The 114838-nt window shown below is 75.5% G+C and carries 107 protein-coding genes, 1 pseudogene and 1 riboswitch (2 of these 109 cut by a window edge); of the genes and pseudogenes, 78 read left to right on the top strand and 30 right to left on the bottom strand.

What is annotated here, in order from left to right; genetic code table 11:
- The 5 genes from O2W17_RS01080 to O2W17_RS01060 all read left to right on the top strand — a co-directional run.
- Positions 1–217, top strand: partial view of a D-alanyl-D-alanine carboxypeptidase family protein gene (locus O2W17_RS01080; protein WP_269190544.1) — the end only. 1529 nt of this gene lie to the left of the window's left edge; 217 of the gene's 1746 nt are visible here — the last part of the coding sequence; its start codon lies off the left edge, out of view; its stop codon occupies positions 215–217.
- A gap of 87 nt (positions 218–304) precedes the next feature.
- Positions 305–625 (top strand): hypothetical protein, encoded by a 321-nt coding sequence (locus O2W17_RS01075; protein ID WP_331254264.1) that lies wholly within the window; start codon positions 305–307, stop codon positions 623–625.
- Positions 626–811: 186 nt separating this feature from the next.
- Positions 812–991: riboswitch (cyclic di-AMP (ydaO/yuaA leader) on the top strand.
- 16 nt (positions 992–1007) lie between these two features.
- Positions 1008–2090 carry a C40 family peptidase gene (locus O2W17_RS01070; RefSeq protein WP_269190543.1) on the top strand — a complete coding sequence of 361 codons (1083 nt, stop codon included), beginning with the start codon at positions 1008–1010 and terminating at the stop codon, positions 2088–2090.
- 180 nt (positions 2091–2270) lie between these two features.
- On the top strand, positions 2271–3554 hold the full coding sequence (locus O2W17_RS01065; protein WP_269190542.1) for a M48 family metallopeptidase: 1284 nt from the start codon (positions 2271–2273) through the stop codon (positions 3552–3554).
- Positions 3551–4672, top strand: coding sequence for a glycosyltransferase family 4 protein (locus O2W17_RS01060; protein ID WP_269190541.1), 1122 nt, complete (start codon positions 3551–3553; stop codon positions 4670–4672). Before O2W17_RS01065 ends, O2W17_RS01060 begins: the two co-directional genes overlap by 4 nt.
- Positions 4673–4728: 56 nt before the next feature.
- Here the strand turns inward: O2W17_RS01060 and O2W17_RS01055 are convergent, their stop codons facing one another.
- The gene (locus tag O2W17_RS01055) at positions 4729–6501 is read right to left on the bottom strand and encodes an AMP-dependent synthetase/ligase (protein WP_269190540.1); all 1773 of its coding nucleotides are present in this window, start codon (positions 6499–6501) and stop codon (positions 4729–4731) included.
- Positions 6502–6678: 177 nt separating this feature from the next.
- On the opposite strand from O2W17_RS01055, the gene O2W17_RS01050 reads away from it, so the two are divergent.
- Genes O2W17_RS01050 through O2W17_RS01035 form a run of 4 tightly spaced genes read left to right on the top strand, consistent with a single transcriptional unit; the run spans position 6679 to position 9577 of the window.
- On the top strand, positions 6679–7110 hold the full coding sequence (locus O2W17_RS01050; RefSeq protein ID WP_269190539.1) for an SRPBCC family protein: 432 nt from the start codon (positions 6679–6681) through the stop codon (positions 7108–7110).
- Positions 7111–7116: 6 nt separating this feature from the next.
- Positions 7117–8268: an ArsA family ATPase gene (locus O2W17_RS01045; protein ID WP_269190538.1), complete on the top strand. Its 1152-nt coding sequence runs from the start codon at positions 7117–7119 to the stop codon at positions 8266–8268.
- Positions 8265–8591, top strand: coding sequence for a hypothetical protein (locus O2W17_RS01040; RefSeq protein ID WP_269190537.1), 327 nt, complete (start codon positions 8265–8267; stop codon positions 8589–8591). Before O2W17_RS01045 ends, O2W17_RS01040 begins: the two co-directional genes overlap by 4 nt.
- On the top strand, positions 8588–9577 hold the full coding sequence (locus O2W17_RS01035; protein ID WP_269190536.1) for an ROK family glucokinase: 990 nt from the start codon (positions 8588–8590) through the stop codon (positions 9575–9577). Before O2W17_RS01040 ends, O2W17_RS01035 begins: the two co-directional genes overlap by 4 nt.
- 2 nt (positions 9578–9579) lie before the next feature.
- Here the strand turns inward: O2W17_RS01035 and O2W17_RS01030 are convergent, their stop codons facing one another.
- Together O2W17_RS01030 and O2W17_RS01025 are read right to left on the bottom strand one after the other, a co-directional pair.
- Positions 9580–10263, bottom strand: a complete 684-nt coding sequence (locus tag O2W17_RS01030) for a hypothetical protein (RefSeq protein WP_269190535.1) — start codon at positions 10261–10263, stop codon at positions 9580–9582.
- Positions 10260–11078: an alpha/beta hydrolase gene (locus O2W17_RS01025; protein WP_269190534.1), complete on the bottom strand. Its 819-nt coding sequence runs from the start codon at positions 11076–11078 to the stop codon at positions 10260–10262. The genes O2W17_RS01030 and O2W17_RS01025 overlap by 4 nt, the downstream gene beginning before the upstream one ends.
- 111 nt (positions 11079–11189) lie before the next feature.
- On the opposite strand from O2W17_RS01025, the gene O2W17_RS01020 reads away from it, so the two are divergent.
- The gene (locus O2W17_RS01020) at positions 11190–11951 is read left to right on the top strand and encodes a lysophospholipid acyltransferase family protein (protein ID WP_269190533.1); all 762 of its coding nucleotides are present in this window, start codon (positions 11190–11192) and stop codon (positions 11949–11951) included.
- An 83-nt stretch (positions 11952–12034) separates the two neighbouring features.
- Here the strand turns inward: O2W17_RS01020 and glpK are convergent, their stop codons facing one another.
- On the bottom strand, positions 12035–13510 hold the full coding sequence (gene glpK / locus O2W17_RS01015) for a glycerol kinase GlpK (protein WP_269190532.1): 1476 nt from the start codon (positions 13508–13510) through the stop codon (positions 12035–12037).
- Positions 13511–13617: 107 nt separating this feature from the next.
- Here glpK and O2W17_RS01010 point away from each other — a divergent pair, with 107 nt between their 5' ends.
- The 5 genes from O2W17_RS01010 to O2W17_RS00990 are packed head-to-tail and all read left to right on the top strand — an operon-like array spanning position 13618 to position 16851.
- Positions 13618–14103, top strand: coding sequence for a polyadenylate-specific 3'-exoribonuclease AS (locus O2W17_RS01010; protein ID WP_269190531.1), 486 nt, complete (start codon positions 13618–13620; stop codon positions 14101–14103).
- The gene (locus O2W17_RS01005; protein ID WP_269190530.1) at positions 14100–15359 is read left to right on the top strand and encodes a PucR family transcriptional regulator; all 1260 of its coding nucleotides are present in this window, start codon (positions 14100–14102) and stop codon (positions 15357–15359) included. Before O2W17_RS01010 ends, O2W17_RS01005 begins: the two co-directional genes overlap by 4 nt.
- Before the next feature lie 53 nt (positions 15360–15412).
- The gene (locus O2W17_RS01000) at positions 15413–15826 is read left to right on the top strand and encodes an STAS domain-containing protein (protein WP_269190529.1); all 414 of its coding nucleotides are present in this window, start codon (positions 15413–15415) and stop codon (positions 15824–15826) included.
- A 46-nt stretch (positions 15827–15872) separates the two neighbouring features.
- Positions 15873–16163, top strand: a complete 291-nt coding sequence (locus tag O2W17_RS00995) for a GlsB/YeaQ/YmgE family stress response membrane protein (protein ID WP_269190528.1) — start codon at positions 15873–15875, stop codon at positions 16161–16163.
- A gap of 49 nt (positions 16164–16212) precedes the next feature.
- Entirely contained in the window at positions 16213–16851 is a 639-nt protein-coding gene (locus tag O2W17_RS00990; RefSeq protein WP_269190527.1) for a hypothetical protein, read from the top strand.
- 76 nt (positions 16852–16927) lie between these two features.
- On the opposite strand, the gene O2W17_RS00985 is transcribed toward O2W17_RS00990, so the two are convergent.
- Positions 16928–17794, bottom strand: a complete 867-nt coding sequence (locus O2W17_RS00985; protein ID WP_269190526.1) for an NmrA family NAD(P)-binding protein — start codon at positions 17792–17794, stop codon at positions 16928–16930.
- 95 nt (positions 17795–17889) lie between these two features.
- On the opposite strand from O2W17_RS00985, the gene O2W17_RS00980 reads away from it, so the two are divergent.
- The 3 genes from O2W17_RS00980 to O2W17_RS00970 all read left to right on the top strand — a co-directional run bounded on the left by O2W17_RS00980 (position 17890) and on the right by O2W17_RS00970 (position 21357).
- Entirely contained in the window at positions 17890–18918 is a 1029-nt protein-coding gene (locus O2W17_RS00980; RefSeq protein WP_269190525.1) for a 6-phosphofructokinase, read from the top strand.
- A gap of 71 nt (positions 18919–18989) precedes the next feature.
- Complete coding sequence (locus O2W17_RS00975) at positions 18990–20327, top strand: class II 3-deoxy-7-phosphoheptulonate synthase (protein WP_269190524.1); 1338 nt, start codon at positions 18990–18992, stop codon at positions 20325–20327.
- Entirely contained in the window at positions 20320–21357 is a 1038-nt protein-coding gene (locus tag O2W17_RS00970; RefSeq protein WP_269190523.1) for a threonine aldolase family protein, read from the top strand. The genes O2W17_RS00975 and O2W17_RS00970 overlap by 8 nt, the downstream gene beginning before the upstream one ends.
- 102 nt (positions 21358–21459) lie before the next feature.
- Here O2W17_RS00970 and O2W17_RS00965 read toward each other — a convergent pair whose 3' ends face one another.
- The 3 genes from O2W17_RS00965 to O2W17_RS00955 form a co-directional block, all read right to left on the bottom strand.
- Entirely contained in the window at positions 21460–22386 is a 927-nt protein-coding gene (locus O2W17_RS00965; RefSeq protein ID WP_269190522.1) for a deoxyribonuclease IV, read from the bottom strand.
- Between the two features lie 12 nt (positions 22387–22398).
- Positions 22399–24384, bottom strand: a complete 1986-nt coding sequence (gene pknB / locus O2W17_RS00960; RefSeq protein ID WP_269190521.1) for a Stk1 family PASTA domain-containing Ser/Thr kinase — start codon at positions 24382–24384, stop codon at positions 22399–22401.
- An 83-nt stretch (positions 24385–24467) separates the two neighbouring features.
- Positions 24468–25610 carry an alpha-hydroxy acid oxidase gene (locus tag O2W17_RS00955; protein ID WP_269190520.1) on the bottom strand — a complete coding sequence of 381 codons (1143 nt, stop codon included), beginning with the start codon at positions 25608–25610 and terminating at the stop codon, positions 24468–24470.
- A gap of 22 nt (positions 25611–25632) precedes the next feature.
- On the opposite strand from O2W17_RS00955, the gene O2W17_RS00950 reads away from it, so the two are divergent.
- The 3 genes and pseudogenes from O2W17_RS00950 to O2W17_RS00940 form a co-directional block, all read left to right on the top strand.
- Positions 25633–25956 carry an Rv2175c family DNA-binding protein gene (locus tag O2W17_RS00950; protein ID WP_269190519.1) on the top strand — a complete coding sequence of 108 codons (324 nt, stop codon included), beginning with the start codon at positions 25633–25635 and terminating at the stop codon, positions 25954–25956.
- A 43-nt stretch (positions 25957–25999) separates the two neighbouring features.
- Positions 26000–26365, top strand: coding sequence for a lycopene cyclase domain-containing protein (locus O2W17_RS00945; RefSeq protein ID WP_269190518.1), 366 nt, complete (start codon positions 26000–26002; stop codon positions 26363–26365).
- Positions 26362–26571, top strand: a pseudogene (locus O2W17_RS00940) (lycopene cyclase domain-containing protein); the annotation flags it as partial. The gene O2W17_RS00945 and the pseudogene O2W17_RS00940, both read left to right, overlap by 4 nt.
- On the opposite strand, the gene O2W17_RS00935 reads toward O2W17_RS00940, so the two are convergent.
- From O2W17_RS00935 to O2W17_RS00925, 3 genes are all read right to left on the bottom strand, one after another.
- On the bottom strand, positions 26568–27521 hold the full coding sequence (locus O2W17_RS00935) for a phytoene/squalene synthase family protein (protein WP_269190517.1): 954 nt from the start codon (positions 27519–27521) through the stop codon (positions 26568–26570). The pseudogene O2W17_RS00940 and the gene O2W17_RS00935 overlap by 4 nt on opposite strands.
- 103 nt (positions 27522–27624) lie before the next feature.
- Positions 27625–29121, bottom strand: coding sequence for a phytoene desaturase family protein (gene crtI, locus O2W17_RS00930; RefSeq protein WP_269190516.1), 1497 nt, complete (start codon positions 29119–29121; stop codon positions 27625–27627).
- Positions 29121–30248 (bottom strand): polyprenyl synthetase family protein, encoded by a 1128-nt coding sequence (locus O2W17_RS00925; RefSeq protein ID WP_269190515.1) that lies wholly within the window; start codon positions 30246–30248, stop codon positions 29121–29123. The genes crtI and O2W17_RS00925 overlap by 1 nt, the downstream gene beginning before the upstream one ends.
- 200 nt (positions 30249–30448) lie before the next feature.
- Here O2W17_RS00925 and metF point away from each other — a divergent pair, with 200 nt between their 5' ends.
- The gene (gene metF / locus O2W17_RS00920; protein WP_269190514.1) at positions 30449–31357 is read left to right on the top strand and encodes a methylenetetrahydrofolate reductase [NAD(P)H]; all 909 of its coding nucleotides are present in this window, start codon (positions 30449–30451) and stop codon (positions 31355–31357) included.
- A 31-nt stretch (positions 31358–31388) separates the two neighbouring features.
- Positions 31389–32552, top strand: coding sequence for an AI-2E family transporter (locus tag O2W17_RS00915; RefSeq protein ID WP_269190513.1), 1164 nt, complete (start codon positions 31389–31391; stop codon positions 32550–32552).
- On the opposite strand, the gene O2W17_RS00910 is transcribed toward O2W17_RS00915, so the two are convergent.
- Complete coding sequence (locus O2W17_RS00910) at positions 32549–33187, bottom strand: hypothetical protein (RefSeq protein ID WP_269190512.1); 639 nt, start codon at positions 33185–33187, stop codon at positions 32549–32551. The two genes, O2W17_RS00915 and O2W17_RS00910, sit on opposite strands and share 4 nt — an antisense overlap.
- Before the next feature lie 406 nt (positions 33188–33593).
- Between O2W17_RS00910 and O2W17_RS00905 the strand changes: the two genes are divergently transcribed.
- From O2W17_RS00905 to O2W17_RS00890, 4 genes are all read left to right on the top strand, one after another.
- Positions 33594–33971 carry a hypothetical protein gene (locus tag O2W17_RS00905; protein WP_269190511.1) on the top strand — a complete coding sequence of 126 codons (378 nt, stop codon included), beginning with the start codon at positions 33594–33596 and terminating at the stop codon, positions 33969–33971.
- Positions 33972–34038: 67 nt separating this feature from the next.
- A complete protein-coding gene (locus O2W17_RS00900) occupies positions 34039–35148 on the top strand; it encodes a sigma-E factor regulatory protein RseB domain-containing protein (protein ID WP_269190510.1) in 1110 nt (369 codons plus the stop codon).
- A gap of 5 nt (positions 35149–35153) precedes the next feature.
- Positions 35154–36065, top strand: a complete 912-nt coding sequence (locus O2W17_RS00895; protein WP_269190509.1) for an ABC transporter ATP-binding protein — start codon at positions 35154–35156, stop codon at positions 36063–36065.
- Positions 36062–36871 carry an ABC transporter permease gene (locus O2W17_RS00890; RefSeq protein WP_269190508.1) on the top strand — a complete coding sequence of 270 codons (810 nt, stop codon included), beginning with the start codon at positions 36062–36064 and terminating at the stop codon, positions 36869–36871. The genes O2W17_RS00895 and O2W17_RS00890 overlap by 4 nt, the downstream gene beginning before the upstream one ends.
- 6 nt (positions 36872–36877) lie before the next feature.
- On the opposite strand, the gene O2W17_RS00885 is transcribed toward O2W17_RS00890, so the two are convergent.
- A complete protein-coding gene (locus O2W17_RS00885; protein ID WP_269190507.1) occupies positions 36878–37678 on the bottom strand; it encodes an esterase/lipase family protein in 801 nt (266 codons plus the stop codon).
- Between the two features lie 66 nt (positions 37679–37744).
- Here O2W17_RS00885 and O2W17_RS00880 point away from each other — a divergent pair, with 66 nt between their 5' ends.
- Together O2W17_RS00880 and O2W17_RS00875 are read left to right on the top strand one after the other, a co-directional pair.
- Entirely contained in the window at positions 37745–38443 is a 699-nt protein-coding gene (locus O2W17_RS00880) for a CDP-alcohol phosphatidyltransferase family protein (protein WP_269190506.1), read from the top strand.
- 169 nt (positions 38444–38612) lie between these two features.
- Entirely contained in the window at positions 38613–39587 is a 975-nt protein-coding gene (locus O2W17_RS00875; RefSeq protein WP_269190505.1) for a carbohydrate kinase family protein, read from the top strand.
- A gap of 58 nt (positions 39588–39645) precedes the next feature.
- Here the strand turns inward: O2W17_RS00875 and O2W17_RS00870 are convergent, their stop codons facing one another.
- From O2W17_RS00870 to O2W17_RS00845, 6 genes are read right to left on the bottom strand one after another with little or no spacing between them, the layout of a single operon-like run.
- Positions 39646–40305 (bottom strand): flavin reductase family protein, encoded by a 660-nt coding sequence (locus O2W17_RS00870; RefSeq protein ID WP_269190504.1) that lies wholly within the window; start codon positions 40303–40305, stop codon positions 39646–39648.
- The gene (locus O2W17_RS00865) at positions 40302–41450 is read right to left on the bottom strand and encodes a glycosyltransferase (protein WP_269190503.1); all 1149 of its coding nucleotides are present in this window, start codon (positions 41448–41450) and stop codon (positions 40302–40304) included. Before O2W17_RS00865 ends, O2W17_RS00870 begins: the two co-directional genes overlap by 4 nt.
- Positions 41447–42265 (bottom strand): carotenoid biosynthesis protein, encoded by an 819-nt coding sequence (locus O2W17_RS00860; protein ID WP_269190502.1) that lies wholly within the window; start codon positions 42263–42265, stop codon positions 41447–41449. The genes O2W17_RS00865 and O2W17_RS00860 overlap by 4 nt, the downstream gene beginning before the upstream one ends.
- On the bottom strand, positions 42262–43917 hold the full coding sequence (locus O2W17_RS00855; RefSeq protein WP_269190501.1) for a phytoene desaturase family protein: 1656 nt from the start codon (positions 43915–43917) through the stop codon (positions 42262–42264). The genes O2W17_RS00860 and O2W17_RS00855 overlap by 4 nt, the downstream gene beginning before the upstream one ends.
- Positions 43914–44507: a GNAT family N-acetyltransferase gene (locus O2W17_RS00850; protein WP_269190500.1), complete on the bottom strand. Its 594-nt coding sequence runs from the start codon at positions 44505–44507 to the stop codon at positions 43914–43916. The genes O2W17_RS00855 and O2W17_RS00850 overlap by 4 nt, the downstream gene beginning before the upstream one ends.
- Positions 44504–45016 (bottom strand): YbaK/EbsC family protein, encoded by a 513-nt coding sequence (locus O2W17_RS00845; RefSeq protein ID WP_269190499.1) that lies wholly within the window; start codon positions 45014–45016, stop codon positions 44504–44506. The genes O2W17_RS00850 and O2W17_RS00845 overlap by 4 nt, the downstream gene beginning before the upstream one ends.
- Positions 45017–45254: 238 nt before the next feature.
- Here O2W17_RS00845 and O2W17_RS00840 point away from each other — a divergent pair, with 238 nt between their 5' ends.
- The 3 genes from O2W17_RS00840 to O2W17_RS00830 all read left to right on the top strand — a co-directional run bounded on the left by O2W17_RS00840 (position 45255) and on the right by O2W17_RS00830 (position 49952).
- Positions 45255–45578 (top strand): DUF6504 family protein, encoded by a 324-nt coding sequence (locus O2W17_RS00840; RefSeq protein ID WP_269190498.1) that lies wholly within the window; start codon positions 45255–45257, stop codon positions 45576–45578.
- A complete protein-coding gene (locus tag O2W17_RS00835; RefSeq protein WP_269190497.1) occupies positions 45578–46087 on the top strand; it encodes an SAV_6107 family HEPN domain-containing protein in 510 nt (169 codons plus the stop codon). Before O2W17_RS00840 ends, O2W17_RS00835 begins: the two co-directional genes overlap by 1 nt.
- Before the next feature lie 73 nt (positions 46088–46160).
- Positions 46161–49952: a DNA polymerase III subunit alpha gene (locus O2W17_RS00830; protein WP_269190496.1), complete on the top strand. Its 3792-nt coding sequence runs from the start codon at positions 46161–46163 to the stop codon at positions 49950–49952.
- A 15-nt stretch (positions 49953–49967) separates the two neighbouring features.
- On the opposite strand, the gene O2W17_RS00825 is transcribed toward O2W17_RS00830, so the two are convergent.
- On the bottom strand, positions 49968–50153 hold the full coding sequence (locus tag O2W17_RS00825) for a hypothetical protein (protein WP_269190495.1): 186 nt from the start codon (positions 50151–50153) through the stop codon (positions 49968–49970).
- Between the two features lie 166 nt (positions 50154–50319).
- Between O2W17_RS00825 and O2W17_RS00820 the strand changes: the two genes are divergently transcribed.
- The 3 genes from O2W17_RS00820 to O2W17_RS00810 are packed head-to-tail and all read left to right on the top strand — an operon-like array spanning position 50320 to position 52764.
- Positions 50320–50805, top strand: coding sequence for a VOC family protein (locus O2W17_RS00820; protein WP_269190494.1), 486 nt, complete (start codon positions 50320–50322; stop codon positions 50803–50805).
- 37 nt (positions 50806–50842) lie between these two features.
- The gene (locus O2W17_RS00815; protein ID WP_269190493.1) at positions 50843–51577 is read left to right on the top strand and encodes a class I SAM-dependent methyltransferase; all 735 of its coding nucleotides are present in this window, start codon (positions 50843–50845) and stop codon (positions 51575–51577) included.
- Complete coding sequence (locus O2W17_RS00810; RefSeq protein WP_269190492.1) at positions 51574–52764, top strand: alkaline phosphatase family protein; 1191 nt, start codon at positions 51574–51576, stop codon at positions 52762–52764. Before O2W17_RS00815 ends, O2W17_RS00810 begins: the two co-directional genes overlap by 4 nt.
- Before the next feature lie 18 nt (positions 52765–52782).
- Here the strand turns inward: O2W17_RS00810 and O2W17_RS00805 are convergent, their stop codons facing one another.
- The 3 genes from O2W17_RS00805 to O2W17_RS00795 form a co-directional block, all read right to left on the bottom strand.
- Positions 52783–53766, bottom strand: a complete 984-nt coding sequence (locus O2W17_RS00805; protein WP_269190491.1) for a sucrase ferredoxin — start codon at positions 53764–53766, stop codon at positions 52783–52785.
- 13 nt (positions 53767–53779) lie between these two features.
- Positions 53780–55033, bottom strand: coding sequence for a cupin domain-containing protein (locus O2W17_RS00800; protein ID WP_269190490.1), 1254 nt, complete (start codon positions 55031–55033; stop codon positions 53780–53782).
- Positions 55034–55101: 68 nt separating this feature from the next.
- On the bottom strand, positions 55102–55368 hold the full coding sequence (locus tag O2W17_RS00795; protein ID WP_269190489.1) for a hypothetical protein: 267 nt from the start codon (positions 55366–55368) through the stop codon (positions 55102–55104).
- A gap of 253 nt (positions 55369–55621) precedes the next feature.
- On the opposite strand from O2W17_RS00795, the gene O2W17_RS00790 reads away from it, so the two are divergent.
- From O2W17_RS00790 to O2W17_RS00780, 3 genes are all read left to right on the top strand, one after another.
- Positions 55622–56323 (top strand): permease, encoded by a 702-nt coding sequence (locus O2W17_RS00790; protein ID WP_269190488.1) that lies wholly within the window; start codon positions 55622–55624, stop codon positions 56321–56323.
- Between the two features lie 108 nt (positions 56324–56431).
- Complete coding sequence (dinB, locus tag O2W17_RS00785; RefSeq protein ID WP_269190487.1) at positions 56432–57643, top strand: DNA polymerase IV; 1212 nt, start codon at positions 56432–56434, stop codon at positions 57641–57643.
- 164 nt (positions 57644–57807) lie between these two features.
- Positions 57808–58212, top strand: coding sequence for a DUF3040 domain-containing protein (locus O2W17_RS00780; RefSeq protein WP_269190486.1), 405 nt, complete (start codon positions 57808–57810; stop codon positions 58210–58212).
- Between the two features lie 16 nt (positions 58213–58228).
- Here the strand turns inward: O2W17_RS00780 and O2W17_RS00775 are convergent, their stop codons facing one another.
- From O2W17_RS00775 to O2W17_RS00765, 3 genes are read right to left on the bottom strand one after another with little or no spacing between them, the layout of a single operon-like run.
- Positions 58229–60577 (bottom strand): transglutaminase family protein, encoded by a 2349-nt coding sequence (locus O2W17_RS00775; RefSeq protein ID WP_269190485.1) that lies wholly within the window; start codon positions 60575–60577, stop codon positions 58229–58231.
- A complete protein-coding gene (locus tag O2W17_RS00770) occupies positions 60574–61920 on the bottom strand; it encodes a DUF58 domain-containing protein (protein ID WP_269190484.1) in 1347 nt (448 codons plus the stop codon). Before O2W17_RS00770 ends, O2W17_RS00775 begins: the two co-directional genes overlap by 4 nt.
- A 3-nt stretch (positions 61921–61923) precedes the next feature.
- Positions 61924–62907, bottom strand: coding sequence for an AAA family ATPase (locus O2W17_RS00765; RefSeq protein ID WP_269190483.1), 984 nt, complete (start codon positions 62905–62907; stop codon positions 61924–61926).
- 225 nt (positions 62908–63132) lie between these two features.
- On the opposite strand from O2W17_RS00765, the gene mraZ reads away from it, so the two are divergent.
- From mraZ to O2W17_RS00670, 19 genes are all read left to right on the top strand, one after another.
- A complete protein-coding gene (mraZ, locus tag O2W17_RS00760) occupies positions 63133–63567 on the top strand; it encodes a division/cell wall cluster transcriptional repressor MraZ (protein ID WP_014376000.1) in 435 nt (144 codons plus the stop codon).
- 425 nt (positions 63568–63992) lie between these two features.
- Positions 63993–64970 (top strand): 16S rRNA (cytosine(1402)-N(4))-methyltransferase RsmH, encoded by a 978-nt coding sequence (rsmH, locus tag O2W17_RS00755; protein WP_269190482.1) that lies wholly within the window; start codon positions 63993–63995, stop codon positions 64968–64970.
- The gene (locus tag O2W17_RS00750) at positions 64967–65587 is read left to right on the top strand and encodes a hypothetical protein (protein ID WP_269190481.1); all 621 of its coding nucleotides are present in this window, start codon (positions 64967–64969) and stop codon (positions 65585–65587) included. Before rsmH ends, O2W17_RS00750 begins: the two co-directional genes overlap by 4 nt.
- Positions 65588–65590: 3 nt before the next feature.
- Entirely contained in the window at positions 65591–67453 is a 1863-nt protein-coding gene (locus O2W17_RS00745) for a peptidoglycan D,D-transpeptidase FtsI family protein (protein ID WP_269190480.1), read from the top strand.
- Positions 67454–67559: 106 nt separating this feature from the next.
- The gene (locus O2W17_RS00740) at positions 67560–69122 is read left to right on the top strand and encodes a UDP-N-acetylmuramoyl-L-alanyl-D-glutamate--2,6-diaminopimelate ligase (RefSeq protein ID WP_269190479.1); all 1563 of its coding nucleotides are present in this window, start codon (positions 67560–67562) and stop codon (positions 69120–69122) included.
- The gene (locus O2W17_RS00735; protein WP_269190478.1) at positions 69119–70510 is read left to right on the top strand and encodes a UDP-N-acetylmuramoyl-tripeptide--D-alanyl-D-alanine ligase; all 1392 of its coding nucleotides are present in this window, start codon (positions 69119–69121) and stop codon (positions 70508–70510) included. The genes O2W17_RS00740 and O2W17_RS00735 overlap by 4 nt, the downstream gene beginning before the upstream one ends.
- On the top strand, positions 70507–71586 hold the full coding sequence (mraY, locus tag O2W17_RS00730; RefSeq protein WP_269190477.1) for a phospho-N-acetylmuramoyl-pentapeptide-transferase: 1080 nt from the start codon (positions 70507–70509) through the stop codon (positions 71584–71586). Before O2W17_RS00735 ends, mraY begins: the two co-directional genes overlap by 4 nt.
- A gap of 152 nt (positions 71587–71738) precedes the next feature.
- Positions 71739–73193, top strand: a complete 1455-nt coding sequence (murD, locus tag O2W17_RS00725) for a UDP-N-acetylmuramoyl-L-alanine--D-glutamate ligase (protein ID WP_269190476.1) — start codon at positions 71739–71741, stop codon at positions 73191–73193.
- A gap of 4 nt (positions 73194–73197) precedes the next feature.
- The gene (gene ftsW, locus O2W17_RS00720; RefSeq protein ID WP_269190475.1) at positions 73198–74721 is read left to right on the top strand and encodes a putative lipid II flippase FtsW; all 1524 of its coding nucleotides are present in this window, start codon (positions 73198–73200) and stop codon (positions 74719–74721) included.
- Entirely contained in the window at positions 74718–75815 is a 1098-nt protein-coding gene (murG, locus tag O2W17_RS00715) for an undecaprenyldiphospho-muramoylpentapeptide beta-N-acetylglucosaminyltransferase (RefSeq protein WP_269190474.1), read from the top strand. Before ftsW ends, murG begins: the two co-directional genes overlap by 4 nt.
- Positions 75812–77272, top strand: coding sequence for a UDP-N-acetylmuramate--L-alanine ligase (gene murC, locus O2W17_RS00710; RefSeq protein WP_269190473.1), 1461 nt, complete (start codon positions 75812–75814; stop codon positions 77270–77272). Before murG ends, murC begins: the two co-directional genes overlap by 4 nt.
- Positions 77269–78069, top strand: a complete 801-nt coding sequence (locus O2W17_RS00705) for a cell division protein FtsQ/DivIB (RefSeq protein WP_269190472.1) — start codon at positions 77269–77271, stop codon at positions 78067–78069. Before murC ends, O2W17_RS00705 begins: the two co-directional genes overlap by 4 nt.
- 422 nt (positions 78070–78491) lie before the next feature.
- Positions 78492–79787, top strand: coding sequence for a cell division protein FtsZ (gene ftsZ, locus O2W17_RS00700; RefSeq protein ID WP_269190471.1), 1296 nt, complete (start codon positions 78492–78494; stop codon positions 79785–79787).
- A 79-nt stretch (positions 79788–79866) separates the two neighbouring features.
- Complete coding sequence (gene pgeF / locus O2W17_RS00695; RefSeq protein WP_269190470.1) at positions 79867–80598, top strand: peptidoglycan editing factor PgeF; 732 nt, start codon at positions 79867–79869, stop codon at positions 80596–80598.
- 67 nt (positions 80599–80665) lie between these two features.
- Entirely contained in the window at positions 80666–81400 is a 735-nt protein-coding gene (locus O2W17_RS00690) for a YggS family pyridoxal phosphate-dependent enzyme (RefSeq protein WP_269190469.1), read from the top strand.
- Positions 81401–81490: 90 nt separating this feature from the next.
- Positions 81491–82228 (top strand): cell division protein SepF, encoded by a 738-nt coding sequence (locus O2W17_RS00685; RefSeq protein WP_269190468.1) that lies wholly within the window; start codon positions 81491–81493, stop codon positions 82226–82228.
- Between the two features lie 49 nt (positions 82229–82277).
- Complete coding sequence (locus tag O2W17_RS00680) at positions 82278–82565, top strand: YggT family protein (RefSeq protein WP_269190467.1); 288 nt, start codon at positions 82278–82280, stop codon at positions 82563–82565.
- 97 nt (positions 82566–82662) lie between these two features.
- Positions 82663–83403 (top strand): DivIVA-like cell division protein Wag31, encoded by a 741-nt coding sequence (gene wag31 / locus O2W17_RS00675; RefSeq protein ID WP_269190466.1) that lies wholly within the window; start codon positions 82663–82665, stop codon positions 83401–83403.
- 140 nt (positions 83404–83543) lie between these two features.
- On the top strand, positions 83544–84230 hold the full coding sequence (locus O2W17_RS00670; protein ID WP_269190465.1) for a hypothetical protein: 687 nt from the start codon (positions 83544–83546) through the stop codon (positions 84228–84230).
- 37 nt (positions 84231–84267) lie between these two features.
- On the opposite strand, the gene ileS is transcribed toward O2W17_RS00670, so the two are convergent.
- Complete coding sequence (gene ileS, locus O2W17_RS00665; RefSeq protein WP_269190464.1) at positions 84268–87429, bottom strand: isoleucine--tRNA ligase; 3162 nt, start codon at positions 87427–87429, stop codon at positions 84268–84270.
- 130 nt (positions 87430–87559) lie between these two features.
- Between ileS and O2W17_RS00660 the strand changes: the two genes are divergently transcribed.
- The 13 genes from O2W17_RS00660 to O2W17_RS00600 all read left to right on the top strand — a co-directional run bounded on the left by O2W17_RS00660 (position 87560) and on the right by O2W17_RS00600 (position 104190).
- Positions 87560–89071, top strand: a complete 1512-nt coding sequence (locus tag O2W17_RS00660; protein WP_269190463.1) for a potassium/proton antiporter — start codon at positions 87560–87562, stop codon at positions 89069–89071.
- Positions 89072–89146: 75 nt separating this feature from the next.
- A complete protein-coding gene (locus O2W17_RS00655) occupies positions 89147–90376 on the top strand; it encodes a DUF4032 domain-containing protein (protein ID WP_269190462.1) in 1230 nt (409 codons plus the stop codon).
- 196 nt (positions 90377–90572) lie between these two features.
- A complete protein-coding gene (locus O2W17_RS00650) occupies positions 90573–91838 on the top strand; it encodes an extracellular solute-binding protein (protein ID WP_269190461.1) in 1266 nt (421 codons plus the stop codon).
- Positions 91835–92800 (top strand): carbohydrate ABC transporter permease, encoded by a 966-nt coding sequence (locus O2W17_RS00645; protein WP_269190460.1) that lies wholly within the window; start codon positions 91835–91837, stop codon positions 92798–92800. The genes O2W17_RS00650 and O2W17_RS00645 overlap by 4 nt, the downstream gene beginning before the upstream one ends.
- A gap of 2 nt (positions 92801–92802) precedes the next feature.
- Entirely contained in the window at positions 92803–93636 is an 834-nt protein-coding gene (locus tag O2W17_RS00640) for a carbohydrate ABC transporter permease (protein WP_269190459.1), read from the top strand.
- Between the two features lie 55 nt (positions 93637–93691).
- On the top strand, positions 93692–94993 hold the full coding sequence (locus tag O2W17_RS00635; protein ID WP_269190458.1) for an ABC transporter ATP-binding protein: 1302 nt from the start codon (positions 93692–93694) through the stop codon (positions 94991–94993).
- A 141-nt stretch (positions 94994–95134) separates the two neighbouring features.
- Complete coding sequence (locus O2W17_RS00630; RefSeq protein ID WP_269190457.1) at positions 95135–96778, top strand: glycoside hydrolase family 13 protein; 1644 nt, start codon at positions 95135–95137, stop codon at positions 96776–96778.
- Positions 96779–96830: 52 nt separating this feature from the next.
- Positions 96831–97463: a signal peptidase II gene (gene lspA, locus O2W17_RS00625; RefSeq protein WP_269190456.1), complete on the top strand. Its 633-nt coding sequence runs from the start codon at positions 96831–96833 to the stop codon at positions 97461–97463.
- A 37-nt stretch (positions 97464–97500) separates the two neighbouring features.
- Entirely contained in the window at positions 97501–98448 is a 948-nt protein-coding gene (locus tag O2W17_RS00620) for an RluA family pseudouridine synthase (RefSeq protein ID WP_269190455.1), read from the top strand.
- Positions 98449–98458: 10 nt separating this feature from the next.
- Entirely contained in the window at positions 98459–99262 is an 804-nt protein-coding gene (locus O2W17_RS00615; protein WP_269190454.1) for a CPBP family intramembrane glutamic endopeptidase, read from the top strand.
- Positions 99263–99286: 24 nt separating this feature from the next.
- Complete coding sequence (locus O2W17_RS00610) at positions 99287–99742, top strand: GNAT family N-acetyltransferase (RefSeq protein WP_269190453.1); 456 nt, start codon at positions 99287–99289, stop codon at positions 99740–99742.
- 199 nt (positions 99743–99941) lie between these two features.
- Positions 99942–103508 (top strand): DNA polymerase III subunit alpha, encoded by a 3567-nt coding sequence (gene dnaE, locus O2W17_RS00605; RefSeq protein WP_269190452.1) that lies wholly within the window; start codon positions 99942–99944, stop codon positions 103506–103508.
- Positions 103509–103575: 67 nt separating this feature from the next.
- Positions 103576–104190: a hypothetical protein gene (locus O2W17_RS00600; RefSeq protein WP_269190451.1), complete on the top strand. Its 615-nt coding sequence runs from the start codon at positions 103576–103578 to the stop codon at positions 104188–104190.
- Positions 104191–104197: 7 nt separating this feature from the next.
- Here O2W17_RS00600 and O2W17_RS00595 read toward each other — a convergent pair whose 3' ends face one another.
- Entirely contained in the window at positions 104198–104998 is an 801-nt protein-coding gene (locus tag O2W17_RS00595) for an LON peptidase substrate-binding domain-containing protein (RefSeq protein ID WP_269190450.1), read from the bottom strand.
- Positions 104999–105128: 130 nt separating this feature from the next.
- Between O2W17_RS00595 and hisD the strand changes: the two genes are divergently transcribed.
- The 5 genes from hisD to O2W17_RS00570 are packed head-to-tail and all read left to right on the top strand — an operon-like array spanning position 105129 to position 108923.
- Positions 105129–106445 (top strand): histidinol dehydrogenase, encoded by a 1317-nt coding sequence (gene hisD / locus O2W17_RS00590; RefSeq protein ID WP_269190449.1) that lies wholly within the window; start codon positions 105129–105131, stop codon positions 106443–106445.
- Positions 106445–107557: a histidinol-phosphate transaminase gene (locus O2W17_RS00585; protein ID WP_269190448.1), complete on the top strand. Its 1113-nt coding sequence runs from the start codon at positions 106445–106447 to the stop codon at positions 107555–107557. Before hisD ends, O2W17_RS00585 begins: the two co-directional genes overlap by 1 nt.
- A gap of 4 nt (positions 107558–107561) precedes the next feature.
- Complete coding sequence (gene hisB, locus O2W17_RS00580) at positions 107562–108158, top strand: imidazoleglycerol-phosphate dehydratase HisB (RefSeq protein WP_269190447.1); 597 nt, start codon at positions 107562–107564, stop codon at positions 108156–108158.
- 4 nt (positions 108159–108162) lie between these two features.
- Positions 108163–108336, top strand: coding sequence for a hypothetical protein (locus O2W17_RS00575; protein ID WP_269190446.1), 174 nt, complete (start codon positions 108163–108165; stop codon positions 108334–108336).
- Positions 108333–108923, top strand: a complete 591-nt coding sequence (locus O2W17_RS00570) for a nucleotidyltransferase family protein (RefSeq protein WP_269190445.1) — start codon at positions 108333–108335, stop codon at positions 108921–108923. Before O2W17_RS00575 ends, O2W17_RS00570 begins: the two co-directional genes overlap by 4 nt.
- Before the next feature lie 295 nt (positions 108924–109218).
- On the opposite strand, the gene O2W17_RS00565 is transcribed toward O2W17_RS00570, so the two are convergent.
- A complete protein-coding gene (locus tag O2W17_RS00565; RefSeq protein ID WP_269190444.1) occupies positions 109219–110478 on the bottom strand; it encodes an HNH endonuclease signature motif containing protein in 1260 nt (419 codons plus the stop codon).
- A gap of 213 nt (positions 110479–110691) precedes the next feature.
- On the opposite strand from O2W17_RS00565, the gene hisH reads away from it, so the two are divergent.
- Positions 110692–111330 (top strand): imidazole glycerol phosphate synthase subunit HisH, encoded by a 639-nt coding sequence (gene hisH / locus O2W17_RS00560; protein ID WP_269190443.1) that lies wholly within the window; start codon positions 110692–110694, stop codon positions 111328–111330.
- Between the two features lie 10 nt (positions 111331–111340).
- Here hisH and O2W17_RS00555 read toward each other — a convergent pair whose 3' ends face one another.
- Complete coding sequence (locus O2W17_RS00555; RefSeq protein WP_269190442.1) at positions 111341–112105, bottom strand: SDR family NAD(P)-dependent oxidoreductase; 765 nt, start codon at positions 112103–112105, stop codon at positions 111341–111343.
- A 113-nt stretch (positions 112106–112218) separates the two neighbouring features.
- Between O2W17_RS00555 and O2W17_RS00550 the strand changes: the two genes are divergently transcribed.
- Complete coding sequence (locus O2W17_RS00550; RefSeq protein WP_269190441.1) at positions 112219–114555, top strand: M28 family peptidase; 2337 nt, start codon at positions 112219–112221, stop codon at positions 114553–114555.
- Positions 114556–114646: 91 nt separating this feature from the next.
- Positions 114647–114838: the 5' portion of a hypothetical protein gene (locus O2W17_RS00545; protein WP_269190440.1), read on the top strand. The gene runs 198 nt beyond the window's last position; the window shows 192 of its 390 coding nt (coding positions 1–192); the start codon lies at positions 114647–114649; the stop codon falls past the right edge of the window.

The following is a 114838-nucleotide window of genomic DNA, read 5'->3' as shown; positions in this document are numbered from 1 at the left end:
CTACGGCCAGAAGCCGGCGCTGGCCGCGGTGCCCGGCACCAGCAACCACGGCTGGGGTCTGGCGGTGGACCTCTGCGGCGGGGTGCAGACGTTCGGCACCCCGCAGTACGCCTGGATGGTCGCCAACGCCGGCCGGTTCGGCTTCCTGCACCCCACCTGGGCCGATCCGGGGAACGGGCGCGAGGAGCCCTGGCACTGGGAGTACGCCGGCACCTGAGGCGCCCCCGGGCGCCGGACGGCGGCGCGGCGGAAATGTCGGTGCCCCCTCCTACCGTGCGGAACGACTCACGGAGGAGAAGAAGCGATGCTCATCGACTGCGACACCTGCACCGTCCGGGGGACCGGCTGCGCCGACTGCGTGGTGACCGTGCTGCTCGGCGCCCCGCCGGGATGGCAGGGAACCGATCCGGTGGTGGTCCCGATGACCGGCCGTGCCCGCGGCGGGTCGGCCGCGACCGCGGAGGACGTCGTGGTGCCGCCGCCGGGTGTGGTGGTGGAGTTCGACGACGTGGAACGCCGGGCCGTCCGCGCGCTGGCCGACGGCGGCCTGGTGCCACCCCTGCGGCACCCCGACGGCTCCGACGGCGCCGGTGGCGAGGGCTCTCCGGGGCGGCGCACGGGCTGATCGCCGGCGTGCCCGTCGCGGTGGCCGCGCGTACACCCGTCCGGGTGAATGCCCAGCTGAGCGCGCCGTGCCGGCGGGAACACCCGCCCCGCGCGTTACTCCCGTCCCCGTTGTCACCGGGGCATCACGATCGTTATGGTCGTCGCCGTCCGGCCGGGTGGTCGTCATCCGTCGATGGATGGCCCCGACCGGACACCGCCTAATCACCGCGCGGCGCGCAGCACCGGCGCCCGGGGTGTACCGGGGACCCACCGCAGTTCTGGGGTGAGTTCTCCCGCGGCCGGCTCGCCGGCCCGCGGGGGATAGGGCCAGTCTTCCCAGCCCGAACCCGTCAGCTAACCCGGTCGGCGGTTGCAGAGGAAGAAACGGAGTGCCGCCGCACGTGGCGACCCCTCACGCACTACCCACGCACGCCCCTGAGCAGTTCACCACCGTCGGCCGGCGCACCTCTCCGAGCGCCCGCCGCTCCGGGCCACTCGGTTCCGGCCTCCTGGTCAGCGCAGCCGCTGCCCTGACCGTCACCCTCCTTCCCGCCACCGCGAGCGCGGTCCCCGGCACGGCCGACGAGGTCGCCGCCCAGGTGGCCGAGGCCAGCCACGAGCTCGAGGTCGTCTCCGAGCAGCTGAACGAGGCGCGCGTCGTCCTGGACGGCCACCGGGACGACGCCCGGGCCGCGACCGAGGCGGCCGAGGCGGCCCAGGCCCGGCTCGACTCCCTCGACGGGCAGGTCCGCCTGCTCGCCCGCAGCGCGTTCACCGGCAGCGGCATGTCGCAGCTGGACGTCCTGCTGTCCAGCGACTCGGCGGACCAGCTGGTGTCCCAGCTCGGCACGCTCGACGTGATCGCCGGGCACACCGACGAGGTGCTCTCCGGGGTGTCGCTGGCCTCCGCGGACGCCGAGCAGTCCAGGGACGACGCCGCAGCGGCCGCCGCCGAGGCGCAGCGCGTCGTGGACGAGATCGCCGCGAAGCAGGAGGACCTCGAGACGAGGATCGCCGAGTACCAGCAGCGGTACGACGAGCTCACGGCCGGACAGCAGGCCGAGGTGGCCCGGGCCCACGGTGGCGACAGCCTGCCCGCGCCGGCGCCCAGCGGGGTCGTCGCGCCCAGCTCGGCCGCGCAGGCGGCCGTGAACACCGCCCTGGCGCAGGTCGGCGACCCCTACATCTGGGGCGCCGGTGGGCCCAACGCCTTCGACTGCTCGGGTCTCACGTCCTACGCCTACGCCGCCGCGGGCGTGACCCTGCCGCACTCGAGCGCGTCGCAGTCCCGGATGGGCAAGGCCGTGTCCCGCGGCGACCTGCAGCCCGGTGACCTGGTGTTCTTCTACAGCCCGGTCAGCCACGTGGGCATGTACATCGGCAACGGTCAGATGGTGCACGCCTCCACGTCCGGCCAGCCGGTGAAGGTGGCGAGCCTGGACTCGATGGGCAGCTACAACGGCGCCCGGCGGATTGCCGGCTGACAGCCGCGAGCGCCAGCGAGCGCCGGCGAGCGAGGAGCGGACCGCGGCGCGGAAGCCGGCCGGCGAGATCGCCGGCCGACAGGGCCTGTGCCCCCCGGGGCCGGTGACCTCCGCGGAGGTCACCGGCCCTCGTCGTTCCCCGGGCCGGTGCCACCGGAGCGCGCACCTAGGATCGGCCGGGTGGACGGGGGAAGGCGGCCGGGCGCTCGCGTCGCGCTGGGAACGGCGGTCGTGCTCGGCATCGTCCTCGTCGTCGTCATCGCCGTCCGCACGCCGTGGGACCTGCTCGCCGAACCGCCCGGCGGGTACACCGATCCCGACCCCAGCGCAGGGCTGGCGGCCGCCCAGCTGGACCGCGCGGAGGCCTTCGCGGCCGCGCTGCGCCCGGCCTCGCTGCTCTCCATGGCGCTCGGCCTCGCCGCCTCGGCGGTCCTCGGCCTCACCCGGCTCGGCGGGCAGCTCGTGCACGCCGTGGCCGCCCCGCTCGGTGGCCGGTGGTTCGTCCAGGTGCTGCTCGGGGTGCCGGCCCTCGTGCTGGTCGGCCGCCTGGTGACGCTCCCGGTGTCGGCCTACGCCGAGACGGTCCGGCGCGGGTTCGGCCTGTCCACCCGCGGCTGGGGGCTCTGGCTCCGCGACGTCGCCGTCTCGGTGGCCATCAGCGCGGTCCTGACGGCCCTGGTCGTCCTGGTCGTCCTGTGGCTGGTCCGCCGGGCCCCGCGCACCTGGTGGGCCTGGGCCGGGGGAGCGGCGGCCGCCCTCGTCGTCGTGGGCTCGTTCCTCTACCCGGTGGTCATCGAGCCGGCCTTCAACTCCTTCGAGCCGCTGCCGGCCGGTGAGCTGCGCACCGACCTGCTCGCACTGGCCGAGGCGAACGGGACCCCGGTGCAGGACGTCCTGGTGTCCGACGCCTCGCGCCGGACCACGGCGCTGAACGCCTACGTCTCCGGCTTCGGCTCCACCCGCCGGATCGTCCTCTACGACACGGTGCTCGCCGAGCTGCCGGACGAGGGGATCGAGTCGATCGTCGCCCACGAGCTCGGCCACGTGGCCACCGACGACGTCCTCACCGGCACCCTCATGGGCGCGCTCGGCGCCGGGGCGGCCACCGCGCTGGCCGGGTGGCTGCTCGGCTCGACGCGACTCCTGCGCCGCGCGGGGGCCGAGTCCCCGGGCGACCCGCGCGTCGTGCCGCTGCTGCTGTTCCTGGTGGCCGTCGGCGGGCTGATCGCGACCCCGGTGCAGAACCTGGTGTCCCGGCAGATCGAGGAGCGGGCGGACCTCCGGGCCCTGGAGCTCACCCGCGATCCGGAGGCCTTCATCGCCATGCAGCAGCAGCTGGCGAGGGCGAACCTCAGCGACCCCGATCCGCCGGCCGCCTGGCACTGGTTCTTCGGCAGCCACCCGACCACGGCCGAGCGCATCGCCATGGCCCAGGACTGGCGCCTCCTCGAGGGCACGCGGTGACCCGCACCCTGGTCGTCACCAACGACTTCCCTCCGCGGCAGGGCGGCATCCAGACGTTCGTCGCCGCGCTGCTGGACCGCCGTCCGCCGGATTCGCTGGTCGTGCTGGCGTCGGACTCGCCCGGCTCGGCCGCGCACGACGCGGCGCTGCCGTACCCCGTGGTCCGCCGTCCGACGGGGATGCTGCTGCCCACCCGGGCCACGGCCCGGGCCGCCGTCGAGCTCGTCGACCGGTTCGGCTGCGACACCGCGTTCTTCGGCGCGGCAGCGCCGCTGGGCCTGCTGGCCCCCACCCTGCGCGCGGCCGGGGTGCGGCACCTCGTCGGCGCCACGCACGGGCACGAGACCGGCTGGGTGGCCCTGCCGGGCAGCCGCCAGGTGATGCAGCGGATCGCCGCGGGCCTGGACGTGGTGACCTACATCAGCGAGTACACCCGGGACCGCCTCGAGCCGGCGCTCGGCAGCCGGGCCCGGCTGGCGCAGCTGTCCCCGGGCGTCGACGTCGACCGGTTCACCCCGCAGGCCGACGGCACGGCGGTGCGCGCGCGGTACGGCCTGGGCGCGGCGCCGGTCGTGGTCTGCGTCTCCCGGCTGGTCGCCCGCAAGGGTCAGGACGTGCTCGTCGCCGGCTGGCCGCAGGTGCTCGCCCGGCACCCGGGCGCCCGGCTGCTGCTGGTCGGTGGCGGCCCGGCCGAGGCGTCCCTCCGCCGGGCCGTGGCCGGGGCGGGACTGCAGGACTCCGTGGTCCTCACCGGCCCGGTGGGCCACGAGGAGCTGCCCGCGCACTACGCCGCGGGCGACGTCTTCGCGATGCCCTGCCGCACCCGCCGCGGCGGGCTGGACGTCGAGGGGCTCGGCATGGTCTTCCTGGAGGCGGCCGCCTGTGCCCGGCCGGTCGTCGCGGGAACCTCCGGCGGAGCGCCGGAGACGGTGCGGGAGGGCGTCACCGGCCACGTCGTGGACCCGCGCTCACCGGCCGCCGTGGCGGCCGCCCTGACCGGCCTGCTGGACGACCCGGTCCGGGCGCGCGCCATGGGGACCGCCGGCCGGGCCTGGGTCGAGCAGCGGTGGTCCTGGTCGACCATCGCGGCGGACTTCGCGCGGCTGCTGGAGCCCTGACCGCAGCGAGCCCCGCCCCGCGGCTGCGGGACGGGGCTCGGCGGGTGGCCTGCTGCTCAGCGGGAGTAGAGCGCGTCGACGTCGGAGCTGAACTCCTTCATGACGACGTTCCGCTTGAGCTTGAGGCTGGGCGTCAGCATCCCGTTGTCCTCGGTGAAGTCGGCGCCCAGCACGGTGAACTTCTTGATCGCCTCGGCCTGGGAGACGGCCTTGTTGGCGTCCGCGACCGCGGCGTCCAGCTCGGCCCGCAGGTCGGCGTCCTCGCGTGCCTGCTCGACCGTGAGGTCGGCCGGCTTGCCCTTGGACTCCAGCCACTGCGGCAGCGCTTCCTCGTCCAGGGTGATCAGCGCGGCGATGAACGGCCGCTGGTCACCGACGACGATGCACTGGCTGACCAGGCGGTGGGCCCGCAGCCGGTCCTCGAGCACCGCGGGCGCGACGTTCTTGCCGCCCGCGGTCACCAGGATCTCCTTCTTGCGGCCGGTGATCTTGATGAAGCCGTCGTCGTCGATCTCGCCGATGTCGCCGGTGTGGAACCAGCCCTCGGGGTCGATGGCCTCCCGGGTGGCCTGCTCGTTCTTCCAGTAGCCGCGCATCACGACGCCGCCGCGCAGCAGGATCTCGCCGTCCTCGGCGATGGCGGCGCCGACCCCGGGGAGCGGGCGGCCCACGGTGCCGATCCGGATGGCGTCGTCGTGGTTCACGGCCGCCGCGGCGGTGGTCTCGGTGAGGCCGTAGCCCTCGAAGACGGTGACGCCGATGCCGCGGAAGAAGTGGCCCAGCCGCTCGCCGAGGGGGGCCCCGCCCGAGATGGCTCCCTGGCACCGGCCACCGAGGGCGGCGCGCAGCTTGCCGTACACCAGCCGGTCGAACAGCGCGTGCTGCAGCCTCAGGCCGAGCCCGGGGCCACCGGTGTCCTGCGCCCGAGACCAGTCGATGGCCACCCGCGAGGCCCGGTCGAAGATCTTGCCCTTGCCGGCGGCCTCGGCCTTGGCCTTCGCCTGGTTGAAGACCTTCTCGAACACCCGCGGCACGGCCAGGACGAAGGTCGGCTTGAACTCGCCGAGGTCCTCGACCAGGTTCGACACGTCGGGGGTGTGCCCGATGACCGTGCGGGTCTTGACGGCGCCGACCTGCAGGACGCGGGCGAGGACGTGCGCGAGCGGGATGAACAGCAGCAGGGAGCCCTGGGTGTTCATGAACCGGCCGAGCAGGCTCATCCCGTTGCCGATCTCGAACAGGAAGTTGCCGTGGGTGAGCTCGCAGCCCTTCGGCCGGCCGGTGGTCCCGCTCGTGTAGATCAGCGTGGCCAGGCTGTCGGCGTGCAGCGTCTTCCGGCGGGCCTCGAGCTCGCTGTCCGGCACGTCGGCGCCGGCCTGGGTGAGCGTGCCGATCGCGTCGTCCTCGATGACGTGGACGCTCCTGAGCTCGGGCGCCTGGTCCCGGACGGAGTCGACGACGGTGGCGTGCTCGTCGCGCTCGACGACCACCGCGGTGGCACCGGAGTCCGACAGGATCCACGACACCTGGTCGGCGCTGGAGGTCTCGTAGATGGGGACGACGACCGCGCCGGCGGTCCAGATGGCGAAGTCGAAGACCGTCCACTCGTAGCGGGTCTTGGCCTGGAGCGCCACGCGGTCACCGGCGGCCACGCCGGCCGCGATGAGCCCCTTCGCGACGCCGGCGACCTCGCCGGCGAACTCCGTCCACGTGACGTCCTGCCACTGGCCGCCGCGGCGGCGCCGCAGCCCCACCTCGGCGCCGGCCTCGGCTACGTTGGTGGCCAGCATGTCGGTCAGCGCCTCGTCGGGGCCGACCTCGGTGGTCACAGGAACGCTGAATTGGCGCACGCCTGGTCCTCTCCTCCCCGCCGGCCACGCGGCCCCGTCGCCCGCGGCCCCGGCACGGGGACGTCCCGGTCAATCTAGCGGCTGGGGCTACCGGGCAGTAGCCGAGTGCTGCGCCGGGCGGGGCCGGTCCACCCGGGAGCAGCTAGCCTGCTGGCCATGGCCGACCAGTCCACCCAGTCGATCGTCGTCGAGGCGCCTGCGGCCGAGGTCATGGCGGTGATCGCCGACTTCCCCTCCTACCCGCAGTGGGTGGCCGCCGCCAAGAAGGTCGAGGTGCTCGAGACCGGGGACGACGGGCGGGCCCGTCGCGTCCACTTCGTGCTCGACGCCGGCGCGGTCAAGGACGACTACGTCCTCGAGTACTCCTGGGACGGCGACCGCCGCGTCTCCTGGCACCTGGTCACCGGGCAGATGCAGAAGCGGCAGGAGGGCTCCTACACCCTCCTCGAGAGCGCCGGCCGCACCGAGGTCACCTACTCGATCACCATCGACCTCTCCATCCCGATGCTCGGCATGATCAAGCGGAAGGCGGAGAAGGTCATCCTGGACACCGCGCTCAAGGAGCTCAAGAAGCGCGTCGAGGGCTGACCCGGCGTGCGCACCCTGCTGGTCACCGGCCCGGGTGGGGCGGGGACCTCCACCGTCGCCGCTGCTGCCGCCGTCCGCGCCGCCCGGGACGGCCGCGAGGTGCTGCTGCTGTCGCGGCAGCCCGCGCCGGTGCCCGGGCTCGACGCGGTGCCCGGCCTCCGCGTGCAGCGGGCCGACGGGCGCCGGGCCGCCGAGGGGCTGTGGGCAACCCACGTCGACACGCTCGCCCCGCTGCTGCCGCACCTCACCCTCCCGCCGGCCAGCTCGGTGGTGCCGCCCCCGGGGGCCGACGAGCTCGCCGTGCTCGCGGCGCTGGCGAACGCCGACGCAGACCTGGTCGTCGTGGACGCCGGCCCGCTGCGCGACGGGCTCTCGCTGGCCGCCCTGCCCGGGACGCTGCGGTGGTGGCTGGACCAGGCGCTGCCGCCGTCGGCGCGGGCGCTGGCCGCCGTCCGAACGGCCGCGGTGTCCACCGGCGCGGCGCGGCGCGGCCCGCTCGACCCCGTGCTGGCCGCCGTCCCCGCGGTCGAGCGGCTGCTGACGCGCGACCGGCTGGCCGATCCGACGGCGACGGCGGTCTGGCTGACCGCCGGTGCGCGCGGTGCCGCCGTCCCGGTGGTGCGTGCCGCGGCGACCGTCCTCGGCCTGCACGGGCTGCGGGCCGCCGGCGTGCTGACCCGGGTGCTCCCGGCCGGGGTCCCGGGGGAGTGGTGGGGCGGCCGCGCCGCCGAGCAGGACGCGGCGCTCCGCGGGCTGGCGGACGTGGCACCCGTGCACGACGTCGCGGAGCTGCCGGGCGCGCCGGCGGACGTCGACGCCGTCGCCGCGCTGCTGGACGGGCTGGAGCTCCCCGGCTCCGGCGGCCCGGCCACCCCCGTCCCGCAGCGCCAGGACGGCGGCGGCTGGGGGCTCACCGTGCCGCTGCCCTTCGCCGAGCGGGCGGCCGTGGGCCTGACCCGGTGGGGCGACGACCTCGTGGTGGCCGTGGGGGAGGATCGTCGTTCGCTACGCCTGGACTCGTTGCTGCGCCGGTGCGAGGTGACCGGGGGACGGCTGGCCGCCCCCGGCACCGCCGACGCGCGGCTCGAGGTCAGCTTCCGCGCGGATCCGCAGCAGTGGCCGGCCGATCTCCTGGCGGCCGAGGGGAGGACCTCATGACCACCGGTGCCGACTGGCTCGACCAGGCCCGTCGCCTGGTCGACGCCGTGCGCGCTCCCGCCGAGCCCGCTCCCGGTGCGACCGCGGGCGAGCACGGCGGCGACTGCCGCTGGTGCCCGGTCTGCCAGGTGGCGGCCGTGGTCCGGGGCGAGCGGCCCGAGGTGAACGCGGCGCTGGCCGACGTCCTCACCGCCACCGCCGCCGCGCTGCGCACCTTCGCGGAGGCCCCGCGCGAGGACGATCCGGAGGCATCCGGTGCCCCCCCGGCGGAGGACCCGCCGGCCGGCGAGCAGCCGACCGTGCAGCGGATCGACATCGCGTGACCACGCCCGACGTGGCGGACCGCCCCGCGCTGGGCATCGACATCGGCGGCACCAAGGTCGCCGGCGGCCTCGTCGCACCCGACGGCACCATCCTGGCGACCGCCCGCCGGGCCACCCCCGGCGCCTCGGTGACCGACACCGAGGACGCGATCGCCTCGGTGGTCGACGAGCTGGCCGACGGCGTGGGAAGCGAGCTGGTCGGGGTCGGCGTCGGCGCCGCCGGCTGGTTCGACCGCACCGGCGACACCGTGCTGTTCAGCCCCCACCTGGCCTGGCGCAACTCGACGCTGCGCAAGGACCTCGGCGCCCGGCTGCAGCGCCCCCTCTGGGTCGGCAACGACGCCGACGCCGCGGCCTGGGCCGAGTACCGCTACGGCGCGGCCCGGGGCGCCGACCTCGCCTTGATGATCACGCTGGGCACCGGGATCGGCGGCGGCATCGTGCTGGACGGCCGGCTGCGCCGCGGCTCGCACGGCGTCGCGGGGGAGTGGGGGCACATGCGCGTCGTGCCCGACGGGCGGCTGTGCGCCTGCGGCAACCGCGGGTGCTGGGAGCAGTACGCCAGCGGCACGGCCCTCGGGCAGACCGCGCGCGAGGTCGCCCGCACCTCACCGGCCGCCGCGGCGCTGCTGCTGGAACGGGTCGACTGCGAGCCCGACCGGCTGACCGGTGAGCACGTCGCCCGGGCCGCCTACGACGGTGATCCGCTGGCCCTGGAACTGGTGACCGAGGTCGGGTACTGGCTCGGCCAGGGCATCGCCGACCTCGCCGCCGTGCTCGACCCCGAGGTGGTGGTGATCGGCGGCGGCGTCAGCGTGCTCGGCGAGATGGTGCTCCGGCCGGCGCGCGAGCGGCTGGAGCGGGCGTTGCCCGGCCGCGGGTTCCGGCCGGGGCCGCGCATCGTGGCCGCCGACCTGGGTGCCCAGGCCGGCATCGTCGGCGCCGCCGACCTGGTCCGCCGGGCCGTCGCCGAGGGCGAGGCGTAGGCCTACACCACCGCGCCGTCGTCGCCGTCGTCGGCCGACCGGTCACGCATCCGGGAGACGAGCAGCGCGACACCGCCGGCGATCACCGCCACGCCCACGACCAGGCCGGCGTCGGCCGAGAGGCCGATCACCGAAGGCGCGCCGACGAGCAGGAGGCCCGCCGCGACCAGGAGCACGGCGTAGAGCACCGCCGGCGCCGGGACGGGCAGGGGTGGCGGCGGTGGCGGCTCGTAGTGCTCCTCCGGCCGGTCGAGAAGCGGCACCTCGTGCGGCGGCGGCGGAGGCGCGGGGGACGGCTCCGCGTCGACGGCGGTCCGGCCGTGCTCGGCCTCGAAGGCGGCCACGATGCGGCGCCACTCGGCGTCCTCGTCGACGTCGCGGCCGACCGGCCGGTGCGGGACCCGCGGCTCGACCGGGTGCTCGTCGGCGTGCTGCTCCACCAGCCCCCGTGCCTCCGCCTGGCGGGTGCGGTCGACGAACAGCCGGTCCGACGGCGGGCTCGGCAGGAACACCGACCGGGTGTAGGGGGCGACGTCGGCGGCCGGCTCGAGGTAGGCGGCGATGCCGGCCGCCTGGAGGAGGTCGAGCAGGTGCTCGCCCACGCGGGGGTCGACGTCGCGGACCGGGCTCCACAGCGCGGCGTCGAGGCCGTTGTCGCGGCGGCCCCGTCCCCGCCGGTCGGTCATCGGCGCTCCGCCGGGGACGCGCCGGCCTCGTCGGCGGGCACGCGGGCACGGATCCACTCCGCGGACCGGCGGAAGATCAGCGGGGCGTCGTTGTCCAGCGTCGCCACGTGGTAGCTGTCCTCCAGCACGACCTCGGTGGTGTCCGTGCTCCCGACGCCCGCGAGCAGGATCGTGCTGTTGACCGGCTCGACGACGTGGTCCTCGGTGCTGTGGAACACGATGACCGGGGCGGTGACCCGGCCCAGGCCGGCGCGGGTGGCGGCCCACAGGCCGCGCAGCTGCAGCATCGCCCGCGTGGGCAGCCGGGGATAGGCCAGCTCGACCACCCCGGGCTTCTTGATGTCGCTGGCGATCGGCATCCAGCCGGGGGTGAGCCGCGCCAGCAGGGGCAGCAGCTTGGCGTCCAGCCGCTGGGTCAGCAGCGCCGGGTTCACCAGCAGCAGGCCGGCGACGTCGTCGGGGCGGACCTCGGCCAGCCGGGTGGCCAGCGTGCCGCCCATCGACAGCCCGGCGACGAACACCCGGTCGCAGCCGGCGGCCAGCTCGTCGAAGGCGTTCTCCACGGTCGCCGTCCACTGGTCGTGGGTGCTGCTGTTGCAGTCCTGCCAGCGGGTCCCGTGGCCGGGGAGCAGCGGGCACCGGACCGCGAAGCCCTCGGCGGCCAGGTGCTCGCCCCAGGGCCGCATGCTCATCGGCGTCCCGGTGAACCCGTGGACCAGCAGCACGCCGGTGCGGCCCTCGGGCCCGTCGCCCCCGGGGAAGTCGAACGGCTCGGCGCCGGGCATGACCTCGGGTACGGGGGTCGGTCCGGGCACGGTGCTCCTCCTCGGCGTCCGGCGTCGACGCCGGTGTCAGCTACCTCACGGTGGTGCTCCGATTGTGATTCGGGCCCCAGGCTCCCTAGTCTGGCAGTCCCCGAGGGAGGCGTGTTGTTCTACTGGTTCCTCAAGTACGTCGCCATCGGCCCGGCGATGACCGTCGTCTTCCGCCCGAAGGCCGAGGGCACAGAGCACGTGCCCTCGTCGGGCGCCGCGATCCTGGCGAGCAACCACCTGTCCGCCGCCGACTGGGTCTTCCTGCCCATGCAGCTGAAGCGGCGGGTCACCTTCCTGGCCAAGGCCGAGTACTTCACCGGTACGGGCCTGAAGGGCTTCCTCCGGCGCGCCTTCTTCACCGGCGCCGGGCAGGTGCCGATCGACCGGTCGAGCGCCACGGCCGCCGAGGGCGCGATCCAGACCGGCATCGGCATCCTGCGCTCCGGGAAGCTGCTGGGCATCTACCCCGAGGGCACCCGCTCGCCCGACGGCCGCCTCTACCGCGGCAAGATCGGCGTGGCCCGGATGGCGCTGGAGACGGGTGTCCCGGTCGTCCCGCTCGCCATGGTCTACACCACGCGCACGCTCCCGTTCGGCAAGCAGATCCGGCGGGTGCACGTGCGCTTCGGGGAGCCGCTGGACTTCAGCCGCTACGAGGGCCTGGCCGGCGACCGCTTCGTCGAGCGCTCGATCACCGACGAGATCATGTACGAGATCATGACGCTGTCGGGCCAGGAGTACGTCGACGTCTACGGCGCCACGGTGAAGAAGTCGATGGACGCCACCGGGGCCAGCGCGAACGAGGTCATCGCCACGCTGCAGCCCCCGGCGACCGAGGCCGCCGACCGCGCCCCGACGTCCCTGGCCGGGTAGCCGGCGGGCGGGTCACCAGCCGACCGCCGGCCCCGACCGGGTTCCGCAGGCCCGTCGAGCACCGCGTGCGCGGGTGACGCCGGTCAGCGGGTCCAGGAGCCGGCGCGGCCGACGGCGTCCTTCCAGCGGTCGTGCCGGCCGTCGTCGCGGCGTCCGGCCACCGGGTCGAACCGCCGGTCGAGGGCCCAGGTGGCGCGCAGCTCGTCGGTGCTGCCCCACACCCCGGTGCCGAGACCGGCGAGGAAGGCCGCGCCCAACGCCGTCGTCTCGGTGACCTGCGGACGGCGCACCGGCACGCCGAGCTGGTCGGCCTGCAGCTGCAGGAGCAGGTCGTTGGCGCTCGCGCCACCGTCCGCCGACAGCTCCGGCACCTCCAGCCCGGCCTCGTCCACCATCACGTCGACGACGTCGCGCACCTCGAAGGCGATCGCCTCGAGCGTCGCCCGGGCGAGGTGCGCGCGGGTGGTGCCGCGGGTCAGCCCGAGGATCGCGCCGCGGGCGTGCGGGTCCCAGTGCGGGGCACCCATGCCGGTGAGCGCCGGCACGAAGACGACGTCGCCGGAGTCGGGCACCGTGCGGGCCAGCCCCTCGATCTCGTTCGCGGAGTCGATCAGGCCCAGCCCGTCGCGCAGCCACTGGACGGCAGCGCCGGTCACGAAGATCGCGCCCTCGAGCGCGTAGACCAGCCCGTCGCCGAGGTCCCACGCGACCGTGGTGAGCAGGCCGGCGCCGGAGCGCACGATGTCGGACCCGGTGTTGGTGAGCACGAACGAGCCGGTGCCGTAGGTGCACTTGCTCATGCCGGGGGAGTAGCAGGCCTGCCCGAACAGCGCCGCCTGCTGGTCGCCGGCGATGCCGGCGACGGGCAGGGACAGCCCCAGGAACGCGTCGGGGTCGGTGGTGCCGACGACGCCGGAGCTCGGCACCACCTCGGGCAGCGCGGACCGGGGGACGTCGAACAGGTCGCACAGCTCCTCGGACCAGGCGCCCTTCTCCAGGTCGAAGAGCAGCGTGCGGCTGGCGTTGGTCGCATCCGTGACGTGCGCGGCACCGCCGGTGAGCCGGGCGATCACGTACGAGTCGACGGTGCCCAGCACCAGCGAGCCGTCGCGGACGCCGGACCACACCCGCGGCTCGTGCTCGGCCAGCCAGGCGAACTTGGTCCCGGTGAAGTACGGGTCCAGCCGGAGCCCGGTCATCCGGGCGACCCGCTCCTCGACGCCCTCGTCCCGCAGCCGGTCGCAGATCTGCGTGGTGCGGCGGTCCTGCCAGACGATGGCCGGCCGGGGGGAGCGCAGCGTGCGCCGGTCCCAGACGACGGCGGTCTCCCGCTGGTCGGTGAGCCCGATGCAGGTGGGGTGCGCGTCGGTGCCGGCCAGCGCCTCCCGGCAGGCGGCCACCGTGGCCGTCCAGATGTCGTCGGGCTCGTGCTCCACCCAGCCCGGACGCGGGAACAGCTGCGCGAACTCGCGGTAGCCGCGGGACAGCACGTCGCCCTGCTCGCCCACGACCAGCGCGGTCACCCCGGTGGTCCCTGCATCGATGGCCAGTACCGGCATGGCCCCGAACCTAGCGGGGGTCGACGTCAGCCGCGTGGGCATCACGGCGAGCGAGGAGCGGGCCAAGGCGCGGAGCCGGCCTGCCGGCACCCCCTACGGTGGGCCGCGTGCGGCGCTTCTTCTACGACACCGAGTTCATCGAGGACGGCAGCACGATCGACCTGGTGTCGATCGGCGTCGTGGACGAGACCGGACGCGAGTTCTACGCGGTGAGCACCGAGTTCGACCCGGACCGGGCCATCCCGTGGGTCCGCCGCAACGTGCTCGACCAGCTGCCGCCGCCCGCCGACAAGGCCTGGCGCAGCCGGGAGCGGATCCGCGACGACCTGCTCGCCTTCCTCACCGGCCCGGGCGAGGAGATCGAGCTGTGGGCGTGGTTCGCCGCCTACGACCACGTGGCGCTGTGCCAGCTGTGGGGCGCGATGCCGGCGCTGCCCCGGCCGATCCCGCGGCTCACCCGCGAGCTGCGGCAGCGCTGGGACGACCGCGGGCAGCCCACGCTGCCGCCCAAGCCCGCCGGGACGCACGACGCGCTGGTCGACGCCCGCTACAACCTGGCGCGCTGGCGGGCCATCGAGTCGGCCGGCGGGTGAGCCTCCGCGGCGGGGACCTGCCGTCGGAGGTGGTCACCGAGGTCGGCGAGGCCGCGGCACGCGAGCACGGGCTGCCCGCGTCGCTGCTGGACGGCTACCTGGCCACCCTGGTCGAAGTGGCCGTGCACGACCGGCGCCTGACCCGGGACGAGGTGGCGCACTGCCGGGACCTCGGGGCCGAGGCCGCGCAGGGGGGCGTCGCGCTGCCGGCGCTGGTCGACCTCTACATGAGCGCCTCGCGCCGGCTCTGGCCCCGGTTGCCGCAGCTGGTCGGCGACGCACGCGGACGGCCGGTCGGCTCGTCGGGCCTGGTGGCGGTCGGCGAGGCCGTGTGGCAGGGCGCCGACACCGCCCTGGCGGCCCTGGCGGCCGGGCACGAGGAGGCCCAGCGCGAGGTGGTCCGTCGGGAGGAGGCATTCCGCCGCGAGTTCGTCGACGACCTGCTGACCGGCCGTTCCGACGTCGGCTACCTGGTGGAGCGGGCCGGACGCCTGGGCATGTCGCTGACCGGCAGCCACACCGTGACCGTGGCGGCCACCGACCGGCCGACCGACTCGGGGATGCACCTGACGAAGTGGCTGGAGGACGAGGCGCGGCTGCGGTCCGGGAACCGGGCGGTGCTCGTCGTGGCGAAGGACGGCCGCCTGGTGACCGTCCTCTCCTCTGGTCCGGCGCAGGCCGGCCGCGAGGCCGACGGCCAGGCGCTGGCGGAGGCCGCCGGGTCGGCCGTCGCCCGGCTCACCCGGCGACCGGGGTGGCGCGTCGGCGTCGGGCGCTCGCACCCCGGCCCCCGGGGCGTGCTGAGGTCCTACGGGGAAGCGGTGGACGCCCTGGAGGTGGCCGAGCGGCTCGACCTGCCCGAGCGGGTCGTCCACGCGCGCGACATGCTCGTCTACCGGGTCCTGCTGCGGGACGAGGAGGCGATCTCCGACCTGGTCGGCACGGTGCTCGGACCGCTCACCGAGGCGCGCGGCGGCCCGGAGGCGCTGGTGAGGACGGTCGAGGCCTACTTCGCCGACGGGCGCAACGCGGCGTCGGCCGCCCGCCGCCTCCACCTCAGCGTCCGGGCGGTGACCTACCGCCTGCAGCGGGTGCGCGAGCTCTCCGGCTACGACCCCGTCGACCCGGCCGACCAGCTCGCCCTCATGGTCGCGGTGACCGGGGCGCGCCTGCTCGACTGGCCCACGACGCCGCTCGGCCGACCTGAGGCGGGGACCGTGAAACTGCCGGGCCACGGCAAGGTTCGCGGCCGGTAGTCGTCCGGGCCGGGACCTGCCGCGCCAGGGGACACCCGCCCTAGCGTCGGCGCATGACACGGAACACCCACCCGGTCCCGCGGTTCCGCGCCCGCTCCGCGACCACACCGGTCCGCCGGCCCGCCGGGGGCCGTCGACGGCGCCGTGCCTTCCCACCGCACGACGGGTGGGTGTCGCGCGGGCAGGCGGCGGAGCTGTCCCTGGAGGTGCGGCGGGAGGGGCGCCGGCCGGTGATCGCGGTCTCCGGTGAGCTGGACCTCCTCGGCATGGAGTTGCTCGAGGCCATGCTGACCCACGTCCGCTCGACCGCCGAGGAGGTCGTCGCGGTGGACCTGTCCGGCGTGTCCTTCGTCAACTCCCACGGTCTGTCCCCGGTGCTGGAGCGGGACGTCGTCCTGGTGGCCGCCTCCCCGGCGGTGTCCCGGCTGCTCCGGCTCATGGGTCGCCCCCTGCCCGCGATGCCGTGAGGTCCCCCGGGACCCGGCAGCCACCCTCCACCCGAACGGAGTCCTGATGCTCTCCCTGCTCTGGCTGCTCGTGGTCGGCCTGATCGCCGGCCTCCTCGCTCGTGCGCTGGTTCCCGGCAGGGACTCGATGGGGCTCGGCGCCACCCTGCTGCTGGGGGTGTCCGGCTCCGTCGTCGGCGGGCTGCTCCTCGGCCTGCTGTTCGGCGGCTTCCGGGACCGCGGGTTCAGCCCGGCCGGGATCATCGGCTCGGTCATCGGAGCCGTGATCGTGCTCGTCGTCCACAACCGGATCTCCGGACGGCGGGGCTCCGGCACCGGCGCACGCGGCGCGGCCTGAGCGACGTCCCGTGAGCACCGCCGCGTCGTCCCCACCGGAGCCATCGCCGGTGCCCGCATCCGCGGGCGGGTTCCTCCCGTCGAGGGCGCGGCAGCGCGCGCTGCGGAGGACGGTCGCGCGCTGCGGGCGCGTCCTGGTGGCGACGACGATCCTCACCACGGCACTGGTCGGCGCCGTCTTCACGCCCTGGCTGTGGATGCTCGTGTACGCGCCGACCCTGGGACTGCTCTTCGGCGGGACGGCGGCGCTCGCAGACCCGGACTTCCCCCGCGATCCGGCGTCCCGCCGCCTCGTCGTCCACGCCGCCGCGACGGGCGTCCTGCTCCTCCCGTTCGGAGCGGCCCTGCCCGCCCTGGGCTCGCTGGGCGGGGTGGCCGTGCTGGTCCTGCTCGTCGCGGGACCGCTCGTGGCGGCCGACCGGCTGACTGAGGACGAGGTGGACGTCCGTGACGTGGCCGGGCTGCGGTCGGTCCTGCCGCGGCTGCCGACTGCCGCGCTGGTCGAGACGTGGTCGGGCACCGAGGAGCTGCTCCGCTCGCCCCGGCACCGCGACCTGGCCACCGAGGTGCGCGGGCTCGTGCTCGACGAGCTGACCCGCCGGGACCCCGGTGGGGTCGCCGCCTGGCTGGCCGTGGGTGGCACCTCGCCGGCACCCCACATCAGGAGCGACCGGGACCTGGCCGGGTGACCGGCCCGGTCCCCGACGAGGCGGGGGCCGTCCCCGTCGTCGTCCGGGCCGGGCCGTCCGGTCAGCGGCCCGGGCGTCAGCGGCGCAGCTGCGCCCAGTCCTCGGGGTGCCGGTGGAGGTGCTCGGCCACGGACAGCGCCGGATGGCCGGTCAGGCGGGGGACGACGTCGCTCACCGCGGCGAGCTCGCCGGCGGCGATCGCCTCGTAGCTGGTCACCCAGCCCTCGATCTCCCAGTCCGGGGCGCCGGAGGGGCGGCGGGCGGCCCATCCCTCCGCCACCGTCTGCCGCCGGTAGGAGGCCGGGCGTCCGGTCAGCTCGCCGAGCAGCGCCGCCGCCTCGTCCAGCGACACCGCCGCGGGGCCGGTCACGTCGAGGACGGCACCGTCGAGCGCGGGAGAGTCGTCGAGCACGGCCGCGGCCCCGACGTCGGCGAGATCGTCGCGGGAGGCGAACGACGTCCGGCCCTCGCCGGCGGGTGCGGCGATCACCACCTCCTCGCCGTCGAGGACGGCGAAGTAGGGCACGAAGTCTGCGTACATGGCGTGCCGGAGGAACGTGTGCCGCGCGCCGGTCGCCGCGATGGCCTCCTCCGTGGCGGCGTGCTGGCGGGCGAGCGTGAACACCGCATCGGGTGCGGCGCCGAGGAAGGACGTGTAGACGATCCGCTCCACCCCGGCCTCTGCAGCCGCCCGCACCGCGGTGCGGTGCTGCCCCAGCCGGTCCTCGGCCTCGGCCGCCGACACCAGGTAGAGCGTGTGCGCGCCGGTCAGCGCTGCCCGCAGACCGGCGCCGTCGGCGTAGCCCCCGGCGTTCACCGCGACCTCCGCGCCGGGCAGTCGGGGTGCCCTGCCGGCGTCGCGGACGACGAGCCGCAGCCGCGCGCCGGCGGCGGCGAGCCGGGCGGCGACCCGGCCGCCGAGCGCCCCGGTCGCACCGGTCACGGCGATCGTGCGCGGAGGGCCCGACGTGGTGGTGACCTGCGGCATCATGTCCGGCACAACCCGGTGGCCACCTGGTCGCTTCCCTGGAGGACTGCATGCGCATCGGCATCCTGACCGGCGGCGGCGACTGCCCCGGCCTCAACGCGGTCATCCGCGCCGTGGTGCGCAAGGGCGTCGGGGAGCTCGGCGACGAGGTCGTCGGCTTCCGGGACGGCTGGCGCGGCGTGCTGGAGGACGACAGCGTGCCGCTGGACCTGGCGTCGGTGCGGGGTCTCCTCCCGCGCGGCGGCACGGTCCTCGGCACCTCCCGGACCAACCCGTTCGCCGTCGAGGACGGCCCCGAGCGGGTGCTCGGGACGCTGCGCCGCTCCGGCGTCGACGCGCTCGTCCCGATCGGCGGGGAGGACACCCTCGGGGTGGCCGCCAAGCTGGCCGAGACCGGCGGCATCCGCGTCGTCGGGGTGCCCAAGACCATCGACAACGACCTCGACGCCACCGACTACACCTTCGGCTTCGACACCGCCGTCGGCGTCGCGATGGAGGCCATCGACCGGCTGCACACCACCGGTGACAGCCACCACCGCACGCTGGTCGTCGAGGTGATGGGCCGGCACGCCGGCTGGATCGCGCTGCACGCCGGCATGGCCGGCGGGGCCAACGTCATCCTCATCCCCGAGCACCCCTTCGACGTCGACGCGGTCGTCGCGCACGTGCGGCACCGGTTCGACTCCGGGTTCTCGCCGATCGTGGTGGTCTCGGAGGGGGCCAAGCCCAGGGACGGCGCCATGGTGCTGTCCACGGGGGAGAAGGACGCCTTCGGCCACGTCCGCCTCGGGGGCGTGGGGCCGGCGCTGGCCGCGCTGATCGAGGAGCGGACCGGGCGCGAGGCGCGGGCCGTCGTCCTCGGGCACGTGCAGCGCGGCGGCACCCCGTCGCCGTTCGACCGGGTGCTGGCCACCCGCTTCGGCCTGGCCGCCGTGACGGCGGTGCACGCCGGCGAGACCGGGGTGATGGTCGCCCTGCACGGCACGGACATCGTCCGGGTCCCGCTGGCCGAGGCCACCGCGCAGCTCAAGCTCGTGCCGGCCGAGCGGTACGCCGAGGCGGAGGTCTTCTTCGGCTGACGGACCCCGCAAGTGTGCAACCGCCGACATCCCCTCCGGTGGGAACGGGTGCCGGCCGTACCCTCGGGGGCGTGAGTCTCACCGAACCTGCGCAGACGGTGCCCGGCCTGGACCGGTGGCGGGACCTGCCCGCCGCCCAGCAGCCGCGGTGGCCCGACCGCGACGCGCTCGACGCGGTGCTGGGCACGTTGTCCACGGTGCCGCCGATCGTCGCCCCCGCCGAGGTCGACACGCTGCGGTCCCAGCTGGCCGACGTGGCGCAGGGCAAGGCGTTCCTCCTCCAGGGCGGGGACTGCGCGGAGACCTTCGACCTCAACACCGAGCCGCACCTGCAGGCCACCACCCGCACGCTGCTGCAGATGGCGGTCGTCCTCACCTACGGCGCGAGCGTGCCGGTGGTCAAGGTCGGCCGCGTGGCCGGGCAGTACGCCAAGCCGCGCTCGTCCGACACCGACGCGCTCGGCCTGCCGTCCTACCGCGGCGACATGGTCAACTCGCTGGAGCCGGTGATGGAGCAGCGCATCCCGGACCCGAACCGGCTGGTGCGCGCCTACGCCAACTCGGCCGCGGCGATGAACATGATCCGGGCCTACGCCCGCGGCGGCCTGGCCGACCTGCACGCCGTCCACGACTGGAACAAGGACTTCGTCGCCAGCTCGCCGGCCGGCGTCCGCTACGAGGTCATCGCCCGCGAGATCGACCGCGCGCTGGCGTTCATGAAGGCGTGCGGCGTCGACTCCGAGGCGCTGCGCGCCGTCGAGCTCTACAACTCGCACGAGGCGCTGATCCTCGACTACGAGCGCGCGCTGCTGCGCATGCACGAGGGCCGCCCGTACGCGCTCTCCGCCCACTTCGTGTGGGTGGGCGAGCGCACCCGCCAGATGGACGGGGCGCACATCGAGTTCGTCTCGAAGCTGGCCAATCCGATCGGCGTGAAGATCGGCCCGACGACGACACCGGAGCAGGCGACCGAGCTCGTCGAGCGGCTCGACCCCGACGGCATCCCGGGCCGGCTCACGCTGATCAGCCGGATGGGCAACGGCAAGATCCGCGACGTGCTGCCGGGCATCGTGGAGAAGGTGACCGCCAGCGGCCACCAGGTGGTGTGGCAGTGCGACCCGATGCACGGCAACACCCACGAGTCGCCCAGCGGGTACAAGACCCGCCACTTCGACCGCGTCGTCGACGAGGTGCTGGGCTTCTTCAGCGTGCACCGGGCGCTGGGCACCTGGCCGGGCGGCATCCACGTCGAGCTCACCGGTGAGGACGTCACCGAGTGCCTCGGCGGCGCGATGGAGATCGGCGACGACGACCTCAACAGCCGCTACGAGACCGCGTGCGACCCGCGGCTGAACACCGGGCAGTCCCTGGAGCTGGCGTTCCTCGTGGCGGAGATGCTGCGTGGCTGACGGCTCCACGACCGCGACCCGGCCCGCCCCTGTCGACCTGCGGTCGGACACCGTCACCCGGCCGACCGCGGCGATGCGCCGCGCGATGGCCGAGGCCGAGGTCGGCGACGACGTCTACGGCGAGGACCCGTCGATCACCGCGCTCGAGGAGCGGGTGGCGGCGATGTTCGGCCACGAGGCGGCGCTGTTCGTGCCGTCGGGGACCATGGGCAACCAGATCGGCATGCGCCTGGTCTGCGAGCCGGGCCAGGAGGTCCTCTGCGACGCCGACGCGCACGTCGTCACCTACGAGATGGGTGCGGCCGCCGCGATCTTCGGCATCTCGACGCGGACGGTGGTGTCGGACGGCGGGCGGCTGGACGCCGGGCAGCTGATCGAGCAGGTCCGGCCGAAGGGTGACTGGCACCTGACCGCCACCGCGGCGATCGCGGTGGAGAACTCGCACAACCGCGGCGGTGGGCTCGTGCAGCCGCTCGGCGAGCTGCGCCGGCTGTGGGACTGGTCGCGCGGCGCCGGCGTCGCCGTCCACCTCGACGGCGCCCGCATCTGGAACGCCGCGGCGGCGTCGGGCACCGACCTGGCCACCTACGGCCGGCTGGCCGACACCGCGTCGGTCTGCCTGTCGAAGGGGCTGGGCGCACCGGTCGGCTCGGTGCTGGTGGCCTCGGCGGAGCGCATCGCGACGGCGCGGCTGTGGCGCAAGCGCCTCGGCGGCGGCATGCGGCAGGCCGGGGTGCTCGCCGCGGCCGGGCTGCACGCGCTCGACCACCACCTGCCCCGGCTGGCCGAGGACCACGAGCACGCGCAGCTGCTGGCCAAGCGGCTCGGGGTCGACCCGGCGACGGTGGAGACCAACATGGTCGTGCTCGACGACGTCCCGGCGCAGCTGGTCGCCGAGGCGGCCAAGGCACAGGGCGTGCTGGTCGGCCGGGTGAACCCGCGCCGGCTGCGGATGGTCACCAACCTCGACGTCGACCGCGCCGGGATCGACCGCGCCGCCGACGTCCTCGCGGGGTTGCTGGACCGGTAGGCCGCACCGCGTCGCGCCGTCCCGCCCGGGTCCACCAGCGCCGCGCGGGGTGGAGCCGCGTGCGCACGCGGCTCCACCCGGCGTGCCCCGGGTCGACCCGCCTCAGCCGGGGTCGGCGGCGGGGGCGACCGGGTCGCCGATCAGCGAGTTCAGCAGCTTGATGTCGGCGGCGTGGCCGCCGCACGGGTCGCCGTCGCGCAGGCTGGGCGTCTCCACCACCATCGGGACGCCCGCCGTCGTGCGGTGGTGCAGCAGCTCGGCGAACGGCCCGGTGCCGTAGGGGCCGGAGCCGATGGTGCCCTCGCCGATCGTGGTGTGCCGGTCCCGCCGGGACCCGCACTCGTCGAGCGAGTCGTTGACGTGCACCAGGCCCAGCCGGCCGGGGCCGACGGTGGCCTCCAGCGCGTCGAGGGTCGCGGTCATCCCGCCGGGGACGGCGAGGTCGTGCCCGGCGGCCCAGGCGTGGCAGGTGTCGAAGCAGACGCCGACCAGCGGGTGGTCCTCCAGCGCCGCGAAGTAGGGCCCCAGCTCCTGGACGGTGGCGGCCAGCGCCTTGCCACCGCCCGCCGTCGGCTCGATCAGCAGCCGCGGGCCGGCCGGGTCCGCGGCCTCCAGCACCGGCAGGAGCCGCTCGTGCAGCTGGCGCAGGGCGGCTTCGTGGCGGTCCTCGCCGACCGCCGAGCCGGCGTGCACGACGACGCCCTGGCAGCCCAGCTGCGCCCCGCGCCGCAGGTTGTGCGCGATCGAGGCCAGGGACTGCTCGACGGTGGCCTCGGTGGGGGAGCCCACGTTCACCAGGAACGGCGTGTGGATGAACGAGGGCACGCCCCGCTCGGTGCAGCCGGCGGTGAACAGCGCGTCCTGCGCCGCGTCGCCGTCGGTCAGCTTCCAGCCCCGGGGGTTGCCCACGAAGACCTGGACGGCACGCGCGGCGACGGCGTCGGTGTAGGCCAGGCCGCCCTTGGCCAGCCCGCCCTTGATCTGGATGTGCGCGCCGACGGGCGGCACGCCGGGGGAGGTGGTCGGCACGGGGAGCGGCGCCTATCCGAAGGTGAGCAGGATGGCGATCTGGGTGCCCTGCTCGACGGTCTCGCCCGGCTTGATGCTCTGCCGGCGCACCCGGTCACCGAAGAAGCGGGTGGACTCCACCTGCAGGCCGGCCGCCTCCAGGGTGGCGATCGCCTCGGCCTCGCCCATGTCGACGACGTCCGGGACGGTGACCATCGGGACGCCCGCGGAGACCTGGATCCGCACGGTGCTGCCGTAGGGCACCGGCCCGGCCGACGGGGCCGGCGTGACCGCCATGACCTCGCCGACGTCGACGGCGTCGCTGCGGCCGTCCTCGGCGCGTTGCACGGTGAAGCCCAGCGCCTGGAGGTTGCTCGTCGCCTGCTCCGGGCTCTGGCCGGTCACGTCGGGCACCGCGACGGGTTCCCGGCCCTGGCTCACCACGACCGTGACGACCTGGTCACGCTTGAGCTGGGTGCCGGCGGGTGGGTCGAAGCGGATGACGCTCCCCGGCGGCACGGCGTCGTCGTAGTCCTGGCCCCGCGTGATCTGGACCGGCAGCTCCTCCTGGATGCTCGCCTCGGCCTCCTCCACCGGCCGGCCCACCAGGTCGGGGGAGACGACGTAGCGCTCGGGGCCCTTGGAGACGACGACGCGGACGTCGGTGCCGCGGATGACCTCGCCCGACGCCGGGTCGGTGGAGACGACCTGCCCGTCGGGCACCGTCTCGTTCCACTCGGAGACCACCGGGTCGGGGTCGAGCCCGGCGTCCTGGAGCAGGTCGATCGCCGCGGCCTCCTCCTTGCCGGTCACCGCCGGGACGTCGGTCCAGCGGCCGGAGCCCAGCCACCAGCCGACGGCCCCGATCGTGACGGCCATCAGCAGGATGATCGCGATGAGCAGCCGGGCGCGGCGCCGGCGGACGTGGTCGGGGACGCCCGGGCGCGGGCGGGCCGGGGCGGGGCGCCGTCCGTGCACGTCGGTGGTGGGGCCGGCACCCATGCCCGGCAGCGTGCTGGTGCGCGCGGCCCGGGAGCCGCGGCCGCCGAGCACCGCGGTGCCGGGGTTGCTCGGGTGCCCCGGCCGCGGGCGGGTGGGGCGGTTGGTCGGCCGCAGCGTGCCCGGGCCCGCGGTGCTCTGGCCGGTCGGCACCGGGACCGGCTCGATGCCGAGGTCCTTGCGGACGTCGTGCAGCTCGGCCAGGAAGGCTCCGGCGTCCAGCGGGCGGCCGGCCGGGTCGCGGCGCGTGGTGCGCGCGACCAGCTCGTCGACCTGCCAGGGCAGCCCGGGGACCTCCGCCGACGGCGCCGGGACGTCGTGGTGCACGTGCTGGTACGCGACGGCCAGCGGGGTGTCGCCCCCGAACGGCGGGTGGCCGGTGAGCATCTCGAACAGCACGATGCCGGCCGCGTAGATGTCGCTGCGGGCGTCGGCGCGGCCCCGCTCGAGCTGCTCGGGGGAGAGGTAGGCGACGGTGCCGATCAGCACGCCGCCGGTCTGGCTGGTCTGCCCGGTGCCGACGACGGCGCGGGCCAGGCCGAAGTCGGCGACCTTGACCAGGCCGTCGACGCCGATGAGCACGTTCTCCGGCTTGATGTCGCGGTGCACGATGCCGGCCCGGTGGGCGGCGGTGAGCCCGGCCAGCACCGGCTCGAGCACGGCGAACGCCTCGGCGACGGTGAGCCGGCCGCGCGCGCTGAGCAGGTCGCGCAGCGTGCGGCCGCGCACCAGCTCCATGACGAGGAACACCAGGCCCTGGTCGCTGCCCTGATCGCTGACGCCCACCACGTTGACGTGGCTGAGCATCGCCGCGGCGCGCGCCTCGCGGGTGAACCGGTCGACGAACGTCGGGTCGTGGGCGAGGTGCTCGGCCATCACCTTGACCGCGACGGTCTTGTGCAGCCGCAGGTCGGTGGCCGCGTAGACGGTGGACATGCCGCCGCGCGCCAGCCGCTCCTCGAGGCGGTAGCGCCCCTCGAGAACGAGGCCGACCACGGGGTCGGTCACGGCGGTGTCCACCCGGCCGAGTGTAGGAGGGTGACCGGCACCCGGGGTCCTCCCACGCGGTGCGGGGTGCGCCTGGTACGCCTGGTGCGCATCGGTCAGGTGCGCCGGACCACCCCGGCCGGGGTCACGGTGTCCCGGGGCAGCGAGCGGACGTCCGCCAGGCCGCACACGACCATGGCGTGCGCCAGCTCGTCGGTCAGCCCGTCGAGCACGGCGGCCACCCCGCGCTCGCCTCCGGTGGTGAGCCCCCAGGCGATCGGCCGTCCGAGGAACACCGCAGACGCGCCGAGGGCGAGGGCGGTGAGCACGTCCGAGCCCGAGCGGATGCCGCCGTCGGCGTAGACCTCGACGTCGTCGCCCACCGCGTCGACCACCTCCGGCAGCGCGTAGGCGCTGGAGACGGCGGGGTCGGCCTGCCGGCCGCCGTGCGTGGTGACCCAGACGGCGGCGGCGCCGGCCTGCACGCACCGGACGGCGTCGTCACCGCGCAGGACGCCCTTGACCACGACGGGCAGCCCGGACAGCTCGCCGAAGCGGGCGATCTCGTCGAAGGTCCAGGTCGCGGTCGCCAGGCCGTCCAGCGTCGGCTCCTCGCCCTCCGGCGGCCGGTTGGCCATCCGGACGCCCGCGCGGTGGACGAAGTCGTGCCCCATGTCGCGCCGGCGCCGGCCCAGCACGGGGACGTCGACGGTGAGGACGAGGGCGCGGTAGCCGGCGTCCCCGGCGCGGCGGGCGAGGTCGTCGGTGTGCCGTTCGGAGTGCAGCCGGTACAGCTGGAACCACTGCGGGCTGCCCGGCGCGGCCGCGGCCACCTCCTCGAGGCTGTTGTTGGCGCTGGTCGACACGGTCATCAGCGCGCCGGTGGCGGCGGCGGCGCGGGCGGTGGCCAGCTCGCCGTCGGGGTGGGCCATCGCCTGGTATGCCCACGGGGCGACCCCGATCGGCGTGCGCACCGGCGAGCCGAGCAGCTCGGTGCCCAGGTGCGCCGTGGTGATCCCGCGCAGCACCCGCGGCCGCAGCCGCCACGCGCGCCAGGCCCCGGTCGCCTCGCGCATCGTCGTCTCGGTCTCGGCGCCGCCGGCGTAGTAGTCGTAGACCGGCTCGGGCAGCAGCTCCCGCGACCGGGCCTCCAGCAGGGCCAGGTCGAGGTAGGGCGTCTCCGGGCGCGGATCCTCGGCGACCTCCGCGCCACCGTCCTGCGCAGGCTGTCCCGGCACCGGGCTGCTCGCTGAGTCCATGCTCGCCATAGGCTCGCACTCTATGGACACGCTCACCCCCGCGGAGGTGGCCCGGCTCCTGGGCACCTCGCCCAACCGGGTCCGGCAGTTGCTGCGCGACCGGAAGCTGATGGCCGTCCCCGGGAGCGGTAACGGCAAGATCCCGGCCGAGTTCCTCCAGGACGGCGCCGTCCTCAAGCACCTGCCCGGTCTGCTGACCGTCCTGCAGGACGGCGGGTTCACCGACGAGGAGGCGTTCGACTGGCTGTTCCGCGAGGACGAGTCGCTGCCCGGCACGCCGGTGCAGGCGCTGCGGGACAACCGGCACACCGAGGTGACCCGCCGGGCCCAGGCCCTGGCGCTCTGAGCCCGGTGCATCCGGAGGGCCGGGCCGGGGGGAAGCTGCAGACGTGGAGCAGCTGACCTACCTGGGCCTCCTGGCCGGCTGCCTGGTGGTCACCGCGCCGCTCGAGCTGGTGCTGGGCGTGCGGGTCTACGCGCGCTGGCGGCGCCTGCTGCTCGCGGTCGTCCCGGAGTTCGTCGTCTTCGTGGTGTGGGTCCTCTACGCCATCGCGCAGGGGCACTGGGACTACAGCGAGGTGCGGACCCTCGGCGTCCGGCTGCCCGGCGGCATCCCGCTCGAGGAGGTGCTGTTCTTCCTCGTCGTCCCGCTGTGCTCGGTGCTGGCGCTGGAGGCGGTGCGGAAGGTGACGCGGTGGGACGCCGGCTACCCCGCCGAGGAGGCCCTGCCGGCCGGGGAGCGGGCCGCGCGATGAGCTACTCGACGCTGGCCGTGCTCGCGGTCGTCGGCGTGCTGGTCGTGGACCTGGCCGTCTACCGGACGCGCATGGTCACCCGCCCGGTGTTCTGGGTCGCCTACGCGATCATCGTGACGTTCCAGCTGCTGATGAACGGCGTGCTCACCGGCCTGGACGTCGTCACCTACGACCCGGCCACCATCTGGGGGCCGCGGATCGCCTACGCGCCGGTCGAGGACCTGCTCTTCGGGTTCGCCATGGTGACCCTCACCCTGGCCAGCTGGGCCGCGGTCAACCGGCGGGCGAACACCGCCAGGCGGCGCGGCTTGGACACCGACACCCGGCCGTCGAGCACCCGGTAGTCCGCCCGCTCGATCTCGGTGAGGATGCCGCCGTAGAGGTCGGTGGCGGCCCGCACGCAGTCGCGCGACTCCGGCGCGAGCATCGGCGTCCCGGGTGCGGCGTCGTCGTACCGCCGGCGGACGATCGCCACCATCTCGCGCATCAGCGCGGCGAAGCGGGCGTCGTGCCGCCGCTCGAGCAGCTGCTCGCGGGTCACCCCGTGGGCGGCCATCAGGTCCGCCGGCAGGTAGACCCGGCCGCGGTCGGCGTCCTCGGCGACGTCGCGGAGGAAGTTGGTGAGCTGGAACGCCTCGCCCAGCGCGACGGCGTGCGGGGCCGCCTCCTCGCGGAGCACCCCGGGGGCGGTGCCGAGGACCGGGAGCACCTGCAGCCCGATGACCGACGCCGAGCCCCACATGTACCGGTCGAGGGCGTCGAGGTCGGCGTAGCCGGTGACGTCGAGGTCGCTGGTCATGGCGGCGAGGAAGTCGACGAGGTGCTCGACCGGGATGCCGTAGCGGCGGTAGGTGTGCACCAGCGCCAGCCGCACCGGGTCCTCCGACCAGCCGGCCTCCAGCTCGGCGAGCACCGCGCGCGACCAGTCGGCCAGATCGCGCTCGGGGTCGGCGCCGGGCTCGTCCACCAGGTCGTCGGCCACGCGTGCGGCGGCGTAGAGGGCGTGCACCGCCGTCCGGCGGTCGGGGGTGAGCAGCCGGGTGGCCAGGTGGTAGCTCTTGCCGTGCCGCGCGGCGATCTGCGCGCAGTGCCGGTAGGCGGCGCGCAGCTGCTCCTGCCGGTGGGCCTGGGTGCCCGGGGGCCGCAGCGCCGTCATGCGATGTCCATGGTTCGGCTCCGGCCTCGCTCCGCTCCTCGCTCGCAGTCCCCCGCAAGCGGGAGGTGCCCCCACTCGCTGCGATGCTCACTCACCCGTCGCCTCACGACGCAACCACGCCCGTGATCCGCTCGGCCGCCAGCCGGCCGCTCATCAGCACCATCGGCACCCCGACGCCGGGCTGCACCGAGGAGCCGGCGAGCACCACGTTCTCCGGGCCCCGGCGGGGCAGGGTGGATGGCCGGAACGGGCCGGTCTGGCCGAAGGTGTGCGCCAGCGCGAACGGCGTGCCGGCGGCCATGCCCTGCTCGGCCCAGGTCAGCGGGGTGTCCATGTGCTCGACCTCGATCGCGTCGGTGACCCCGGTGAAGCCCCGCGCCTCCAGCGTGGCCAGCAGCTCCTCGCGGTAGCGGGGCGCCAGCGCGGCCCAGTCCAGGTCGGGGTTGCCGCCGCTGCGCCGGTCGAGGTTCGGCGTCGGGGCGACGACGCTGAGCACCTGCCCGCCGTCGGGGGCGAGGCCGCGGTCGGTGACCGACGGCATGCTGATCAGCAGGCTCGGGTCGCTCATGGGGCGTCCGTCGCGGGTGAGCTCGTCGAACACCTGCTGCCACGCCGCGCCGAAGCTGATCGTGTGGTGCGCCTGGCCGGCCAGCGGCGCGCGGACGCCCAGGTGCAGCGCGACGCAGGACGGCGAGTACACCGGCCGGCGCGGGCCGCGCAGGCCCGGCACCAGGGTGTGCGGTGCGTCGGCGGTGACGACGACGGCGTCCGCGGGCAGCCGCTCGCCGTCGGCCAGGCGGACCGCACCCACCCGGCCGCCGGAGGTCTCCAGCTCGGCGACCGTAGCGCCGTAGCGGAACACGACCCCGGCGTCGGCCGCGGCGTCGGCCAGGGCGCGCGGCACCGCGGCGATGCCGCCCTCGGGGTGCCAGACGCCGGCACCGATGTCGAGCTGGGCGATCACCGCGTAGGCGGCGATGGCGCGGAAGGGGGAGACCCCGGCGTAGAGGGCCTGGAAGCTGAACAGCCGGCGCAGCCGGTCGTCGGTGAAGGCACGCTCGACGTGGCCGGACAGCCGCCGGAAGCCCCCGCGGCGGGCGAGGCCGAGCAGCTGGGGGCCCAGCAGGTCCAGCGGGGAGTCGAGGTTGCGGTCGATGAAGGTGTCCAGCTGCAGCCGGTACAGCTCGGCGAGGTCGGCCAGGTAGCGGCGCAGCGCGTCGGCCTCGGCCGGCCCGCAGAGGGCGGCGACCTCGGCGGCGAAGGCGTCGGGGTCGGCGTGCACGTCCAGGTGCGTGCCGTCGGCGAACTGGGCCCGGTAGCTGGTCCGCAGCGGGTGCAGGGTCAGCCGGTCCTCGAGCTTCTCGCCGACGGCGGCGAGGGTGTCGGCGACGACCTCCGGGGCGGTGAACACCGAGGGGCCGGTGTCGAGGGCGTACCCGTCCTGCTCGATCCGCCCGGCCCGGCCACCCGGCCCGTCGCCCCGCTCGACCACCACGACGTCGCGGCCGGCGCCGCGCAGCCGCAGCGCGGTGGCCAGCCCGGCGAGCCCGGCGCCGATGACGACGACGCGGTCGGTGCGACCCGGAACGGTGCGGACCATCAGGCGGTGCGGGCGGTGGCGGCGACCGCGAGCGCGTCGAGCGCGGCCCGGGCGTCGTCGGCGATGGGTGCCTCGGCGATGGCGTCGCGGGCGCGGGCGGTGCTGACCGTGATCCGCTGCTCGACGCGGTCGCGGGCGCCGGTGGAGACGAGCAGGGTGCGCAGCGCCTCGAACTCGTCGGGGCCGGCGTCCGGGTTGCCCAGCAGCTCGTGCAGCAGCCGCCGTCCGGCGTCGTCGGCCACCTCCTCGGCCAGCGCGACCAGCAGCGTCTGCTTCCCCTCGCGCAGGTCGTCGTCGGCGGACTTGCCGGTGACCTGCGGGTCGCCGAACACCCCGAGCAGGTCGTCGCGCAGCTGGAACGCCTCGCCCAGCGGCAGGCCGATGGCGGCGAAGGCCTCGACCACGGCCGGGCCGGCGCCGGCGATCGCGGCGCCGAGCTGCAGCGGCCGCTGCACGGTGTACCCGGCGCTCTTGTAGCGGGCGACGGTCAGCGCGCCGTCGGGCCCCGGGAGGCCGCCCGCCGCGCGCAGCAGGTCGAGGTACTGCCCGGCGGTGACCTCGGTGCGCATCGTGTCCCAGACCGCCCGCGCCCGGCCGAGGGCCGCCTCGGAGATGCCGGAGCAGCGGAGCATCTCGTCCGACCACACCAGGGCGAGGTCGCCCACGAGGATGGCCGCGCCGACGCCGAAGAGCTCCTGGTCGCCGGAGAACCCGTGCGAGGTGTGCCGGTCGGCGAAGCCGATGTGCGTGGTCGGGCGGCCGCGCCGGGTGCCGGCGGCGTCCATGACGTCGTCGTGCACGAGGGCGCTGGCGTGCACGAACTCCAGGGCCGCGACGGCCCGCAGCACCGCGTCGTCGTCCTCGGCGGTCCCCGGCCCCTGGCCGCGGGCGCCGCGCCAGCCCCAGTAGGCGAAGGACGGGCGCAGCTTCTTGCCGCCCTCGGCGACCGCGCAGACCTCGTCGACCACCGGGACCAGGCTGGGATCCATGCCGGCGAGGGTGGCGCGCTGCTGGTCGAGGAAGCCGACCAGCGCATCGGCCACCGCGGCGCGCACCCGGTCGAGGTCGGCGGCCGCCAGCGGTGGTGCGGGGCGGGCGGACTCGCGCTGCTGCGCCCCGGCGATCATGAGGTCAGTATCGCCCAACCCGATGGGACGCGGCCCCACCAGCAGGGCAGCTGACGTGCTCCGCTCCATCGTTCCTCCGTCACAGGTCGCAGGTTCACGGCCTCTTCCGTGCCCGGAAGCGACCCGGATGCACCCTCGGCGGCGGAAGTTCCGCGGCACCACCGCGGGTCGCCGTCCGGGCGCCACTACCCTCGGGTGCCGTGACCCCGACCGTGCGCGAGCTCCTCGCCAACGACCGGCCCACGTGGTCGTTCGAGTTCTTCCCGCCGAAGACGCCGGCGGGGGAGGAGCAGCTGTGGACGGCGCTGCGCGAGCTCGAGCGGCTCCGCCCCTCGTTCGTGTCGGTCACCTACGGGGCCGGCGGCTCCACCCGCGAGGGCACCGTCGCGATGACCGAGCGGATCGCCGCCGAGACGACGATGACCCCGCTGGCGCACCTGACCGCCGTCGACCACAGCGTCGCGGAGCTGCGGCACGTGATCAGCCGGCTGGCCGCCGCCGGGGTCCGCAACCTGCTCGCGCTGCGCGGCGACCCGCCCGGCGCCGATCCGCAGGCGGAGTGGGTCGCCCACCCCGAGGGGCTGCGCTACGCCTCCGAGCTGGTGGAGCTGATCCGCTCCATCGGCGACTTCTCCGTGGGTGTGGCCGCGTTCCCCGAGCGGCACCCGCGCTCCCCGGACTTCGACACCGACGTCGAGATGTTCGTGGCCAAGTGCCGGGCGGGTGCGGACTACGCGATCACCCAGATGTTCTTCCGCGCCGAGGACTACCTGCGGTTGCGCGACCGGGTCGCCGCCAAGGGCTGCGAGGTCCCGGTCATCGCCGGTGTCATGCCGGTGACCAACGTCCGGCAGATCACCCGCATCGTCGAGCTGTCCGGGCAGGCGTTCCCGCCCGAGCTCGCCGACCGCTTCGCCGCGCTGGACGGCGACCGCCCCGAGGACAAGGCCGCGGTGCGGGCGTTCGGGGTGGAGGTGGCCACCGACCTGTGCCGGCAGCTGCTCGACGAGGGCGTGCCCGGCATCCACTTCATCACCATGAACCGGTCGACGGCGACCCGCGAGGTGTTCACCAACCTGGCCACCAGCGCCCCGGCGGCCGTCCGCTGATGACGCCGGGCCTGCGCACCGCGGTCCCGGCATGAGTGCGTCGGCGGTGCGCCCGGACGGCGACGCCGTGCTGCAGCGCGCCGGCCGCCGCGCCTGGGCGCTGCTCGGGCTGGTCGGCGTGCTCGTGCTCGGCTACCTGGTGCTGCGCGAGGTCAGCGTCGTGGCGACCCCGCTGGCGGTCGCGCTCTTCCCGGCGGCGGTGCTGTGGCCGGTGGCGGCGTGGCTGCGGCGCAGGCACGTGCCCTCCACGGTGGTGGCGCTCGTCCTCGTCGTCGGGCTGCTCGGGCTGCTCGGCCTGGCGCTCTGGCTCGTCGTCCCCCGGTTCGCCGACGAGCTCCCGGCGCTGGCCGACAGCGTGGAGGACGCGCTGGGTGACCTCGAGGAGCTCGTCGACGGGACACCCTTCTCGCTGCCGGTCGCCGTCGACGAGGGCGGCCTCGCCGACATGGCCCGGGAGGCCTTCTCCGCGTTCGGCGGCGGGAGCGGTGCCCTGGACCAGGGCCTGCAGGTGGCCCGGACCCTGGGGGACGTGGCGACGGGCGTGGTCCTCTTCCTCGTCGCGCTCTTCTTCTACCTGCGCGACGGCGGACGCATCTGGTCGGGGATCACGAGCCTGCTGCCGGATGGGGCGCGCCGGCACGCCGACCGGGTGTCCGGTCAGCTGTTCTGGACCCTCGGCGCCTACTTCCGCGGGCAGATGGTGGTCGCGCTCGCCGACGCGGTGTTCATCGGCATCGGCCTGGTGCTCCTCGGCGTCCCGCTGGCCCTGCCCCTGGCGCTGCTGATCTTCCTGGGCGGCTTCTTCCCGATCGTCGGCGCCTTCGTGTCCGGCCTGCTGGCCGTCCTGGTCGCGCTCGCCGACCAGGGGCTGACGACGGCACTGCTGGTCCTGGCCGTCGTGGTGGTGGTCCAGCAGGCGGAGGGCAACCTCCTGGAGCCGCTGATCCTGAGCCCGGTGCTGCGGCTGCACCCGTTCCTGATCATCCTCGCCGTCACGGTGGGCGGGGTGACCTACGGCGTCCTGGGTGCCTTCCTCGCGGTGCCCCTGACGGCCTGCCTGGCCCGCGTCGTCGACTACGTCCGCGGCCGCGAGCCCGACGCCGGTCCCGGCTGGGCGGACGGCGACGGGGAGCGACCGGCGGACGCGGCCGAGCCCGAGCGCCGCGAGGGTGCCCGGACGGGGGACGAGAGCTAGTGGCGCGCCGGCGGCGCCTCCAGCACGTCCGCCGCCTCCGCCGCGGCCCGGCGCAGCCCCTCCCGCTCGGAGACGTACCCGCCGGCCACGCCGACGACGGGGAGGTTGGCGACCGCGCGGGCCAGCAGCCGGCCCTTGGGGCGGGCGTCGAGGGCGTCGTCGATCCGGCCGAGCAGCCGCGCGGCGCGCCAGAGGGTGCGTGCGGCGCCGGCGACCCCGCGGCGCTCGTCCCGGCTGCCCAGCGCGCCCTCCACGTAGGTGCCCTTCGCGGGGGTGAGCAGGGGCTCCACCTGGGCCGCGGTCAGGTCCCGGTCGAGCAGCACCCGGGCCAGCAGCGACACCCGTTCGGCCGGCGCCTCCACGCCGTGCTCCCCGGCGACGCCGAGCACCACGAGCGACTGGACCGCGGTGCCCACGGTGTTCTGCAGCGGCAGCAGGTCGGCGAGCTTGCCGGCGAACCGGGGGACGGCGGAGACCCCGGCCGCGACCCGGGAGACCTGGTCGGCCCACCACTCGTCGCGCTCGTGCCGCGGCAGCGCAGGTGGCCGGCCGAGACGGGTGGCCAGCGGGGTGAGCAGCCGGTCGACCCGGCGCAGGACGTCGACGACGACGGCGTCGCTGATCGGAGGTGCCATGGCGGGGTCCTGCCCCGGACGGCGGCCGGGCACGCGCGCCGGGCGGTGTGATCCCCGGACCGGATGGACGGCGTGGGCGAGGGCACTCCCCTCCTCGTCGCCACCGCCGCCCGGTGTCCAGGCCTGCCGCAGATCCGTGGACGGGCGTCTGAGCTGCGGTTTCGGTTGGCGGTGACCGTTCGACCGGGTAGTCGGGCGAGGCCGTCGGCGTGCTTCCACGCCGGGCGCCACCGGTGCGCCGATGGCCGCGCGGCCGGTGCACCCGGTGCTGGTCCTCACCGGTGGTGACCAGCGGCCGGCGGCACCGGGCGGCCGGCGATGCGGCGTTCCGGCCGGCGGACGTGCTGCGCCGAGGACGCTCGCCCGGCGCGCCGGTCGGAGGCGGTGCGGCCGTACCGTGCGCCCCGTGATCACCGGAGCCGCCGTGCTCGCCTGCGTCCTGCTCGCCGGCCTCGCCGTCTTCCAGGTGCTGCTCGCCGCCGGCCGTCCGCTGGGACGGTTCGCGTGGGGTGGGCAGCACGACGTGCTGCCGCGGGGCCTGCGCGTCGGGAGCGCGGTCTCCGTCGTCCTGTACGCGCTCTTCGCCGTGGTGATCCTGCAGGCTGCCGGCCTGCTCGCGGTGCTCCCGGCGGCCGTGGCCGACATCGGCATCTGGGTGCTGACCGGCTACTTCGCCCTCGGCATCCTGCTGAACGGCATCTCCCGCAGCCGGCCCGAGCGGTTCGTCATGACGCCGCTGGTGCTGCTGCTCGCCGCCTGCTGCCTGGTGACAGCGCTCGCGTAGCCCGCCTGCGCCGCGGAGGCGGTCCGGGCGATCCGGAGGGCCGGTGCCGCGGACTACGGTGGCCGCCATGGCGTCCGGTTGGCGGGCGGCGGCTCCGCGCTGGGCCGTCGTGGGGGTGGTCGTCGCCGTCGTCGTGGCGCTGCCGGCGATCGTCGGCGCGCTGCCGGTCGCCGACTCGGCGGTCCCCGCGGCCGAGCTGCGCGCGACGGTCCTCGCCGCGGACGACGTGCGCTACTCCGGGTACGCCGAGTCCGCCGGTGGGCTGGCCCTGCCGGTGACCCGCCAGCTCGACTCCGTCGCCGACCTGTTCAGCGACCGCACCGAGATGCGCGTGTGGTGGCGGGGCCCCGACGACCACCGCGTCGACGTCGTCACGGCGGCCGGCGAGACGGGCATCCACCGGGACGCCCGGGGCACCTGGACGTGGGAGTACGAGCGCGCCACCGCGACGCGCGAGGCCGCCACGCCGTTCGCCCTGCCCGCGCCACCGGACCTGCTGCCCTCGACCCTGGGCCGCCGGTTGCTGTCCGAGGCCACCGACGAAGAGCTGACGCGGATCGGCGCGCGGCGGATTGCCGGGCGGGACGCCCTCGGGCTGCGCGTCACCCCGGCGGAGCCCGCCTCGGCGGTGCGGCAGGTGGACGTGTGGGTGGACCGGGCGAGCGGCCTGCCGCTGCAGGTGGTGGTGCTCGGCGAGGCCTCGGAGGTGCCGGCCCTGGACACCCGGTTCCTGGACCTCGACCTGTCGGCCCCGGACGCCGCGACCACCGCCTTCGTCCCGCCTCCCGGCGCGGCCGTGCGCACCGCGGAGCAGGCCGGGATCGTGCTGGAGGCGGGGCGCCGGCTCGGCCCGGTGCGGTTCCCCGGCACCCTGGCCGGTCTGCCGCGCCGGACGCTCGAGGGGGCACCGCCCGGCATCGGGCTCTACGGGCGCGGGGTCACCCTGCTCGCCGTCGCCCCGGTGCCACCCCGGCTGGCGGACGGCCTGCGCCGCACGCTGGCGCAGAGCCCGGCCGCCGTCACCGACGACACCAGCATCCGCATCGCGGCTGGACCCGTCGGACTCATGCTCGTGGACCCGCAGGACGCGAGGCCGTTCCTGCTCACCGGGACGGTCAGCCTCGACGCGCTGGTCGAGGCCGCCGCGCAGCTGCCGGTGCTCGTGCGGCAGCGGTGAGCTCGGTGATCGCGACCCGGGGCCTGGCCAAGCAGTACGGCCGGCTGCGCGCGGTCGACGGCATCGACCTCGACGTGCGCGCCGGTGACGTCTACGGCTTCCTGGGCGCCAACGGCTCGGGGAAGACGACCACCGTCCGCATGCTGCTCGGCCTCGTGCTGCCCACCCGGGGCGAGATCGACCTGCTCGGGGAGCGGATGCCGCGCGCCGGCCGCCGCGTGCTGCCCCGGGTGGGCGCGCTGATCGAGGCGCCCGCCGCCTACGGGCACCTGTCCGGCCGGGAGAACCTCGCGCTGCTGGACGCCGCCGGCCCCGGTGGGGCCCGCCGCGACCGGCGCCGCCGGGTCGCCGACGTGCTCGAGCAGGTCGGTCTCGGTGGCGTGGGCCGCCGGCCGGTGAAGGCGTACTCGCTGGGCATGCGCCAGCGCCTCGGCCTCGCCGGCGCGCTGCTGCGCCGTCCCGAGCTGCTGGTCCTCGACGAGCCCACCAACGGGCTCGACCCGCAGGGCATCTCGGAGATCCGGGAGCTGCTCCTGGAGCTGCACCGCGGCGGGACGACGATCTTCCTGTCCAGCCACCTGCTGGCCGAGGTCGAGCAGCTCTGCTCGCGGGTGGGGGTGCTCGACCGCGGCCGGCTGGTGCTGCAGGACGACCTGGCCACCCTGACCGCCCCGACCGGCGCCACCGTCGTGCGCACGCCCACGCCGGAACGGGTGCGGGCCACCCTCGACGGCCGGGTCGCCGCCGTGGACGGCGAGCGGGTCGTGGTGCGCGGCGGCGATCCCGCCGAGGTCAACGCGCTCCTCGTGGGCGCCGGGATCCCGGTCACCGGCCTCGCGCCGGAGCGCCCGACGCTGGAGGAGGTGGTCCTGGCGGCCGCGGCCACCAGCGCCGACCGGGTGGAGCGCGCCCTGTGATCGCCGTCGAGCTGCGCAAGCTGTTCCGCCGGCCCCGCACCTGGGCGACGATCGCCGTCCTCAACGCGCTGCCGGTGCTCGTGGCGGTGCTGCTGGTCTGGACCGACCTGGCGCCCCGGCCCGGCGAGGGCCCGCCGTTCCTCTCCGCCGTCCTCACCAACGGCGCGCTGTACCCCCTGGCCGCCCTGGCGATCGTGCTGCCGCTGTTCCTGCCCATCGCGGTGGCGGTGGTCGCCGGCGACTCGGTCGCCGGCGAGGCGCAGGCCGGCACGCTGCGCTACCTGCTGGCCCGGCCGGCCGGGCGGACCCGGCTCCTGGTGGCCAAGCTGGTGGCCGTCCTCGCCTTCGTGCTGGTCACCGTGCTGGTGGTGGCAGCCGTGGGCTACCTCGTCGGGACGACGCTCTTCGACGCCCAGCCGGGCGCCGCGACATCGGTGTCCGGGACGTCGCTGACGCCGGAGGAGCTGGCCGTGCGCACCGTGCTGGCGATCGGCTACGTCGCGGTGTCGATGCTCGGCGTCGCGGCCTTCGCGCTGTTCTTCTCGACCACCACCGACTCGCCGCTCGGAGCCACGATGGGCGCGCTGGCCGTGCTGGTCACGTCGTCGCTGCTGTTCACCCTCGACGCCGCCTCGCCCATCGCGCCCTACCTCCCCACGCGCTACTGGCTGGCGTTCGTCGACCTCTTCCGCGACCCGGTCCTGTGGCGGGACATCACCCGCGGGCTGGCGCTGCAGGCGGTCTACGTGGGCGTGCTGCTCGCCGCCGCCTGGGCGAACTTCACCACCAAGGACGTCACCAGCTAGCCGCCGTCAGCCGCCCAGCCGGCCGCAGTCGGCGGTGTCCAGGGGCACCAGCGCCCCGGCGGTGAGCTGCTCGAGCACGATCGCCTGCACCAGCGGATCGCGTGGCAGCTGGCCGTGCCCGACCCGGTTGTCGGCGCAGACCGACTGCACGGTCAGGTTCAGCGCACCGTCGAGCCGGGCCGAGTCCGGCGGGGTGACCGTGCGGTCGAGCGTGGTCCAGACCGACACCCAGCCCACCCCGTCCGGCGTCTCGTCGCCGGCGTTGAGCCGGGCGAGGACCGGGCTGTCGGTGGCCAGCTGCCGGCACCCCTCCGGGCAGGAGGACGGCGCGACCTGCCCGGCCAGGTCAGCGAGGCTCGTGCCGTGGTGCGGCGCGCCGAGGGTCACCACCCGGCGGGCCACCCCCGCGCCGCCGTCGGCGACCCAGAGGCGCGCGACCACCCCGCCGGCCGAGTAGCCGACGACGTCCACGCTGTCCTCCCCGGTCCGCTCCAGAGTGGCGCGGGCCGCCTCGTCGAGCGCCGCGGCCGCCTCGCCCAGGTCGCCCGTCCCGTTGCCGGGCAGCGGCACCACGGACGCATCGCGGCCCGCCGAGACCAGCCGGTCGGCCAGCGTCTGCAGGGCCGCCGTCCCGCCGCCGTACCCGGGCACGAGCAGCACCGGGCCCGGCCGCGCCTGGGGGCCGGGCCCCTCGGCCTCCGGGTCCTGCGCGACCAGCAGCACCCCGAGGGCCACGACGGCGGCGGTGACGAGGGCGAGCACCGACACGACCAGACGGCGGCGGGCAGGGGAGAGGCCGGCGAGCACTCACCTACTGTCCCTGGTGCAGGCACCGGCGCCACCGGACGGTGCCCGGGCGCGGGAGGGGGCGGCGTGCTGAGCCGGGAGGAGTACCTCGCCGAGTGGTCACGCTGGCACGGCGGTGCCGACACGCAGGTACCGCTCGTGCGCGGGTGGCTGTCGCTCGCGCACGCGCTGGCCCGGCCGCTGGCGGCCCTGCCCCCGGTCGTCGCCACCGCGGCCGGCGTGGTCGTCGCGGCTGCCGCGGTGCCCCCGGCGGCCGCCGGAGGCGCCTGGCTGGTCCTGGCCGGCCTGCTCGTGGGGCTGTCCGGGCTGCTGGACAGCCTCGACGGCGCGCTGGCGATCGGCACCGGCCGCGCGTCGCAGCGCGGCTACGTCCTCGACTCCGTCGTCGACCGGCTCACCGAGGTCGCCTACGCGGCGGCGCTGTGGGTCGCCGGTGCCCCCGGCTGGCTGGCCGTCGCCTTCGGCGCGCTGTGCTGGCTGCCCGACTACCTGCGCGCCCGGGCCGGGCAGGCCGGGGTCCACCGGACCGGCCCGATCTCGCTGTGGGAGCGGCCCACCCGCGTGGCCATGGCCGGGCTCACGCTCGGCGGGGCCGGCGTGGTGTCCGGCCTCGAGGTGGCGGGGGTGGACGGTGCGGTGCTGACGGTCACCGCCGGTGCCGCGGCCGGCGTGCTGCTCGGCGCGGTCGGCACGGTGCAGCTGGGCCGGTGGCTGCGCGGAGAGCTGGGCGGCCCCGGCTCGGGCGAGGTCCCGCCCCCCGACTGACCGGCCCGCCCGGTGCCGGCGGCCACCTCGGCAGGGCGTCCGGCCAGCGTGGGACCTACTCTGTGCCAGGCGGCGACCGCTGCCGTGCCCCGCCCGTTCACCGCCGCGGCCTCCCGGCGCACCGGCGCACCGCGCTCCGGCACCAGGACCGTATCCGAGGAGCCCTCCCGTGCCCGTCGTCGTCACCGGCTCCATCGCCACCGACCACCTGATGACCTTCCCCGGTCGCTTCACCGAGCAGTTCGTCGAGGGCCAGATGGAGAACGTCTCGCTCTCCTTCCTCGTCGACGACCTCGTGCAGCACCGCGGTGGCGCCGGCGCCAACATGGCGTACGGGCTGGGCCTGCTCGGTCTCTCGCCGGTGCTCGTCGGCGCTGTCGGCAGCGACTTCGCCGACTACGAGGCCTGGCTGTCCCGGCACGGCGTCGACACCCGCAGCGTGCACTGGTCCGAGCTCAAGCACACCGCGCGGTTCGTCTGCACCACCGACGAGGCGAACAACCAGATCGCCTCCTTCTACTCGGGCGCGATGGCCGAGGCCTCGCAGATCGAGCTGGCGCCGGTGGTGGCCCGAATCGGCAGCCCGGACCTCGTCGTCGTCGGCCCGAACGACCCCACCGCGATGGTGCGCCACACGCAGGAGTGCCGGGACCGCGGCTACCCGTTCGTCGCCGACCCGAGCCAGCAGCTGGCCTGGGCCGACGGCGCGATGATCCGCGACCTTGTCACCGGCGCGGAACTGCTGTTCACCAACGAGTACGAGTCGGCGCTGCTCCTGCAGAAGACCGGCTGGAGCGCCGACGAGGTCCTGGCCCGGGTGGGCACCTGGGTGACCACCCGGGCGGCCGACGGCGTCCTGGTGCGCCGGGCCGGCGAGGAGTCGCTGTCGGTCATCGCCGTGCCCGAGACGAAGCCGGTCGAGCCCACCGGCGGTGGCGACGCGCTGCGCGCCGGGTTCATCGCCGGCCGGACGTGGGGCCTGGGCCTGGAGCGCTCCACCCAGCTCGGGTCGGCCGTCGCCACCGCCGCGGTCGAGGTCATCGGCACCCAGGAGTACGACCTGCCGCGGGAGAGCTTCCTGTCCCGCTTCGCCGAGGCCTTCGGCGCCGAGGCCGCCGACGAGGTCGCCGCGCACCTGCCGTGACCCCGTCGCCCGCCGGGGGACACCGCGGCCATCCGCCGTCCCCTGACCGGTCCGCGGCTCACCCGTCGCGCAGTCGTTGCCCGATCGAGGGGTCCTCGGCCCAGGCGCGGTAGGGGATGCGGGCGATCTCGCGCACCTCGCCGACCGTCGTCCACTCGTTCCCGCCGAGGCGCGCCAGCGGCTTGAGGTGCTCGATCCGCGGCCGGCCGTCGCGGACCGCCTCGGCCCACACGCTGATGTGCCGCACCCGGCCGAAGACGACGGTGCTGTCGCCGAGGCGCACGGTGGAGTGCAGCGTGCACTCGATCGACACGGGGGACTCGGCGACGCGCATCGCCGCGACCGTGTCGGCCGGTTCCAGGCGCACCCCGGTGTGCTCGGCCTCGCTGGTGTCCGGCGGGAAGTCGGTGCCCGTGGCGTTGACCTGCTCGAACAGCGCCTCGGGGGTGAGGTTGACGGTGAACTCGCCGGTGTCCTCGACGTTGTTCAGCGAGTCCTTCCGGCCGACCGAGGTGAACTGCACGATCGGCGGCGAGACGCAGGCGACGGTGTAGAAGGAGTGCGGCGCCAGGTTGTGCACGCCCTCGGCCGAGCGGCTGCAGACCCAGGCGATCGGCCGGGGGACGACGACGGAGTTCAGCACCCGGTAGAACGCGCCGGTGTCCATCCCGGTCGGGTCGAACGAGGTGCGCGGCCGGGGCTGGGCGGGTGAGGTCACCGGCCCATCGTCGCCGATGTGCCCGCGGTCCTCGCGTCCACCGTCCGGCCGCGCCAGCGCAGCGTGCCGCGCCGACGCCCCAGCACCGACCGCACCACGAGCGCGTCGAGCACCAGCACCGACACCGGGTGGGCGAGGGCGTCGGGCCAGGCCCGGCTGCCGCTGGACAGCGCGCTGGCGACGCGGCCGGCGACCGCCGCCGCGTACCCGACCAGCCCGGCCCGGGAACCGCCGAGCGCCGCCACGGGCGGGACGACGTAGACGGCGGTGAGCGCGGCCGCGGCGGCCAGCCCGCCGGCCGGCGTCCCCCCGACCGACGCCCACAGCGACTTGGCGTAACCGTCGCGGAGCGCCGGCCAGCCCTCGTACATGCGGCAGGCGGCCAGCCGCGACCCGTCCACCGGCCCGCCGCGGCCACCGGCGCGCTTCACCGCCCGCAGCAGCGCGATGTCCTCCAGCACCTCGCCACGGACGGCGGCGTGCCCGCCGGCCCGCAGGTAGGCGCTCCGCCGCACGACCAGGAACTGCCCGTTGGCGGCCGCCAGCGACGGGCGGGCGGAGCGCTCGGCCAGGCGGAGCGGCAGCGTCGTCGTCCACAGCCACGGGGCGAGCGGCTGCACCAGGCGCTCGGCCGCACCGACCGCGAGCGGGCGGGGCCACGGCGAGACGAGGTCCAGCCGCTGCGCGTCGAGGACCGCGACGGCGGCGGCGATCGCGTCGGGGAAGAGCCGGACGTCGGCGTCCACGAACACGAGCACGTCGTCGTCGCCGCCCTCCTCGGCCGCCGCGTCCACCCCGACCGAGCAGGCGTGCGGCTTGCCCAGCCACCCCGGCGGCGGCGGGGGAGCGGAGACCAGGCGGAGCCGGCGGTCGTGCACCGCGCGGACGACGTCGGCGGTGCCGTCGGTGGAGCCGTCGTCGACCACGACGACCCGCAGCCGCTCCAGCCCCCGCTGGTCGAGCAGCGCGGCCAGGCAGCCGGCAACCTGCTCGGCCTCGTCGCGCACCGGCAGCACCACGGTGACCTGGCGGCCCACCGGCGGCGGGTCGGCCGGCGGGCGGCGCAGCAGCGCGGTGTTGACCGCGGCGTGCACGGCGCCGGCCACCGAGACGCCGGCCAGCACGCGGAGCAGGCGCCCGTTCACCGGCGCCTCGCCCGCCGCTGCTGCAGCGCGAGCACGGCGAGGACGCACGCACCGAGGCCCGCGCCCCACGCCGCGGACCCGGGCAGGCCCAGCCAGCCGGCGTGCGCGAGGGCGCCGCCGAGGGTCATCCACGCCAGCGCGAACAGCGGAGCCGCCGGCCCGACGCGCGGCGCGCCGGGGGCCCGGGTGCGCGCGACGAGCAGGTCGAGCAGCGTCATCAGGACCACGCCGGCGACCAGCCAGCCGGCGAGGTTGGTCAGCGGCACCGTGTCGATGCCGGGCAGGCCGGGAGAGGGATCGGCCCACGTCCAGTAGCCGGCCTGCACCAGCTGCGGATCGAGGACGACGTCCCAGGCGGCGAACACCGCCGCCGCCCAGCCGATGCGGGCCGGCCGGCGCAGGGCGGCCCGCACCGGGCGGGCCAGAAGCGCGCCGAGCAGCCAGCTGGGCCAGGCCATCATCAGCCAGGCCAGCGGGACCAGGAACGGCACGCCGAGCAGCGTGGGGCCGAGGGTGTCGCTGTAGGTGTAGCTGCCGTAGGGGTAGCCGGTGGCCAGCCCGACCGACTCGAAGCCGATGGCGACCAGCGCGACCAGCGCCAGCACGCCCAGCCCGGTGCGGACGCCCCGGCTCAGGCCCGCGTGCACCACCGACAGCGTCGAGCCCAGCAGCACGATCGCCCAGGAGACGACGTCGCGCAGGCCGCCCGAGCTCAGGGGGTAGGCGATGGCCGTGGCCACGAGCGCGCCGGCCAGCGCCAGGGGGACGACCCGGCGCAGGGCCGGCGCCGGCGTGGTGGCGGTCGCGGCCGTCACGCCTCCGCCGCTCCGGCCCGCAGCCGCCGCACGGCGCGGCCGGCCGCCGCCCGGGCGCGCGGCAGCAGGGCCCGGCGGTCGGCGAGGACGGTGCGCGCCGCCGTCCGCCCGGAGTTGCCCGAGACGCCGCCGCCGGGGTGGGTGGAGGCGCCCGCGAGGTAGAGGCCGGGCAGGCCCGGCACCCGGTAGCCCGACAGCCCCGGCGCCGGCCGGAAGGCGAACATGCTGGCCAGGCCCATCTCCACGTGCATGACGTTGCCACGGGGGAGTGACAGCTCCCGCTCCAGGGCCAGCGGGGTCTGCACGTAGGTCTCCCGCACCGAGGCGGCGAACCCGGGGGCGTAGCGGTCGACCGCGGCCACCAGGCGCCGCGCCTCGGCGTCGGCGAGGGCGTCCCAGTCGCCGCCGTCGGCCAGCGCGTACGGGTACCACTGGCCCCAGATCGTGACGACGTGCTGCCCCGGCGGGGCCAGCGTGTCGTCGCTCGCGGAGAACGACATGGCCAGCGGCACCGGCTCGCGCGGCACCCGCCCGGCGCCCCAGTCGCCGTGCGCGGCGGCCAGCTGGCCGCGGTCGGTGCAGAGCAGCTGGAGGCCCTGCAGGGCGTCGGCGGCGGCCACGCCCGGGTACGACGGCGGGGCGTCGGTGAGCGCGCGCACGACCAGGCCGAAGCCGTTGCCGATCGGCGGCGCGGCGTCGGCCAGCACCGGGGGTGCGGCGTCGCCGGCCAGCTCCCGGGTCACCCCGATGTGGCACGCGGCCACCACCGACGGCGCCCGCACGACCCGGCCGGACCGGGTCTCGACGCCGGCGACCCGGCCGTCCTCCACCAGCAGCCGCGCGGCGCCGTCGCCCAGCACGACCCGGCCGCCGTCGGACTCCAGCCGCCGGCGCAGCGCCTGCGTCAGCCCACCGGAGCCGCCGACGGGGTGCCCGGGCGGGACGTCGTGCAGCAGCGCCACCCAGCCGACCATCGCCGCGGTGCCGGGCTCGGACATCGGCGGGCCCGACTGGGCGCCGAACCACGCCAGCGCCGCCTTGAGCCGCTCGCTGGTGAACCACCGGTCCAGCAGCGCGTCGCCCGAGCCGAGGAAGTCGACGGCCAGCTCGCCACCGGGGGTGCGCGGCCGGCCCTCGGCGGGTGCGCCGAGCGGCCAGAAGGAGCGGACCAGGCCACCGGCGGACGGGGCGCGCCCGAAGGAGGCGACCACCGCGCGGCTGCGGGGCTGCCACACCGCCACGAAGCGCCGGTAGGCCGCGGCGTCGGCCGGACCGCAGGCGGCCTCGATCGAGGCGCAGGTGGCGTCCAGGTCGACGGAGAAGACCAGCGGCCGGCCGTCCGGGCCGGCGTCGCCCGGCGCGGGAGCCGGTGCGAAGCCCCACGGGTCGCAGTCGATGTAGCGGAGCCCGTGCGCGGCGAGGTCCAGCTCCTCGACGATGCCGCTGTGCCGGACGATCACGTGGGCGCTGGAGCCGCGGTCGACGCGCACCCCGGGCCAGCGCTCGACGGTGGACACCGCGCCGCCGAGGACGTCGTCGGACTCGACGACCTCCACCCGCAGGCCCTCCCGGGCCAGGTAGCAGGCGGCGACCAGGCCGTTGTGGCCGGAGCCGACGACGACGACGTCCACGGGAGCGGGGGAAGCGGTCACGCCCGGGAGTTCGGCGCGGAGGGGGCGGGTGGATGCAGGGGCAGCCGGGCGCCGAGGATGGCGAAGGGCCGGGAGTCGCCGGGGAAGTGGTAGCCGCGGGCCAGGTCGACGAAGCCGTCGGCGCGGTACAGGCGGAAGGCCTTGGTGTCGGCGTCGGGCGTGGAGAGCAGGGCGACCGGGTGCGGCAGGCCCTCGACGAGCGCGTGCAGCAGCTGCCGGCCGAGCCCCTGGCTCTGCGCGTCGGGGTGGACGTGCAGCTCGCACACCTCGAAGGCGCCGGGCAGCCACTTCTTGGCCGTCCGGCGGTCCAGCGCGGCGCGCACCTGGTCGTGCCACCACTGGCCGGGGGCGATGAGGTAGCCGTAGCCGAAGCCGACCAGCCGCTCGCCCTCCGGGGTCTGCGCGAAGGCGCCGACGGCGCGGAAGCCGGGCCGGTCGGTGTGCTGGATCGCATAGCTGTACCGCCCGGCGACGACGCCGGAGTCGTACCCCATCGCCAGGCCGTAGACGGTGAGCACCTCGTGCATGTGCTCCCGCATCCACGGCGGGGGCAGCTCGAGGATCCGCGTGCCCGGGCGGGTTCCCGTCATCTGCCGACCGCCTCCGTCGCGGGACCGGTCGCGGCCGCCACCTCGGCCGGGGTGCCCTCGGTGAGCCGGAGCAGCTCGTCGTAGCTGGTCGGGAAGACCGTGTGCGGGTGCCCCGCGGCCGCCCAGACCTCGTCGTGGCGGGCCAGCTCGACGTCGACCAGCGTGCCGATCGGCTCCGGATGGCCGATCGGCGCGACCCCGCCGATGGGCTGGCCGGTGTGCCGCCGCACGAAGTCGGGGGTGGCCCGCGTGAGCGCCGGGACACCGAGGAGTTCGGCCACCCGGGCCTCGTCCACCCGGTGGGCGCCGCTGGTGAGGACCAGCAGTGGGCTGCCGCCGACGTCGAACACCAGGCTGTTGGCGATGGCGCCGACCGGTACGCCGAGCTGCGCGGCGGCCGCCGCGGCGGTGCGGGCGCTGTCGGGCAGGTGGCGTACCTCGCCGGTGGCACCGGCCGCGCGGAGCAGCCGCGCGACGTCGGTGACCCGGGGGTGGTCCGGCGGGGGCATGGACCGATCCTGCCACCGCCCCGGGGGGCTCCGCCCGGCGTGTCCCGCCCTCCGGGAGACGGGTGCGGACGGGCGCCGGGACACGGCGTGGCGCGGCTTGACGGCGGCGGGGCGCTCGGGTCTACTGGTCCTCGTTCGAACGCCTGTTCGAACGACGTCCGGCCCGCCTCCCCGGCTCTTCCCCGCCGGTGGGGTCCCGGGGCGGCGTGCGCGCGGGGTGAGGCGTGGGGAGTCGGGCATGAGCCGGGTGCTGGGTGAGGTCGTCGGTCGGGTCGGCGAAGAGGTGCAGGTCGAGCGTGGCCCCGTGGGTCCGGTGCAGTTCTGGCGCGGGCACTCCCGGTACGTCGTGGGCGAGCTGCTCGACTCCTGGGTCGAGACCGCGCCGTGGTGGCTGCGGGACGCCGGCACGGGTGGCGCGTCCGCCGATCTGGTGGCGCCGCGGGAGGTCTGGCGGGTCGAGGCGGTCCGGGCCGGGCGCTCCCGGATGAGCTTCGCCGGGGTCTACGACCTGTCCTGGGACGCATCGGGCAACCGCTGGTGGCTCGTGCGGGTGCACGACTGATGGGCGCCGCACGGGCCGTGCCGGCCGAGCAGCTGCCGCTTCCCCCCGCCCTGCCCGCCGCCGCCTCGGCGCTGCTGGGCCAGGCCCACCGGGGGCTGGCCGTGGCCGCCGCGGCCACCGACCAGCGGGAGCGGTACGCCACCGCCCACCTCGCCGCGCTCCGCGCCGCCGCCGCGGTGCTGGCCGCCCGCACCCGGCCGGAGGGCGAGCGGCGCCGGCCGCGCAGCGCCTGGGTGCTGCTCGGGCAGGTGGCGCCGGAGCTGGGGGAGTGGGCCACCTTCTTCGCCGCCGGGGCGGGCAAGCGCGCCGCCGCCGAGGCGGGGCTGTCCCGGGCGGTCACCGAGCGGGAGGCCGACGACCTGGTGCGTGACGTCCGCGCCTTCCTCGGTGTGGTCGAGACCGCGCTCGGCAGCACGCCGCTGCCCGGGTCGCCCCGCTACCCGAGGCCGCACGTGGTCGGCGGGTCGGCGTCCGGTGCCGCGTCCCGGTCCGCCGGGCCCCGGAGGTGAGCGAGCTCGCGAGCTCACCAGTGGAGACGGCAGCCGCGATCACGCGGATGACGACCGCCGGCGAGGAAGCCGCGTGAGCGACCCCTTCGTCCACCTGCACGTCGCCTCCGGCTACTCCATGCGGTACGGGGCCAACCACCCGGCCGACCTGGTGGCCCGCGCCGCCGAGCACGGCATGCCGGCGCTGGCCCTGACCGACCGGGACGGCCTCTACGGCGCGGTCAAGTTCGCGCTGGCCTGCCGGTCGGCCGGGGTGCGGCCGATCTTCGGCGTCGACCTGGCGGTGGCGCCGTCGCTGGGCACCAGCGTGCCCCCGGCGCTCGCGCACGTGCTGGGGGAGGACCCTGCCGCGGCGCGGGCCCCCCGGTCGCGGGCAGCGCCGGCCGGCCGCCGGGCGCCGGCCCGCGGTGGGGCGAGCGTCGACCTGCGGCTGCCCCGGGTCACCTTCCTGGCGCGGGACGGCGCCGGCTGGCGGTCGCTGTGCCGGCTCACCAGCGCCACCCACCTGCGCGGCACCCGCGGTGAGCCGGTGAGCTCGCTGGCGATCGCCGCCGAGCACGCGACCGGGCTGACCCCGCTGCTCGGTCCCGACTCCCCGGTGGGGCGGGCGCTGCTGGCCGGCCGGGCCGATCTGGCCGCCGAGCAGCTGGACGCCTGGCGGGCGGTGTTCGGCCCACGGCTGGCGCTGGAGCTGGTGCACCACCGCGGGCGCGGTGACCGCTCCCGGGCCCAGGCGATGCTGCGGTTCGCCACCGAGCAGGGCGTGCCGGTGGTGCTCAGCAACGCCGTCCGCTACGTCGACGCCCTGGACGCACCGACCGCCGACGTGCTGGACGCCGCCCGGCGGCTGGTCCCGCTCGGCGCGCGGCACGTCGACCGCACCACGGCCGAGGGCTACCTGAAGTCGGGCAAGGAGATGGCCGACGTCGCCGAGGACGTGGTGGGCCCCGACCGGGACGCCGCCCTGCGGCTGCTCGAGCGCACCGCCCGGCTGGCCGAGCAGTGCGCCGTCGACACCACCGCCGACCTGGGCATCGGCAGCGTCCGGTACCCCGAGCTCGACGTCGTCACCACGCCGGCCGAGCGCGGCATGGGCCCCACGCAGGTGCTGCGAGCCCGCTGCGAGGCCGGGCTGGGCCGGCGCGGCATGGCCCCCACGGCCCGGGTCCGCCGGCGGCTGGCCGACGAGCTCGCGGTCATCGAGTCCCTCGGCTACCCCTCCTACTTCCTCACCGTGGCCGACGTGGTCGACCTCATCAGGAGCTTGAGGGTCCGGGCGGCCGCCCGTGGCTCTGGCGCCGGCAGCCTGGTCACCTACCTGCTGGGCATCTCCGACGTCGACCCGCTGCGCTACGGGCTGCTGATGGAGCGGTTCCTCTCGCCGCTGCGTCACCAGCTGCCCGACATCGACATCGACGTGGAGTCCGCCCGCCGGATGGAGGTCTACGACGCGGTCATCGACCGCTTCGGCGCCCACCGGGTCAGCTGCATCTCGATGATGGACACCTACCGGGTGCGGCACGCGATCCGTGACGTCGGCGCCGCGCTCGGGCTGCCCCCGGCGGAGGTCGACGCCGTCGCCAAGGCGTTCCCGCACATCCGGGCCAACCAGGTGCACGCGGCGCTGCGCGACCTGCCGGAGCTGCAGGCCAGCCGGCTGGGCTCGAAGCGGGCCGGTGGCTCCGGTGATCTGGACCTGCTGTTCGACCTCGTCGCCCGGCTCGACGGGCTGCCCCGGCACATCGCGCTGCACCCGTGCGGGGTGCTGCTCTCCGACGCCACGCTGCTGGACCGCACCCCGGTGGAGAGCAGCTACCTGGGCTACCCGATGAGCCAGTTCGACAAGGACGACGTGGAGGAGCTGGGGCTGCTCAAGCTCGACCTGCTCGGCATCCGGATGCAGTCGGCCATCGCGCACGCCCTCGAGGAGATCGAGCGGGTCGACGAGCAGGCGGTCGACATCGACGCTGTCCCGCGGGACGACCCGACGACCTTCGAGCTGATCCGCAGCACCCGCACGCTCGGCATGTTCCAGATCGAGTCGCCGGGGCAGCGGGAGCTGGTCGGCAAGTTCGGGCCGCAGACCTTCGAGGACATCATCATCGACATCTCGCTGTTCCGGCCCGGGCCGGTGAAGAGCGACATGGTCACCCCGTTCCTCATGGCCCGGAACGGCTGGCAGGAGGCGCAGTACCCGCACCCCGACCTGGAGTTCGCGCTCGCGGAGACCGCCGGGGTGGTGGTCTTCCACGAGCAGGTGCTGCAGGTGGTCGCCCGGATGGTCGGCTGCACGCTGGCCGAGGCCGACGAGGTGCGCCGTGCCCTGGGGGAGAAGGACGCCCACCCGGAGGTGCGGGCCTGGTTCGTGCCCAGTGCGCTGGCGGCCGGCTACCCGGTCGAGGTGGCCGAACGGGTGTGGGAGGTGCTGGCGGCCTTCGGGTCGTTCGGCTTCTGCAAGGCGCACGCCGCGGCGTTCGCGCTGCCCACCTACCAGTCGGCCTGGCTGAAGACCCACCACCCGGCGGCCTTCCTCGCCGGGGTGCTCACCCACGACCCCGGCATGTACCCGAAGCGGCTGATCCTCGACGACGCCCGCAACTTCGGCATCCGCGTGCTCGGCCTCGACGTCAACGCCTCGGCCGGCAGCTACCGCGTCGAGCGGCTGGCCACCGACGGCGCCACGGACGACGACGCGACCGACCCTGACCGTGAGGTGGAGGGTGAGATCCAGGGCTGGCGGCGCCCCGAGTGGATGCCGACGGCGATGCCCGACCCCTCGCGCTACGGCATCCGGCTGTCCCTGGCCGACGTGAAGGGCATCTCCGACGACGAGGTGGCGCGGGTCGTCGCCGGGCAGCCCTATCGGTCACTGACGGATTTCTGGTCGCGCGCGTCGGTGTCCCGGCCGGTGGTCGAGCGGCTGGTGCTGGCCGGCGGGTTCGACTCGCTCTACGGCTTCGGCGTGCGCGACCGCGAGGCCGGCCGGCCGACCCGGCGGCGCCACCAGGTGACCCGGCGGGACCTGCTGCTGCAGATCAGCGAGCTGGACCGGTGGAGCCGCAGCGGTGCCCGGGCCACGTCCGACGGGCAGCTGAGCCTGGACCTGATGGGGCTGGAGGAGGAGCCGGCGGCCGGGACGGCGGAGTCCGACGGTGCGACCGCCCCCGCCTGGGCGGAGAGCAGCGGGTTGCCCGAGTTCACCGACGCCGAGCTGGTGCGGGCGGAGCTGGAGGTGCTGGGGCTGGACGCCAGCCGGCACGTCGTCGACTTCTACCGGCCGTTCCTCTCCGCGCTCGGCGCGGTACCGGCCGGCGAGCTCCTCGGCTGCCGCAGCGGGGCGGAGGTGCTGGTCACCGGGGTCAAGGTGGCCACCCAGACGCCACCGATCCGGTCCGGGCGCCGGGTGGTGTTCGTGACCCTCGACGACGGCACCGGCTGCACCGACTCGACCTTCTTCGAGGACGCCCAGGGCCCCTACGCCGCGACGGTCTTCCACTCGTGGCTGCTGGTGATCCGCGGGGTGCTGCGGCGCACCGGCCCGCGGGGGATGTCGCTGCGGGCTACCGGGGCCTGGGAGCTGCCGGCGCTGCACGAGGCGTGGGAGGCCGGCGGGCTCGAGTCGGTCGCCGAGCTGATGGCTGCGCCGGGGGAGTACACGGAGCAGGCGATCGCCGGTGCCGCGGCCTCGCACGGCGCCCGTCCGGTCGTCGTCCGGCCGGTCCTGGTCCACCCGACCGGCTTCCGGATGTCGCCCTACGCCGACATCAAGCCGGCCGGCGAGGAGACCAAGGTCGCCGCGCGGCGGGCAGCGGCCGGGCCGCCCCGGAAGCTCTGGCACTCCAGCCCGGGCAGCTCCGGCCACTGAGGGAGGGCCGCAGGCTCAGCCCTCGCCGTCGGTGGCGTCCTCGACCTCCTGCTCCAGCTCGTCCACACCCTCCTCGACGTTCTGCTCGACGCCGTCGTCCACGACGTCCTCGCCGCAGGCGGCGGTCGTGAAGGAGGCGGCGGCGATGACGAACGCGGCCGCGGTCGCGCGGACCAGGCGGGGACGGGTGGAGCGGGCCATGGGAACTCCTCGATCGTCGGCGCTGCGGACGTCGAGGGGTGTGCCCGGGGCGGGTGGACCGGTAAACGATCACCCGCGGTACGCCCGGCGACCGATGAGTCCACCGGTGCGGGGCGGTCCACCCACCGACGCCGGCGTCCGGCCGGCGCACGAAGGAGGACCAGCGATGCCCCAGCAGATCCCGTGCCTGTGGTTCGACGGCGACGCCGAGGCCGCGGCCCGGCACTACACGTCGATCTTCCCCAACAGCTCGATCCGCGACATCACCCGCTACGGCCCCGACATGCCGCCGCCCATGAAGGAGGGGGACGTGATGACGGTGGACTTCACGCTCGACGGGCAGCCCTGGACCGCGCTCAACGGCGGCCCGCAGTTCCGGTTCAACGAGTCGGTGTCCTTCCAGATCATGTGCGCCGACCAGGAGGAGGCCGACCACTACTGGACCCGGCTCACCGATGGCGGCGAGGAGAGCATGTGCGGCTGGTTGAAGGACCGGTTCGGCGTCTCCTGGCAGGTCGTCCCGGTCGAGCTGCTGACCCTGGTCAACGACCCCGATCCCGGCCGTGCCCAGCGCGCCACCCAGGCCATGCTGCAGATGCGCCGCATCGACGTCGACGCCATCCGGCGGGCCGCCGACAGCGTCCCCGCCTGAACGGTGCGGCCGCACCGGCGCCACTAGGCTCCGGTGGGTGCCGACCGAACCCGCCGCGCCGACCACGGAGCAGCTGCCCGTACGGACCGCTGCCGTCTGGGCCGCGCTCGACCCGCTGGTCAGCGCCGGCACGGCGCTCCGGGTGCTGGACGTCGGCGGCGGCAGCGGCATGTTCGCCGTCCCCCTGGCCCGGCTCGGCCACCGCGTCACCGTCGTCGACCCCAGCGCCGACGCCCTCGCCACCCTGCACCGCCGCGCCCAGACGGCCGGCGTGAGGGAGCGGGTCCGCGGCGTGCAGGGCGACGGCGACCTGCTGCACGAGGTGCTCGCCGACGACGACGGCGGGTACGACCTCGCGCTCTGCCACTCCGTGCTGGAGGTCGTCGACGACCCGGCGGTGACCCTGCGGGAGATCGCCGGGGCGCTGTGCCCGGGCGGCCGGGTGAGCCTCGCCGTCGCCAACCGCGCCGGGGCCGTGCTGGCCCGGGCGGTCGCCGGTCAGCCCGCCGAGGCGCTCGCGGTGCTCGGCGGCCGGGGCGTTCCCGGCCGGCCGGTGCGCCGCCGGTTCAGCCCCGGGGATCTCCTCGCGCTCGTCGACGGCGCGGGCCTGACCGCGGGCACCTGGCGCGGTGTCTCCGTCGTCGCCGACCTGCTCGAGGCCGCCTCCGGCGCCGACCCGGCCGCCGTGCGCACCCTCGAGCTGGCGCTCGCCGAGGCCTCGCCCTACCGCGAAGTGGCCGCCGGCCTCCACCTGCTGGCCACCCGCGCGTGACCGGCGCGGTCGACGGCGGCGGGCTCCCCCCCGACCTGCACCGGCCGGCCTACGGCGTGGCCACCCTGGCCGACGTGCTGCCGGGCGTGGCGGCGACGCTGGGCGCGCCCGTCCCACGAGGCGACCTGCCCGCCGATCCGCTCGGCCTCGCCTCGGCGCTGCACGGGGCCCGTCGGGTGGCGGTCCTCCTCGTCGACGGGCTGGGCGCCGACCTGGTCCGCGCCCACGCCGATCTCGCCCCCACCCTTGCCGCGCTGGCCAGCCCGGTGGGGGACCTCCAGGCGCCCTGCCCCAGCACCACCCCGGTCAGCCTCACCACGATCGGCACCGGGCTGCCGCCCGGCAGCCACGGCGTCCTGGGCTTCGTCACCGAGGTGCCGGGGGAGGGCCGCACCCTCAACCACACCCAGTGGGCCGACGATCCCGATCCGGCCGCCTGGCAGGCACGGCCCACCGTCTTCGAGCACGCCGCCGCCGACGGTGTCGCGGTCACCGCGGTGGGCCCGTGGGCCTACGCGGGCTCGGGCCTCACCGTGGCCGCCTACCGCGGCGCCGACTACACCGGGGCGGTGGGCCCCGGAGACCTCACCGCGCTCATGCGGTCGGCCCTGGACCAGGGCCCGCGGGCCCTGGTCTACGGGTACATGGCCGAGCTGGACCTCACCGGCCACGTCCGCGGCGTCGACTCACCCAGCTGGCGGGCCCAGCTCGCGCTGGTCGACCGCGTCGTCGAGCAGCTCGTCGACGGCCTGCCCGACGACGCCGCCCTGCTGGTCACCGCCGACCACGGGATGCTCGACGTCCCCGCGCACACCCGGCTCGACCTCGACGACGAGCCCGATCTCGCCGACGGGGTGCGGCTGCTCGCCGGTGAGCCGCGCGCCCGCTACGTGCACACCGAGCCCGGGGCCCAGACCGATGTCCTGGACCGCTGGCGCGGCGTCCTCGGCGACCGCGCCTGGGTCGTCGGGCGCGAGGAGGCGGTCGCCAGCGGGATCTTCGGCGCGGTGGACGACGCGCTCGCCGCCCGCATCGGCGACGTCGTGGCGCTGGCCCGCGGCAGCTGGGTGCTGGTCAGCCCCCGCCTGGAGCCCGGACCGAGCCGGCTGGCGGCCTACCACGGGTCGCTCACCGCGACGGAGCTGGCGATCCCGCTACTCGCCGCCCGGGGGCGCGCCCTCGGCTGACCGGCGTCCGGTCGGCCCTCAGCCCTCGGCCGGTGGCGCCGGCCGGGTCGTCAGCGAGAGGTGGTGCCAGCTGCGCACCCGGCCCGGGCGCGCCGCCTGGCAGGTGAGGTGGACCAGCTCGGGTGACGGACGGCTCTCCACCGTCACCCCGACCGGTCCGGCCGGCGTGGTGAGGGACACCTCCCACCGCTCCACCGCCGGATCGGCCGTGTCCAGCCGGGTGACCCCCAAGGGCGCCAGGTCGTCGACGCCGAGCAGGCCGAGCTCCTCGCGCGCGTAGTGCTGGGCCGCCTGCACCGGTGCCGTGAGCCCGGCCCGCCCGCGCAGCCACGGCAGCGCCACCTGGCCGCGGTCGTGCGCGGCGACGACGAGGGCGCCGTCCCCGGGCACCTGCCCGTAGTAGAAGCCGTGCGGCAGCACGAGCACGTTGGCGGCGAAGCGGTCGCCGCCCAGGTGGCTGCACTCCCAGACGTCGGCCGGGCCGGGGGAGGGCAGCGCCCGGGCGAGCGGCCGGCCCCGCAGCGCGCAGCAGGCGTCGTGCCCGCCGTGGGTGCACACCAGGTACGTCCGACCCTGCGCCGGTTCGCCGACCGAGCCGTCCCACGGCGCGGTGAGCAGGTCGGCGTCGGCCGAGCGCACCGACCACCAGAGCCCCTCCTGCCCGGGCCGGCTGTCGGCGTAGGCCCAGCGGCGGCCGGAGTCCGACAGCCGGTCGCCGGGGCGGCGGACCAGCAGCACCCGCACGCCCTCCCGGTCCGCACGCTCGGCCAGCAGCGGGGCCACCCGCGCGTCGAACCGGGACTGGAGCAGCGCCTGGCGTCCCCACGGACCGGGCTGCTCGATCAGCAGCCAGCGGGAGACCGGCGACGCCGTGGCGATGCCGGAGTCGCCGCGCTCCAGCGCCTGCACCGAGCAGCGGTTCCCGTCGAGCCGGCCGGGCGGGCGGGCGGGGGCGTCGGTGCGGCGGACGTCGTCGCCGGTCGCGGAGCCGGCTCCGGTCACGCGCGCCACCGTGTCACCGACCGGGCCCGGACGCGTCCTCGCGTGCGGCCGCGTGCCCGGTCGACGGCAGGGTGGCGCCGGGCACGGTGGCGATCGACTCGGTCACCAGCCGGCGGGCCAGCGTGAGCCGCTCCGCCGGGTCCAGGCCGGGCAGGTCGCCGGCCTTCAGCTCGCCGACGGCCAGCAGCTCGGCCAGCGCGGGGCGCACCTCGGCGGGGAAGGAGTGCGTGCGGCGCCCGGCGAGCAGGGTGACCCGGCCGTCGTCGCCGTCGCGCAGCGTGCAGCGCAGCCGGCGCCGCAGCCGCAGCGCCGTCTCCGCCGTGACCGCGGCGGCGGCCGAGGCCTGGGCGAGAGGGGCCACCGGTTCCGCGCGCACCTGGGCCCAGGTGCGCGCCCGCAGGCGGTCGGCCACCTCCGCGGGGTCGACCCGGCCCAGCCACCCGCGCAGCCCCTCGACGACGGCGGCGACGTCGTCGGCGAGGACGTCGGGGTCGGCCAGGTCGACGCCCAGGGGCAGCGAGCCCCGGAGCGCGCGGTCCTCGGCCGCCAGGGTGCGCACCAGGTCCAGCACCGACTCGGCGGCTGCCCAGCGGGTCACGGAGTGGATGCCGACGGTCAGGTGCGCGCTGATCGCCCCGAGGGCTTTCGCCGAGTGCAGGTAGCCGCGCGGCAGGTAGAGGGCGTCACCGGGGCGCAGCACGGCGTCGATGACCGGCTCGCGCGCGGCCGCGGCGGCGACCTCGTCGGCGCGCTCGGTCCAGACCTGGGTGCGCAGCGGGTCGGGGAGGACCGGCTCGTGGATGGTCCAGTGCTTCTCCCCGGCCACCTGCAGCACGAAGACGTCGTGGACGTCGTAGTGCGGGCTGAAGCCCTGCGAGGACGGCGGGGTGACGTACGCGTTCACCTGCGTGGGGTGGCCGAGGTCGGCGGCGAGCTGGTCGGCGAACTCGATCAGCGGCGGCCACAGCCGGTGCAGGCCCTGCAGGACGACGGTGCTCCCGTCGGCGAACAGCCGCAGCACCGCGTCGGAGGAGACCTGGTCGGCGATCTCCGCTCCGGCCCCGCCGGATGCGGTGAACCGCTTCGCGTCGACGACGGCGCCGTCCTTCGCGATCCGCAGGAACGGCGTGCGCAGGCCGCGCCGGGAGAGCAGCTCGTCGACCGCGGGCAGGTCGAGCAGGTCGGTGAAGGAGTTACCGGTGTCCGCAGCCCGCGTGAGCAGCGGGCGGCGCGCCCAGTACTGCTCGGCGAAGAGCTCGGGCGCCATGTCCGTGCACCGCCGCAGGGCCGGGCGGAGCTGCTGCTCCGCCCGGCCCTGCGGGGTCTGGCTCTCGCTCAGGCCGAACCGTCCGCACCGCCGTCGGCGCCACCGTCGGCACCACCGTCGGCACCGCCGTCGTGGCCGCCCGGAGCGCCGGAAGCGCCGTGGTCGGCCGGGCCCGCGCTGCTGTCGGCCGGGCCCTCGGCGCCGCCGTCGGCGCCACCGTCGGCGCCACCGTCAGCGCCACCGTCAGCGCCTCCGTCGTGCGTTCCCGCGGTGCCGGACGCACCACCGTCGGCCGGGCCCTCCGTGCTGGTCATGTCCTCGTCGTCGAGCGCCACTGGCTCCTCCGATCCGATCGACCGGGCCACCGGACGGCGACCCTGCGGGAGCTGCTGTACCTAATGCGCTCCCGGTCCACACATGGGCGGTGACCTCGGTGTTCGTGCCGGTGGGGGAGGTGCGGTGGGGCGCCACGGGGCAGCGCGCGCACATCTCGATCCGGTTACGGCTGGGCGCCGGCGGGAGGGATGCGCACCTGACCGGGCATCTCTCCCCAGAACAGCTGAGACGACGAACGAGAAGGAGATGGTCATGACCGAAGGTCGTGCACGAATCGATTCCGGCAGCGGGGCGGACGCCCGCACCGAAGGGGCCACCACGCCCGTGGGGACGACGGAGGGTGCCACCCGCGTCGCGGCCGCCCCGCGGGTCGACCACGACGACGATCACGTCGGGCGGCCCACGCAGGTGTCCGTGGCACCGACGCGGCGCGACCGCGTCCGGTGGGGTCCGGTGTGGGCCGGTCTCGTGGTCGCGATCCCCACGTTCCTGCTGCTGCAGCTCGCCACCCTCGCCCTGGGCCTGTGGGACGTCGGCGCGGGTGAGGGCAACAACGCCGACCTGTGGAGCAGCATCAACGGTCTGGTCGCCCTGTTCCTGGGTGGGTTGACCGCGGCCGCCACCGCCATCTGGCGCGGGATCAGCGACGGCCTCCTGCACGGCATCCTCGTCTGGGCGCTGACCATCGTGTCGCTGCTCCTCCTCACGCTGTTCGGCGGCGGGGCCCTGCTCGGCTCGCTCGCCGGTGCGGTCACCGACATCGCCGGGATCCAGCAGTCCGACATCCCCGACATCCAGGCCGGCGAGGCTGCGGATGCGGCCCGCTCCGCCGCCAGCTGGGCGGTGCTCGGACTGGGTCTGTCGATCGCCGCGGCCGCCCTCGGTGGCGTGCTCGGCGCCAAGATGTGGCCGAGCAAGCACGACGACGAGGACGAGCGCGTCGCCGTCCGCTGACCGCGGCGCGCCGGTGAGGGCCACCCGGCCCCGCCGGCGCCCGACCGCTATCGTCGCCCCGTGGATCGAACACCTGTTCGATCCACGGGGCGACGTGCGGGAGGGGTCATGGGGGAGAGCGCGCGGGCTGCCGGCTGCACCGTGCTGCACGTCGACATGGACGCGTTCTTCGCCAGCGTGGAGGTGCGCCGCCACCCGGAGCTGGCCGGCACGCCGGTGATCGTCGGCGGGGCCGGCAACCGGGGCGTGGTCACCTCGGCCACCTACGAGGCCCGGCGCTACGGGGTGCACGCGGCCATGCCCACCGCACGGGCGTTGCGGCTGTGCCCGACGGCGACGGTCCTGCCGGGGGACCTGGCGCTCTACACCGAGGTGTCCCGGGCGGTCATGGCGCTGTTCCGGTCGATCACCCCGCTGGTCGAGCCGCTCTCGCTGGACGAGGCGTTCCTCGACGTGTCCGGCGCCGGTCGCCGGCTGGGCGACGCCGCGGAGATCGGCGAGTACCTCCGCGCCCGGGTCTTCGACGAGCAGGGCATCACCTGCTCGGTCGGCGTCGCCGGCACCAAGTTCGTGGCGAAGCTGGCCTCCACGCGGGCCAAGCCCGACGGGTTGCTGGTCGTCCGGCCCCCGGAGGTCATGGGCTTCCTGCACCCGCTGCCGGTGGGCGCGCTCTGGGGCGTGGGCCCCAAGACGGAGGAGACCCTGCTGCGGCTGGGGTTGCGCACGGTGGGCGACCTGGCGCACGTGCCGGCGAAGACCCTGCAGCGGGCCCTCGGCGTGGCCGCGGGCGCCCACCTGCACGAGCTCGCCTGGGGGCGCGACCCCCGGCGGGTCGTCCCGGACGAGCCCGAGCGCTCCACCGGCGCGGAGGAGACCTTCGCCACCGACGTCGACGACCCCGTGGTCGTCCACCGGGAGCTGCTGCGCCTGGCGGAGCGGACGGCGGGGCGGCTTCGCTCGACCGGCAGCCTCGCCCGCACGGTGAGCATCAAGGTGCGCTTCGCCGATTTCGCGACGATCACCCGTAGCCGGACGCTCGGGGCGCCCACCGACGTGGGGCAGGAGCTCTACGACACGGCCCGTGCCCTCTACGACGCCCTGGGGCTCGACCGGGCCCGCATCCGGCTCGTCGGCGTCCGGGCAGAACGGCTCGTCGAGGCCGGATCGGCGCCCCGCCAGCTGGAGCTCGGGGCGCGCGAGCACGGGCGCCGGGAGGCCGAGCTGGCCGCCGATCGCGCCGCCCGGCGGTTCGGTGCCGGCGCGGTCCGTCCGGCGACGCTCCTGCGCCGCGCGGGGCCGACCGGAGCACCCGGGCGCTGACCAGCGGTTTCGCGCCGACGCGGCCACCCGGAGGAGTGATCGGTGCGCCCGCTCGGCGGGTCGCGGCGGCGCCGCCTTTCGCGCCTTGCGATCGGCTCGTATCCTCGGACGTACCGTCGGCGGGAGCCTCCGACGGACCTGGCTCCGCCCATTTGGAGGTCGACGTGCCGCTCTCCGAGCACGAGCAGCGTCTGCTGGAGCAGATCGAGCGCGCCCTCGTCGATGACGATCCCAAGTTCGCTTCCTCGGTCCGCACCGGCGATCGCCGCAACAAGGCCCGCCGCAAGCTGCAGCTCGGCGCACTGCTGGTCCTGGTCGGCCTCGCCGTCCTGGTCGGTGGCGCGGTCGCCGAGTCCGTGCCGCTCGGCGTGCTGGGATTCCTGGTCGCCTTCGCCGGTGCCGCCCTGGGGGTGCTGCACTACCGCGGGGCCACCGGCGCCGTCGAGGTCAGCGACGGCCCGGCCGGGCCGCGTGGCTCGACGGCCGCAGGCCGTGGCGGCCGCGGCGGCCGCAAGCAGCCGATGAAGAGCCGCCTCGAGGAGCGCTTCCGCCGCCGCTACGACCAGTAGCCCCGGCCGGCACCCCTCACGCGCCTGCCTGCCCGGCCGTCGTCCTCCCCGGACGGCGGCCGGTGGCGTCCCGCCACCAGCGCGGGAGCGCGGTGCGGGCGTCGGACACCAGCGAGGCCGGCCACAGCAGCGCCCGCAGCCGCACCGGCCACGGCCGCGCCCCGGCCAGCCCCCGGCGCGCCGTCCGCAGAGCCGCCTTCAGCCGGGCGTCGGGCCGGCCGTCCCCCGGCCGCCCGTAGGTGGCCGCCTCCTCCGCCCGGGCCAGCTCCCGCACCGCGGCCACCGACCCGGCCACCGACGGTCCGCCCGGACCGCGGGTCAGGGTCGTCGCCAGCGCGTCGGCCACCCGGCGCGGGGTCCAGGACGGGTGCAGGTGCACCCCCAGGTCCACGGCGCCGGCCGTCAGCTCGTCCCAGAGCCCGTCGGCGCCCTCCCCGGCCAGCCGGCGCCGGCGCTGCAGGGAGCGCAGCCCGGCCGGTGCCGCCAGCAGCAGCGCGCCGAGGGTCCCCAGACCGGCGGTGATCAGCAGCGGTCGCTGCGACGTCTCCACCTGCGCCTGCGCTCCGGGCTGCGGCACCCCCTCGGGCAGGCGGTCACCGCGGGGCGCCACCGGCGCCGGGGCCGCGCTCGGGGCCGGCACGGCCGGGGCGGGATCGGCCCGGTCCTCGTCGGCGGCCCGGGGCGCCCACGGGAGGTCCACCTGCCGGGCGGAACTCAGCGGCGTGGGGTCGAAGGGGACCCACCCGTACCCCTGGAAGAAGACCTCCACCCAGGCGTGGGCGTCGTCGCTGGTGATCAGCCGGCTGCCGTCCGGCCGGACGTCGCCGGGCGTGTAACCCATCGCCACCCGCGCCGGCATCCCCGCCTGCCGGACCAGCACCGCCATGGCGCCGGCGTACTGCTCGCAGTAGCCGCGCTTGAGGCGGAGGAAGTCCACCAGGTCGTCGCCGCTGGTCCCGGGGGCGGTGGAGAGGCTGTAGGTGAACCCGTTGGACCGGTCGCTCAGGTAGGTCTGGATGCGCCGGACCCGCTCGTACCCCGTCACCGCGCCGGCGGTCAGCCCGGCGGTCAGCTCCCCGATGGCCGGGTCCAGCGGGGGGAGGGCGCCGAAGCGCTCCTGGATCGGGGAGCCCAGCGGCAGCGGCTCGGCGCTCGACAGCAGCTCCGCCGACGGCCGGGGCTCGGCGGCGGTCACCCGGTAGGTGAGCCCCGAGCTCGTCACGTCCCGGCCGAAGATGGTGCCGGTCGCCGCGTCGAACCGCCACGCGTCGCCGTCGCCGTCCACGCGCACCGACTGCGGCACGGACGGGACGGGGAGGAAGCGGTCGTCGTGCTCGAGGACCTGGACCGAGGCGGTCACCGGGCGGGCCGCCTGCCGGTCCGGCAGCGGTGCGAGGGGCTGGTCGTCGGCCACGGAGACCTCGCCGTCGAGGTTGCTCAGCGACCAGCCGCCGGCCGGGTCGTACTCGTCGAGGGCCACCGCCCGGAGGTAGCCCGGGTCGTCCACGGAGGCGGCCACGCTCAGCAGCTCGATCGGCTCGGGCAGGGTCAGCTGCCCGCGCAGCTCGGCCGCCGGGTCGAGCGCGGTCCCGGTGGCCGATCCGGCGCCGCCGCCGAGGCCGGTGGTGAACGACCCCTCCGGGAGGGTGGGCACCACGGTGCCGAGGAGGATGCCGGCGGCCCCGGCGGCCACGGCGATGCGCACGGCGCTGCCCGTGCCACCGGTGACCGGCTCGCCGGCGGGCCCGTCCAGGGTGCGGCGCTGGTCGGCCCACAGCAGCAGCGCGAAGCCGGCGGCCGGTCCCGCCAGGGCCACCAGGCCGACCCCGCCGATCACCGTGCCCACCGGCACGCAGACGAGGACGAGGAGCCCGACCCCGGCCAGGGTCGCCTGCCGCCCGGCGACCGCGACCAGGTCGACGAGGACGGCGACCAGCCCGACGAAGAGGGTGGTCAGCGCGAGGAGGCCGGTCAGCGGCAGCGCCGGCGTCGCCTGCTCGCGGATCTCGGCCGCGCCGTCCCCGAAGACCTCGACGAGCCCCCCGAGGGAGGACGGGGTGGGCAGCACCCCGGCCACCGCCCCCTCCGGCGCGAAGACGGCGGTCAGCACGCAGGCGACCAGGGCCAGCTGCCCGACCGGCACCAGCAGGGTGCCGAGCCCCCCGAGCGACCCGGGGACGCCTGCCTGCGCGGACAGCCGGGCGCCCGCCGCGCGCAGCAGCAGCCCCCCGGCCAGGACGGCGGCCACCACGAGGACCACCGGCGGGAGCCAGGCCCGGCTGGTGAACACGGGGGTCAGGGCCAGCGCCCCGAGCAGGGTGGCGACCGCGGTCGCCACGGGGGTGCGGACGTCGGACGGGCTCATGCCGGTGCCCCCGCGGGAACCGCGCCCAGCGCGGCCCACACCTCGGCGACGTCCTGACCGGCCGCCGCGGTGGTCACCCGCCAGCCGGCGCCGGCCAGCATCGCCGCGGCCTGCTCGCGCTGCGCGGCCAGCGCGTCGGGGGCGGTGCCCGCCGCCCCGCGTCGCCGGCCGGGGACCGGGTCGCCCCACCCGGTGATGTCCATGAGGACCGCCAGCCCGGTGGCCGGGCCGGGGCGCAGCCGCACGAGGTCGGCGACGTCGTCGGGGCCCACCGCGCCCAGCAGGCAGACCAGCGGGCCGTCGCCGGCCGCCCGGCACGCCGCCGGCACCGCGGCCGACAGATCGGGCACCCGCGAGGGCCCGACGAGTGCCAGCCGGTCCAGGAGCTCCTCGGCCCCGAGCCCCGCGCGGCCGGAGGCCGGCGGCAGCTCGCCGGTCTCGGTCACCACCCGCAGCTCCGCGCCCCGCTGCACCAGGGCCACCCCGATGCTGGCGGCGGCCTCCACGAGCCACTCCAGGCTGTCGGCGGGCGGGCAGTCGTCACCGGGGGGCCCGGGGACCTGCCGGGGATGCCCCACCGGCGCGACCAGGTGCGCCCGCGCGCGGGTGTCGAGCAGCAGCGTGCCCTGGGCCCGCCACGGGCGCTCCTCGAGCCGGACCATCAGCTCGCCGGTGCGCGCGGTGGCCCGCCAGTGCACCTTGCGCAGGTCGTCCCCCTGCCGGTACTCGCGCACGCTGACGTCGTCGTCGCCGTGGACGGCCAGCGCACGGCGGACGCCGTCGCCCCCGCTGCCGTGCTCCCCACCCGGCCCCTCGCGGCCGAGCGGTCGCACCCGGGGCACCACCGACAGCGGTGCGGTGTCGGTGCCGGCGGCCGTGCGCTCCACCAGCCCGAAGGGGTCGAGGATGCGGAGCCGCAGCGGCCCCAGCTGGTAGCGGCCACGGTGCCGGCCGAGCAGCCGGTACCGGACGGTGGTGGTGGCGCCGGCGGACAGGCCGGCGACGGGGAAGCGGTGCGGGCGCCCCAGCGCGGCGGGCACCTGCTCGGTGAGCAGCCACAGCCCGCCCCGGCGGGTGTCGGAGTTGCCCAGCTGCAGGACCACCTCGGCCGGTGCGCCGCGCGGCACCCGGGGTGGGCTGACCACGCGCCGGGTCGTCAGCCGGAACCGGCCCCGCGCCACGGTGAGCCAGGAGAGGACCGGCAGGGCCAGGACGAAGGCGGCCAGCTGGACCAGCGGCCGCTCGCCCAGCACCGCCCCGGTGAGGCCGAGGGCCAGGCCACCGCCGACCAGGCAGCGGCCGCGGAGCGTGAGGGCCGAGCGCGCCCCGGAACCGCCGCCCACCCGTCAGCGCCCGCGGAAGACCGGCACGGAGGCGAGCAGCGACGCGACCACCTGCTCGGCGGTGCGGCGGCCGACCGAGGCCTCGCTGCTGAGCAGCAGGCGGTGCGCCAGGACGGGCACCGCGAGCGCCTGGACGTCGTCGGGCAGCACGTGGTCGCGGCCGTCCAGCGCGGCGGCGGCGCGGGCGGCCCTCAGCAGCTGCAGCCCGGCCCGCGGTGAGGCGCCCAGGCGCAGCTCCGAGGAGCGGCGGGTGGCCTCCACCAGCGCGACGACGTACCGGCGCACCGCCTCGGAGACGTGCAGCCGGCCCACGGCGGCGACCAGGGAGCGGACCAGGGCGGCATCGGCGACGGGCCGCAGGGTGCCGAGCGGATCGGTGGTCGCGCGGTCGTCGAGCATCGCCAGCTCCGCGGCCGGGTCGGGGTAGCCCATGGACACCCGGGCGGTGAACCGGTCGCGCTGCGCCTCGGGGAGGGGGTAGGTGCCCTCCATCTCCAGCGGGTTCTGCGTGGCCATCACCATGAACGGGCGGGCCAGCTCGTAGCTGACGCCGTCGACGGTCACCTGCCGCTCCTCCATGCACTCCAGCAGCGCCGACTGCGTCTTGGGGGAGGCGCGGTTGATCTCGTCGGCGACGACGATGTTGGCGAAGATCGCCCCGGGCTTGAACTCGAACGCCCGGGTCTCCTGGTCGTAGACCGCCACGCCGGTCACGTCGCTCGGCAGCAGGTCGGGCGTGAACTGGATGCGGCGCACGCTGGCGTCGACCGACCCGGCGAGCGCCTTGGCCAGCGTGGTCTTGCCGACGCCGGGGACGTCCTCGATCAGCAGGTGCCCCTCGGCCAGCAGCACCACCAGGGCCAGCCGGACGACGCCGTCCTTGCCCTGGACGACGCGGCTCACGCTCGCCGCGATGCGTGCGCCCTCCGCGGCGACGTCGACCGACGCGTCGGCCGTCCCGTCGGCGGCCCGTGTCGCCTCCGTCACCTCCCCACCGTACGTGCCGGGCGAGACCGGGCGTGCGCCGTCGATCACGCCGCCGCCCGACCCGCTCCGGACGACGGCGGGACGCCGGTGGGGGAGGCGGGTCACGACACGGCCTCGGGTGGTGTCCAGTGGGGGCTGGTGGGTTACTGTGTCGGCCGGTGGGGAGGCAGGGTTTCGCCCGGGGACCTGCAGAGCCATGGGAGGACCGATGCGGGAGGTGATCCGGTGTTCGTCGGCAGCTACCAGTTGCGCCTCGACGAGAAGGGCCGGCTCGCCCTGCCCGTCCGGTTCCGCGACCAGGTGGCCGACGGCATGGTGATCAAGAAGGGGCAGGACCGCTGCATCTACGGGCTCACCATGGCCCGGGTCGCCGAGCAGAGCGCCGCGATGGCCGCCATGGCACCCTCCGACACCGCCGCGGCGCGCATGCGCGCCCGCATGAGCTTCGGGTCGATGGTCGAGCTGGAGCCGGACAAGACCGGCCGCATCACCCTCCCCGCGTCGCTGCGCGAGTACGCCCACCTGGACCGCGACGTCGTCGTGGTCGGGGTCGACACGCGCTTCGAGATCTGGGACTCCGCCACCTGGGACGCCTACGTGGCCGAGCAGGAGGCCGCCTTCGCCGACATGGAGAGCGAGGGGATGCCGACGTTGTCGTGATCCCGGGATGTCCCACCCGTCCCTCCCGGCCTCCGCGCCGCCCCGTTCGAGCCGCCTTCCCCGCGGCTCGACCGGATCCGGGCCCCAGCCGCCTTCCCCGCGGCTCGGTCCCACGGCGGAGGACCGCACGGACCAGCGGTGGGGGCCTCCGCCGGTGGAGGCATCCCACCGGCCCCGCGGGGCGCCACCTGACGCTCTTCCCCGACGCCAGGCGGACCCCGCGGGGCCGGCCACCACCCCGGTCCGACGTCCCGCTGCCCCACTCCGCTCCACCGGCCCCACCCCGCCCCACCGCCGGGATCGGCGTCCCACCGCCCCCCTGGGCCCCACCCGCACACGCACCCGCCGCCGCGTCCCCCCGCGGCCGAGCGCGGCGCGGCACCATCGCCGCACCGTCCCGGACCCTTCGAGAGGCAGCAGAGACGATGAGCAGCACGGAGCCGCCCCGGCCCCCCGTGCACGTGCCCGTCCTCCTCGACCGGGTCGTCGAGCTCCTCGGCCCGGCCTGCGCCGCCGACGGCGCCGTGCTGGTCGACGCCACCCTCGGCCTGGCCGGCCACACCCTCGCCATGCTCGAGGCCCACCCGGGGCTGCGCGTGGTCGGGCTCGACCGCGACCCGGACGCCCGCGCCGAGGCCACCGCCCGTATCGGGTCGGCGGGCCACGCCGGCCGCGTCACCGTCGTCCCCGCCGTCTTCGACGAGCTCCCCGAGGTGCTCGACCGCCTCGGCATCGAGGAGGTCCAGGGCGTGCTGTTCGACCTCGGCGTCTCCTCCCTCCAGCTGGACCGCCCCGACCGGGGCTTCAGCTACTCCACCGACGCCCCGCTCGACATGCGCATGGACCCCGGCGCGCCACGGACGGCCGCCGACGTCGTGAACACCTACGCGCACGGTGACCTGGCCCGGGTGCTGCGCGTCTACGGCGAGGAGCGCTTCGCCTCCCGCATCGCGTCGGCGATCGAGCGGGAGCGCACGCGCGAGCCGTTCACCGGCACCGCGCGCCTGGCGGAGCTGGTGCGCGAGTCGATCCCCGCCGCCACCCGGCGCACCGGGGGTCACCCCGCGAAGCGGACCTTCCAGGCCCTGCGCATCGAGGTCAACGACGAACTGGGTGCGCTGGAGCGCGCCCTCCCCGCCGCGATCGACGCCCTGGCCGTGGGTGGTCGCGTCGCGGTCATCACCTTCCACTCCTTGGAGGACCGGATCGTGAAGCAGACCCTCGCCGCGGGTGCCGTGGACCGCACCCCACCGGAGCTGCCGGTGCCGCTGCCCGAGCACGGGCCCACGCTGCGGCTGCTCACCCGCGGGGGAGAGGCCCCCACGTCCCAGGAGACCGCCACCAACCCGCGCGCGGCCTCGGCACGGGTGCGGGCGGCCGAGCGCATCCGGCGGGCGGCGTGACCCGCGCCGCAGCGGTGCGCGCCACCGCGCCGCGCACCACCGCCCCCCGCACCGGCTCGACACGGGCCACCGGTCCGGCCCCGCGCACGTCGCTGCACGGGACGCGCGGCACCGGCCGCGCCACCCCGCGCCCGGAGCTCCGGCTGGTGCCCACCGGCGCCGCCGTCCGGCCCCGCCGCCGCGCCCGCGGCGCGCTGCGCTCCCGCAAGGCGCCGTTCGTCCTGCTGGTGGTGGCGCTCCTCGCCCTGACCACGCTCGGGCTGCTGGTGCTGAACACCGCCATCGCGGTCGACTCGCTCAAGGCCACCGCGCTGCGGGCGGAGAACGCCGCGCGCGCGCAGGAGGTGCAGCGCCTGGAGCAGCTCGTCGTCGCCGGCAACACCCCGGCCGGCGTCGCCGCCGCCGCGGTCGCCGCCGGCCTCGTGCCCGCGGGCGTCGCCGGCTACCTGGTGCTGGGCCCCGAGGGAACGACGACGATGCGCGGCACCCCCGAGCCCGCGCCCGCCCCGCCCGTGCCGGAGCCCGCCCCGGCGTCGGCCTCCGACCCCGCGCCGGCACCGGCGCCGGACGCCGCCCCCGCCCCCGCGCCCGCCGGCAGCGCGCCGGACGGGGACTGACCCGTGCCGAGCAGCACCCGTGGAACCGGCGCCGGCCCCCGCACGGGGCGCCCGTCCGCCCCGGGCCGGGGTGACACCGGGCCCTTCGTCTCCCGCCGGGCGCCGGGCACCCGCCGCAGCGGCGGCGCCGGCCTCTCGGTGGACCAGCGCGGCCGGCGGAACCGGTGGGGCCTGGTCGTCCTGATCTCGCTGCTGGTGCTCGTCGTCGGGCGCCTGGTGGTGCTCCAGGGCATCGACGGCGGGGCGTACGCCAGCGCCGCGGAGCAGGACCGGCTGCGCAACATCACGCTGGCGGCTCTCCGCGGCCAGATCCTCGACCGCGACGGCAACCCGCTCGCCTACACCGTCGACGCCTCCCGCGTGGTGGCCGACCCGACCGTGGTCCGCGACCCGGCCCGCACGGCGCTGGCGCTGACCACGCTGCTCGACGTCCCGGTGCCCGAGCTGACCGAGAAGCTCTCCGCCGACGGCCGGTACGTCGTGCTGGCCACCCAGGTCCCGCCGGAGACCACCGACGCCATCGACGAGCTCGGGCTCTCCGGGATCTTCCTGGAGGACGACCCGGTCCGGCTGTACCCCGCGGGCTCGGTGGGCGGCCAGGTCGTCGGCTTCGTGGGGCGCGAGGGCACGGGCCTGGCCGGCATCGAGCAGACCTTCGAGGAGCAGCTGTCGGGCACGCCCGGGCAGCGCACGGTGGAGGTGGGCAGCGGTGGCCACCCGATCCCGTCCGGCATCGACGAGTCCACCCCGGCGACCGACGGCCGGGACGTCACGCTGACCGTGGACCAGGATCTCCAGTTCGTCACCGAGCAGCGGCTGGCCGAGGCGTGCGCGGACGGCGCGACCACGCGCGCCTCCGCGGTGGTGCTCGAGGTGGCCACCGGCGAGGTGGCGGCCATGGGCTCCTGCCCGGGCTACGACCCCGGGAAGTACGGCGAGACCGATCCCGACCGGCTGGGCAACCCGCTGGTGTCCGACGTCTTCGAGCCCGGGTCGGTCATGAAGGCGGTGACGCTGGCGGCCGCCGTCGAGGAGGGGGTCGCGACGCCGGACCGGGTGCTGTCGGTCAACGGCCACATCGAGGCCGGCGACCGCGTCGTGAGGGACGCCCACGACCACGCGCCGGTCGACTGGACGGTGACCGGCATCCTCGCCAAGTCCAGCAACGTCGGCACGATCATGCTGGCCCGCGAGGTGGGTGACGCGACGCTCGAGGAGTACCTGCGGGCGTTCGGCGTCGGCGAGCGGACCGGCATCGAGCTGCCCGGCGAGAGCCGGGGCATCCTGCAGGACTCGGCGGAGTGGAGCGGCGTGCGCGCCGCCAACGTGGCCATCGGGCAGGGCGTCTCGGTCACCACGCTGCAGATGGCCTCGGTGTACCAGGCGATCGCCAACGGGGGCATGCGGATCGAGCCGCGGATCGTGTCGTCGGTGACCGGCGCCGACGGCCGCCCGGCGCCCGTCGCGGAGCCGGCCCGCACCCGGGTCGTCAGCGAGTCGACCGCCGAGCAGATGGCGTACATGCTCGAGGCCGTCGTCGGCAAGGGCGGCACCGCCCCGCTCGCGCAGATCGAGGGCTTCCGGGTGGCCGGCAAGACCGGCACCGCGCAGCGGGCCAACCCAGAGTGCAACTGCTACGCCGGCGGCGGCTACGTGACCACCTTCGTCGGGTTCGCCCCGGCGGACGACCCGCAGTACGTCGTCGCCGTCGACCTGGAGCGCCCCAGCAGCGATGCGGAGGGCGGCCAGGTCGCCGCGCCGGTCTTCGCCGACGTCATGCGCGCCGCGCTGACGGCCGACGGGGTGGTGCCCTCGGGCACGCCGCGTCCCGAGTTCGAGCTGACCGGCACCCCCGCCACCCCCTGAACCGCGCCCCGGCCGGCGCCGCCCCCGCACGGGGGAGCGGTGCGACCGGCGGTGTCCCGTGCACGTGCGCTGGTCGGGCGGGTCCGCGCCGGTAGATTGGAGCCCCGTGACCCCGACCGACCCCGGGACGGCCCCCCGGCCCGCGGGGAACCGCCCGTTGCCCCTCGCCGCGCTGGCCGACCTGATCGGCGTCCCGGAGGGGGACGGCGCCGACATCGCGGTCTCCGGCGTCACGCTGGCGTCCACCGAGGTCGCCCCCGGTTCCCTCTACGCCGCGCTGCCCGGCGCCCGGACGCACGGCGCCCGCTTCGCCGCCGACGCCGCCGCCCGGGGTGCCGTGGCGCTGCTCACCGACGCCGCCGGCCGGGACCGGGCGCTGGCCACCGGGCTGCCGGTGTGCGTCGTCGCCGACCCCCGCGCCGTGCTCGGGACGGTCGCCGACCGCGTCTACGGGGAGCCCAGCCGCCGGCTCACCGTGCTGGGGATCACCGGGACCAACGGCAAGACGACGACGAGCTACCTGGTCGAGGCCGGGCTGGCCGCCGCCGGGCGGTCCAGCGGGCTGATCGGCACCGTGCAGGCCCGCACCCGCGGGCGTTCCGCCGACGGCAGCCCGACGGTGACCGAGCTGCCCAGCATCCGCACCACCCCGGAGGCGCCGGCGCTGCACGCGCTGCTGGCAGGCATGGCCGACGCGGGCGTCTCCACCGTGGTCATGGAGGTCTCCAGCCACGCGCTGGTCCAGGGACGGGTCGGTGGCGTGCGGTTCGCCGCCGCCGGCTTCACCAACCTCGGCCGCGACCACCTCGACTTCCACCACGACATGGAGGACTACTTCCAGGCCAAGGCGCTGCTGTTCGACGGCCGCGCCGCGGTGGAGGTGGTCGACGTCGACGACCCGTACGGCCGCCGGCTGGTGTCGCGCGCCGGCCGGCCGCGCCCGGTGACCGTCGCCAGCAGCGAGGGCGCAGCTGCCGATTGGAGCGCGTCCGGCGTCACGACGGCGCCCGGCGGCGGCTCGGCGTTCACCCTGCACGGGCCCGGCGGGCGCACCTGGCCGGCCCGGCTGCGCCTGCCCGGCCGGTTCAACGTGGCCAACGCGGTGCTCGCCGTGGCGCTGCTGGACGGCATCGGCGTCGCCGTCGAGGACGCGCTGGCGGGTCTCGCCGCGACCGTCGTCCCCGGGCGCATGGAGCCGGTCGACGCCGGCCAGCCCTTCGTCGCCGTCGTCGACTACGCGCACACCCCGGACGCCGTGCGCACCGCGCTGGCGGCCCTGCGCGGGGCCACCCCCGGGCGGCTGATCACCGTGCTGGGTTGCGGCGGCGACCGCGACCCCGGCAAGCGCCCCGAGATGGGCCGCGCAGCGGCGGAGGGCAGCGACGTCCTGGTGGTCACCGACGACAACCCCCGCTCCGAGGAGCCCGCCGCCATCCGCGCCGCGGTGCTCGCCGGTGCGGCGGAGGTGCCCGCCGGCCGGGGCGCCGAGGTGCTGGAGGTGGGGGACCGGCGGGCCGCCCTGGCCGCGGCCGTGGAGCTGGCCCGGCCGGGCGACACGCTGCTGGTCGCGGGCAAGGGCCACGAGACGGGGCAGGAGATCGCGGGCACGGTGCACCCCTTCGACGACCGCACGGCGCTGCGCGAGGTCCTGAGCGGAGGAACGTCGTGATCGAGCTGTCCCTGACCGAGGTGGCCGAGCTGGCCGGTGGCCGGCTGGAGGGCGCGCCGGACGGCGCCGTCACCGGCACGGTCACGCTGGACTCGCGCGCGGTCGCGGCCGGCGACCTGTTCGTCGCCGTGGCGGGGGAGCGGGCCGACGGCCACGACTTCCTGCCCGCGGCCGCGGCGGCGGGTGCGGTGGCCGCGCTGGCCGCGCGACCCGACCCGGCGCTGCCGTGCGTCGTGGTCGACGACCCGGTGGCCGCGCTGGGCCGGCTGGCGGCCGGGGTCCACGAGCGGCTGACCGCCGCGGGCGTGCGCACCCTCGCCATCACCGGCTCGTCGGGCAAGACCTCCACCAAGGACCTGCTCGGGCAGGTGCTCGCGGCGGCCGGGCCCACGGTCAGCCCGCCGGGCTCCTACAACAACGACATCGGCCTGCCGCTCACGGTGCTCTCGGCCGACCGGGACACCCGGTTCCTCGTGCTCGAGATGGGCTCGCGCGGCCCCGGGCACATCGCCCGCCTGTGCCGCGTGGCCCGGCCGCAGGTCGGCGTCGTGCTCAACGTGGGCTCGGCCCACCTCGGCGAGTTCGGCAGCCCGGAGGGGATCGCCCAGGCCAAGGGCGAGCTCGTCGAGGCGCTGCCCGCCGACGGCACCGCCGTGCTCAACGCCGACGACCTGCGGGTCCTCGGCATGGCCCCCCGCACGCGGGCGCGGGTGCGCACCACCGGACGCTCCGCGGCGGCCGACGTCCGCGCGGTCGACGTGGAGCTGGACGACTCGGCCCGCCCGCGGTTCACCCTGGTGGCCGACGGGGAGCGCGCCCCGGTGGCGCTGCGCGTGGTCGGGGAGCACCAGGTCGCCAACGCGCTGTCGGCGGCGGGTGCGGCGCTGGCGGCCGGTCTCCGCCTCCCCGACGTCGCCGCGGCGCTGTCGGCCGCGGAGCCCCGCAGCCGCTGGCGCATGGAGGTCGACCGGCGCGCCGACGGCGTCACCGTCGTCAACGACGCCTACAACGCCAACCCCGAGTCGATGCGCGCCGCGCTGGCGGCGCTGGCCGGGCTGCCGGGCGAGCGGCGCATCGCCGTCCTGGGCGGCATGGCCGAGCTGGGCCCGGACGCCGCGGCCGAGCACGAGCGGCTGGGCCGCGACGCGGCCGCGGCGGGGGTCGACCTGGTCGTGGCGGTCGGGGCCGATGCGGTAGGCATAGCGGAGGGCGCGGCCGCCGGAGGGCGGCGCGCAGGAGAGGAGTCGGTGCACGTGCCGGACCGGGGCGCCGCCCTTGCATGGCTGACGGGGGTGCTGCGCCCCGGGGACGTCGTCCTGGTGAAGGCCAGCCGCTCCTACGGCCTGGAGCTCCTCGCGGCCGACCTGCTGGGCGGTGCCGGGCAGTGAGGAGCGTCCTCATCGCGGCGGCCGTCGGCCTGATCGTCTCGATCCTGCTGACGCCGCTGGCCATCCGGGCCTTCCGCCGGCAGGGGCTGGGCCAGGAGATCCGCGACGACGGCCCCGAGAGCCACCTGTCGAAGAAGGGCACGCCCACGATGGGCGGCACCGTCATCGTGGGCGCCACCGTGCTGGGCTACCTCGCCGCCCACCTGGCGTTCGTCGGTGAGTCCGGCTGGGGGTTCAGCGCCACCGGTTTGCTGCTGCTGTTCCTGATGGTCGGCATGGGCACCGTCGGCTTCCTCGACGACTACCTGAAGATCCGGCACCGGCGCAGCCTGGGGCTGAACAAGACGGCCAAGCTGGTGGGCCAGCTCGTCGTCGGCGTCACCTTCGCCGTCCTGGCGATCAACTTCCCGAACGGCGACGACGTCACCCCGGCGTCCACCGTCGTCTCCTACGTCCGCGACATCGCGCCGCTGGCCCTCGGTCCGATCGCGTTCGTGATCCTGGCCTACCTGTTCATCGCCGGCTTCTCCAACGCCGTCAACCTCACCGACGGGCTGGACGGGCTCGCCGCCGGCGCCTCGGCGATGGTGTTCGCGTCCTACATATTCATCTCCTTCTGGCAGTTCACCCACGACTGCGCCAACGAGCTGATCGAGGGCTGCTACACGGTGCGCGACCCGCTGGACGTCACGCTGGTGGCCGCCGCCGGCATGGGCGCCTGCCTGGGTTTCCTGTGGTGGAACACCAGCCCGGCGCGGATCTTCATGGGCGACACCGGCTCGCTGGCCCTGGGCGGGCTGCTCTCCGGCCTGGCGATCGTCACCCGCACCGAGCTGCTGCTCGTCGTCCTCGGCGGGCTGTTCGTCGCGGTGACGCTGTCGGTGGTCATCCAGGTGGCGTTCTTCCGGGCCACCCGGCGGCGGGTCTTCCGCATGGCGCCGCTGCACCACCACTTCGAGCTCGCCGGCTGGACCGAGAACACCGTGATCGTGCGGTTCTGGCTGGTCACCGGCATGGCGGTCGCGTTCGGTCTCGGGCTGTTCTACGCCGACTGGCTGAACTTCGTGGGCCTGTGAGCGGACAGGAGCGTGAGCATCGCAGCGAGGCGGCCGACGACAGGGAGCGAGCATCGCAGCGAGGAACGAGCGAGGAGCGGAGTGACCGCGGAGTCGGCCGGGACGTCGGAGCGAGGAGCGGAGCGCGCCGCGGGAGTGAACCGGGGAACGCTGTGAGCGGACCGGAGGACGTCGTGAGCGCGGCCGGGGCCGCGGTCGCCGGCCGCACCGTCCTGGTCGCCGGGCTGGGCGTCTCGGGCGCCGCCGCCGCGCGGGTGCTGCTGGACGCCGGGGCCCGCGTGCTGCTCACCGACGCCGCCCGCCCCCCGGCCGTCGACGACCTGACCGGCCGGGGCGCCGAGTGGCTGGGCGCGCCGGCGACCCTGCCCGAGGGCGTCGACCTGGTGGTCACCTCGCCCGGCTGGCGGCCCGACGCACCGCTGCTGGCCGGCGCCGCGGCCGCCGGGATAGAGGTCATCGGCGAGCCCGAGCTGGCGTGGCGGCTGCGCATCCCGGGCCCGGACGGCACGCCGGCGCCCTGGCTGGCCGTCACCGGCACGAACGGCAAGACGACGACGGTCACCATGCTCGAGGCGATCCTCACCGCCGCCGGGCACCGCGCGGTGGCGGCCGGGAACGTGGGCCGGCCCCTCGTGGAGGTGGTCACCGCCCGCGACGCCGACGGCGCCCCGGCCCACGACGTGATCGCGGTGGAGCTCTCCAGCTTCCAGCTGCACTGGTCCTCGTCGCTGGCCCCGGCCGCCGCCGCGGTGCTCAACGTCGCCGACGACCACACCGACTGGCACGGCTCCTTCGCCGCCTACCGGGACGCGAAGGCCCGCATCCTCGAGCGGGCGCCGTTCGCCGTCGCCGACGCCGGTGACCCCGTCGCGTCGGCGCTCGTCGCCGGCCACCCCCGTCCGGTGACCGTGACCGTGGGCGAGCCCGCGCCCGGGCAGCTGGGCGTCCGGGGCGGCGCGCTGGTGGACCGCGCCTTCGCCGCCGATCCGGCCGGGGAGCCGATCATGGACCGCGCGGAGCTGCCGGTCCCCGGGCCGCACAACACCGTCAACGCGCTGGCCGCGGCCGCGCTCGCCCGGGCGGTCGGCGTCCCGGCGGCGGCGGTCGCCCGCGGGCTGGCCGGCTTCCGCGGCGGTGCCCACCGCAACGTCCTCGTCGCCACGATCGACGGGGTGGACTACGTCGACGACAGCAAGGCGACCAACCCGCACGCCGCCGGCGCCTCGCTCGCGTCCTACCCGCGGGTCGTCTGGATCGCCGGTGGCCTGCTCAAGGGCGCCGACGTCGATCCGCTCGTCGCCGCCGTCGCCCCCCGGCTGTCCGGGGTCGTGCTGCTCGGCCGGGACCGCGCCGTGGTGGCGCAGTCCCTGGCGCGACACGCCCCGTCGGTCCCTGTGGTGGAGGTGGCCAGCGGGAACGATGGGGCGGTGGACCACGAGCGGACCGGCGCCGAGACGACGATGGCCCGCGTGGTCGCCGCCGCGGCGCGCCTGGCCCGACCCGGCGACACGGTGCTGCTGGCACCGGCCGCGGCGTCCATGGACGTCTTCCGGGACTACGGGCACCGCGGGCAGGCCTTCGCCGACGCGGTGCGGACGCTGGGGTGACGCGATGACCACCACCACCGACCGACCTCTCCGCGAGGCCCGTCGCGACCGGGTCCGGGTGCCCTCCGCCCGGACCCCGGCCCGCCGCTGGCCCGCGCCGGCGTGGCTGGACGGCCCCATGACCAGCTGCCACCTGGTGCTGGGTGCCGCCGGGCTGCTCCTGCTCATCGGTCTGGTCATGGTGTTCTCCGCCTCGTCCATCGAGGCGGCGCTGGCCGACGAGCCGGCGTGGGCGCCGGGCGTGAAGCAGCTGGCGCTGGCCTGCATCGGGCTGGGTGCCATGGTCGTCGCCATGCGGCTCCCGGTGGGGCTGGTGCGCCGCTGGTCGCCGCTCGCGCTGATCGTGGTCGTCGTCCTGCTGATCCTGGTGCTGATCCCCGGGATCGGTCAGGAGCGCAACGGTGCCCGGCAGTGGATCTCGCTGGGCGTCACCGACTTCCAGCCCTCGGAGCTGGGCAAGCTGGTGTTCGCGCTGTGGGGCGCCCACGTGCTCGCCCTGCGCGAGCGGTACCTGACCACGACGTCGCTGCTCGTGCCGGTGCTGCCGGTGTTCGGCGTCCTGTCGCTGCTGCTCATCGCCGAGCCCGACTTCGGCGGTGTGGTCAGCCTGGGCCTGGTGCTGGTGGGCCTGCTCTGGGCCGGGGGCATGCCGATGCGCTGGTTCGCCGCCTTCGCCGCGGTGGCCGCGGTGGCGATCGTGGTCATGGTGCAGGCCGCGCCGTACCGCATGGCGCGGATCACCGCGTTCCTCGACCCGTTCGCCGACCCGACGAACACCGGCTTCCAGGCGATCCGCGGCATGTACGCGCTGGCCACCGGGGGGCTGTGGGGCGTGGGCCTGGGCAACAGCGCGATGAAGTGGAACATCCTCCCCGAGGCCGAGTCCGACTACATCTTCGCGATCATCGGCGAGGAGCTCGGTTTCCTCGGCTGCCTGGTCGTCGTCACCCTCTACGGGGTGCTGGCCTACGCCGGTTTCCGCATCGCCCGCCGCTCGGCCGACCGCTTCGTCCAGCTCGCCAGCGTCGCCATCACGGTGTGGCTGATCGGCCAGGCGACCATGAACATGGGGTACGTGGTGGGCCTGCTGCCGGTGACCGGCGTGACCCTCCCGCTGATCTCGGCGGGCGGCACCTCGCTGATCCTCACTCTCTTCATCGTCGGCCTGCTGGCCCGTTTCGCCCGCTCCGAGCCGGCGGCGGTCGAGCACCTGCGCACGGCCGAGCGCGGCCGGCTGGCCCGGTTGCTCATGCCGGCGCCGACCACCGCCGTCGACCAGGTCCGTCCCCGCCGGGTCCCCGCGGCCGCCGCCGAGCGCCCCGTCGTCGGCAGCGCCCGCACCCTGCTGCACGCCCGGGCCGCCGAGCCCCGCCGCTCCCCGGCCCGCACCGAGGCCCCGGCGAGGGGCGCCAGTGCAGCGCGTCCCCGGGCCGCGACCCGCGGCGGCGCGCCCCTGCGCACCCCGTCCGGTGCCGCGCCGCGGCAGCGTCCCGTCGCCCCGCGCGGCCGGCCCGGGGGTGACCGGTGAGCGCCGTGCGCTCGGTGGTCCTCGCCGGCGGCGGCACCGGCGGGCACATCGAGCCGATGCTCGCCCTCGCCGACGCGCTCCACCGGCGCGACGGCGGCCTGCGCCTCACCTGCCTGGGCACCGCGCGGGGGATGGAGACCCGCCTGGTCCCCGCCCGCGGCTACGACCTGCGGCTCATCCCGCCGGTCCCGCTGCCGCGCAGGCCCACCCCCGACCTGCTGCGCGTGCCCGGCCGGGTGCGCCGGTCGGTCGCCGAGACCCGGGCGGTCCTCGACGAGGTGGCCGCCGACGTGGTGGTCGGCTTCGGCGGCTACGTGGCGCTGCCGGCCTACCTCGCCGCCCGCCGCGCCGGCGTACCGGTGGTCGTGCACGAGCAGAACGCCCTGCCGGGGCTGGCCAACCGCATCGGGGCGCGGCTCGCCGCCCGCGTCACGGTCACCGTGCCGGGCACACCGCTGCACCGCGGCGAGCACGTCGGCATGCCCCTGCGCCGGGCGATCTCCTCGCTCGACCGGGTCGCCCGGCGGGCCGAGGCACGGGCCGCGTTCGGCCTGGACGCCGACCGCCCGACGCTGCTGGTGTTCGGCGGGTCGCAGGGGGCGACGTCGCTCAACCTCGCCGCCGTCGCCGCGGCCGACGCCCTCACCGCCGCAGGGGTGCAGGTGCTGCACGCCCGGGGGCCGAAGAACACCGGCGTGGTGGTGCCCGAGCGGCCGGCCGGCAGCGCGCCCTACGTCGTCGTCGACTACCTGGACCGCATGGACCTCGCCTACGCCGCGGCCGACCTCGCGCTGTGCCGCTCCGGTGCGGTCACGGTCGCCGAGCTCTCCGCCGTCGGCCTGCCCGCGGCGTTCGTGCCGCTGCCGATCGGCAACGGCGAGCAGCGGCGCAACGCGCTGCCGGTCATCCAGGCCGGCGGTGGGCTGCTGGTCGAGGACGCCGACCTGGACCCGGCCTGGATCACCGGCACCCTCGTCCCGCTGCTCACCGACCCCGCCGCGCTGGCCGGGCTGGCCGCGCACGCCGCCGCGGCCGGGGTCCCGGACGCCGACGAGCGGCTGGCCGACATCGTCTGCGAGGTGGCAGGGCAGTGAGCGCCGACGACGTGGCGGCCTGGACCGGCCCGGTGCCGTCCCTGCCCGAGCTGGGTGCGGTGCACTTCATCGGCATCGGCGGCGCCGGCATGAGCGGCATCGCCCGGATCCTCGCCGCCCGGGGCGTCCGCGTGTCCGGCACCGACCGGCGGGACAGCCCGACGCTGCTGGCGCTGCGGGCCCTCGGCGCTCGCGTGGAGCTGGGCCACGACGGCGCGCACCTGGGCGATGCCGACACCGTCGTCGTCTCGACGGCGATCCGGGCGGACAACCCGGAGCTGGTCGCCGCCCGCGACCGCGGGCTGCGGGTGCTGCCCCGCGCGGTGGCCCTGGCCGCCGTGATGGCGGGGCGGCGCAGCGTCGCCGTCGCCGGCACCCACGGCAAGACCTCGACCACCTCGATGCTCACCGTCGCCGTCCAGGCCTGCGGGGTCGACGCCTCCTTCGCCATCGGCGGCAACCTCAACGAGTCCGGCAGCAACGCGCATGCGGGGGAGGGCGACGTCTTCGTCGCCGAGGCCGACGAGAGCGACCGGTCCTTCCTGCTGCTCGCGCCCTTCGCCGGGATCGTCACCAACGTCGAGGCCGACCACCTGGACAACTACGGCGACCTCGCGGCCGTCGAGCACGCCTTCGACCGGTTCCTGCAGACCGTGCACCCCGACGGCTTCGTGGTGCTGTGCGCCGATGACCCGGGCGCGGCCCGGCTGCGGACCGTCCCGGGCCCGGCGCGGGTGCGCACCTACGGCACCGCGGCCGATGCCGATCTCCGCCTGGCCGACCTGGTCGTCGGCCAGGAGCGCACCAGCTACACCGCGCTCCTGGACGGTGCCGAGCTGGGCCGGGTGGAGATCCAGCTGCCGGGGGAGCACATGGCCCGCAACAGCGCCGCGGCGCTGCTCGCCGGCCTCGAGCTCGGGCTGCCCGCAGCCGGGCTGATCGACGGGCTCGGGCGCTTCGGGGGCGTGCACCGGCGCTTCGAGCTCAAGGGCGTCGCCGGGGGCGTGCGGGTCTACGACGACTACGCCCACCACCCGACCGAGGTCGAGGCGCAGCTGCGCGCCGCGCGCGCCGTCGCGGGGGAGGGGCGGCTGGTCGTCGCCTTCCAGCCGCACCTGTACAGCCGCACGCGGGAGTTCGCCGACGGGTTCGGTGCCGCGCTCGGCCTGGCCGACGAGGTCGTGGTCATGGACGTCTACGGCGCCCGGGAGGACCCGGTCCCCGGGGTCACCGGTGCGATGGTGGCCGACGCCGTGCCGCTGCCGGCCGATCAGGTGCTCTTCGAGCCGTCGTGGTCGGCGGCCGGCCCGGCGCTCGCCGCCCGGGCCCGCCCCGGCGACCTGGTCATGACCATGGGCGCCGGCGACGTGTCCATGGTCGGGCCGGAGGTGCTCGACGCGCTGCGCGCCGCGGAGGGGCCGGCCGGGAAGGACGACGCGCCGGACGCCGGCCGGTGAACCGGACCGGCAGCACCACGCGTGACCGCACGCGGCGTGGGCGCCGGACGGCGGCCCGCCGCGGCGCCCGCGTCACCCCGCTGCCCGACCGGCGGCCGGTCCGCCGCCGGTCCCGGCGCCGGCGGCTGATCCAGGTCGCCGTCGCGCTCACCGTCGCGGCGGTGGCCGGCTGGCTGCTGTGGCTGGCTCCGGTGCTGGCGGTCCGCGCGGTGCAGGTGGACGGGGCGACGACGCTGTCGGCCGAGCAGGTGCGGGACGCCGCGCAGGTCCCCGGGGGCGTGCCGCTGCTGCGCATCGACCTCGGCGCGGTCGAGGACCGGGTCGCCCGGCTGCCGCAGGTCCGCGACGTGCAGGCCGCGCGCGGCTGGCCCGACCGGATCGTGGTGACCGTGGCCGAGCGGGTGCCGGTGGTCGTGGTCGGCGGGCCGGGCCGGCGGTCGCTGGTCGACGCCGAGGGCGTGCTCTTCGACACCGTCACCGGTGCCCTGCCGCCGGGGGTGGTGCCCCTCGTGGTGGACGACCCGGAGCAGGGGGACCCCGAGCTCGTGGCCGGGATCGAGGCGATCCGCGCCCTCCCCGCGGAGGTGCGGGACGAGGTCGCCGAGGTCGCCGTCCCCGGCGTCGAGGACATCGGCCTGACCATGACCGACGGCACGGTCGTGACCTGGGGGGATGCCGCCGACTCCGGCACCAAGGCCCAGGTGCTCGTCGCGCTGCTCGACCGGATCGCCGCCGGCGACCTCGAGCCGGCCGCCGAGATCGACGTGAGCGCACCCGACGCGGTCGTCCTGCGCTAGCCGCCGTGCGGCCGGCGTCGTCCGGTCCGACTGCCGACTGCCGCGAGCGCGGTCCGTCGACGCCGGCGGTCGCAGACGGTCGCCGCGCGGCTGCGCACCGGCGGCAGCCGGCAGCCGAGCCGACACGCCGGGCGGTGCGACACGCCCGACACGCACATTGCTCACGGATCTTTTCTCGTCGCGTGCGGCGCCCGTCCCTGGATCACGGGATGAGACATTTCCGAGGCGAGTCGTCACACCTCGTGGTGCATATGTGACCAGTGTGTCCTCAGCGTCTGGTGCGATCCCCGCCCACCGACACGCCGACCCGGGGAGGGTGCTTGTAGCGCCTCTCCGGGCGCACCTAACTTCATCCACGTCGACCGAGTTGACATAACTGTAAGGCTGAACTTGAGGATGAGGGTCCAGTTGGGGAGCGCCGCATGACACCTCCGCACAACTATCTAGCGGTCATCAAGGTCGTCGGCATCGGCGGCGGCGGGGTGAACGCGGTCAACCGCATGATCGAAGTCGGCCTCAAGGGGGTCGAGTTCATCGCGATCAACACCGATGCCCAGGCGCTGCTGATGAGCGACGCCGACGTCAAGCTCGACGTCGGCCGCGAGCTCACCCGTGGGCTCGGGGCCGGTGCGCAGCCCGACGTCGGCCGGCAGGCCGCCGAGGACCACCGCGAGGAGATCGAAGAGGTGCTCAAGGGCGCCGACATGGTCTTCGTGACCGCGGGCGAGGGCGGTGGCACCGGCACCGGTGGCGCCCCCGTCGTCGCCTCGATCGCGCGGAAGCTCGGTGCGCTGACCATCGGCGTCGTCACCCGCCCGTTCTCCTTCGAGGGGAAGCGGCGCGCGGTGCAGGCGGAGTCGGGCATCGAGGAGCTGCGCAACGAGTGCGACACGCTCATCGTCATCCCGAACGACCGGCTGCTGCAGCTGGGCGACCGGAACGTCAGCGTCATGGACGCCTTCCGCACCGCCGACCAGGTGCTGCTCTCCGGTGTCCAGGGCATCACCGACCTGATCACCACCCCGGGTCTGATCAACCTCGACTTCGCCGACGTCAAGTCGGTCATGTCCGGGGCCGGGTCGGCGCTGATGGGCATCGGCAGCGCGCGCGGTGACAACCGCGCGCTGCTGGCCGCCGAGCAGGCCATCGCCTCACCCCTGCTCGAGGCCTCGATGGAGGGCGCGCACGGCGTGCTGCTGTCGATCTCGGGCGGGTCGGACCTCGGCCTGTTCGAGATCAACGAGGCCGCCTCGCTGGTCTCCGACGCCGCGCACGCCGACGCGAACATCATCTTCGGTGCGGTGATCGACGACGCCCTCGGCGACGAGGTGCGGGTGACGGTCATCGCCGCCGGGTTCGACGGCGGCCGGCCGAGCTCGCGCAAGGAGGCCTCGGCGGCGACGCCGGGTGCGGTCTCCGGCGGGCTGTCCACCGGCAACGCGTCGCCGTTCGCGTCGCACCGCCGTCCGGTCGCCGCCCCACCGGTCGCCGCGGCTCCGCCCGCTCCGGCTCCGGCTCCGGCCCCGGCCGCGCCGCAGGCGACGGGGGAGCGGCTGGCGCAGCCGGCGCCCAGCGCGTCGGCCGGCCGGCCGGCCGGGGGCGGGCTGACCGTCCCCCCGCTGCCGCCCATCCCGGGTCCGGTGGCGAACGGTCGCCGTCCGCTGTCCAACGAGGACTTCGAGGAGGAGCTGGACATCCCGGAGTTCCTCAAGGGCTGAGCGGGCCGCCCCTAGGGTCTCCTCCTCCCACCCGGCACGGCCGGGGCGGGGGCTCGGAGGAGGCCCTAGGGTGGTCCCGATGAGCATCGATGCGGCCGCCTCGTCGGCGGTGCGACCACGCCGGGTCGTCACCGACCGACGGGGCGGCCGTTCCCGTGCCCCCTACGACTCCTTCAACCTCGGGTCGCACGTCGGTGACGACCCGGCCGACGTCGCGGCCAACCGGGCCCGCGTCGCGCGGGAGCTCGGCGTGGCCGAGGACCGGCTGGTCTGGATGGACCAGGTGCACGGTACGGACGTGGCGGTCGTCGACGGCCCGCAGCCGGGGCCGCTGGCCGCCACCGACGGTCTGGTGACCGCCACGCCGGGCCTGGTGCTCGCGGTCCTCGCCGCCGACTGCGTCCCGGTCCTGCTGGCCGACCACCGCACCGGCGTCGTCGCCGCCGTGCACGCCGGGCGGGAGGGGGTGCGCCGGGGCGTCCTGCCGGCCGCGCTGTCGGCCATGGCGAGCCTGGGCGCCCGCGCCCGGCACGTGACCGCGCTGCTCGGACCCGCGGTGTGCGGTGCCTGCTACGAGGTGCCCGAGGCGATGCAGGCCGACGTCGCGCAGGTCGCGCCCACCGCGGCCGTGCGCACCCGCGTCGGCACACCGGGGCTGGACCTGCGGGCCGGGATCGAGGAGATCCTCCGCCGCGCCGGGATCCCCGAGGTGGTCCAGGACGCGCGCTGCACGGTGGAGGACCCCACCCTGTTCTCGCACCGCCGCGACGGCGTCACCGGCCGCCAGGCCGGGCTCGTCTGGCTCGCCTGACGACGGATCCCGTCGCCGGCCGCCGCCCCCGGCCGCTCCCTGCCCGCCGCGGGGGAGGATCGGCGTCATGAGTCCGCTCGCCGAGAACCTGAGGGCCGTGCGCGCCCGGATCGACGCGGCGGCCCGGGCCGCCGGGCGGGAGCCCGACGACGTCGCGCTGCTCGCGATCAGCAAGACCTGGCCCGTCGACGACGTGCGGGCGCTGGCCGGCCTCGGGCAGCGCGACTTCGGCGAGAACCGCGTGCAGGAGCTCCTGGGCAAGGCCGCCGAGCTGGCGGGTGCGGACCTGCGGTGGCACTTCGTCGGCCAGCTGCAGCGGAACAAGGCCGCCGCGGTGGCCCGGACCGGCGCGGTGGTCCACTCCGTCGACCGGGCCTCCCTGGCCGCCACCCTCGACCGCGCCGGCCAGGAGGCGGGGCGCGCGGTGGACGTGCTCGTCCAGGTGGACCTCGGGGGCCCGGAGGGGCAGGCCGCTGCGCGGGGCGGGGCGCAGCCCCGGGACGTCCCCGCCCTCGCCGACGCGGTCGCCGGCTCGCCGGGTCTGCGGCTGCGGGGGCTCATGGCCGTCGCCCCCCGCGGCGAGCACCCGGCAGCCGCGTTCGAGCGCCTCGCCGCCCTCGCGGAGCGGCTGCGGGCCGACCACCCCGGCGCGGTCGAGATCTCCGCGGGCATGAGCGGTGACCTCGAGGACGCCGTCGCGGCCGGCGCCACCATCGTGCGTGTCGGAACCGCGTTGTTCGGCGCGCGGCCCCTACCCTGCGGTGAGTTCGAGGAACACCAGCCACGCGAGTCACAGCCGTAACGCGAGCCGCAGGCTCACCGGGCTCGTAGGGGCGATGTGACGACGATCGTGCAGACGCGCGCTGAGGACACCGGCAGAGGGGGAGGTCCGATGGCTGGAGCCATGCGGAGGATGGGGATCTACCTGGGGCTCGTCGAGGACGACGACCCCCGCGGCTACGGCCGGTACGACTCCCGCGGTTCCGACGAGCTGGAGCGCGACCGTCGCTACGGCGGGTACGGCGAGGACCGCTACGGCGACGAGTTCGCCGACCGGCCCTACGCCGACGACGACTACGCCGGCGGGTACGCCGACGAGGAGCCCGCGGTCGCCGCGGTGCCCGCCGCCCGCGACCCCGAGCCGCTGTCGGTGCGCCGGGTGCAGGCCCGTCCGCTCGGCCTCGCGCCGGCCGGGGCGAGCGCCTCCGGAGCCGGCACCGGTTCCGGCCCGGTGGGTGCCCGGCTCGGCGGCATGAACAGCGGCCCCGTCGCTGCCGCGGGCCTCGCCGTCCGCGAGCCGGTGGTGGCCCCCGAGCCCGAGCCCGAGGCGGCACCTGCTCCCGTGTCCAAGACCTACCGGATCACCACGCTGCACCCGCGCACCTACAACGAGGCGCGCACCATCGGCGAGCGGTTCCGCGACGGCATGCCGGTCATCATGAACCTCACCGAGATGGACGACGCCGACGCCAAGCGCCTCGTCGACTTCGCTGCGGGCCTGAGCTTCGGGCTGCGCGGTAGTATCGAGCGCGTCACGGCGAAGGTGTTCCTGCTCAGCCCGCAGGACGTCGCCGTCACCGCTGAGGACAAGGCGAAGATCCGCGAGGGCGGGTTCTCCGACAAGTCCTGAGCGGCGAAGTGGAGTCGGCACCAGGGGGTGCCCTGAACGAGCGGGGCCCGTGTCTCTTTTCTGGCAGATCCTCTCATCGGTGCTGCTCGTCTTCCTCGTGCTGCTCTTCGCGCGGTTCGTCGTCGACTGGGTGATGGTGCTGGCCCGCAGCTGGCGCCCCACGGGCCTGGTCGCGGCCGGCCTCGAGGTCGTCTACTCCACCACCGACCCGCCGCTCAAGGCGGTGCGCAAGGTCATCCCGCCGTTGAACCTGGGGTCCATCAGACTGGACCTCGGGTTTATGGTGCTGCTGATCGCCGTGGTGGTCCTCCGGAACGTCACGCTCGCACTCGCATGACCGCTGAATCCCCCGGGATCAGAGCCGCAGGACGGTCGCGCTCCACCGGCCGCCCCCGCACGACCCTGTCCCGCCGTCCGACCCGAGGTGACCTGCGATGCCACTGACGCCTGCCGACGTGCACAACGTCGTCTTCAAGAAGCCGCCCATCGGCAAGCGGGGCTACGACGAGGACGAGGTCGACGCCTTCCTCGACGTGGTGGAGGCCGAGCTGGCCCGCTTGATCGAGGAGAACAACGAGCTCCGCTCCACCGCGGGCCGCGCGGGCGCGCGGGCCGAGGAGCGGCCCGAGCCGCCCGCCCCGGCGCCGGCCCCGGTCGCCCCGCCGGTGGCCGCCCCGCCGCCGGTCCAGCCGCCGCGGGAGGACGACAGCGCGCGTGCCTCGCGGATGCTGGCCCTGGCCACCGAGACCGCTGACCGTTACGTCAACGAGGCCAAGACGCAGGCCGAGCAGATGCTCACCGGTGCCAAGACCAACAGCGAGCGCCTCATGACCGAGGCGCGGTCCAAGAGCGAGCAGATGGTCACCGAGGCCAAGCACCGCGCGGACTCGATGATCGGCGACGCGCGCACCCGCGCCGAGACCATGGAGCGGGAGGCCCGCACCAAGGCCGCCGCGCTCGACCAGGACGCCGAGCGCCGGCACGTCGAGGTCATGGGCGGCCTCGAGGAGAAGCGCAGCAGCCTGGAGCGGAAGATCGAGGAGCTGCGGACCTTCGAGCGCGAGTACCGCACCCGGCTGCGGTCCTACCTCGAGTCGCACCTGCGCGACCTGGACAGCCGTGGCTCGGCCGAGCCCGCGACGGCCGGCCGGCAGAACCAGCACGCCTCCGCCTGACTCAGCCTGACGGGCAGTACCGCAGGGCCCCCGGATTTCGATCCGGGGGCCCTGCTGCGTTCCTGGGCCCCGCCCCGCCGCGGGGACCCGCGCCGGGTCTGCGAGGTGTGGGTGGCGGATGGGCCTTCTAGAGTCCAGGCGTGATCGTGTCCGCCGGGCTGCTCGTGCTCCTGGGCGCCGGGCTGTTCGTGGGCGGGCTGATCACGGGCATCACCGCGCTCTACTGGGGCTGCGTGGCCGCCTGCGTCGTCGCGGCGGGGGTGCTGGTGGCGGCCCGCCGGGCGATGGGGGCCGGTCCGGCCCCGGCGGCGACCGACCCGACCGCCCCGGGCGACGGGGCGCCGGCTCCGGCCGGGCTCCCGGCGGCGACCGGGCCGGACCTGGCGACCGGCGCCACCGGAGCCCGGCCTCCCGGCGAGCCACCTCCCGTCGAGCCACCTCGCGTCGAGCCGCCCGCCGACCGGCAGCGCACGGCCGAACCCGCCGCCGAGCCGGCCGCCGATCCCGCGCAGGGGAGGACCACGCCCGTCAGGGAGCCGGCGGCAGGGGCGACCGCCGCCCCGGCCGCGGCCGCGGAGCTGCCCGACCCGCCGGTGGAGGAGGTGGAGGTGACCGATCTGCTGGTCATCGTCGACCTCACCGACGAGGTGCTCGTCGTCGACGAGCGCCCCCGGTACCACGTGCCCGGGTGCGTGCACCTCGACGGCCACAGCACGATCCCGCTGCCGCTGGACGAGGCGCGCACCGACGGGTTCACCCCGTGCGGGGTGTGCCGCCCCGACCGCACGCTCGCCGAGCGCGCCCGGGCCCGCCGGAGGTCCGGCTAGGCCTGTCGCGCGCCCGGCCGCGGGACGGGGTCCCCCCTCAGCCGGCCTTGACCAGCCAGAACCGCGAGCCCTCCGGCCCCTCGACGCCCTCGCCCGGGCCCGCGGTGCCGGCATGCACGGCGCTGGCCAGCACCTCGCCGGCCAGCTGCTCGGTGTGCTCGGTCAGCGCCTGCGCCATGGCGCCGTCCGCGGTCCAGGACAGCTCGATGCGGTCGCTGACCTCCAGGCCGCTGGTCTTGCGCGCCTCCTGCACGAGCCGGACCACCTCGCGGACCAGGCCCGCGCGCTCCAGCTCCGGGGTGAGGGTGAGGTCGAGGGCGACGGTCAGGCCGCCACCGCTGGCCACGGTCCAGCCCTCGCGCGGGGTCTCGGTGACGACCAGGTCGCCGTCCTCGAGCGCCACGGGGGAGCCCTCGACGTCCACGCTCGCCGTGCCCGCGCGGTAGGCCGCGACGAGGGACGGCGCGTCGGCCGTGGCGACCGCCTTCGCCACCGCCTGCACCCGCTTGCCCAGCCGGCGGCCGACCGCCCGGAAGTCGACCTTCACGCTGACGTCGACCAGGCCGCCGCCGACCGCGGCGAGCTCCATCAGCTCGGCGACGTTCAGCTCGTCGGCCACCTCGGCGACCAGGTCCCCGGGGAGGGCCGACCAGCCCGGCGCGGCCACGACGGCGCGCGCCAGCGGCTGCCGGGTGCGCATCTTGGCCGAGGTGCGCGCCGACCGGCCCAGCTCCACGAGCCGGCGCACCAGCACCATCTGCTCGACCAGCCGGTCGTCCAGCGCCGCCTCGTCGACCTGCGGCCACGAGGCGAGGTGCACCGAGTCGACGGCCGTGCCGTCGGCCAGGCCCGGCACGACGGCGCGCCCCCACACCTCGTCGGTGACGAACGGCGTGAACGGCGCCATCAGGCGGGTCAGGCCGTCGAGGACCTCGTGCAGGGTGCCCAGCGCCGACGGGTCGCCGTCCCAGAACCGGCGCCGCGAGCGCCGCACGTACCAGTTGGACAGGTCGTCGACGAACTGCGCCAGCAGCCGGCCGGCGCCCTGGGTGTCGAAGTCCTCCAGCGCGGCGGTGACGTCGCGGGTGACCGCGGCCAGCTCGGCCAGCGCCCAGCGGTCCAGCAGCGGCCGCTCCGCCCGCGCCGGCGCGGGGGCCGTCGCGGGGTCCCAGCCGTTGGTCTCGGCGTACAGCGTGAAGAAGCTGGCGGTGTTCCAGTAGGTGAGCAGGACCTTCCGCACCACCTCGGACAGCGTCTCGTGCCCGACCCGCCGGGCCGACCACGGCGAACCGCCGGCGAGCATGAACCAGCGGACGGCGTCGGCGCCGTGCCGGTCCATCAGCGGGATCGGCTCGAGGATGTTGCCCAGGTGCTTGCTCATCTTCCGGCCGTCCTCGGCCAGGATGTGCCCGAGGCACAGCACGTTCTCGTACGAGCTCTTCTCGAACACCAGCGTGCCGACGGCCATCAGCGTGTAGAACCAGCCGCGGGTCTGGTCGATCGCCTCGCAGATGAACTGCGCCGGGTAGGCGGCCTCGAACTCCTCCTGGTTCCGGTGCGGCGCACCCCACTGGGCGAACGGCATGGAGCCGGAGTCGTACCAGGCGTCGATGACCTGCCGGACCCGCCGGTAGGTGCCCTCCTCACCGGCCACCGTGAAGGTGACGTCGTCGATGAACGGGCGGTGCGGGTCCAGGTCGGAGAGGTCGGTGCCGGTGAGCTCGGACAGCTCGGCCAGCGAGCCGACGGCGATCATCCGGGTCGGGTCGGCGTCGTTGCGCCAGATCGGCAGCGGCGTGCCCCAGTAGCGGTCGCGCGACAAGGCCCAGTCGACGTTGTTGTTCAGCCAGTCGCCGTAGCGGCCGGTCTTGATGCTCTCCGGGTACCAGTTGGTCTTCTCGTTCTCGGCGAGCAGCTGGTCCTTGATCTGGCTGGTGCGGATGTACCAGGACGGCTGCGCGTAGTACATGAGCGGCGTGTGGCAGCGCCAGCAGTGCGGATAGCTGTGCTCGTACCGGATCTCGCGGAACAGCACGCCGCGGCCCGCCAGGTCCTCGACGAGCGCGGGGTCGGCGGCCTTGAAGAAGTGCCCGCCCACCAGCGGCACCTCGGGCAGGAAGTGCCCGGTCGCGTCGATGGGGTTGACCACCGGCAGCCCGTAGCCGCGGCAGACGGCGAGGTCGTCGGCGCCGAAGGCGGGGGACTGGTGGACCAGCCCGGTGCCGTCGTCGGTGGTGACGTACTCGGCGAGCAGGACGAAGTGCGCGTCCTCGCCGGCCGGGAAGTCGACCAGCTCGAACGGCCGCCGGTAGTGGGTGCGCTCCCACTCGCGCCCGGGCGCGCGGCCGAGCACCTCGGCGTCCTCCCCGAGGACGGCGGTCACGAGCGGCTCGGCGACCACGACCGGCACGTCGTCCGAGCCGGCCGCGCGGGCGACGACGTAGGGGACGTCGGGGTGCACGGCGACGGCGGTGTTGCTCGGCAGCGTCCACGGCGTCGTCGTCCAGACCAGCAGGTCGGCCCGGCCGGCCCACTCGCCGTCGGTGATGGGCAGCCGCACGTAGACCGAGGGGTCGGTGATGGTCTCGTACCCCTGGGCGACCTCGTGGTCGCTCAGTCCGGTGCCGCAGCGCGGGCAGTAGGGCGCCACCCGGTGGTCCTCGACCAGCAGCCCCTTCTCGAAGACCTGCTTGAGCGACCACCAGACGCTCTCGATGTAACTGGGGTCCATCGTCCAGTAGGCGGTGGACATGTCCACCCAGTAACCCATCCGGCGGGTGAGCTCGGTGAACGCGCCGACGTGGCGCTCCACCGACGCCCGGCAGCGGGCGTTGAACTCGGCGATGCCGTAGCGCTCGATGTCGGGCTTGCCGGCGAAGCCCAGCTCCTGCTCGACGGCGATCTCCACCGGCAGGCCGTGGCAGTCCCAGCCCGCGCGGCGCGGCACGGAGAAGCCCTGCATCGTCTTGAAGCGGGGGAAGACGTCCTTGAACGCGCGCGCCTCGATGTGGTGGGTGCCCGGCCGGCCGTTCGCCGTGGGCGGGCCCTCGTAGAAGTTCCACTGCGGCCGGCCGGCCGACTCCTGCAGCGATCGGCCGAAGACCTTCTCGGACTCCCAGCGCTCGAGGATCCGGTGCTCCAGGGCGGGCAGGTCGACCTGCGGGGGCAGCGCGGCGAAGGGGCCGGTGGGAGCACTCACGCCCCCATTCTCCCCGAACCGGCAAACGGGTTCGCCGGGTGCCACCTCCCCGCCGCCGACCCGCCCGGCACCCGCGGCGGGGAGGGCCCGGAGGAGCGGTGCGGAAGACTGCGGTCATGAGGGTCGACCGGTGAACGCCACCGTCACCGTCGCCCTGGCCATCGGCGCGGTCGTCGTGCTGGTCGCGGCGGTGGCGCTGCGGCTGGCGGACCGCCTCGGGCTGCCCAGCCTGCTGCTCTACCTGGCCCTGGGCGTGATGCTGGGGGAGAGCGGGCTCGGCGTGCAGTTCGACGACGCCGAGCTCACCCAGACGCTCGGCGTCGCCGCGCTGGTGGTGATCCTGGCCGAGGGTGGCCTGACGACCCGGTGGGCCGACGTCCGCCGGGCGATCGGGCCCGGCCTCACCCTCGCCACCGTGGGCGTCGCGGTCAGCGTGCTGGTCACGGCCGGCATCACGGTGTGGTTGCTGGACGCGTCGTGGGGCTTCGCGCTGCTCCTTGCCGCGGTCATCGGCTCGACCGACGCGGCGGCGGTCTTCGCCGCGCTGCGCAAGCTGCCGCTCCCGCGCCGGCTCGCCGCCGCGCTGGAGGCGGAGAGCGGCCTCAACGACGCCCCGGCGATCCTGCTGGTGACCACGCTGGCCGCCGTGCTCACCGACGTCCAGGCCGACGCCTGGTGGCTGGTGGTGCTGCAGGTGGTCGGGCAACTCGTGGGCGGTGCGGTCGTCGGCGTCGCGACCGGGGTCCTGGGCACGCAGCTGCTGCGGCGGGTGGCGCTGCCGCTGGCCGGCTTCTACCCGCTCGCGATCCTGTCGCTGTGCGTGCTCGCGTTCGCCGCGGCGACGCTGGCGTGGACCTCGGGCATCGTCGCCGTCTACCTGTGCGGGGTCGTGCTCGGCAACGCCACGCTGCCGCACCGCACGGCGAGCATCGGGTTCGCCGAGGGGATGGCGTCCCTGGCCCAGATCGGGCTGTTCGTGCTGCTGGGACTGCTGGTCTCACCGCCCCGGCTGGCCGATGCGCTCGTCCCGGCCCTCGTCGTGGGCGGGGCGCTGCTGCTGGTGGCCCGGCCGCTCTCCGTGGTCCTGTCGCTGATGTGGTTCCGGTGGCCCTGGTCCCAGCAGGCGTTCGTGTCGTGGGCCGGGCTGCGCGGGGCCGTGCCGATCGTGCTCGCCACGTTCCCCGTCACGGCGGGTGTGCCGGGGGCGGGGCGGATCTTCGACACCGTCTTCGTGCTGGTCGTCGTCTTCACGCTGGTGCAGGGCTGGTCCCTGCCGTGGGTCGCCCGGCGGCTCGGGATCGGCACACCGGTCGCACCGCGGGAGATCCAGGTGGAGGCCGCGCCGCTGGAGGAGCTGGACGCCGAGCTGATGCAGATGACAGTGCCCGAGGGCTCCCGGCTGCACGGCGTGTACCTGCCGGAGCTGCGCCTGCCCGAGGATGCGGCGGTGGTGCTCATCGTCCGCGACGGCCGCTCGTTCGTGCCCGACGAGAACACCCGGCTGATGCGCGGGGACCAGGCGCTGCTGGTCTCGGCGCGGCGCTCCCGGCCGGAGGCCGAGCGCAGGCTGCGCGCGGTCAGCCGCGCCGGCCGGCTCGCCACGTGGCGGGGCGAGACCGGCCGCCCCGACGAGACCGACTGACGGGACGCGCACCGCGACCGGGCATGGGATGGTGAGCGCCGGTGACCGCCGTCGTCCACCGGTTCGGAGCGCGCCATGCGGTTCATCTTCCGGCCACCCGCCGCCGAGGCGACGGGGCTGCTCAGCCTGCCCTGGGACCAGCCGCTCGAGGAGTGGGAAGACGAGCTGCTGCTCGACGTCCCGTCGCGCGGCATCTCGCGGCACGTCGTCCGGTTCGTCGCCGTCGACGGCCACGTCTTCGCCCTGAAGGAGATCTCCGAGCGGCTGGCCCGGCACGAGTACGCGCTGCTGGCCCAGTTCGAGGGGGAGGGGCTGCCGTCCGTCTCGGTGCTCGGCATCTGCGTCGACCGGCCGCACGACCAGCAGGCCATCCTGGTGACCCGCTACCTCGAGTACTCGATGTCCTACCGCTGGCTGTTCTCCCGGCCCCAGGGCGAGCACTCGGCCGAGCAGCTGCTCGACACGATGGTCGTGCTGCTGGTCCGGCTGCACCTGGCCGGCGTCTTCTGGGGTGACTGCTCGCTGTCCAACACCCTCTTCCGGCTGGACGCCGGCACCTTCTCGGCCTACCTCGTCGACGCCGAGACCGTCGACCGGCACCCGCGGCTGTCCCCGGGGCAGCGGGCCTACGACGTCGACCTCGCCCGCGAGCGGGTGGGCGCCGAGCTGCTGGACCTGCGCTTCGGCGGGCTGCTCCCGGACGGCATCGACCCCATCGAGGTGGCCGACGGGCTGCCCCGGCGCTACGAGACGCTGTGGGAGGAGGTCACCCGCGAGGAGGTCTTCCGCACCGACGAGCAGCGCTACCGGGTCGCCGAGCGGCTGCGGCGCCTCAACGACCTGGGGTTCGACGTCGGCGAGGTGGAGCTGCTGACCACCGACGAAGGCACCCGGCTGCGGGTGGAGACCCGCGTCGCCGAGCCCGGGCAGAACCGGCGGGAGCTGTTCAAGCTGACCGGACTGGAGGTGCAGGAGCGCCAGGCCCAGCGGCTGCTCAACGACGTGCGCGCGTTCCGCGCCTACCTGGAGCAGAAATCGGGCCGGCCGGTGCCGGAGACGATCGCCGGGCACCGCTGGCTGGCGGAGGTCTACCAACCCGTCGTCGACGCGATCCCGCGCCACCTCGCCGGCCGGCTGGCGCCGGCGGAGATCTTCCACGAGGTGCTCGAGCACCGGTGGTTCCTGTCCGAGCACGCCGGCCGGGACGTCGGGACGACGGAGGCGGCGCGGTCCTACCTCGAGACGGTGCTGCCGCGGACGCCCCCCGAGGTCACCACGCCGTCGGTCATCGCCGGGCGGAAGTAGCCACCAGGAGGACGGCCCGCCGGGGCGCAGGTCTCGGCCCGGCCGCGAATCGCCGAGATCTCACCGGTTCGGATTGACACCCCTTGTGACCTGTACCACGCTCCGAGAGCCGTCGTGATCTCGGTCGGGTGGACGCCAACGGAGGCGAGGACTGATGCCGAACGCTCCTGGTCGGAGACGCCAGAGGAGAAGGGCAGTGGGGGCTGCGGCCTCGCTCGTCGCGGTGGCCACGCTGTCGGCCTGCGGGAGCGACTCGGGCAGCGACTCGACGCTCACCTGGTACACCAATCCCGACTCGGGAGGGCAGGCGGAGATCGCGGCGCGCTGCACCGAGGCAGCGGACGGCGCGTACACCATCGAGACGGCGCAGCTGCCCCGGGAGTCGTCGCAGCAGCGCGAGCAGCTGATCCGGCGGCTGGCGGCGGAGGACGACTCGATCGACCTCATGAGCCTGGACCCGCCGTACATCCCCGAGTTCGCCCAGGCCGGCTTCCTGGCACCCGTGCCCGAGGACGTCGCCGAGCGGGTGACGGAGGACGTCGTCCAGAGCGCGATCGACGGGTCCACCTGGGACGACGAGCTGGTCGCCGTGCCGTTCTGGGCCAACACCCAGCTGCTCTGGTACAAGCAGTCGGCGGCCGAGGCCGCCGGGCTGGACATGGACGAGCCGGTCACGTGGGCCCAGCTCGTCGCCGCGGCCGAGGAGCAGGGCACGCAGATCGCCGCGCAGGGCATCCGCGCCGAGGCGCTCACGGTCTGGACCAACGCGCTCATCGAAGGGGCCGGCGGCTCGATCATCGAGGAGACCGCCCCGGACCCGGAGGACATCGAACTCGGTCTCCGGTCCGAGGCCGCCGTGGCGGCGGCCGAGGCCATGCAGGCCGTGGCGACGGTCGGCGGTCCTGCCTTCTCCACCGCCGGCGAGGACGCCAACGTGACGGACTTCGAGGAGGGCGACGCGGCCTTCATGGTCAACTGGCCGTTCGTCTGGCCCCGCGCCCTGTCCGCCGTCGAGGCGGGCACCCTCGACGCGTCCGTCCCCGAGGACTACGGGTGGGCGCGCTACCCGCGGACCGTCGAGGGGGAGGAGAGCAGGCCTCCCTACGGCGGCATCAACATCGGCATCGGCGCCTTCAGCCGGAACACCGACCTGGCGTACGAGGCCGCCGAGTGCATCGTCTCCGAGGAGAACCAGACCTACTACTTCCTCACCAACGGCAACCCGGCGGCCAAGGCGTCCGTCTACGACGACCCCGAGGTCCTCGAGGAGTTCCCGCAGGCACCGCTCATCCGGGAGTCGCTGGAGGCGGCCGCACCCCGGCCGCAGACCGTCTACTACAGCGAGGTCTCCGGGGCGCTGCAGCGGGTCTACCACCCGGCGAGCTCGGTGGAGCCGGGTCAGACCGGCGCGACGGCCGCCGAACTCATCAACGCCGTCCTGGCAGGGGAGGAACTGCTGTGAGCACCACGACCCTGCCGCCCGGCGAGAAGACCGATCCGAGATCGGCGCCGGAGAAGAAGGCCGGCATCAGCGATCGGTCGCGCAGCGAGCGGAAGCTCGGCTGGCTGCTGGCCGGCCCGGCGTTCGTGGTGATGCTGGCGGTCACCGCCTACCCGATCGCCCAGGCCATCTACGAGTCCCTGTTCTCCTACCGGCTCACCGACCCGGCCAACCGGTCGTTCACCGGGCTGACCAACTACTGGGTGATCCTCACCGATCCCATCTGGTGGCAGGCCATCTGGGTCACCGTCTTCATCACGGTGGTCACCGTGGCGGTGGAGCTCGTGCTCGGTTTCGGCCTCGCCATGGTGATGGCCAAGGCGCTCAGCTCCATCCGCCCCGTCGTGCGGGCGGCGATCCTCATCCCGTACGCGGTCATCACGGTGGTGTCGGCCTTCGCGTGGCAGTTCGCCTTCGACATCAACACGGGGTTCGTCAACTCCTGGTTCGCCTGGATACCCGGGGTGACCGCGGACACCGACTGGTTCGGTGACAGGTGGCAGTCCCTGCTGGTCATCTGCCTGGCGGAGATCTGGAAGACCACCCCGTTCATCTCGCTGCTGCTGCTGGCCGGTCTGGCACAGGTGCCCGAGGTGCTGCAGGAGGCGGCGAAGGTCGACGGCGCCTCGTGGTGGCAACGGCTGTGGCGGGTGACCATCCCGAACATGAAGGCGGCGATCATGGTCGCCCTGCTGTTCCGCAGCCTGGATGCGTTCCGGGTCTTCGACAGCATCTTCATCATGACCGGCGGCGCCAACGGCACCGAATCGGTGTCGTTCCTCGCCTACCGGCAGACGATCGCCCGATTGGAGATCGGGCTCGGGTCCGCGGTCTCGGTGCTGCTGTTCCTCGTGGTGGTGCTGATCGCGTTCACCTTCATCAAGGCATTCAAGGTCGATCTGGCCTCGACTCGGGGGGAGTGAGGATGTCCACTCGGAAGAAGGTCATGTGGTGGATCGGTGGCGCGATCATCGTCGTGTACGCGCTGTTCCCGATCGCCTGGATCATCTCCATCTCGCTGAAGGCCCCGTCGGACATCGCCAACGGCCAGTTCCTGCCGAGCAGCATCTCCTGGGGCAACTACGAGACGGTCCTGACCGGGAGCGCGAGCGAGCTGTTCCTGCCGGCACTGCGCAACTCGTTCGGCATCTGCCTGATCGCCACGGCCATCTCCTGCCTGCTCGCGATGTTCGCCGCGTACGCCATCGCCCGGCTGGACTTCCCCGGCAAGAAGGTGATCCTGTCCACGGCGCTGGCGGTGGCGATCTTCCCGGTCATCTCGATCGTGACCCCGCTGTTCAACGTGTGGCGGCAGATCGGGCTCTACGACACCTGGCCCGGGCTGATCCTCCCGTACCTGTCGCTGACCCTGCCCATCTCGATCTGGACCATGTCGGCGTTCTTCCGGGAGATCCCGTGGGAGATGGAGCAGGCAGCCCAGGTCGACGGCGCGACCACCTGGCAGGCGTTCCGCAAGGTGATCGTCCCGCTGGCCGCTCCCGGTGTGTTCACCACGGCGATCATCGCGTTCTTCATCGCCTGGAACGACTTCGTCTACGGCATCGTCCTGACCTCGACGGAGGCAGCCCGACCCGTTCCGGCGGCGCTCGGCCTGTTCAGCGGCGCTTCCCAGTTCGAGGACCCGACCGGCGCCATCGCGGCGGCCGCGCTGATCGTGACGATCCCGGTCGTCGTCCTGGTCCTGCTGTTCCAGCGGCGCATCGTCGCCGGGCTGACCAACGGCGCGGTCAAGGGCTGACCGCCATGACTCCCACCCGCTCCACCGCAGCGACCTCCCGAGGGGACGAACACTGATGGCCTCCATCGAGATGAACAACATCGTCAAGAAGTACGGGGACGGGTTCCCGGCGGTCAACGACGTCAGCCTGGACATCGCCGACGGGGAGTTCATGATCCTCGTCGGCCCGTCCGGCTGCGGGAAGTCGACGCTGCTGCGGATGATCGTCGGTCTCGAGGACATCACCAGCGGCGACATGGTGATCGGCGGCAAGCGGGTCAACGACCTCGCACCGCGCGACCGGAACCTGTCGATGGTGTTCCAGAACTACGCGCTGTACCCGCACATGACGGTGTACGAGAACATCGCCTTCCCGCTCCGGCTGGCCAAGACGTCGGACGACGAGGTGCGCCGCCGGGTGAACGAGGCCTCGGACGTGCTGGAGCTCAAGGAGCACCTCGAGCGCAAGCCGGCCAACCTCTCCGGTGGTCAGCGGCAGCGCGTCGCGATGGGCCGCGCCATCGTCCGGCAGGCCGAGGCGTTCCTCTTCGACGAGCCGCTGTCCAACCTCGACGCCAAGCTCCGCGGTCAGATGCGCACCGAGATCTCGCGGCTGCAGCGCCGGCTGGGGATCACGACCGTCTACGTCACCCACGACCAGACCGAAGCCATGACCCTCGGCGACCGGGTCTGCGTGCTGCGCAAGGGCAAGATCCAGCAGGTCGCGTCGCCGCGGGAGCTCTACGAGCAGCCGGTCAACCTCTTCGTGGCCGGGTTCATCGGGTCGCCCCCGATGAACTTCCTGCCGGCGACGCCCGAGGGGAACACGCTGAAGACGCCGTTCGGGACGATCGACCTGGACGCCGAGCGCGCCGCGAAGATCGCCGGCCACGACCTGCTGCTGGTCGGCATCCGCCCGGAGTACTTCGAGGACGCCTCCCTGGTCGACGAGGCCAAGCGCCCCCTCGGGTCGACGTTCCGGGCGCGGGTCGACGTCACCGAGTGGCTGGGTGACTCGCAGTACGCCTACATCCCCTACGACGCCCCGGACTCGATCAAGGCCCAGCTGCGCGACCTGTCCAAGGAGCTCGACTCCGAGGAGCTGCGGACCCAGGCGATCGTGTCGATCGACGCGACCAGCCGCATCCGCGAGGGCCGGGAGGCCGAGTTCTGGCTCGACAGCCGCAAGGTCCACGTGTTCGACCCGGAGTCCGGCGAGAACCTGACCCGCGATCCCGAGGCCGGCGCCGAGCTCACCCGGATGGCGGCCCAGGACCGGATCGAGCAGCTCGAGGACTCGCAGGCGGGCGGCGCGCCCTCGGGCGGTGCACCCGCGGGCGGGACGCAGGTGGGTGGGGCCACGGCGGCCTCGGCCTGAGGAAGGGCCATCCTTCCCCCCACGCCTCGCACGCTCGGCGCGGGCCCCTGAAGGATGGCCGTTCCAGCACCTCACCAGGCTCGGCACGGGTCCGCGGAGGGCGGCCGTTCCAGCACGTCACCAGGCTCGGAGTTGGCAACGATGGGGCGGGACGCGTGGTGGCGGGACGCCGTCGTCTACGAGGTGTACCTGCGGAGCTTCGCCGACTCGGACGGGGACGGGGTCGGCGACCTCGGTGGCCTGCGCCGTCGGCTGCCCTACCTCGCCGAGCTCGGCGTCGACGCGCTGTGGATCACCCCCTGGTACCCCTCGCCCATGGCCGACGGCGGGTACGACGTCGCGGACTACTGCGACATCGATCCGCGGTTCGGCACCATCGCGGACGCCGACGCGCTCCTCGCCGAGGCCCACGGGCTCGGGCTCCGGGTCATCACCGACCTGGTCGCCAACCACACCTCCGAGGAGCACCCGTGGTTCCGGGCTGCTCTGGCGGCCGGGCCGGGGGCGCCGGAGCGGAGCAGGTACTTCTTCCGCGACGGCCGGGCGGGGGGCTCGGCGCCGCCGAACGACTGGATCAGCGCTTTCGGTGGGCCGGCCTGGACCCGGGTGCGCGAGCCCGACGGCTCGCCGGGGCAGTGGTACCTCCACCTGTTCGCCCCGGAACAGCCCGACCTCGACTGGGACCACCCGGGCGTCCGGGACGACTTCGACGCCGTCCTGCGCTTCTGGTTCGACCGCGGGGTCGACGGGATCCGGGTGGACGCCGCCCCCGCGATGGCGAAGGTGACCGGGCTCCCCGACGCCGGCCACGGCCCCGGCGCCCTCTTCGAGTCCCGCACCTGGGTGGGGAACCCGCACTGGGACGTCGACGAGGTGCACGACATCCTCCGGCGGTGGCGGCGGATCGGGGACAGCTACGAGGGCGGCCGGCTGTTCGTCACCGAGGCGGTGGTGAACGGGCCCGAACGGCTCAGCCGTTACGTCCGGCCGGACGAGATGCACACCAGCTTCAACTTCGACTACCTGGCCTCGCCCTGGGACGCCGGCCACCTCCGCGCCGTGATCGATGCCAGCCTGGCCGCGCTCGAACCGGTCGGGGCCCCGGCCACCTGGGTGCTGTCCAGCCACGACGAGACCCGGCACGCGACCCGGTTCGGGCGGGCGCGGAGCGCGGCCGCCACGATGGGCTTCGACACCGGCGCGCCGGCCGGCGACCCGGAGCTCGGGCTCCGGCGGGCCCGGGCGGCCGCGCTGCTCACCCTCGCCCTGCCCGGCTCGGCCTACGTCTACCAGGGCGAGGAGCTCGGGCTCCCCGAGGTGGAGGACCTGCCGGAGGAGGCGCTGCAGGACCCGACGTGGGAACGGTCGGGCCGCACCGCCCGGGGCCGGGACGGGTGCCGCGTGCCCCTCCCGTGGTCGGGCGACCGCCCGCCGTTCGGGTTCACCGACGACGGCGTCGAGCCCTGGCTGCCGCAGCCCGCGGGCTGGGCGGGCTGCACCGTCGCCGCGCAGCTGGCCGACCCGACGTCGACCCTGTCCCTCTACCGCACGGCGCTCTCCCTCCGCCGGCGCCTCCCGGGCCTGCGCGGCGGCGAGTTCTCCTGGTGGCGGGTCGCCGAGGACGCGGTCGCCTTCGACCGCGGGCCGTCGTTCCGGTGCGTGGTGAACCTGTCGGACGTGCCGCTGGACCTGCGCGGAGCGGGCCGCCGCCTCCTGTCCAGCGCGCCGTGTGCGGACCTGCTGCCGCCCGACACCGCGGTCTGGCTGGACCCCGGCGCCTCGTAGCCGCCCGTCTCCTGCCGCCCGGCGCCGATCCCCGCGGCTATCGTCGACGGAGATGGTCGCGCGGCCGCCGCCGACCACCCTGCCGAGCCGAGGAGCCCTCCTGTCCGAGCACGTCGACCCGGCGGACGACGCGTCCGGCGGCTCCTCCGCCGTCGCGCCGCCGCACCCACTCCGCACCCGGCTGCTGCTGTCGCTGGCGGCCACCGTCCTGGTGCTCGACCTGGTCACCAAGCTGGTCGTGGTCGCGACGATCGAGCCGGGGGAGGACATCCGCACCCTGGGCGGGGCGCTGTACCTGACCCAGCTGCGCAACACCGGGGCGGCGTTCTCCTTCGCCGAGGGCTTCACCGTGCTGTTCACCCTGGTGGCCGCGGTGGTGACGGTGGTCATCGTGCGCACCGCCCGCCGGCTGCGGTCGACCGGCTGGGCGGTCGCGCTCGGCCTGGTGCTCGGCGGGGCGCTGGGCAACCTGATCGACCGGATCTTCCGCGACCCCGGCTTCCTGCGCGGCGGCGTCGTCGACTTCCTCTCGGTCTTCGGCCCGGACGGGAGCGTGTTCCCGGTCTTCAACGTCGCCGACTCGGCCATCGTCTGCGGTGGCATCCTCGGGGTGCTGCTGGCCATCCGGGGCGTCGAGTTCGACGGCACCCGCAGCGGCGCGGACGAGCGGGCCGGCACCGCGTGAGGCACGGCTCCGCCGTCCGGTCCGCCCGACCCGCACAATGGAGCCCGTGACCAGCGCTCCCGGCCTCTCCCGGGCCCTCCCGGTGCCCGACGGGCTGGAGGGCCAGCGGGTCGACCAGGCCCTGTCCCGGCTGTTCGGCCTCTCCCGCACCGCCGCCGCCGAGGTGGCCGACGCCGGCCACGTCCTCGTCGACGGCCGCGTCCGCGGCAAGGGTGACCGGCTGACCGGCGGCAGCTGGCTGGAGGTGGAGCTGCCGCCCCCGCCGGGGGAGCCCGCGCCGCCCCGGCCGGTCGAGGGCATGTCGATCCTGTTCGACGACGACGACCTGGTGGTCGTGGACAAGCCGGTCGGCGTCGCGGCGCACCCCAGCCCGGGGTGGGACGGGCCCACGGTGATCGGCGGTCTCGCGGCGGCCGGCTACCGGGTCTCGACGTCGGGGGCGGCCGAGCGGCAGGGCGTGGTGCACCGGCTGGACGCCGCCACCACCGGCGTCATGGTCGTCGCGAAGAGCGAGCGCGCCTACACCGCGCTGAAGGCCGCCTTCAAGGAGCGCACGGTCGAGAAGGGCTACCACGCCCTCGTGCAGGGCCACCCGGATCCCTCGCGCGGCACCATCGACGCACCGATCGACCGGCACCCGCGGCACGACTGGCGGTTCGCCGTCGTCAGCGGCGGCCGCCCGTCGGTCACCCACTACGAGGTCACGGAGGCCTTCGCCGCCGCCAGCCTGGTCGACATCCGGCTGGAGACCGGCCGCACCCACCAGATCCGCGTGCACTTCTCGGCGCTGCGCCACCCCTGCGTCGGCGACACCACCTACGGCGCCGACCCCACCCTCGCGGCGAGGCTCGGCGTCTCCCGCCAGTGGCTGCACGCGGTGCGGCTGGGCTTCCCGCACCCGGCCGACGGGCGGTGGGTCGAGTTCACCAGCGAGTACCCGCCCGACCTCGCCGGCGCGCTGGCCGTCCTGCGCGCCGAGGCCTGACGCACCTCCGGTGACGGCGCTGCCGGCCTCCCTCGCCGACTTCGGCCCCGCGGCGCTGGCCGCGGTCGTGGTGGCCGTCTACCTGGTGGTGGGGGAGCCCGCGGTCGGGCACGTGCTGCACCGCCGGTTCGAGGGCCGGCTGCGCACCGACGCGGGGGCCCGCCGCTCGTTCTACCGGCGGCTGCTGGTGCTCGAGTGGGGACTGGCGGTCGTCGCGTTCGTCGTCTGGCTGTCCGCCCCCGGGGTCGACGCCGCGGCCGTCGGTCTGGTCTGGCCGCGCGAGTGGCCCGGACCGGTGTCCGCGGCCGTCGTCGTCCTGCTGCTGCTGTTCGTCGTCGCCTCCACCCGCCAGCTGCGCTCGGGCGCCCTGCTGGAGATGACCCGGCCGTCGCGCCGGCCGGGGGAGGGCCGGCACGCCGAGCCGCCGGGGCAGTCGACGCTGGCGCTGCTGCCGCGCACGGCCGGCGAGCGGCGGCTGTTCAGCGTCGTCGGCGTCACCGCCGGCGTCTGCGAGGAGTGGCTGTACCGCGGCTTCTTCCTCGCCGTGCTCTCGGCCCTGGTCGGCGGGGCGCCGTCGGTCGTGCTGGTCCTGGCCGCCGCCGTCGCCTTCGGGCTGGCGCACGCCTACCAGGGCCGCGCGGGCGTCGTGCTCACCGGCGTCCTCGGCGGGGTGATGGCGGCGCTCTACCTGGACACCGGCTCGCTGCTGCTGCCGGTGCTGCTGCACGCGGTGATCGACCTCCGGTTCCTGCTGGTGCCGGCCAGCGCCCTGCCCGCCGCGGCCGCCGGCGCGGAGGGGGACGCGGGCGGCTGAGCCGCGGTCGGCAGGATGGACGCCGTGCCGAGCCCCACCGCGCAGGTCGCGACCGCCGCCGACTGGCCCGAGGTCGCCGCGCTGCGCACCCGCGTGTTCGTGGACGAGCAGGGTGTTCCGCCGGAGATCGAGCAGGACGCCGCCGACGCGACGGCGGTGCACGTGCTCAGCCGGGACGACGCCGGGCGGGTGGTGGCCACCGGGCGGCTGCTGGTCGACGGCGCGACGGCCCGGATCGGCCGGATGGCCGCCGCGGCCGAGGTCCGGGGCAGGGGGCACGGCGCCGCGGTGCTCGACGAGCTGCACCGCCAGGCGACCCGGCTCGGGGCGACCGGGGTCGAGCTGCACGCACAGCTGCCGGCCCGGCGGTTCTACGAGCGCGCCGGGTACGCGGCCGTGGGCGAGGTCTACGAGGAGGCCGGGATCGCCCACGTCACCATGCGGCGCGAGCTGGGCCGGGGGCCTGCGGGAACCGTGTGACGGAGTGGTCCGGATCGCCGAGACACGTTCTGTCGGTGGTCGCCGGTAGACCTGTCGAGGTGCGAGGATCGGGGCACCGGTTCCCGCTGGAGAGTCACCGCCGAACGGCCTTCCCCGCCGGTCATGAGATCCACCCCGTCGACCCCGCCCGCCCCCGCGCCGGCCGGGCCGGCGAGACCCGTGAGGAGCACCCCGCACCGTGAGCAGCCCGTCCCGCGAAGAGAACTTCGTGCACCTGCACGTGCACACCGAGTACTCGATGCTGGACGGCGCGGCGAAGCTGCCGGAGGTCACCGCGGCCGCGGCCGCCCAGGGCATGCCAGCGCTGGCGATGACCGACCACGGCAACGTCTTCGGCGCCTACGACTTCTACAAGCAGGCCAAGGGCGCCGGCGTGAAGCCGATCATCGGGATGGAGGGCTACTACACGCCCGGCTCCCGGTTCGACCGCGCACCGTTCGACTTCGGCGACAAGCTGCTCGACGAGGAGGGTGACGGCGGGTCCAACCGGGGCAAGGCCGCCTACACCCACATGACGCTGCTGGCCCGCACCACCGAGGGCATGCACAACCTGTTCCGCATCTCCTCGCTGGCCAGCCTCGAGGGGCAGTACCGCAAGCCCCGCTTCGACCGCGACCTGCTGGAGCGCTACGGCAAGGGCCTGATCGCCACCACCGGCTGCCCCTCGGGCGAGGTGAACATGTGGCTGCGCGCCGGCAAGGAGGACAGGGCGCGCCAGGCGGCCGCGGACTTCCAGGACATCTTCGGCCGGGAGAACTTCTACGCCGAGCTGATGGACCACGGGCTGTCCATCGAGAAGAAGACCCGCCCGGCGCTGCTGGCCATCGCCAAGGACCTCGGCATCCCGCTGCTGGCCACCAACGACCTGCACTACACGCACAAGGAGGACGCCGACGCCCACGACGCCCTGCTGTGCATCCAGACCGGCTCCCGGCTCAACGAGCCCAACCGCTTCAAGTTCAACGGCGACGGCTACTACCTGAAGTCCGCGGCCGAGATGCGGGCGCTGTTCCCCGGTGACCTGCGCGAGGCCTGCGACAACACGCTGGTCATCGCCGAGCAGTGCGAGGTGACCTTCACCGAGGGCGCCGACCTGATGCCGCGCTTCCCGCTGCCGCCGGGGGAGGACGAGACCTCCTGGTTCGTCAAGGAGGTCGAGCGCGGCCTGCACAAGCGCTACCCGAACGGCATCCCTGACCACGTCCGCAAGCAGGCCGACTACGAGACCGGGATCATCTGCCAGATGGGCTTCCCGGGGTACTTCCTCGTGGTCGCCGACTTCATCAACTGGGCCAAGGACAACGGCATCCGCGTCGGCCCGGGCCGTGGCTCGGCCGCCGGCTCGCTGGCCGCCTTCGCCATGGGCATCACCGACCTCGACCCGCTGGCCCACGGCCTGATCTTCGAGCGCTTCCTCAACCCCGAGCGCGTCTCCATGCCCGACGTCGACATCGACTTCGACGACCGCCGCCGCGGCGAGGTCATCCAGTACGTCTCGCAGAAGTACGGCGAGGAGCGGGTCAGCCAGATCGTCACCTACGGCACGATCAAGGCGAAGGCCGCGATCAAGGACGCCGCCCGCGTGCTCGACCGCCCCTACTCGGTGGGTGACGAGCTGACCAAGCTCATGCCGCCGGACGTGATGGGCAAGGGCATCCCGCTGTCGGGGGTCTTCGACCCGGCCCACCCGCGCTACAAGGAGGCCGCGGAGTTCCGCGCCCGCTACGAGTCCGACCCGGGCGCGGCCGAGGTCGTCGACCAGGCCCGCAAGCTCGAGGGTCTGAAGCGCCAGTGGGGCGTGCACGCCGCCGGCGTGATCATCGGCCGCTACCCGCTGATCGACAGCATCCCGATCATGCGGCGCGAGGCCGACGGCGCGGTCATCACGCAGTTCGACTACCCGACCTGCGAGACGCTCGGCCTGCTGAAGATGGACTTCCTGGGGCTGCGCAACCTCACGGTGATCGACGACGCGCTGCGCAACATCGTGCTGAACGGCAAGGAGCCGATCGACCTCGACGAGCTCAGCAAGGACCTCACCGACCCGAACACCTACGCGCTGCTCTCCCGCGGCGACACCCTCGGCGTCTTCCAGTTCGACGGCGGGCCGATGCGCTCGCTGCTGCGGCTCATGCGGCCGGACAACTTCGAGGACATCTCCGCCGTCGGCGCGCTCTACCGGCCCGGCCCGATGGGTGCGAACTCGCACACCAACTACGCGCTGCGCAAGAACGGCCAGCAGGAGATCACGCCGATCCACCCCGAGCTCGCCGAACCGCTGGCGGAGATCCTCGGGCAGACCTACGGCCTGATCGTCTACCAGGAGCAGGTCATGGCGATCGCGCAGAAGGTCGCCGGGTACTCGCTCGGCAAGGCCGACCTGCTGCGCCGCGCGATGGGCAAGAAGAAGAAGTCGGTCCTGGACGCCGAGTTCGTCGGGTTCGAGGCCGGGATGAAGGCCAACGGCTTCTCCGCCGCGGCCGTCAAGACGCTGTGGGACATCCTCGTCCCGTTCGCCGACTACGCGTTCAACAAGGCCCACTCGGCCGCCTACGGCCTGGTCTCGTACTGGACGGCGTTCCTCAAGGCCAACTACCCGGCCGAGTACATGGCCGGGCTGCTCACCAGCGTCGGCGACGACAAGGACCGCCGGCCGATCTACCTGGCCGAGTGCCGCCGGATGGGCATCAAGGTGCTCCCGCCGGACGTCAACGAGTCCTCCTGGGACTTCACCGCCGTCGGCACCGACGTCCGCTTCGGCCTGGCATCGGTGCGCAACGTCGGGACCAACGTCGTGGAGTCGATCGTCCGGGCCCGCGAGGAGAAGGGCGCGTTCAAGGACTTCGCCGACTTCATGCGCAAGATCGACACGGTGGCCTGCAACAAGAAGGTCATCGAGTCCCTCGCCAAGGCCGGCGCGTTCGACTCGCTGGGCCACTCGCGGCAGGGCATCGTCGCCGTCCACGCGCAGGCGGTCGACTCGGCGATGGGGCTCAAGCGCAAGGAGGCCGAGGGCCAGTTCGACCTCTTCGGCAGCTTCGGCGCCGACGACGCCGCCGACGACCCGTTCGCCGGGGCCCTCGACATCACCATCCCCACGGCGGACTGGTCGAAGAGCGAGCGGCTGATGTTCGAGCGCGACATGCTCGGCCTCTACGTCTCCGACCACCCGCTGCACGGCGTCGAGCACGTGCTCACCTCGCACGCCGACACCCCGATCGCCGAGATCAACGCCGGCGGGGTCGAGGACGGCGCCAACGTCACGATCGCCGGCATCCTCACCGCGGTCTCCCCGCGGACGAACAAGCAGGGCGCGCCGTGGGCGATCGCCACTCTGGAGGACCTCGAGTCCGGCATCGAGGTGCTCTTCTTCCCCAAGACGTGGGCCGAGGTGTCGGAGAAGGTCGTCCGCGACCAGATCGTCGTGGTCAAGGGCCGGATCAGCCGGCGCGACGACCAGCCCTCCCTCTTCGGCTCCGAGGTCACCGTCCCCGAGCTGACCGAGGGCCCGCGCGGCCCGGTGCTGGTCTCGATGGCGGCCGCCCGCTGCACCCCGCCGGTCGTCGAGCGCCTGCGCGAGGTCCTGGGCAGCCACCCCGGCACCACCGAGGTGCAGCTCAAGCTGGTCAACGGCAGCCGGGAGACCGTGCTGCGCCTGGACCAGGGGCTCCGGGTGCGGCCCAGCACGGCGCTGATGGGCGACATCAAGGCCCTGCTGGGCCCCACCAGCGTGGCGATCCTCTGAGCGGGCCGGCCCCCGGTCGCCCGGGGGTGCGGACCGCCCGCGCCGATCGCCGTTGTTCACTGGACCGGTGAGCACCCCACCGCCGATGTTCCGACCGTTCCCCGGGGTGCCGCCGCACGCCTACTGGCGCGGCTGGCCGGAGGTCCGGCAGGACATGCACGTGGGGCGGCCGCTGCTGCTCGCGCTCGTGCTGGCCGGCATCCCCGCCGGGCTGCTCTGGTGGGCCCTGGCCCCGCGCGCCGAGTTCCAGGTGACCGACCTCGGGCCGGTCGCCGTGGGCACCCCGTCGGGGGAGCTGCGGATCGGCGACGACGCCGTGCTGGTCCTGGTGCTGATCGGCCTGGGCCTGCTCGCCGGTGCGTTCGCGTGGCGGCTGCGGCGCGGCCGCGGCGTCGGCATGCTGGTCGTCCTCGCGCTGGGGACGTCGCTGGCGGCGCTGGTCGCCTGGCAGACCGGCGAGCTGCTGGCCCCCTCGCCGAGCGAGGCCGAGCTCGCCGTCGTCGGCGCCCGGCTGAGCACGGGCCTGGTGCTGGGCTCGCTGCCCGGGCTGGCCGCCGCGCCGTTCGCCGCGCTGCTGGTCTACCTGGGGTGCGTGCTGGTGGCCGCGGACGACGGCCTCGGCCGGGTAGGCCGCGACGACGCCGTCCCCGGCGGGTACACCGCCGTCCCGCCGGGAGCCTGACCCAGGTTCAGTTCACCGTCATCGGGGTGGCGAACTGCTGCAGCGGCGCGGGCACCGCGCCGAGGGTCTGCAGCAGCGTCAGCTCGCGGCGCAGCAGGCGGGACTCCGCCGCCAGCCGCCGGCGGGTCGCGGACTCCGCCAGCAGGGCCTGCCGGTCCTCCGTCGTCAGCAGCGCCGAGGACGCGACCAGCCACGACAGCGCCTCCGGGTCGTCGGCCGCGGCGGCGAGGCGCACCGCGGCCTCCACACCGTCCCCCTGGGCCCCGGCGCCCAGCGCCGACACCTCCGACACGTAGCGGGTGAACAGGTCGCCCACCCCGTGGGCGAGCACGTCCAGCGAGCCGCGGGCCACCGAGGTGGCCACCTCGTCGGCGGGCGGCGCCGGCGGGCCGGTGCCGTCGGTGACCGCCTCGGCGTCGCCGGCCGCCTCCTCGGCGGCCTCCTCCTCGGCGAGCCACTCCACCTCGGCCTGCAGGTAGGGCGGGTCGTCGCCGACGACGACGTCGAGCAGGCGGAACCGCTCGCCGCCCACGGTGAGGATCCGGAAGCCGCCGTCGGCCTGGGGCTGGATCCGCTGCAGCCGCGCGGTGCAGCCGATGTCGTAGAGCGCCGCGGCCGGCGAGACGTGCTCGACCTCCCAGCCCTGCCGGATGGCCACGACGCCGAAGAAGCGCCGGTCCCCGTGCTCGGGCAGGTCCATCAGGTCGCGCATCAGCCGGCGGTACCGGGGCTCGAAGATCTGCAGGGGCAGCACGACCCCGGGGAACAGCGGCCGTCCCAGCGGGAACAGCGGGATCAGCTCACCCATCCGGGCAAGCGTACGGGTCGCGGGCCCACCGCCCGCCCGGGCGCCCCGGGCGCGGCGGGCGGCGCTGGCTACGCTGGAGGCCGCGTCGGCCCACGCCAGCGACTCGTCCCGCCCACCCCCGGAGGCATCCGTGCTCGCCCGCATCGACCTGCGCGGAACCGCGCTGCCCGGCGTCCGCGAGCTCGCCGGCCTGCTGCCGCGGGCCGCCACCGACATCGACTCGGTCATGGCCACCGTCCGGCCGCTCTGCGAGGACGTGCGGATCCGGGGCGCCCAGGCGGTGCGGGAGATCACCGCCCGGCTCGACGGGGTGGACGCCGAGGACTTCGCCGTGCCGCAGGAGGCGCTGGACCGGGCGCTGGCCGAGTGCGACCCGACGCTGCGCGAGGCGCTCGAGGAGGCGATCTCCCGGGTCCGGAAGGTGCACGCCGACCAGCGCCGCACCGACGTCACCACGCAGGTCGTCGGCGGCGGCAGCGTGACCGAGCGCTGGCTGCCGGTCCGCCGCGTGGGGCTGTACGTGCCCGGCGGGCTGGCGCCGCTGCTGTCCAGCGTGGTCATGAACGTGGTGCCCGCGCAGATCGCCGGCGTCGAGTCGATCGCCGTGGCCTCCCCGCCGCAGCGCGACCACGGCGGCCTGCCCGACCCGGGCGTGCTCGCCGCGTGCGCGCTGCTCGGGGTCACCGAGGTCTACGCCGTCGGCGGCGCGCAGGCCATCGCCGTCTTCGGGTACGGCGCCGGGTCCTGCGAGCCGGTCGACATGGTCACCGGCCCCGGCAACGTGTACGTGACCGCCGCCAAGCGGCTGCTGCGCGGGCTGATCGGCATCGACTCCGAGGCCGGCCCCACGGAGGTGGCCATCCTCGCCGACGACACCGCCGACCCGGGGCACGTGGCGGCCGACCTGATCAGCCAGGCCGAGCACGATCCCCTCGCCGGCGCGGTGCTCGTCACCACCAGCGAGGAGCTGGCCGACGCCGTCCTCGCGCTGGTGCCCGGGCAGGTGGACGCCACGAAGCACTCCGACCGGATCCGCACCGCGCTGGACGGCAGCCAGTCCGGCGTCGTGCTGGTCGACGACCTGGACGCCGGCCTGCGCGTGGTGGACGCCTACGCCGCCGAGCACCTGGAGATCCAGACTCAGCGACCCCGCGAGGTGGCGCTGCGGGTGCGCAACGCGGGCGCGATCTTCATCGGCGCCTGGTCGCCGGTCTCGCTCGGCGACTACATCGCCGGCTCCAACCACGTGCTGCCGACCGGCGGGTGCGCCCGGCACTCCAGCGGACTGTCCGTGCAGTCGTTCCTGCGCGGCATCCACCTCGTCGAGTACGACGAGCAGGCGCTGGCCGACGTCGCGCGGCACGTCGACGCCCTCGCCGGCGCCGAGGACCTGCCGGCGCACGCCGCCGCCGTCCGCATCCGGCAGACCGCGCGGCAGAGCGGCTGATGGCCGGCCTCGACGAGCTCCCGCTGCGGCCGGAGCTGCGCGGACGCACGCCCTACGGCGCCCCGCAGCTGCCCGCCACGCACCGGCTCAACACCAACGAGAACCCGCACCCGCTGCCGGCCGAGCTGCTCGCCGACCTCGGGGCGGCGCTGGGCACCGCCGCGCTGGAGCTCAACCGCTACCCCGACCGCGACGCCGTGGCGCTGCGCACGGACCTCGCCGGCTACCTGAGCCGCACCGGCGGGCAGGCCGTGGGCCCGTCGCAGGTGTGGGCGGCCAACGGATCCAACGAGGTGCTGCAGCAGATCCTGCAGGCGTTCGGGGGAGCGGCGCGGACCGCGCTGGGGTTCACGCCCTCGTACTCGATGCACCCGATCATCGCCGCGGGCACCGGGACGGCGTGGGTCGACGGCCACCGGGCGGCGGACTTCACCATCGACGTCGCGGCCGCCGTGGCGCAGGTGCGGGAGGTGCGGCCCGACGTCACCTTCGTGACCAGTCCGAACAACCCCACCGGGACCGCCGTCGAGCTGGACACCGTCGCCGCGCTCTACGAGGCCACCGACGGGGTGCTCGTCGTCGACGAGGCGTACGCGGAGTTCGCCCGCACCGGCACCCCCTCGGCGCTGACGCTGCTGCCGGGGCGCCCGCGGCTGATCGTGAGCCGGACGATGAGCAAGGCCTTCGGCATGGCCGGGCTGCGGCTGGGCTACCTGGCCGCGGACGCCGCCGTCGTCGACGCGCTGCAGCTGGTCCGGCTGCCCTACCACCTGAGCTCGCTCACCCAGGCAGCCGCGCGGACCGCGCTGGCGCACACCGACGCGCTGCTGGCGACCGTCGACGCCGTGAAGGCGCAGCGGGACCGGATCGTCGCCGCCCTGCCCGTTCTGGGGCTGACCAGCGTGCCGAGCGACGCCAACTTCGTCCTCTTCGGGCACTTCGCCGACGCGGGTAAGGCCTGGCAGGCGCTGCTGGACCGCGGGGTGCTCGTGCGGGACGTCGGCCTGCCCGGCTGGCTCCGCGTCACCGCCGGCACCGCCGAGGAGACCGAGGCGTTCCTCACCGCGCTGGGTGAGGTCGCGCCGGACCACCGCACGACTCTGGGAGACTGACCGCATGACCCGCACCGCACGCGTCGAGCGACAGACCAACGAGACCAAGCTCGTGGTGGAACTCGACCTCGACGGCACCGGCGTCAGCTCGATCAGCACCGGGGTGGGCTTCTACGACCACATGCTGACGGCGCTGTCCAAGCACAGCGGCATCGACCTGACCGTGCGCGCCGACGGCGACCTGCACATCGACGCCCACCACACGGTGGAGGACGTCGCCATCGCGCTGGGCCAGGCCTTCGCGCAGGCGCTGGGCGACAAGCGCGGCATCACCCGCTACGGCGACGCGACGATCCCGATGGACGAGGTGCTCGCACAGGCCGCCGTCGACCTCTCCGGCCGGCCGTACTTCGTGCACGCCGAGCCCGAGAACATGACGCCGATGATCGGGCCGGACTACCCGACCAGCCTGACCAAGCACGTGCTGGAGTCCTTCGCGTTCAACGCCCGGATCAGCCTGCACGTGCGGGTGCTCTACGCCGGCCGGGACGCCCACCACATCGTCGAGGGGCAGTTCAAGGCGCTGGCGCGGGCGCTGCGCACCGCCGTCGCCCTGGACCCGCGGGTCACCGACGTGCCGTCGACCAAGGGCGCCCTGTAGCCCGGTGGACTTCGGCCTGATCCTCGTCGTGCTCGGCGGGTTCCTCCTGGGCGGCGCCTGGAGCATCTGGCGGGCGGACTCCGAGACCGGGCGCACGGGTCCGCAGGTCGTCTTCGCCGGCATCCTGCTGGCGGCGGCGCTGCTGGCGACGGCCTCGGGCATCCTCCGGCTGGTGTGAGCCGCCCGGACGAGGAACGCTTCCTCGAGCTGGTCACCGCCGACCCCACGGTGCGGGCGGTGCTCGACCGGGCCCCCGCCCTGGGGCTCGACGACTGGTGGCTGACCGCGGGGGCGCTGTTCCAGACGGTGTGGAACGGACTCACCGGCCGAGCGCCGGGCACCGGCATCCGCGACGCCGACTTCTTCTACTTCGACCCCGACACCTCGTGGGCGGCCGAGGACGCGGTGATCCGGGCGGGCGCGGAGCTGTTCGCCGACCTGCCGGTGCCGGTCGAGATCCGCAACGAGGCGCGGGTGCACCTCTGGTACGAGCGGAAGTTCGGGGTGCCGGCCGCGCCGTTCCGCGACTGCGCGGACGCCATCGACCACTTCGCCGCCGTCTGCTGCTGCTACGGCATCCGGGTCGACGACGCGGGTGCGGTCGAGGTCTACGCGCCGCACGGCTACGACGACCTGTTCGCGCTGGTCGTGCGGCCCAACCCGCGGCTGGCGCCCCGGCACGTCTACGAGGCGAAGGCCGCGCGCTGGGCGGGGGAGTGGCCCGAGCTCACGGTCCTGCCCTGGCCCGATCAGCCGTCCCGCTGAGCACCCGCCGACCTCCCCGCGGCAGGCGCCGAACCACCCGTATCCCCTCGGCACGCGCCGACCTGCCCGCGGCACCCGCCGAACCACCCGTATCCCCTCGGCACGCGCCAACCTGCCCGCGGCACCCGCCGACCGGCGCGCGGCACCCGCCGACCGGCGCGCGGCACTCGCCGACCGGCGCGCGGCACTCGCCGACCCAGCCGCACTCGGGTCGCACCCCGCGGCGTACCGCCCCGACGGCGCGCACGACGCCCCACGCCGGAGAATCCGGGCGGTGTCGTCGTGCCTCGGTGGCTCAGCCGGTGCGCGTGCGTTCGGGTGCTGCGGTGATGCGGGGGAAAATCAGGATCTCGGTGCCGTCGGGGCGGTAGGTGTGCCACCGACCCCGGCTGTCCCGCTCGATCCGGAAGCCGTGGTGCACCTTGGTGTGGTGCCGTTCGCACAGGAGGGCGGAGTTCTCCAGCGAGGTCTCGCCCTCGTGGGCGACCCACTCGAGTACGTGGTGGACGTCGCACCAGTAGGCGGGGGCGTCGCAGCCGGCGAACACGCAGTGGCGGTCGCGGTGCTCGACCGCGCGGCGCAGGTGCGGCGGAACGACCCGGTGGCTGCGGCCCAGCTCCAGGGGCTGGCTCTCGGGCCCGACGACGATGCGGGTGACCTTGCCGTCGCAGGCCAGCCAGCGGGCTCGCGCCGCGGAGATCGCCGTCCCGGAGGCGAGTTGTCCGGCGGCGGGCCCGGTGCCGGGGTCGACCAGGTCGACCAGGGGGATGGTGACGACCACGTGCGGCTTGACCGTCCGCAGGAACGGCAGCTGCCCGGAGGCGAGGACGTTGTCGGCCCACTGCACCGCGGCGTCGGCGAGCTGCTGGGCCCTGGTGCGGGTGTCCCCGGCGCAACGACCCGCTTGCACCATCGACTCCAGGACGGCCTGCAGCTTCTCCCCGCCGACGGCGTCGAGTTCGAACCGGCCGGCGACCCGGCCGTCGGCGTGGGTGGCGAAGACCCACGACCGGCCCTCGGTCGGGTCCGGCTCGGGGCCGTCGGGGTCCAGCCGCGCGAGGTAGTGCCCGACCACCTGACGCAGCGGCCCGAACGCCGACCCGGCGGCGACCTCGGCCAGGGTCGCGTCGACCGCGGCCAGGTCCACGGCTTGCGCCTGCGCCGCGGCGACGTTGGCTGGCTCGACGACCGGGGCGATCAGCGCCACCTGCTCCGCGGTCACCGCCCCGTCGGCGAACGCCTCGGCCACCGCGGGCAGCTCGGCCAGCGCCCGGCCGGTGCGCACCACCCGGGAGGCCGCGGCCGGTGAGAGCTTGCCGTGCCCGCGCAGCCAGGACGCCATCGTCTTCAGCCCGTCGTGCTCCGGGGCCTGGGTGACCTCGCACTCCCGCACCGTGCGCGCCACCTGCGCCGCCAGCCGGTTCTGCGCCGTGAGCAGGCCGGTGAGCCGGTCCAGCAGCTCCGGCCCGAAGCGGCCGGACAGGCCCTCACCCGCAAGGTCGTCCAGCGCGGCCCCCAGCCGGTCCAGCGCACTCCCCGCAGTGGTCGAACACATGATCGAAGACTACCGGATCCGAACGTGATCGACAACTGGAAACCGCAGGTCAGACGCTCGTCCACAGATCTACGGCAGGTCTTGGCAGCGGCCGGGCGGTGGCTGCGCCGGCTCCGGTGCCGGTCGGCTGAGTGCCCGTCGTTGCGGGTCCGCGGGAGCCGGCGGGCGGGAACACTTCCGGCCGCTCCCGTGCTGGTCGGTAGCGTGGCAGGGGTGAAGAAGGTGGCGGTCCTCGACTACGGCTCGGGCAACCTGCGGTCGGCCGAGCGCGCGCTGGAGCGGGTCGGGGCCGACGTGACGGTGACCGCCGACTTCCAGACGGCGCTGGACGCCGACGGGCTCGTCGTCCCCGGCGTGGGCGCCTTCGCCGCCTGCATGACCGGGCTGGACGCCGTCCAGGGGCGCCGGATCATCGGCCGCCGCCTCGCCGGTGGCCGTCCGGTGCTCGGCATCTGCGTCGGCATGCAGATCCTCTTCGAGCGCGGCGTGGAGCACGGCGTGGACGCCGAGGGCTGCGGCGAGTGGCCCGGGGTCGTCGAGCCGCTGCAGGCGCCGGTGCTGCCGCACATGGGCTGGAACACCGTGCAGGCGCCCCGGGAGAGCGTGCTCTTCGACGGCCTCGAGGACGAGCGCTTCTACTTCGTGCACTCCTACGGCGTCCGGAACTTCCCCCTCGGCCAGGACGGCAAGCCCTCGCGGCTCACGCCTCCCACGGTCACCTGGGCCGAGCACGGCGACCGCTTCGTCGCCGGCGTGGAGAACGGCCCGCTGTCGGCGACGCAGTTCCACCCGGAGAAGAGCGGCGACGCGGGTGCCGAGCTGCTGACCAACTGGCTGGGCTCGCTCGACTGAGCGCGCCGGCTCAGCTGCGCAGGTAGCTGGCGCCGTTGACGTCGATGATCGTGCCGGTGGAGAAGCGGGCGCCCGGCGACGCGAGCCACAGCACGGCCGCGGCGACCTCCTCAGGTGTCGCCACCCGGCCGTAGGGCGACTGCGCCCGGACGGCGTCGCCACCCGGCCCGTCGAGGATCTCCCGCGCCATCTCCGTCTGCACGAACCCCGGCGCGACGCTGCCCACGGTGATCCCCTGCGGCGCCAGCGCCTGGGCCATCGACTGCCCGAAGGCGTTGAGCCCGGCCTTCGCCGCACCGTAGGCCGGGGTGTTCGGCTCGCCGCGGAAGGCGCCGCGGCTGGTCACGTTGACCACCGCGCCGCCGCCGGCCGCGACCAGGTGCGGCACCGCTCGGAACGTGGCATGCATGGCGCCGACCAGGTTGACCTGCAGGGTGCGCGACACGGCCGCCTGCCAGTCGGCCCAGGCCGTCTCCAGTGGCGGGTGCGCGGTGTAGACGCCGGCGTTGTTCACCAGCACCTGCAACCCGCCCAGCGCGGCCGCCGCCTCGTCCACCATCGCCCCGACCGCCTCGGCGTCGGCCACGTCGGCCTGCACCACGACGTGCCCCTGCCCGGGTAGCTCGGCGGCCACGCGGTCGGCCGCCTGCCGGGAACTGCCGCAGTGGACGGCCACCCGGTCGCCCTGGGCCGCGAAGGCGTGCGCGATCGCCCGGCCGATGCCGCGGGAGGCGCCGGTCACGAGGACGGCGCGGGAGTCGCTGGGATCGGCCACGCGGGGAGTCAACCAGCCCGCACCGACGGGCCGGGGCCGCGCCTGCCCGGCCGGGCCCCGATCGACGCCTAGGGTTCCGCGCGTCCCGTCCCGGCGCTGCTCAGGAGGTCGGCGTGCCAGCCAAGCGAACGCCGCGGCCCGGCCGGCGGCCCGGCCGGCTCGCCGGGCTCGCCGTCGTCGCGCTGCTGCTGGTCCTCGCCGCCTGGTCGGTCGCCGGTCTGCGCCCGCCGGACCCGCGGCCGGCCGACGCCCCGGCGACCGACTTCAGCGCCGCCCGCGCCTTCGCGCACGTGGCGGAGATCGCGGCCGAGGTGCACGTCGCGGGCAGCCCGGAGAACGACCGGGTCGTCGACCGCCTGGTGGGCACGCTCAGCGGGCTCGGCCTCGACACCCGGGTCCAGAACGCCGTCGGGGCGCGCAGCGGCGGCGCGGGGGAGGCGCGCATGGCCCGCGTGCGCAACGTCGTCGCGGTGCTGCCCGGCACCGACCCCACCGGCCGGCTCTACCTGGTGGCCCACCACGACTCCGCCGAGGCGGCGCCCGGTGCCGCGGACGACGCGGCCGGGGTCGCGGCGGTGCTGGAGTCCGTGCGGGCGCTCACGGAGGGGCCGCCGCTGCGCAACGACGTCGTCGTGGTGCTGACCGACGCCGAGGAGGCATGCCTCTGCGGCGCCGAGGCCTTCGCCGCCTCGCACCCGCTGGCCACCGGGGGAGTCGTGCTCAACCTGGAGGCCCGCGGCACCACCGGCCCGCCGATCATGTTCGAGACGTCGCCGGGCAACGCCGGGCTCGCCGAGGTCTTCGCCGACGCCGCGGTGCACCCGGTAGCCAGCAGCTTCGCCGTCGAGGTCTACCGGGCGCTGCCCAACGACACCGACTTCAGCGTGCTGCTGGAGGACGGCGACTTCACCGGGATGAACACCGCCTTCATCGACGGCGCCGCCGCCTACCACTCGCCGCAGGACACCCCGGAGCGGTTGGACCGGGGCACCCTGCAGGCGCTGGGCGACAACGCGCTGGCGCTGGCCCGCGAGCTGGGGAACCGGGACCTGGGCGCCCTGGCCCGGCCGGCCGACGAGGACGCGACCTACTTCCCGCTGCCCGGCCTGCTCGTGCGGTACCCCGGCCGGCTCGCCTGGCCGCTGGCCGGCGCGGCGCTGCTCGGCGTCGTGGGCCTGGCGGCGGCCCTGCGGCGGCGCGGCGCGAGCTCGTTGCGGCGGACGGCGACCGCGGCGGCCCTCGCGCTCCTGCCGCTGGCGCTCGCGCCGCTCGCGGCCCAGGGACTGTGGGCGGCGCTGGTCGCCGTGCGCCCGGCGTACGGCGCGATGCTCGATCCCTGGCGGCCGGGCTGGTTCCGGCTGGCCGCCGTCGCGGTGGTGCTGGCCGTGGTGCTCCTCTGGTACGCGCTGCTGCGCCGCCGGGTGGGTCCGGCGGCGCTGGCCGCCGGCGCGCTGGCCTGGGTCGCCGTGCTGGCCGTGGTGCTCGCCGCGGTCGCGCCCGGTGGCTCGTACCTGGCGGCGCTGCCCGCGCTGGTTGGGGGGCTCGCCGGCACGGTCGCCGTCCTGGCGCCCGGCGGGGCGGTGCGCACCGGCGCCGCCCTCGTGACCGGTGCCGTCGCGGTGCTCGTGCTGGTGCCCACCGCCGCGCTCTTCTTCCCGGCCCTGGGGATGTCGTCGGCGGCCGCGCCGTCGCTGGTGGTGGTGCTCTCAGCCGTCGTCCTGCTCCCGGCCGTCGAGCTGCTGTTCCCCGATCCCGCCGAGGGACCTCGGCGGCCGGCGTCGGCGGCGGTGCCGGTCACCGCGCTGGTGACCGCCGCGGCGTGCGTCGCGGCCGGGCTCGCCGTCGACCGGTTCGACGCCGAACACCCGGTGCCGACCCGGCTGGCCTACGTCCTCGACGCCGACGCGGGCCGCGCCCGCTGGGTGAGCACCGAGACGACCCCCACCGCTTACACCGACCGCTTCGTGGACGGGCCGGGCGACCTGGGCGCCGACTACCCCCACCTCGCCGGGCGGCCGGTGCTCACCGGTCCGGCCGAGGCCGCCGACCTGCCGGCACCCGAGGTCTCCGTCGTCTCCGACGAGCTGCTCGGCGACCGGCGGGAGCTCACGGTGCGGGTGACGCCGCAGCGGGACGGCGTCCGGCTGGTCGACCTCGACCTGACCGTGGACGGCGGCTCGGTGGTCCGCGCCCGCGTGGCCGGCCGGGCGGTCCCCGACGCGGCGCTCGGTGGCGACCGCCTGCGCGTCACCTTCTCCGCACCCCCGGCCGACGGGGTGCCGGTGAGCGTCACCGTGACCGGCGACGGCGCGGTGCGCCTGCGGGCCACCGACGGCAGCGACGGCCTGTCCGGCCTGCCCGGGTACGAGCCCCGCCCCGCGGGGTCCGACGTGGCCGGCGCGCACGGCTCGGACCTGCTGCTCGTCACGGCGGTCACCGAGCTGGGTTGACCGCCCGGATGCGCCCGGCGGCCCGTCGGCATGAGAGTGCTCTCATGTGCCTCTCACCGGCAGGTCACCGCCGGGGCGGAGGCTGACCGCCGTGCGCCCTCGTCCCGTGTTCGCCGTGCTGGCCGGCCTGGCCGCCGTCCTGCTCGTCGGCGGCGTGGCGTGGGCGCTGCTGAGCTCGGCAGGCGCGGGGGATCGCCCCTTGCCGGCACCCATCGACGTGCCGGCCCCGACCGACGTGCCGGCTCCGGACGATGGGCCGGCGCCCACGGACGTGCCGTCCCCG

The organism is Blastococcus sp. VKM Ac-2987, from assembly GCF_026967805.1.
In the GTDB taxonomy this organism is placed as follows: Bacteria; Actinomycetota; Actinomycetes; order Mycobacteriales; family Geodermatophilaceae; genus Blastococcus.
The sequence above is the reverse complement of the archived record's forward strand: the minus strand, read 5'-3'. Positions and strand labels throughout refer to the sequence as shown.

Bases quoted from the DNA above. Each gene is read 5' to 3' on its own strand.
- O2W17_RS01075 (WP_331254264.1), top strand. From the start codon at position 305: ATGCTCATCGACTGCGACACCTGCACCGTCCGGGGGACCGGCTGCGCC.
- O2W17_RS01050 (WP_269190539.1), top strand. From the start codon at position 6,679: ATGGCCGACCAGTCCACCCAGTCGATCGTCGTCGAGGCGCCTGCGGCC.
- O2W17_RS01040 (WP_269190537.1), top strand. From the start codon at position 8,265: ATGACCACCGGTGCCGACTGGCTCGACCAGGCCCGTCGCCTGGTCGAC.
- O2W17_RS01030 (WP_269190535.1), bottom strand. From the start codon at position 10,263: ATGACCGACCGGCGGGGACGGGGCCGCCGCGACAACGGCCTCGACGCC.
- glpK (WP_269190532.1), bottom strand. From the start codon at position 13,510: ATGCCGGTACTGGCCATCGATGCAGGGACCACCGGGGTGACCGCGCTG.
- O2W17_RS01000 (WP_269190529.1), top strand. From the start codon at position 15,413: ATGACACGGAACACCCACCCGGTCCCGCGGTTCCGCGCCCGCTCCGCG.
- O2W17_RS00995 (WP_269190528.1), top strand. From the start codon at position 15,873: ATGCTCTCCCTGCTCTGGCTGCTCGTGGTCGGCCTGATCGCCGGCCTC.
- O2W17_RS00980 (WP_269190525.1), top strand. From the start codon at position 17,890: ATGCGCATCGGCATCCTGACCGGCGGCGGCGACTGCCCCGGCCTCAAC.
- O2W17_RS00955 (WP_269190520.1), bottom strand. From the start codon at position 25,610: ATGGACTCAGCGAGCAGCCCGGTGCCGGGACAGCCTGCGCAGGACGGT.
- O2W17_RS00950 (WP_269190519.1), top strand. From the start codon at position 25,633: ATGGACACGCTCACCCCCGCGGAGGTGGCCCGGCTCCTGGGCACCTCG.
- O2W17_RS00935 (WP_269190517.1), bottom strand. From the start codon at position 27,521: ATGACGGCGCTGCGGCCCCCGGGCACCCAGGCCCACCGGCAGGAGCAG.
- crtI (WP_269190516.1), bottom strand. From the start codon at position 29,121: ATGGTCCGCACCGTTCCGGGTCGCACCGACCGCGTCGTCGTCATCGGC.
- O2W17_RS00925 (WP_269190515.1), bottom strand. From the start codon at position 30,248: ATGATCGCCGGGGCGCAGCAGCGCGAGTCCGCCCGCCCCGCACCACCG.
- O2W17_RS00915 (WP_269190513.1), top strand. From the start codon at position 31,389: ATGAGTGCGTCGGCGGTGCGCCCGGACGGCGACGCCGTGCTGCAGCGC.
- O2W17_RS00910 (WP_269190512.1), bottom strand. From the start codon at position 33,187: ATGGCACCTCCGATCAGCGACGCCGTCGTCGTCGACGTCCTGCGCCGG.
- O2W17_RS00900 (WP_269190510.1), top strand. From the start codon at position 34,039: ATGGCGTCCGGTTGGCGGGCGGCGGCTCCGCGCTGGGCCGTCGTGGGG.
- O2W17_RS00850 (WP_269190500.1), bottom strand. From the start codon at position 44,507: ATGACGGGAACCCGCCCGGGCACGCGGATCCTCGAGCTGCCCCCGCCG.
- O2W17_RS00845 (WP_269190499.1), bottom strand. From the start codon at position 45,016: ATGCCCCCGCCGGACCACCCCCGGGTCACCGACGTCGCGCGGCTGCTC.
- O2W17_RS00840 (WP_269190498.1), top strand. From the start codon at position 45,255: ATGAGCCGGGTGCTGGGTGAGGTCGTCGGTCGGGTCGGCGAAGAGGTG.
- O2W17_RS00835 (WP_269190497.1), top strand. From the start codon at position 45,578: ATGGGCGCCGCACGGGCCGTGCCGGCCGAGCAGCTGCCGCTTCCCCCC.
- O2W17_RS00825 (WP_269190495.1), bottom strand. From the start codon at position 50,153: ATGGCCCGCTCCACCCGTCCCCGCCTGGTCCGCGCGACCGCGGCCGCG.
- O2W17_RS00820 (WP_269190494.1), top strand. From the start codon at position 50,320: ATGCCCCAGCAGATCCCGTGCCTGTGGTTCGACGGCGACGCCGAGGCC.
- O2W17_RS00800 (WP_269190490.1), bottom strand. From the start codon at position 55,033: ATGGCGCCCGAGCTCTTCGCCGAGCAGTACTGGGCGCGCCGCCCGCTG.
- O2W17_RS00790 (WP_269190488.1), top strand. From the start codon at position 55,622: ATGACCGAAGGTCGTGCACGAATCGATTCCGGCAGCGGGGCGGACGCC.
- dinB (WP_269190487.1), top strand. From the start codon at position 56,432: ATGGGGGAGAGCGCGCGGGCTGCCGGCTGCACCGTGCTGCACGTCGAC.
- O2W17_RS00775 (WP_269190485.1), bottom strand. From the start codon at position 60,577: ATGAGCCCGTCCGACGTCCGCACCCCCGTGGCGACCGCGGTCGCCACC.
- rsmH (WP_269190482.1), top strand. From the start codon at position 63,993: ATGAGCAGCACGGAGCCGCCCCGGCCCCCCGTGCACGTGCCCGTCCTC.
- ftsW (WP_269190475.1), top strand. From the start codon at position 73,198: ATGACCACCACCACCGACCGACCTCTCCGCGAGGCCCGTCGCGACCGG.
- ftsZ (WP_269190471.1), top strand. From the start codon at position 78,492: ATGACACCTCCGCACAACTATCTAGCGGTCATCAAGGTCGTCGGCATC.
- pgeF (WP_269190470.1), top strand. From the start codon at position 79,867: ATGAGCATCGATGCGGCCGCCTCGTCGGCGGTGCGACCACGCCGGGTC.
- O2W17_RS00690 (WP_269190469.1), top strand. From the start codon at position 80,666: ATGAGTCCGCTCGCCGAGAACCTGAGGGCCGTGCGCGCCCGGATCGAC.
- O2W17_RS00685 (WP_269190468.1), top strand. From the start codon at position 81,491: ATGGCTGGAGCCATGCGGAGGATGGGGATCTACCTGGGGCTCGTCGAG.
- wag31 (WP_269190466.1), top strand. From the start codon at position 82,663: ATGCCACTGACGCCTGCCGACGTGCACAACGTCGTCTTCAAGAAGCCG.
- O2W17_RS00655 (WP_269190462.1), top strand. From the start codon at position 89,147: ATGCGGTTCATCTTCCGGCCACCCGCCGCCGAGGCGACGGGGCTGCTC.
- O2W17_RS00640 (WP_269190459.1), top strand. From the start codon at position 92,803: ATGTCCACTCGGAAGAAGGTCATGTGGTGGATCGGTGGCGCGATCATC.
- O2W17_RS00635 (WP_269190458.1), top strand. From the start codon at position 93,692: ATGGCCTCCATCGAGATGAACAACATCGTCAAGAAGTACGGGGACGGG.
- O2W17_RS00630 (WP_269190457.1), top strand. From the start codon at position 95,135: ATGGGGCGGGACGCGTGGTGGCGGGACGCCGTCGTCTACGAGGTGTAC.
- lspA (WP_269190456.1), top strand. From the start codon at position 96,831: ATGGTCGCGCGGCCGCCGCCGACCACCCTGCCGAGCCGAGGAGCCCTC.
- O2W17_RS00620 (WP_269190455.1), top strand. From the start codon at position 97,501: ATGGAGCCCGTGACCAGCGCTCCCGGCCTCTCCCGGGCCCTCCCGGTG.
- O2W17_RS00595 (WP_269190450.1), bottom strand. From the start codon at position 104,998: ATGGGTGAGCTGATCCCGCTGTTCCCGCTGGGACGGCCGCTGTTCCCC.
- O2W17_RS00585 (WP_269190448.1), top strand. From the start codon at position 106,445: ATGGCCGGCCTCGACGAGCTCCCGCTGCGGCCGGAGCTGCGCGGACGC.
- hisB (WP_269190447.1), top strand. From the start codon at position 107,562: ATGACCCGCACCGCACGCGTCGAGCGACAGACCAACGAGACCAAGCTC.
- O2W17_RS00565 (WP_269190444.1), bottom strand. From the start codon at position 110,478: ATGTGTTCGACCACTGCGGGGAGTGCGCTGGACCGGCTGGGGGCCGCG.